The sequence below is a fragment of the Paenibacillus contaminans genome (genome assembly GCF_003285015.1).
Lineage (GTDB): Bacteria > Bacillota > Bacilli > Paenibacillales > NBRC-103111 > Paenibacillus_V > Paenibacillus_V contaminans.
Genome location: NZ_QMFB01000017.1, coordinates 115,344 through 212,868, shown reverse-complemented (window position 1 = coordinate 212,868; position 97,525 = coordinate 115,344). Strand labels below are relative to the sequence as shown.

Sequence of the window (97,525 nt, the reverse complement as noted above, 5' to 3'; positions counted from 1 at the left end):
GTCCGCATTGCTCGACTTCGCTCTCGTCACTGTGATCGTGTACGTCTTAGTCGTGGTGCCGTCTTGCGCCGTTACTACAACCGTGATGGTATTCGCACCCACGTTCAGCGTTACGTTCTTTGCATTGCCTGAAGTGATGGTGTCATTGTTCACTTTCACTGTAGCCGTCGAATCCGCTACCGTCGGCGTTACATCGATGCTTGTAATCGCGTTGCCGACGCTCGCCGTGTAGCTTTCCGTTCCGGCTGCGAAGACCGGATCCAGCGTTCCATCGCTTAACGTCAGCGCGCTCAAATCCGCATTGCTCGACTTCGCTCGCGTCACCGTAATCGTGTACGTTTTCGTCGTGCCGTCCTGCGCTGTTACAACAACCGTGACGGTGTTCGTACCCGCGTTCAGCGTTACATTCTTCGGACTGCCTGAATTGATAGTGTCATTGTTCACTGTCACTGTAGCCGTCGAGTCCGCAACCGTCGGCGTCACGTCGATGCTCGTAACTGCGTTGCCGACGCTCGCCGTGTAGCTTTCCGTTCCGGATGCGAAGACCGGATCCAGCGTTCCTGCACTTAGCGTCAGTGCGTTCAGATCCGCATTGCTCGACTTCGCTCGCGTCACCGTGATCGTGTACGTCTTCGTTGTCGTGCCGTCCTGCGCTGTCACAATAACCGTGACGGTGTTCGTACCCACGCCCAGCGTTACGTTCTTCGCGCTGCCCGAATTGATGGTGTCATTGTTCACTTTCACTGTAGCCGTCGAGTCCGCCACGGTTGGCGTCACGTCGATGCTCGTAACCGCGTTCCCGACGCTCGCCGTGTAGCTTTCCGTTCCGGATGCGAAGACCGGATCTAACGTTCCCGCGCTGAGTGTCAGCGCACTAAGATCCGCATTGCTCGACTTCGCTCGCGTCACCGTGATCGTGTACGTCTTCGTTGTAGTGCCGTCCTGCGCCGTCACAACAACCGTGATGGTATTCGTACCCACATTCAACGTTACATTCTTCGGACTGCCCGAATTGATAGTGTCATTGTTCACCGTCACTGTAGCCGTCGAGTCCGCCACGGTCGGCGTCACGTCGATGCTCGTAACCGCATTGCCGACGCTTGCCGTGTAGCTTTCCGTTCCGGCTGCGAAGACCGGATCCAGCGTTCCCGCGCTTAGCGCCAGCGCGCCCAAGTCCGCATTGCTCGACTTCGCCCGCGTCACCGTGATCGTGTACGTCTTCTTCGTCGTACCATCTTCCGCCGTTACAACAACGGAGATTGCATTGTCCCCCACATTCAAGTTAACCGGATCACTTGCTGGATTTCCGTTTACCGTAACCGTTGCCTGCGGATATTCCACCGTAGGCGTAACCGTAAGCGAATCGATTTCATGATCCACGTTTGCCGTATAACTTAACGTATTCGCCGAAAATGCTTCATTCAACGTTACGCCGCCGCTTACCGTCAAATCGCTCAAATTCGCATTCGTAGACTTAGGCGCACGGTTTACCGTTATCGTATACGTCGTAGTCGTTATGCCGTCCTCGGCTGTAACCAAAACCGGAATAGCATTATCGCCAACCGTAAGATCTATCAAACCGCTTGGTTGGCCGCTCGTTACCGCAGCGCCCTTCACTTTCACCGTAGCATGCGACTCATGAACGGCAGGCGTAATCGCCAGTTTATCCACGACATAGCCGACATTCACCGTATAGGCAAGCGTACCTGACGCGAAGAGAGGCTCCAAAGTACCTTTTGAAGTCAAAAGATTGCTTAAGCTCGAATCGCGGCTCAGAATTGTAGTCTCATGAATACCCGTATCATTGTCTATGTCGAGTTCATTGCCTCCGGAAACCTTCGCCGAACTTGTCACCGTGCGCGGCGCATCTTGCGCCACATTCACCGTTAAGTCGATAACCGGATAGCCGCTCTCGCCGGTCAGCGCATCCGAACGCGTACAGGTCAATGTCCCGGTCGAGCATGTCCATCCGTTCCCGGCCATGCTTGTAGCCGTAAGCCCCGTCGGCAGCGTAACCGTAACGCTGACATTTCCGCCGGATTTGACTTTGCCGGTATTCTTCACCGTAACCAAATAGTGAGCGCCCGTTTTGCCTTGTGAAAAAATGCCGCCCGGCGCGGCTGCCGGAGCGATCGTTACTTCCATGTCCGTTCCTTCCGGATTGACGTCCACGTCATTCGGAGTATTTCCGTAAATGGAAGAGCTCGTCATATCGGGCGCCTTATAAGCATTGATGTACATTCCGCCGCCTCGCTGTGCGGTGTTGGCATTGATCGTTACGTTATTCAGCCCGACCGAGCCGGTAAAAAAATCAAGCACCAGGCCGCCGCCGTCCCCGCCGGCAGTATTGTTCGCAAACTGCGTGCCCGTTATAACCGCAGGAGACCCCAGATACAATCCTCCGGCGCGCCCTTCCGTATCGGGTCCGGCCGTTTTACTGATTGCGGTGTTGCCTGTAAACGAGCTATCCGTAATCGAAACATTTCTTAAAGATGCCGTCTCCGATACGATCGCCATTCCTCCTCCAAGCCCATAGGAGGTGTTGCTTTGCACAGCGACGTCCGTTAGCTCCAAACCCATATCGCCTTCAAAATAAACGCCGCCGCCCCTCGACCTGTAGCCGGTTAAGCTTGCTTCTCCCGCTTTATTGCCGCTTACGGTTACATCCGTCATCCGAACCTTGCCGGCTGCGGCTCCGGATAGATAGATGCCGCCCCCATAACCGTTGCCGGAAGCCAAGTTGCCGGAAATAACGGAATGACTGATCGTTGTCGTGCTTACGCCGACGTCTCCGCCGATCCCGCCGCCACCGTAGCCGCTAACAGCGGGCGCTTTGCCGTTCCGGATTGTCAGTCCTTCAATCGTGACGTTATATCCGGCAGCATTCAAATCCGGATTTATTTCCAGTACCCGGTGAGTGGCCGAAACGGCGTTTGTCGACGCCTGAATAATCGTGCTCCCGGGATTGCTCGAATTACCCGTCAGCTTGACGTGATCGCGAATTTCCAATTGCTGACCCGTCGTTAACGTATACGTTCCCGCCGGAATGACAATCTCGTCCTCCCCCGCAAGTATATTCGTCTCCATTAAAGCCGCCCGAAGCGAGCATTGCCCTGAGATGTCGCGGCACTCGCCATTGCCGGGGGCAATATCGGTCGTATCCGAATACGTCGTTACCGTGAACGATGCCGCGTGAGCCGCCCCAGCGAAGCCAAACCAAACCGCAATGGCAAAAAACAGCCACAACAAAGTAAATAATAATTTCCTGCCTACCAAAATCTGTTTGGGTCCAGCATGCCGATCTTCCACTTCCCAAACTCCTCTCCGAATCCCTTGCTTCCGCCAAATCTTTTGCCGATAAATTCAAAAAAAACCGCTAACTGCGCTGGACATTATCCACGCGGCGGAAATATACCTTGCAAAGCGATAATAAAATTAACCGTCAAATACGGCTGCATATTATTATGAGGGACACTTCCGCCGACTTCGGCAACCGCTTGCGCTCCCATGGCCGTCAAGTTTGCAGGACTCGTATAGGCGGACGGGCTGCGCCTGCCTGCCGTAGCATCTTTCCAAATTTGGCCCGCGGGATTCTCTTGCGCTCCGGGGGAAATTCCATATTCCAGCGTATGAGAATGCGAAGGCATCTCTGACATCAGCAGCGTAACCGTCTCCGAGCCTCCGTTCTGGCCAATGTCATAAAGCGATAACCCCTGACCCTGCCCGGCATGAAGCGGTACGCGCCCTTCCAGATCCGGCAGCGCGAAGGTGCTTTTCCCGTCCCCTCCGTAATACGTCCCCAGAAGGGAAAACAAAGCCGTGTTTTGCGAAATAGGCAGCAATTGCCCGTCACAAAACGCCCAACCCTTTGGAGCGAAGTTTCCCGTAAACATGCGGATTTCCCCGACAAATGCGTCCATAATGAATCTCCTTTAATTTTGACTAGGAAAAATGCCGACCGTTGCGATAATGGCATTCAAGCATAAAAAAGGCTGCATATTGAGATGGGCTTGGCTTCCGCCTACGCTTGTCATGGCCGGCAAAGTCGCATTGTCAGGCACATAAGCGTAAGAGCTCGTTGAGGTAACGCCAAAAATATTATTTTTCGCCACTTTGAGATCGGCGGGGTTTCTGCTGGCTGAAAGAGCGTGGGAGTGCTGCGGCATTTCGGCAATCGATAACGTGTGCGCCTGTTCCCCGCCTCGCTCTCCAAGCGTATGTCCGCTTCCTACATGAATGGGCGCTCTCCCACGCAAATCCGGCAAAGCGAAATTTACGCGCCCGTCTCCGCCGTAAGTCGTCCCCAGGATAGAGAATAATCCTTGGTTTACGTTGATCGGCAGGAGCTGACCGTTGCACAATGCCCATCCTCCCGGAGCAAAGTTGAACGCCACCCAGCGCATTTCCCCCATATAAGGTTCCTGTCCGCCTCCACTGCCTTGAGAAGGAAAAACCCCGTACAAACTAATAATGAAATGTATCGCCAAATAAGGCTGCAGGTTAGTGTGCGGCTGGCTTCCTCCCGTCGGATTTATCGTAGCCGCATTCCCCATCGGATTTGCTTTCGATACCGAATCGTCCGTAAATTGATTCAGAGTCGATCTTGCCGGTACGGTACCCTCCGGACTGTTCGTGCTGCCGAATTTGGACGACACGCTCACTGCGTGCGCATGGTTCGGTATTTGATTAACTGTAAGCGTAATTTCTTCCGCCCCGCCGGTCTCCGCCAAATTAAAACCGTTGCCCGTATGAAGCGGAATTCTGCTCTGCAAATTCGGCAAAGCGAACGTTTCTTGCCCGTCCCCTCCGTAAGTGGTGCCGATCAAATTAAACAACGTATCGTTCTCACTGATCGGGAGCAGCTGCCCGTCGCAAAACGCCCAACCCGCCGGAGCAAAATTGCCGGCAAACATACGGATCTCGCCAATAAACGGCATCTGTCATTTACCTCCCTTTTCCATAACGTTTCCTATTATCTATAGTAGTCTTTCTGATACGCTCTTCTAAGTGCTTATAGTATTAATTCTAGCAAATATGCTAGTAAAAATCATTCATAGATTCTGAATTTATGGTATCTTTATTTTAACTGATACTTACACGTTCGGAGGAAATCGGGATGGAATCGAAAAGAACGATATCGCGTCGCCATTTTTTAAAATATTTGGGGGCCGGGGCCGCTTCTTTGGCAGCCGCATATACGGGGTTGACTGCTTTTAGCCGCAAAGCCGACGCTTCCCCGCAAAACGTAAACGCCTACGAGCAGCTGCCGGAAACGTTTAATCCCACCCTGCATACGGCAGCCGATGCGGACGAGCTGCTGCTCGCCGGAGGCTTTTCTTATCACGTCCTGGCTGCATACGGCGACACGATCAACAAATCCGGCGATACGTTCGGTTTTAACAGCAGTTATACGTCCTTCTTTCCACTGCCGGGCTCCGGCTCGGAAGCGCTGCTGTGGGTCAATCACGAATCGGTGCAGTATTCTTGGATGTCGGACCGCTCGCAGCCGATCGTTTGGGAACTGCAAAAACAAATGCTTTACGAGCAAGGCGGTTCCTTCCTTCATTTGAGAAAAGACGCACTCGGCTCTTGGAAGCTTGTCCCGGATTCTGCGCTTGCCCTCCGTATTACCGGTTTAACGCCGATCGAGCTGACAGGTCCGGTCAGAGGAACGAAGGCCGTTAACGGCGCTACGCTCATCCAAGGCACTTTCGCGAACCGGGGCGGTGCGCAAACGTTATGGAACACCCAGCTCACCTGCGAAAACCGTTTCGAATCGACATGCCGCGATACGGGGTTGCCGCTTTCCCATTACGGTTGGGTCATCGAAATCGATCCCTTCGATGCGTCGAAAAAGCCGGTCAAGCACACCGCTTTGGGGCGGTTCCATCATGGCAGCGCAGCGATGAGCTTAAACGCGGACAATCAGGTCGTTGTATATATGGGCGAAGATTCACCGGACGGGTTTATCTATAAATACATAAGCTCAGGAAAATGGGCTGCAGGGGACGTAAACGCGCAGATTCTGGCAGACGGCTCCTTGTACGCCGCCGACTTGACCCAAGGCAGCTGGATCGAGCTTTCCGTCGAAAACGTGCGCAATCAGCTGAACCGGCTTACCTATCAAGTGCCTGAAGCGCTGTATAAATCCAGGGAGCAGCTGCTCGAGCAGTTTCAGTCCCAGAGCGACGTCCTTGCGTTTGCAAACGAAGCGGCCCTTATCGTCGGAGCGACCCCTTGCGACCGGCCTGTCGAGCTTACGATCCATCCGTCGAATAAGGCCTTATTTATTGCCTGCACCCGGAACGATAAACGAGGTAATCTTCACGGCCATATCCTGCGGCTGAAGGAGGGCAGCGGCTCCTCCTTCGAGTTCGAAACGTTCCTTGCCGGCGGACGGCAGAGCGGCTTCAGTTCTCCGGGCAGCTTGGCCTTCGACAAGAACGGCAATCTTTGGGTAGGCTCCGATATCCCGGCCGATAAGCTGAACAGCGGAGCCTGGGCGGAGTTTAAAAACAACGGCATGTATTTGGTCCATCCTTCGGGAGAGGCCCGGAGAACGAAGCAATATGCCTCCGCACCGGCAGAAGCCGCTATTGGCGGACTTGCCTTCTCCGGCAATCAGGATACCGTTTTTATGGCCGTTAACCATCCCGGAGCTTCAGGCGCCGGAACCGACAAGCCGACAAGCAAATGGCAGCGCCGGCAAGGGGAAATGCAGCCTCGTTCCGCAGTTGTAGCTATTACTGGGACCCTATAAACTAGTTCTCTGTTTACCTTTTCAGTCCCGTTTTCGTGTCTAATACGACTATTGTCTGTCCCATATCCCTCCTTCGATCAATGGAAGCGGCCTGGCAAACCTGCCCTGTTCTTAACCTCTAGTTCGAAGGAGATATTTCTTACGTTCTTCCCTCCCCCCACTGGGGGTTTTCGTATATTCAGCTAAGCCTACCGAGCATCTTGGCAAGCTATTATTTGCAGCAGCAAGGCGCCCGTAGGAAAGCAGCATTTCATTCTGGAGGCGCAATGAGGCAAAGGTTATTATTAGTGAGTCAAACCTCGTTATTTCTAACCGAAAATCCATGTTCTGGCGAGATAATGAGGCAAACGCAACTATTAGTAAGGCAAACGAAATTGATAGTGGTGTTTGCCTCACTAGCGGGCGAGAACGAGCATTTTACGTTGGAATAGTGAGGGCAGCCTCATAAACAATAAGGTTTTCCCTACTAATCGCACGGTTCGAGTATAAAGCCTTTCTTTCCGCTCGCTAGTCCTTCCATGAAAAGAACCGCCGGAAAATAGTTCCGGCGGTTCTTTTTGCTCATTCACTCGTCCATGCTTGACCTGAATAGTGGAGTTGCGCTCCTTTGAGCTCCAAACGAAAACGGAAAAAAAGATTTACAGGGAGTCTCCCAAAATAAAGCAACGTATGCGCGATTCCGGGAAAAGGCAGCGTCATTCTCGATATGGGGCATCTTGAGGTGAAGGCGACTATATTTCATTTGTATTGGATTTCGCCTTCCAACGAATATTCGATGATTCACCAGCTTGTCGAACGCTTCAACAAAGAGCGCCGGCACACTCTACTTCAGCGAGATCCCAAAATGCTCGCGCAGCGCATCAAGGTATTCTTCCTCCGACTGAGGGGTAAAAGCGCGCACGCCGTCAGCCGTAAAGATGCGGAACTCTTCGCCGGCGATCGTATTGCGGCCCTCGCGGGTGCGGATCGCCACCATTTTCATCTTCTTGAAAATAGAATCCGGCGCATGCTCGCACCAGAAGGAGGCCATGAGATAATCCTTCGGCAGCTGCGGCTCTTCGGTGAACGAATAGATGCGGCTCCACTCGCCGCGCTTCAGCTCGCAAAGCATCCAGCCGAAGTAATCGTCGCGTTCCAGGCGATAGCACTCGTCGCCCTGCTGGTTTTCGGCAAGCTCAACCAACTGCAGCGGCCTGCGCGGCACGATACCGCCGACGCCGACGTCGCACAAGTACGAGGCGCCTTCGGCTTCGACCTTCAGCACTTGATGGCGGCGCTTTGGGGGCGCGTTCGGCTCGTCGCGCCAGAAGCGGGCGAACAGGTCCGTCACCGGGTAACCGAGCTCGCGCAAAAGCAAGCCGAACAGCGCGTTCAGCTCGAAGCAGTAGCCGCCGCGCCCGCGCACGACGATTTTATCGTACAGCGCCGGAATTTCAAGCGACAGCGGGACGCCGTTCAGAATGTCCAGATTTTCGTAAGGCACCGCATGAAGATGGCATTCCTGCAGCTCGGCAAGAGCCGCTGCGCTTCCATCTAACGGACCGTCATAACCGATGCGCTCCAAATAGGCGCGCACTTCGGCTTTTTGCTCTTTATGGCGTTCGTTCATCGTATCGTCTCCTTTAGCTGCAAGCTCTTGCCTCGTCCCCCAAGGCCTGCACTCTTTAAGGAAGAGTTCGCTGCCGGATCGAAAATTCCTTCTCCCTCGAACGCTGAAGATAGCTGCCAAGCGAATGTAGACGACAAAAAGCCGGGGATCTCCCCGGGCTTTCCGTCCCCCCCTTTTCCGGGAGTGCTTTATTTATTCAACAGCTTATCCGCCTTTTCGCCCGCTCCCGCGATAGCCTTCTCCGCCGTTACGGAAGAATCGACGACGGCGCGCGATATTTCATCCTTGAGGTTTTTGGCGATTTCGGGATATGCCTTCAGCATCGGACGCGGTCTCGCATACTCCAGCTGATCCACCGCCACCTTAAACAAAGGCTTTTCCGCATACAGCTTCTTCATATCTTCGCTGTTTACGGCCGAAATCCGGCTCGGCAAATAACCGGTAAAGGTGCTTGCATAGATCGTTTGCTCCGTGGATGTCATCCATTTGATGAATTTCCACGCGGCTTCCTGCTTCTCTTTCGGCAATTTGGCCGACATGACCAGATTGGCCCCGCCGGTCGGCACGCCGTAGCTTTTATTCGCCGGCATAAACGTCGTCCCCAGCTCGAAGCCCGATTCTTTGGCCACCAGCATCTGCTTGGTCAAGTCCGCCGTAGAAGAAAACAGCATGCCCGAGCGCTGATTTTGAAAATCGATTTTGGCCTGATTGCCGGCATCGTCCGTAGTCGGAATTTTCATGACGCCTTCCTCTTTAAGCTTCAGCCAAAACTTCAACGCTTCTATGCCGGGTTCCGCGCTGAATTCGGCTTTTTTGCCGTCGTCGCTGATCATTTTCCCGCCGCTTTGCGCAATGAACGCCTCATAGAACCAGATATCTACCGGCAGCGTGATGCCGACGCGTTTATCCTTAACGGTCAGCTTGCGGGCGTATTCCTCGAACTCCGTCCAGTTTTTAGGACCGGCCGGGTCGAGACCCGCTTCCTTCAGCATCGTCTTGTTCAAATAAAGCAGCGGCGTGCTGCGCAAATAGGGAAGCCCGTACAGCTTGTCGTCGACATAAGAGTTGCCCATCAATCCGGGAATAAAATCGTTCATATCGACGTTATCTCTCTTGACGAACGGAGTCAGATCCTCAGTCATGCCGGCTTTGGCGAATACGCCTACGGATGCGATTTCGTTCTGCCACACTTCCGGTGCGTTACCTGCGGCGAATGCGGCTTGGGCTTTGGAATGCTGCTCGTCGTAAGTGCCTTGAAAATGAGCTTTCACGACGACCTCGTCCTGCGACTCGTTAAACTTTTTGACGAGATTTTCGTTGTTTTCGCCGATTTTATCTCCCCAGGAATACCAATAGTTGATTTCGACCTTTTTCTTTTCGCCGCCTGCGGCGGTTTTCGGATCGGCGGACGGCGAAGGGGAAGAAGAAGGCGAAGAAGAAGCGACATCGGCTTGCTTGGGACCTGCACCGCAAGCGGTAAGCGAGACAGCGACGGATGCGGCCAGAACGGATAACACGGATTTTTTCATGATGAAACCCTCCAATTGGATTGTTATTTCACTCCGGAATAAACGAATGCTTTAATGATCTGGCGCTGCGCAATAAAAAACACGATCAAAATCGGAATGACCAGAATCAGATTGCCGGCCATCAAAATATGCCACGCGCTCCCTCCGTCCACCTCACGGATTTTGGCGATCCCGATCGGCAGTGTCCGCGCGGCGTCGGTGGTCGTCATGACAAGCGGCCAGAAATAATCGTTCCAGTGAGCGATAAAGCTGAACAAAGCAAAGGTTACCAGTGTAGGCCGGGCCATCGGCACCATGATTTTGCGGATGATCGTCCATTCGCCGGCATCGTCCAGTCTCGCCGCTTCAAGCAATTCCTCCTGAACCTGCTTGAACGTTTGTCTCAATAAGAAAATACCGAACGCGCTTGACGAGAAAGGAAGAATCAAAGCCCAAAGCGTGTTGAGCAGCCCCCACTTGCTCAGCAGCAAGTAAACCGGGAGGAAAATCAGCTGGCCGGGAATCATCAAGGTGACCATCGTCACGCCGAACAAAAAGCGGTCCCCCTTGAAACGGTATCTGGCGAACGCATAAGCCGCGAAAATAATCGTCGAAAACTGCATGACGAGAATGCCGACGGAAACGAGGACGCTGTTGATGAAATATTTCAGGAAAGGGCCGGAATTCCAGGCTTTCGCGAAATTTTCCCACTGAATGGCGTCAGGAATCCACTTCGGCGGAAAAAGAACCGTCTCGGTATACGATTTAAGCGAGGTGGAAATCATCCACACGAAAGGAATCGCGAACACGGCGACCAAGACGATCAGCCCCAATATGTTCAAGGCTTTTATAACGGGTTTAGCGATTGGCATGCTGCGCGCTCCTAACCGTTTCGCTTTGCGAAACTGACTTCGTAAATCCCGCCGCGTTGCGCTCCGGCGCGCGGTAAGGCATTAACTTAACGGCGGCCGGCTAAGTCAGCAGCGGCGTTTTCCTAGCGGTAATGAATTTTCCTGCTCAGCAATTTGAAATAGATCAGCGTAAGCAATCCGACAACCGCCAGAAGCACGACACCCGCGGCTGAGGCATAACCGATTTTGAAAAATTTGAAGCCGTATTGGTAAATGTAAAATACGAGCGTATTCGTCGAGTTGACCGGCCCGCCTTGCGTCATGATGGCGATGGTCTCGAACACTTGGAACGATCCGATCATGTTGATAATGACAAGGAAAAACAAGGTCGGAGACAGCATAGGCAGCGTGATTTTATACAGTGTTCTCCATCTGCCGGATTCGTCCAGTTCCGCAGCCTCGTACACATCCTTCGGAATGCTTTGCAGTCCGGCGATGAATACAAGCGCATTAAACCCGATTCCTTTCCATACGGCCACGAGCACAAGCGACATCAGCGAGCTTTTCGGATTGCTCAGCCATTCCAGCTTCGGCATGCCAAGCAGCTCCAGAATCCAATTCAACAAACCGAATTGCGGATCCATCAGCCACATCCATACGAGCGATACCGAAACCAAAGAAATGATATGCGGACTGAAGATCGCGCCCTGAACAAATCCGTAAAACAATCCTTTGCGATTCAGCCACAAGGCAAGCAGAAGGGAAACGGCGATCGTCAGCGATACCGTCAGCAGCGTGTAGTTAAGCGAATTGCCGAGCACCTGCAAAAACTCCCGGTTGCCGAACAGCTCCGCAAAGTTGCCGAAGCCGACAAACTCCTTAACCGGACTAATAAAGTCCCATTCATGCAGGCTCAAATAAATCATGTAAAAGATCGGATAGATAAAGAAGATCGAAAAGATAACCGTCGCGGGCGCAACCATAACATACGGGCGAAGCCGGTACCACAGAGGCATCAGGATAAACCTCCCGCAACCAAGCCGAGCACTCTTTCGCCTTCCGCTTCCCGCCTTCTGGCCCCGCTGCGGTCAAAGTAATACAAGTCGGAATACGGCACCGATATATGGACGTCCGCCGTATGCTCGAGAGGTTTGAGAAAGCTTTTGACATAAAGCGGGCCTGCTTTGGACTCCAGCCGATAAATGATTTCCGCGCCCAGCGTTTCCCTAGTAACGATTCTAGCGGGAATATGGAGACAGTCCGGCTTCGCCTCTTGGGCGATAACCGCCTTTTCCGGTCTGAAGCCGGCATAAAACCGTTCGTCGCTTACTCTGCTGCCCGGCATTCCTTCCAAATCGGCGTATTTGACAATATTCATAGCGGGCGTACCGATAAATTGGGCGGTAAACACATTGGCCGGATCGTTGTAAATGTTCATCGGACTGTCCGCCTGCAACACCCGGCCTTTATCCATAATGATGATCTGATCGCCCATGGACATCGCCTCTACTTGATCGTGAGTGACGAAAATAAAGGTCGCTCCCAGACGTTTATGCAGCTGAATCAGCTCGGTTCTCATCTGATTTCTCAGCTTCGCGTCGAGATTGGATAACGGCTCATCCATCAGAAATACAGCCGGACTTTTGACCATCGCTCTGGCGAGCGCCACGCGCTGCCTTTGTCCGCCGGATAACGCCTGCGGCTTCTTATTCAGATAGTCCGAGAGTCCGACGATTTCCGTGATTTCGGCGATCAGGCGCTCACGTTCCGGCTTCGGTACTTTGCGGTTTTTCAGTCCGAATTCGATGTTTTCCTTGACCGTCATCATCGGATACAGCGCATAGTTTTGGAACACCATGGCCACGCCGCGTTTACCGGGCACCACATTGTTCACGCAGCGGTCGCCGATCCAAATTTCTCCGCCCGTTTGTTGCTCCAGGCCGGCAATCATTCGTAAAGTCGTCGACTTGCCGCAGCCCGAAGGGCCGACCAGGACGGTAAACGAGCCGTCTTTGATCGTCAAATTCAAATCCTTTACGACGCTTTCCTGACCGTAGCTTTTCTCGATATGCTTCAAATTGATTTGCGCCAACGATCTCACCTCGGCTTTCGGTTTACTGAAGCTTATTTGACGGATTCCATCATATCGGCAAACAAATTTCGATCCGAGTCTTCTCCATGCGCCTCCGGTGTAGGTGCGAAACCCGGCATCTTCGTATGGAACAACGCGATATGCTCGGCAAGATCCGCTTCCTCGAGCAAAACGAGGCCGATTTTCACCTTGCCGTTCTCCAGCTCCACCGTACGATAAGCGGGAATATCCAAACATGCGGCTGTCTGCACGTAATGCCAATTTTCCTGGCGGACGATCGAATTCACATGATTATGGCCGCAGAAGAAAAAGCCGGGACCTTTCTTACGATGCAAAACTGCCTTCATATCGATGTCCGGATGAATCGAAAGCTTCTCCATCGTCGAACGCGCGGTGGTGCCGTAAACCGGATGATGAGCGAAAACGAACGCCGGTTTTTCGCCGGACTGGTCGAGCTGAATTTGCAGCCATTCCAGCTGTTCGGCATCCATCTCGCCGCCCCAGTCTTCCCGGTTCATTTCCTTGGTCGTATCGAGAAAAATCAGCGACGCCTCGTCCGTATGGATCGCCCGGTAGCGCTGCTGGCCGGTGATTGCCAAAATTTCGGCTTTTGGAATCGAATAGGCGTCATGATTGCCAAGCACGTGGATAAAGCTGCGCCCGCCGGCCCCGATCTTTTGGAAGACGCTGCCGAGTTCTTCGGGATATCCTTCGTGCGTAAGGTCTCCCAGGGAAATATGATAATCCGCATCCATATTCAAAAATGCATCGAGCATTACGGTATACGCGTTATCTCTCGCATCAAGCATCTCCTCGGTGCCGTTCTCCATCCGCGAATAATGAAAATCTCCCATTAGAACGAATCGCATAATCGCAAACCTCCCGTTTTTTGGTTTTCATTTTGGCATCGTCCGACTTTTCAAAAATGGTTCCGCAAACCGGTTCGCTTTTTATTTGCCGCTAACGGCGCGATCACGCTCCCATAATTCCCGATAAATTTCGCCCAGCGTGGCGATTACGAAATCGGGGGTGATAGTATCCCTGCCGATGTCATCGGCGGAAGCGATGCCGGTCAGTACCAATGCGGTTCTCATGCCGCTGTTTAAGCCGAGAAGGATGTCCGTTTCCAACCGGTCACCGACCATTAAGCACTTTTCGCTCGGAATCCCCAGACTTTGGAGCGCTTTTTGGGCATAATAGGAGGACGGCTTTCCGATCACCATATACGCTTCGGATTGGCCGGCCGTCTCAAGCGCTTTGACCAGCGACCACGTGTCGGGAATGACGCCGTCCGTTGCGGGACAAACCGGATCCGGATTCGCTGCGACCAGCTTCGCGCCCCGGCGAATCGCCTTCATGCCGAGATTGAGCTTGTCATAAGAAAAGTTCCGGTCCATCCCGACCAGCACATGCGTGGCCGCCAGCGGCTCCTCCGTAATCCGGACGCCGAACTGCCGCAATTCCTCCTCCATAGCCGGCTCGCCGAGCAAATAAACTGCGGCATCGGGAGCGTTCTCGCGAAAATACATGCCGGAAACGTAAATGGCCGTCATGATTTCCTCCAATTCGCACGGAAGCCCCAGCCGTTCCAGCCGTTTTTGGCAGTCAAGGCGCGTCTGTACCGACGTATTCGTCAGGAACATAATTTTTTTACGCCTGCTGCGCAGCTCCGCGATCGTCTCTTGAACGCCCGGCAGAAGCGTATCGCCCACAAATATGGTTCCGTCCAAATCAAAGCAGTAAGCGTCAAACGATGTTAAATCCGTCATGTGCGTTCTCCCTGGTCATTGATGGCTAAGCGGCTAAATACGGCAAAACGTTTCCATGCAGCACAAAAAAACCAGCAGCAGAAATCACTCCTTTTCCCTCAAAGAATGTTGATTACTGACCGCCGGGTTTTCTCATCGTCTCCACCCAAAGGATCTATATTTAATTAAGTGCGTTTACCAAAACCTCACATCGCCTATCGAAACGTAATCCGCGCCGCTTGCGAGCGCCTGTTTGATTTCCTCGTCATGCCTGATCAACCCGCCGACAATGAGAGGCTGTTTGATTTTCTCCTTCATCTCTTGAATGATCCTCGGCATCAGTCCGGGCATAAGCTCCACTTCGTCGGGATTGCATGTCTTGATCATGCGGATGGCCGTATCCACAGCGGCGGAATCGATCGCAAAAATGCGCTGAATGCTCGCCAGCCCCGCCTGTTTGGCGGCCGCGACGGCATTGCTTTTGGTCGTCACAATTCCGTCGACTTTAAAAACCTCAGCCAAATATTGAATGGCCGATGCATCTCTTCCGATTCCGCCCACCATTTCGATGTGAACGTACACTTTCTTCCCGGCATCATGCAGCTGCCCGATAATTTGCTTCAAATTGGTGATCGTCCCGGTCATCAAATTGACCCTCTGTACGCCGCTCGTAAGCGCCTTGGCGATCTGATCGTCATCCGTAATGGAGGCAATAACAGGATATCGGTTCAATGCGCAACCCCTCTTCCAGTTGAATTACCTCTTTTAGAGTAGGGGATATTTATTAACGCAGTATCAAACGCATGTGAAGGTTTTATAAAGTGCCATGAGCTTTAACTTATTCCCTTACCGGATTTCGAAAACTTGCGCGCCGCCATCGCCGGACAATTCCGGACGCCGCCATCCACAGACTCACCTCCTATCTGGAGGGACACGGATACCGATCGTCCCGCTGCTCCCTTAACACGCTTCCACGTTATACTTTCTGATAAACTCAAAAAGCCTCCAAAGAGCCGCATAAAGCTGGCTCGGAGGCTAGGCAAAATGTCAATTATTTGGCGTAGCTTATGACGCATAAAGCGTACGTCTCCAGCTTCGGCACCTCGAACTTGATGCAGTCGCCGTCGACCGTAAAAGTCAAAGGCTGCTGGGGCGAAGCAAGCTTTACTCCGGAAGGAACGCGGCCGTTCATTCTCACTTTGACGGGGGTCCGGTATACGGGAATGTTCGGCAGCTCCTTCTGAAAGTTCAAAAGATGGAGCAAATACCGCTCCTCATCCGCATCGTGGAACAGCGTCAGCTCGACGGACTTGGGCGCTTCGGCTTCGAAGGAGAACGGCCGGGCTGCCAGAGAACGAATAAGCCCGGCGAAGACGGCTCGGTGCTCGCCTGAATCGACGGCTTCCAGATTGCCTGCGGCGTATAGGCATTTCCCGGCGCCGTACTCATTTTCGACGATGGAAGGATGCCCGGTCTCCTTTCCTGGCGGGTTGCTGATCGCGGAGGCGCACTTGGACGCATCGTCAGGACGCGTGTACGGCAAAACGAGCTGCGCAATAACGGAGCTGCCGGGCCGCGCTTCCGTTTTCAGCTGCGTACCAAGCAGCGTCAGCGGCGTCAGCGCGGAATACCGCAGAAATCGTGCATCCCCTTCGCTAACAGGAGCCGCGTAAGTGACGGTTTCCCCGGTTTCGCTAAACGCATCCGCTCCGAAAACGTCCGCCAGCATAAAATTTGTGCGGCGATTGCCTTCTTTATCGATGAGCGAGCTGCCTTTGCTGGCGTACAGGCTGCCGCCTGCGCGAACAAACTGCCGGATCGCCTCCGCTTCCTCTTCATCCATCATTGCCAGGTTTGGGAGCACGAGCACCTGATACCGCGACAGCTCGCCGAGATTTTTACGCGTTATTACCCCGTACGGAATATGATGCTCGATTAGTCCTTTGGCGGCGTTCATAGCGTTTTTCATAAACGATTTCTCGATTTGCGTTTCCATAACGGACTTGCCGTTGTCCGCGAGCTCGATTTCCGACTCGAAGTTCATATAGATGGCTACGTCCTGGCATGACTCGGCATCCGGACGGAAATACGGGGCGTAAGGCTCAAGCTCGCGGTAGACGCCGCCGATCGCCTCGTACACGCTCGGGTCCATCGTACCCGCCGGATCGATCGCATCGATAACGAGAAATGCGCTATGGTTGGAAAGCGCCGCGTAGGCGTGCGCCCGCAGCAGCTCCGGCGATTTCATCGTCGTATGATGCGTCAGGTCCGGACTGCGCGACGTCATGAACTCGAACGGCTTGTTTTCGGTCAAGTGATACAAAGCCTTGCAGGTGAACGACTGAAAAAGCGCATCGCCGTAAAAATCGCCGCTCGTATAATCCGTTTGCCGGAAAAAGGCGTTCGTCAGCCCGTTCTGCCACCCGACCGTCCAGGAGGCGCATTGATGGCCGACCGACATGTCCGGGCGAATGGTTTTGACCGCGGCCGTAATGGCTTCGGCGAATTCCGCGATCCACCGCTCCCGGGCGCGCTGCAGCCGGATCCAATCCGGATCATGCCAATCGACCCGCCGCGGCAGCTCTTGACCCGACTCCTCGAGATACCGCTTGCGGCAATAGCCGCAGTAGCAAACAGAGTAAGGCCAATGGATCATGTCGATCCATACGCCCTGCGCGTCGTACCTGGAGACCAAATCCTCCACCTGCCGGATGAGAAAATCGCGGTACGGCGAGTTCAGACAGCACACGCCGTACCGCCCGGGCTGCCATAAATAATCGGCGGTGCCTTCCCCTTTGGCGGAGACGAACCGCCACTCCGGATGCGTATCGTACGCCCATTTGGACCAAAAATTATAGTAGAGAATGACGTTGATATCTTTTTCCCGGCAGCGCTCGGTCATTTCACCGATGAAATCCCGTCCCTGCAGTCCGTCATGCATATGGCCGTAAGGCGTAGGCCAATAGCAAATGCCGAGGCACGATCCGGTATATACCATGGCCGTGTCGACCCTCGCCTGCTCGAGCAGCTCCACATACCGCTCGGCATCAAGCTTGGCGAGGAAATCCGGATGCCAGTCGGGAATATGCATATCGAGCAGATGACGTCGAAAGCTTGTTTTGTACCAAGGCTTCGCAGGTTTAATAGGCTTAATTGGCTTTAAGTCCTGATCTTCCCTCATTGACGCCTTTCCTCCTTCTTACGGACGCGTGTCGTCAGCTTAACCGCTCCCCCCGCATCTTCCTCACCTATCGCGACTCCTTGCCGATCTCTTGGGGCGTTTTCGCGACATGCCGCTTCCCCGCGATATGTTACCCTTACTGCTCCTATGCCGCCATGATGAACCGGCACATCCCATTCTTCTCCCCGCCTTCGAACGAGCCGCTCCTGCTATTCGATTTTGCCCAATTGGAGCAGTCGCATCACCCTTATCTGCCTCTCCAGTCCGAAAAAAACCACTTACAGAGCGGTTTTTAACATCCCCCCGTGAAAAACCTCTCTCCAAGCGGGTAAAATCGGACTCCAACGCAACACCGCGCTTTCTCCATATCTCCAAGCGGGTAAAATCGGACTCCAGCTCAACACAGCATTGTCTCCAGCTCTCCAAGCGGGCAAAATCGGACTCCAGCTCAACCTCCCGGCTTTCTCGGCAACCCTCACGATCAAAATCGCCGAAAACCCATCTTCTGGAGGAAAAATGAGGCAAAGGTTACTATCAGTGAGGCAAACTTCACTATTTCACACCGAAAACTCGGTTTTTGATGAGATAATGAGGCAAACGAAACGAATAGTGAGGCAAAGGAAATTGATAGTGGTGTTTGCCTCATTAAAGGGCGAGAACGAGCATTTTACCGGTGGAATAGTGAGGACAGCCTCATAAACAATAACGTTTTCTCCACTAAGCGCACGGTTCGTGCATAACCATTACGATATCCGCGTCTGCTTTCGTAACCAGGTTATCAATCCCTAGTTTAAACTTGATGGGGTAATAGTAGACTTTCAACGCTTAAACTAGGGATTACGTTTCGTAGCATGGCACCAGTTTACCAGCTAATGTCAGTTATCCGAATCCCTAGTTCTAAACTTGATGGCGTACTCGGTTGAATGACTCCCTATCCTCAGCTCAGACGCCCGAAGACGGAGGCAGCGCGGTCAGCAGCCGCTCGAGGTCCTCGCTGTCATTGAACAGGTGAATCGATACTCGTAAACGGCCGTCTCCGCCCCATACATAAATGCTTTGCTTGCGAAGCTCGTTCGCCAGCTCGTCTCCGCGCTCCGATACGATGCAGATGTTGCCCGCCCGGCGCTCCGGCTCGTCGGGTGTCATCGTTTCGTAGCCAAGGTGCCGCAGCCCTTCGATAAGCTTGCCGCCCAGCTCGAGAACATGCTCTGCAATCCTGTCCGTTCCTATGCCCAAGATCACCTTGGTAGAAGCCTCAAGCGCATAAAGCGTCGGGTAGCTCGGATAACCCGTTTCGAAGCGTCTTGCGTCCGGCAGGAAGTCGAACGACTCGAAACGGTTCTGGCCGAACATATCCTGCACTCCCCGCCAGCCTAGCGACCTCGGCATAAAATCCGCCATCCGCCGCGGATTGACGGCCAGTATCCCGGCACCGTGCGTAGCCAGCAGCCATTTGTAGGAGCTGCAAACGACGATGTCGGCCTCATTCATATCGACGGGTACGACGCCGAGCGATTGCGTCGCATCGAGCAGCAGAAGAGTACCGGTCTGCTTGAGCCTGTCATACAAGCTCCGGTAATCAAGACGGGCGCCGGAAAAATAACTGACATGGCTCGTCATCACGAGCCGGGTACGGCCGTCCACCTCCGCCAGCACATCTTCTGGCGTTACCTCCCACCGGTTATGGCGCACGATACGCACCGACACACCCCTGTCCTTGAGCAGCAGCCAAGGAAGCACGCCTGCAGGAAACTCCAGCGTATGAATCACGACATTGTCGCCAGGCCGGAAGTCGACCGCTCCGGCAATCATCGAGATCATTTCCGAGCTGTTGGATAAAAATGCGATATTTTCAGGGCTTCCGCCGAGCAAAGCGGCGACGTTCTTCTTGCAATCCGCCTCAATCAAGGCATTATGCTCCCTGCCTCCCGGTCCCAGCGCGCGAAACTCCAGATACCTCTGCACGGCGTCCGCGCTCTCCTTCAACACCGGCGTTTCCGCTCCGCTGTAAAACCAGGCGCAGTCGTTCAATCCGATGAAAGCTTGCTTTCCGATGAGCGATCGCATGGCTATTCACTCCTTCGTCCCGGAATTCGTTTACGGAGAATGATGCGTCAGCCCATCTGCCAGAAAGCATCCCCGTGCGGTCCATACAACATGCCGCCATTCCCTTCCGCGCCATCCCTCATTCCCAGCTCCTGTTTGCCCCTCAGCACCATCGGCCGTCCTCCGTCCCATTCCCCCGACTCCTCCCGCCGAGCCTTGCACCCGCTACTCTCGCCGTGCCGTCCGCCTTCCCTCATTCCGGCTCCTTCCGCCATGCCGCGACATCGGCCGTCCACCATCCCTCATTCCCAGCTCGTGTTCGCCCCTCAGCGCCATCGGCCGTCCGCCATCCCTCATTCCCAGCTCCTGTTCGCCCCTCAGCGCCATCGGCCGTCCGTCATCCCTCACCCCGGGCTCCTCCTGCCACACCCTGCACCCGCTACTCCTTCACGCTGCCGAGCACAATGCCTTTCATGAAATATTTTTGCAGGAACGGATAAACGACAAGCACGGGCAGCGCGCCCAAAATAATTTCCGCCGCTTTGATCGTCCGGTCCGAAATCACCTTCAGGCTCTTCAGCTCCTCTTCGCCGAGCGCCGTAAAATCCTTCTGGATCACGACCGTCTGCAAATAGCTTTGCAGCGGATAATGCGCGGGCGAGTTCATCAGGATGAGGCCGTCGAACCAAGCGTTCCAATGGCCGACGACGGTAAACAGCATGATCGTGGCAAGCGCCGGCACGGACAGCGGAACGATGATTCTGACGAGCGTCGAGAGATGGCCGGCCCCGTCGATAAACGCCGCTTCCTCCAGCTCCTTCGGGATGCCGCGAAAAAAATTTAAGAGCAGAATGACGCTGAACACCGGCACTGCGCCGGGAAGGACAAGCGCCCATATCGTATCCAGCAGGCCTGTCGCGCGAATGATCATGTACCAGGGGATAAGCCCCCCGCCGAACAAAATTGTCAGAACGAAAAACCAGGCGTACCACGTCCTTGGACGGAACCTGCTAGTCTCCTTCGCCAAAGGATAGGCGGTCAGAATCGTAAGCAGCATGTTGACGAAGGTGCCTAGCAGCACCCTTTTGACGGAAATAAGGAATGCGTCGGTAAATTTGCCTGTGCTCAGCACGAACTCGTACGATTTGGTATTAAAATCGACCGGCCACAGCTTCACCACTCCCGCCGTCGCCGCCGAGTTGGAGCTGAACGAAATCGCCAGAACGTGTATGAGCGGCAGCACGCAGGCGACGGAAAGCAATATCAACAGCGTATAGTTAAATACGTTAAACCATTTTCGCGAAAAGGAAGCGGCATGAATCACCGTTCTCCCCCCTCTCCCTAGTTATCCTCAAAAGATCCGGTAATTCGCCAAACGGTACGCCAAAAAGTATGCCGTAGAAATAAAGAACAGCGAAACGACCGATTTCAGCAGCCCGATTGCCGTCGCCGGGCCGTATTGGGCGGCAATCAGCCCCATCCGGTATACGTACGTGTCGATAATGTCGCCGCTTTCGTAAACCTGCGGGCTGTATAAATTAAACACCTGCTCGAAGCCGGCGTTGAGAATGCTCCCCAGACTGAGCGTAGCCATCAGCACGATGATCGGTCGCATGCCGGGAAGCGTAATGTGCCATGTTTGCCGCAGCCGTCCCGCCCCATCCACGACCGCCGCCTCGTACAACGTAGGATTGATGCCCGTCAGCGCAGCCAAATAAACGATCGTGCTGAAGCCGAATTCCTTCCATTCGTTCGATCCGACCAACACGTATGGAAACCAGTTGTTATCCCCTAAGAAATAAATCGGCTTTATGCCGAACCACCCCAGGAAAGCGTTGAAAATACCCTGCGAAGGCGACAAAATATCGATCAGCACGCCGCCGAGAATAACCCAGGATAAAAAATGCGGCAAATAAATTAGCGTCTGCACGCCTCTTCTAATGAAGGTTTTGCTTACTTCGTTCAGCAGCAAGGCGATCAGCACCGGCACCGTAAGGCCTGCGACGATTTTCATCGATGCGATAAACACCGTATTCCAAAGCACCTCAAGCGTATCGGGCAAGCCGAAGACGTATTTGAAGTTTTTCAGTCCGACCCATTGCGAATCGAAAAAGCCTTTGACCGGCACATATTTCTGAAACGCGATTACGATCCCGAACATCGGACCGTAGCTGTAGATCAACACGATGATGACCGCCGGCAGCAGCATCAAATGCAGCGGGAGATTCGCCACCGCTCTCCTTCTCACAAGGAACACCCCTTCCGTAAAACGGTTGATCCGGAGGATTCAGCCGCCACTTTGGAAGAAGGGGAAAAGCAGCGCTTCTCCCCTCCATCCAAAGTCGTCATTTGTTTTTGGCGTACCAGTCGTTTACTTCCTTCGTGATTTCATCGCCGCCGTTTTTCTTCCAGTCCTCGACGAACTTGTCGAATTGGTCGATCGACGCCGTGCCGAGTATAATTTTGGTGAACAGCTCGTTTTTCATCTTGTCGAGCGCCGGTCCCTTCTCGACCTGCGCGGGCAGCGGAGACGTAATAAACTCGTTGGCAATGTACTGGTTGTTTTGCCGGTACTGATCGGTCACGCCCATCGAGCCGTCCTTGCCGAAGATCGAGTTCCAGCCCCATGAGCTGTTATCCCCGCCCAGAAATTTCTGGATGTTGTTATAAACGCCCTTGTCGTCGCCGGTCAAGTTGGACGTATCTTTCGTTTCCAGTGCCTTGGTCACCTTGATCTTCTGATCGGCGTTTTTGAACGCCTTGTAGACGGCGATTGCGTTCATCTGCCAAATTTCCACGTTGCCGTCGTTCACGTATTTTTTGTAAATATCGTCTTCTTTGTTGTCGTAGAACGTTTTGATCCAGAAGTCGATCATTTTGAACAGCGCTTCCGGCTGCTTGACGCCTTTCTTCACGACCCAATAACCGACGACGCCCAGATCGGTTTGGTTTTTCGGCTGCTGGCCGTCCGCAGAGACGACCGGGAACGCCTTCCATTCCATCGCCGGATCATTATCCTTGCCCGATTGCAGCGGATACAGGCCGCTGTAAGGCGAGTTGTACATGAGTCCGATTTTGCCGTTTACGATCGACTCCGCGACCTTCGCGAACGCCTTCGTCCCGAATTCGGGATCGATTTGACCCTGCTTCGTCATATCCTGCAGCTTCTGCAGCGCCGTCTTCATGGCGGGCTGGATCGTGCTGTACACAAGCTTGCCGGAGGCGTCCTTCAGCCAAATATCCCGGTAAGCGCCATAGCCGTTGAAGAAGCCGGTCAGCGTGACAAAATCTTTGTCGAGCGCTAACCCGAACGTATCGTTCTTGCCGTTGCCGTCAGGATCCTGGGCTGTGAACGCGGCGCTTATTTTCAGCACGTCGTCCATCGTTTTCGGCTCGGGCAGGTTCAGCTTTTTCAGCCAATCCATGCGCACCCAGATCATTTGCGAGCCTTCCCTAGGCACTCCCGTCCACGGAATCGCCATCAGCTTGCCGTCGACGGTAGCGGATTTGAGCGGTTGGTCGCCGCCCTCCGTGAGCACCTTCTTCACGCTGTCCGGTGCCTTGGCATAGGCTTCCGTCATATCCGCCAGCAGGCCGGCCTCCACCAGCTGCTTGAACTGAACGCCGTTAGCCAGGAAGAAATCCGGAATGTCGCCCGAAGCGATCATTAGGTTCGTTTTCTGCTCCCACTGCGTCGGATCGACGGTCCACAAATATTTCAGCTTGATGCCGAACTCGCTTTCATATGCGCGCGTCCACGGGTTATTGTCGGCCGAATCGCCTGCCGCATATTTGACTGTCGGCAGCACTTTGCCCACTGTCGTGAGCGTAATCGGCGGGTTATATTTGTTCGTATTGGCGGGCGCGGCCGATGCGGAAGCGGCGGGACTTGCGCTTGCCTTCGGCTCCTGCGAAGCCGATGCGGAAGGGCTTGCGCTCGTTTTCGGCTCCTCGGCGGTTTTGCTGCAGGCGGACAGCACCGGAAGCAGCACAAGCACGAAGGCGATCATGATCATCCATCCACGTTTCATGATAAACAACTCCTCCTCAATTCCGAATGAAGATGCAGAGTCGAATCGGTAAAACCTGACCTTCCGATCGTTATTCCCCCTTTGCCTCTTTCCTTGGATATAGTCAAACCCCGCCGCTGCAAAATGCCGCTTCCCGCGCCCCCCTTACGGCGCCGTGCAACGAAAATCCGCACCGTCCGCTGCGCACTCCGCTTTCCGGGATCAGCCTATCGCCGCCCGCTTGACTTCCTCCTCCATAATTGCGATTTTGGCGTCGATCATGCGTAAACTCGAAGGGTATTTGCCGTCGACTCTAAGGGCCAGATCGAGCCAAGGCGATTCGACGAACAGCCGCCTCGCGTTTTTGGCGTTATCCAGCTCGGACTCGGCGATTTCGAGCATCCGCGCCGTATTGCCGTTTTCCTTAGCGGACAAAAACGTAAAGGTGTTCACCGTCGACTGAAACGTCCGATAAATAAGCTCGCAAAGCTGCTGCTCCTCGGCCAGCGCGGTACGGAGTGTCTCGTCGGACGGTTCCGGCAGAGCCGCCAAAATATCCATCGCTTCCTTCGCCGCAGCAAGCGCCCGCTCGAACTCGCTCATGAACACCGTGAAATACGCCTCTTCGTCGTCCGCTTTCAAAATGCCGCGTATCCGGCTGTACGGGATTTGTTCCATCACTAGCGAGTGCTTAATCTCGCTGACCGTACGGGAGAAGGTCTCCTCGTTCTCCTGGAGGAAATACAGGAGCGCCTGAAATTCGTCCCGCTTCTCCGGCTCATCGCCGAAAAACAGCGGATGCGCCGGGCCGATAAACTCCGGTCCCGTAAAATACGTTGGAATATAGGGAAAACGGGAGGCGGCTTCGCTGAATCGTTCCCACACGCGGATCATCGCCGGGCCAAGCTCGCCGAAATCGCGCGACGCCATAGCGGCTATCGCTTCTTCCGCCGGCTTCTCCGGATGCCACGAAGCCCACCAGCCGAGCTCCTCCGCCCGCGAGCCGAACATGCCGTAAAACATCCACGACTGCAGCACGCCCGACGGCTTCATCGATGCGACATTGCGCCATTTGTCCGCCAGCCTCTGCAGGCTCGGAAAGTAAGGATACTGAATGCATTCCAGGCCCAGCGCGGTTTCCGTTTTGACAAACAGCTTCATGCCCCGGCGGTTTAAGATATCGGACTGCTTCAGCAAATTGTCGGCAGGCCCCGTGTAATCGATGCTGTAATCCCAAATCAGCTTGCGGTAGCCTTCCTTCTGCGCCCATTGATCCTTGTCGATCGTGTTCAGCAGCGATACCTGCTCATCCATCCGCTCCAGCAGTCCGAGCTGCGCGGGATCTTCCGACCAGATAAAGGCGCTGTACGGCCATGCCATGACCGGAACGTCAGGCCGCTCCCGGTGAACCGCCTCCGCAGTCGCCTTCAGCAGGCCGTTGACCGTGTCCTCCGCCGTAAATGCCGCGCATCGCGGACAATTCGTTTTCTGCCCGGCCGGAAGGCCGCTTTTGTCCGGCCGCATGTAGCAGTGATAATACGATTCGCCGCCGATAATGAGCCCGAGACCGCCGAGCTGCGGCACTTCCTTGAATAAATTCGCCAGAACTTCGCCGTGAAACGCCAGCGTTTCGTCATGCGACGAGCACAGATTATGGATCGGTTTGGCGTCTTTTTTCAGACCGGGATGAATTTTCGCCCCTCTAGCCTCCGGCACCCTTCGGAAGAGCGGATGGTCATTAGCCAGCTTCGGACTGACGGGTACGTAAAACAGCTGAACGCCGTATTTTATCGCCCGCTCTGCCGCATCCCTCAATACCGCGATATTATGATCGTAATCCGGGCAGTTCAGCTCCGGATACGTTTCGCTTTTTACGTAAAGCAGCCAATCTCCGTAAATGGTCATCCCGTTCACGCCGTAATGGGCCAGCAAACGAAACGCGTCGTCGGATAAATATTCCTGCGAGAGGTCGGGCACCAGGTAATTCGAGCCGAACGGCGCTTGGCTGATTTGCATCCGCCAGGACGGCTGTCTGACAAGATCGCCTACGGGCAGCACAGGCTCCCCTCTTACGGCAAGCTCCCGCTCGGTGTATACGACGCCCGCCCAAATGCCGCGCATATCGGCCGCCGACAGCTGAACGCCGCTTGCGCCGACCGACCGGTGGAAGCTTCCTGCCGGCAGTGAGCCATCGATCCGCAGCGTTATCCGTCCGGACGCCGAGTCGCTCGCACGGTCCCCGCTTATCCGTCTGGACGCCGGTTCGCTCTCCCGGTCCCAGCTTAACTCCCCGGACGCCGGATTGCTTATGCGATCGCCGCTTTGCAGACCGGGTACTGGGTCGCTTGTGCCGATTCCGCTTAGCCGCAAAAATTCGAGCAGATCGTCGGCGGCTTCCCGCAATCCAGGGAAAACGCTTTCAACACTGACGCTCCAGCTGCCCGAAAGCTTCAGCTCTTCATCGCTTGCTTCGGCCTCGCCGTTCAGCTTGCGGATGAACCGGTGAGGATTTCTCCTGCTTTTGTGCAGCTCGTTGTTGTTCGTTTGCAGCAGCCGCTCCCGAATCAAGAGCGAATTGTGCATCATTACGGCTCACTCTCCTTTAAACAAGGTAGTCAAGAATAAACGGCTTCGCCGTCCTTTAAGGACAGGCGCGTATACCGTGAATCGAACAATCCGCGGAGATATACTTTCTGAGATTTTCAAAAAGCCCCTTTTGGATAACGATTGAAAAGCGGCGTTTTTAAACATGTACGTATACGAGATTGTTTCATGAAGCCATCTTATGTACCGATTGTTTTACGATGGTGCAGGATACGCTAGGCGGTGTCTTCTAGCCATGCATTCAACTCTACCATTTACAGCCAAGTGCCTTCCTTGAACTCTGAGCTGTCCACCGCCTTCAGTTCGGCAAATTCCAGATAGGAACGGTGAATATGTCTGCGCATCACCCGCTCCGCTTCGTCCGCATCGCGGCCCACAAGCGCCTCGATCAGCTCGCCATGCTGCTCTACCTCCTTCGCTTTGGTCGATTTTTTGCCCAAAATCCGATTGACGAGCACAATCTGGAACGAAATCGATTTGTACATGGACGTCAATCGCTCATGCTGGGACAGCTTGATAATCGTCTGATGAATATATTGCGATTCCTGAAGCAGAGATGTGATCGAATCGTCATCCAGCTTCGCCTTCATTTCTTGGTGGAACGCCTGCAGATGTCCGATATCTTCTTCCGTGGCGTTGAATGTCGCCAGCCGGATCGCAAACCCTTCCAATACGGCGCGCAGCGAATAAATTTCGAATACGTCCTGCATGCGGAAGTCGCGCACCATCGGCCCTTTGTTCGTGACGATCGTAATGATGCCCTCGCCTGAAAGCTGACGGATCGCTTCGCGTACGGGCGTCTGGCTAATCCCCAGCTCCTTGGCCAGCTTCGTCTCCACGATCCGGTTGCCCGGGTTGAGCTCGCCGTTCAAAATCTGCTGCTTGATCAGCTCGACGATCTCTTCGCTAATATTTTTGTTGCCGATAATCGATTGTTTCGTCACCGTGTCCTTCTTCATGCAAAGACCTCATTCCATGAATAATGTTAGATGATTGGCGTGTCGCTTACCCATGCTTCATCCTATGCACTCTATATAATCGATATTCCATTATCCATTATATGCCAATGGCAGCACATCTCCGTACCGTCACTTACTTGATTCTTGCAATACTAATCGTGGATAAACGCAGCTATTGAAAAGCTTCGCCGAAACCGCAAACAGAAGAAGGACATCACCTTGGATCCAGAAATTGTTGGTTACCACACCACAATATCCGAATTAAGGAGATGCCCTTGACACTGAAAAATAAATCTCGTTACTGCGCTTGTCGTCTGTGACGGCCAATCCTATGCCTTGAATTTCAAGAGGGCAGCATCAAGAGGCTTTTTTGAGCGGCCTCTCCCTGCCTGCTTATTCTACGTCCCTACTCCCAGCCTATCTTCGATCCGATACTCAAAGCCATGTATCCCCTTGTAATATTCCGGATACATTTCATTTCCGCAAGCCCCGCATATAAAGTGCAGCGGCACTTCAGGATCGCCGGCATCCATGTCGTCGAAATCTCTCACTACGCTCAGTGGGATTCTCTCATTCTTCCTGCAGCCGATACAAACAAAGTTCACCATTTCCTGGTCCGGCCGCTGCTTGCACTCGCTTTGATTTTTGATCGGTTTTCTTATCCTCCATATCGGTGAGATTGCACATCCTCCTCTCCTGCGATTGCACCTTTGCTCCCCTTATAATCGACTGACGCTAAACGTACCTTCCCTTTCTCTCACCTCCCTTTCACCTTATACCGCCAATGAAGAGGCAGGATGGTGAACATCGCACAATATGGGATTGCCGAAGAAAAAAAAGAAAACCATACACGAGGGGAAGTCGCATATGGTTGGTTAGTTCCTGTCCTTTAATTATCCGCCAAGGACAACCCGGACGGTACGCCGTACACGTTCACATCGTCGATGTAGATCGTTTCCCCGGGAGCGAACTCCCTTTGCTCCACCGACAGCTGGACGATCTTTAAGCGCGCCTTGATGTTATCGGGTATCGCTTCCGCAAGCTGAAACGGCAGCCATTCCCCCTTCAAGTCCGCTACGTTTACGAAGGGCGACGCCAGATAGCCGATTTCCGTCCAGCTCTCGTCGAACAATCTCATCGTAAATCGCACCTTGCCGTTGGTATTGCCCGGTTCTGCATAATAATAACCGCCGGCAAAGATGGAATCGATCGGACCGGTTAAGTATACTTCATGGAGAATCGAGCCGAGCGAAATGCCCTTGGCGGCTATGCTGACCGCGCCTGTTCTCGACTTCGTATCCGTCCGGTAAGCAGCCTCATCCGGCGTACGATTATCGTTGTTGTACCAATAGCCCCAATGCTCGGTGCCGATCGGGCTCGCCGCCAAAGCATCCTCGAAGGACGTGTTTCTGCCCAACGGCGTTGCGGATGACGGCAAAACCGTAAACGGCGCCGCATTTGCCGCTGCGGAATTGCGATATTTGACCGTGTAAACGACCGATTGCGCCGTTTCCGTCGCCGGTATTACAGGTAATGTCAGCGTCGCGGTCAAATTAGCCGCATTCCAGCTTACGGATGACGGAACGACGGACAGGGCCTCGCCGTTTCCAATCTTCTGCGTTATCGTAAAGTCGCTCACGCCAGGCGTCTGATTCGGCTCATCGCTTAACAGCGCGACGATCGAGCCGTTTTCCGCCGATGCTTTCACAGCCGAGATTTGCCCGCTCGTCACCCCTTTCAGAACGACATCGTCGACATAGACGGTTTCTCCTGCGGCGAAGCCCCTATGCTCGATAAGCAGTTGAATGATTTTCAACCGGTCCTTGGCGCTTTCCGGAACCGCTTCGACGAGCCGGATAGGCGACCATTGTCCCTCCGTTCCGGACACGATTTTATCGTTGGAAGCGATCGAACCGATAAAGTTCCAACTCTCATCAAACAAGTTCATCGTAATGCGGAGCCTTCCGCTGCTGTTCGAACCCGGCGGCGTATAGTAATAGGCAGTGGCGGCAAGGAAGTCCATCGGCTCCTGCACGCGGATCTCCTGCGTAATCGAACCAAGCGTAATGCCCTTCGCCGCAATGCTGTAGCTACCTGTTCTTGCAACCGAATCCGTACGGGCGGCTACTTCGTCCGGAGGACGATTTTCGTTGCCGTACCAGAAGCCGTAGCTTTTCGATTGAATCGGACTGGAGCCGTCAAACTCCTCGAACGATACGTTGGTGTTCAGCGGCTTCATTTTGCCCGGGTACTGGAGTAAAAATTCGGCATACAACCCGACAGGCGAATTTCCTTCCGAGTCCGCGATTTGGCGCAAATGCCCGCGAATCGGACTGTTTGCCGGCTCGCCGGCGATCCACTGCAGCAGGAATGCCGTGTTGCCTTGCCCCGACCACGTCATACCCTGATCGACCGCTCCCCTTATCGGATGCACAAGTATCGGATCCGTTTCGAATTCGTCGATGAGCTGCTGCCGTTTCTCCGCCAAAGCGGCCGGATTTTTGGCTTCCCTGCGGATCAACTCGTCCATCAGCTGCAGCGCTTCCGCCGTATCCGCAGGCACTTCCATCTCCCGGGCGATCGGATAGCTCAATGCGGACGCTTCATAATATTCGAAGCTTCGCAGCAGCAGCTGCGCGCGTGCGAGCTGCTCCGGCGTTCCGGCCTTTTGCACGACGGATTCCAGAAGCTGACGGCTCGTTTCGATATCGTCCACCGTTACGTCGGTCAAATAGGCGGCACTGTTAAACGGCATAAAGTTATATCTCGGGTTGGAGTTATACCATGTGGAGTACCAATCCGTCTGAAAGCTTCGCGTCATCCAAAACTGCTCCCAATGGTCGTAATACTGCTTCAAATCGGCGGCGGCTTCCTCACCGACTGCACGTTCGTACCATTCTTGCGCAAGCGCCTCCTCATCCTGGTCCGGATTCCATAGCAGCTTCATCGTCAGCCACGGCTTCGGTCCTTCCCCGAAATTCGGGTACAGCTCGGCAAAATAACCGATGACCCCCTTCTCCTTCGCATACCGCAAATAGTCCGCCATTTGATGATTGAAAATGCGCGGTACCACATACGGGGAACCCCAAATGTAGTCGTACCAAGCGACCTGTTCCGCGGATTGCATCCACTTATCCATCAACTGCTTGCCTTCCTGCTCCCGCCGCGGATCCGCCCACGAGAAACGCTCGTCGGTAATGTTCGGAATAACGCGAGGATTCAGCTTGAAGGAAGGCGGATCGAAAACCTCGGCATACGCGAGCAAGCCGAAATATTTATCCGGGTACACCTGAAGCACGCCTTCCGCCACTTTGTTCACCCAGTCGTAATAAATGTCCGACATATCGGGCACGCCGAGCGAATTGATCTTGTCGGTCGTTTCGCAGAAACCGCCGCCATTGGCATCTCCGTCGATAACGCCGAGCGAATACGATATTTTATCGGGGTTCTCGTCAAAGTACGCGATAATGTTCGCTACCGCCTCTTCGACGATTCCGGGAGCGGTGAAGCAAGGCTGCCAGCCCATATTCAGAGCCGGAATGCGCGGCTGTCCGTCTTTATGCGGGAAAAACTCGGGATGCGTCGTTAAATATTCGGATGGCGGAAACAGTCTATACAAGTTATGGTGAAAATTAATCGCCGAATTGTTGCGGTTTTTCTTCGCCCAATCGAGCTGGATGCTGCTGATCGTTTCGTCCGCAGTTCGCGTATGGTAACCCATAAACCCGACGACGTCGCGGGAAATCATCGCCGGCTGCTCCCTTACCACGGTTGAAGGTATCGACAGCGAGGAAAGTGCCGGCACGTCTTCACCCGCTTCGCCGGGCATCAGCCACCGCACGCCGACGTAACGCTCCAGAAAATCATACACGCCGAACTCTGTGCCAAGGGGACTGGGCCCGGCAATCGTAATGCTGCCGCCGTACGGGCTGATGACGAACCCGTCCTTGGACAGGCCTGTCAGCCGGTCGGCGAACGCCGGGTCGCTGTCCGTTCCCGCTGCGCCGACATAAAGCTTCACAGCTGCGGCAGCCGAACCGCTTACAGCAAGCTCATCTTCCGTCATGATCGGCAAAATGGCCCCTGTCGACTTACGAACATAGTCGACCAGCGTTTCTGCGATGCCGCGAAGCTCGCCGTTATCGCCGGAGGGGACCAGCACGACCGCATCCGCCTGGCCATTTTCGACGATCGTCAGCGGACCGGCGGACGGCGTCGGGCTCGGCGACGACGTGCCGCCGTTCGTCGGACTCGGTGTCGGCGTCCCTCCGCTCGTCGGGCTCGGCGACGATGAACCGCCCGGCGAGCCCGCTTCGGACTTGCTTTTCGGCTGCTTCTCGAACGTCGAGTCCTTCGCTTTCCCGCTTAACGCCGCCGACTCGATCGTTCCTTGGCCGAGCACTTTTATGACGGCGTCGGCAATCAGCGAGAGGATGGCCGATGTATCGCCGATATTCAGTTCGACGCCTGTCGCCCCGGCGGACACATTCATCTGCTTTACCGTTCCTTTTGCCAATTCGGCCTTTATGCCGCCGGCTAAAACATCCACCGTACCGATCGTTCCTTGCAGAACGATTCGGGCTCCGGAAGGGAGCGCTTCGTTCAGCTCCACCTTTTCGAATCCGCCGCCTTCCTCCCCGGCATGCTCCAGGATGACGGAAGATTTGACGATAACCGAGGCTACAACAGTCGAGCCTTCGGCTGCAATCCGAACGGTACCGGAAGCTTTATCGACAACTAAGCTGAAAATAACGCTGTTGTCGAAGTGAACGCTGTTCTCCCCTCCGCCTCGTACGGTGGTCGTACCTGCGACTTTCACATTTTTCAGCCGAACGTCGCCTTCTCCGATCGCTTCATCCAATAGCATCGCTCCGCTAACGCTCATATTGCGAAGCGTAACGCCCGGCGCGCGAACGGCTACGTTGCCGGAAACCGCCAGAGTCCCCGTTTCCGGTCCGTATGTACCTGCCCGATCGTAAACGAGAGGAGCGCCCGACTTCAGCGCACGGTCGATCGTCACGATCGCTTCCGCGCGCGAAATGAAAGCATCCGCCCGGAAGCTGCCATCGCCGTAGCCCTCCATCCATCGACTGCCGACGACATCCGCAACCGCCGTTCGGCTCCATTCCGCAATAAGGCCGGCATCGGTAAACGGTTCCGCGTTTTCGCCAGCTTCCGCCTGATTCGGCTTAAACAGACGGGCTATGATAACCGCCGCCTCCTGACGGCTGATCTGCCGATCCGCACCAATCGTGCCATTGCCATAGCCTTCCATATATCCCGCGCGTAAAGCTTTGGACGCTTCCGCGTAGGTCCAATCCCCCTGCTTCACATCGGTGAATTCGAGCGGCATCGTTTCCCCGTACCCGAACAACCGGTTGACGAGTGCCATAAATTCGCCTCGCGAGATCGATTCGTCAGGCTTCACCTTACCGTCCGGATACCCTGTCAGCAGTCCGCCACCCCACCACTCGGCCAACTGTTTTTCCGCCCAATGACCGGTGACATCGCCCGGAAGTACCTTTTCCCCAGGCAGGTCGGCACTCGGCGCTCCCGCCTGCAGAACGGCCTCATTCCCGGCTTCCCCCTGTTCGCCGTGCGATAAAACAGGGAATGTAAATAGAAGAGATCCTGTTAACGCCAATGAAATAAACTTCCGCAACCATCGTTTCTTGTTCATGGCTTTGCTCCTCCTAAAGCATGACGTATGCATTACTTCGCATAATGTAAGCGCTTTCTTTAATGCAAACAGCGATTCATTCGTTCGTCTCCTCCTTCAGCCGCTCGCCCGTTAATACCGGCAATCCTTTCGCATCGAGCGCCTTCGCGCCGCTCGCAGCTCCCGGCGCGCGGCGTTTCGCTGCATGACGCCGGTCAGTCGGCCAGTCGTCGCTTAGACTTCATGAATTCACTGCTACAAGTTCAGGTTACATCCGATAGCGGGAATTGGAAATATGGTGAAATGAAACCGAATAGGAAAAAAAGAAACCGGGCGAGCCCCTAAGCCAAAGGAGGGCTGCCATGATGCAGCAATTTGAACTGCTCGGGCGTGATCCCTTCCAATTTTCGAAATGTTGCGACAAAGTGGCTGGCATCGTAAAACCCGACGTTTTCGGCCACTTGCTTCACCGCTATGTGCGGATCGGAAGCGAGCATGTTTTTGGCTTTCGAAATACGGAGCTGAATCAGATAGGCGTACGGACTCGTACCATGCAGGGTTCGAAACAACGTGTTCATATATTGCGGACTGACGGCAATACGGCTCGCCATTTGTTCCAAGCCGATAGAGGAGTCCTGGTAATGATCGTTCAGCCATTCGAGCAGCGGCTGCATTTTCGTATTATGAGTAAACTGCGAAGATTTGCTTTCATTTTGCGAGAACGCTTTCAGATAGGTGAGAAACCGATACAGCTGGGTCGATCCGTCCAGTCCCGGCGTTGTCTCGTTAGCGAACATTCGTGTCATCCGTATCATCCATTTATCCAAAGGGGCGCCCGGCTGCCACGTATAAGCGGACGGAGAAGCCAAGCCGAAGGAGGCGAGAAGCGCCTGCGCCTGCGATCCGCCGAACGTTACCCATGCGGTACGCCATTTAGGCGTAACCGCCTCATATTGACGCGGTACGTTAGGCGGTAAAAGAACGCCGGTATGCGGAGGCATGCGGAAGCTTTGGCCGGCCGCTTGAAATCTGCCTTCCCCCTCCGTCGTTTGCAGCCAATGGTAGAACGGGTAGCCGTTGGGCCAATTGACGTTTTCCTGCTCGTGGAATCCGATACTGTCTATGTATAGCGGAAGCATTTTTTCGTGCTTCAGTACAATGAAATAACGGAGCATGTCCATATGCAACCCATTCCTTTGCCCGGCGGTAATTTCCTTTCATTATACACCAACATCTTTATCCCATTGCAGATTTGCGCCTCTACCGCAATAAATGCTAAACGTCTTTGACGATTTCAAAAAAAAGATGCCGCCGGAAGCTTAGCTAACGGTGACATCCTTTTTATTCACTCCCTTATATGTGTCCCTAGTGCACCGGTACCTTGCGCATCTGCGGAACGAACTGGTCGAGGTTAACCGGAGTCATAAGCGATTGCACGCGATCCTTGTCGTTAAACGACGGATCGAGCCATTTTTCCACATCGCTCTCCCGAAGCACGACCGGCATCCGGTTGCCCGACGAATCCCTGCGATCCGGATAGGTCAGCATGGTGCAAGCGCGGAATTCTTCGCCCGACGGGCTTACCCATACTTCATACAGGCCGGCCAAGCCGAAAGCCTTGCCTTCTTCCTTCGTAAAGCAGGGCTCCTCTCTGACTTTGGCCTTACTCTCGGCTTCCTTCGATTTACCGAAAAATCCGCTGCAAGGAATGACGCACCGCTGCTTACGGATCATCCGGTCGTAGACCGGCTTCTCGCCGATCGAATCGCCGTCCGCGCAAATCGCGTCGGACGCCCAGAAGGGCATCAATCCCCAGCGAAACTCGTCCAGCAGCCGTTCGCGATCCTTGGAAACAATCGCAAAAACCGTATTAACCGGCGTCATGTCCTCCCGCTTCCGGTAGGAAAGCACCTTGTCAATCCGAAATTGCTCGACCAGCTCGTCCACTTCGGTATCAAGAGTAAATCGCTCGCACATGAATTAGGACCATCCTTTGCATACTTTTTTGCTTACAGTATTTGCAAAGGGATAAATTTCATGCATGGCCGAAAACGCATAATAAAAGGCCGCCCACTCTCATCTGAGGGACAGCCGCTGAACGAAGCTGATATAGGTTGTTCAAATCATATGGAGCCGAAACGCCGACTTTTTTTGAACACCGCTAATTGGGAAAATCCGTTTTCACTCCGAACCGTTACGGCTGTTCTGGAGACACCGAGCTTGCCGCTCCGTGCAGATGACCAAATCTATCGTAGGCCGCAAAAACTCTTGCACCCTGCTACTTGTTCACAATCGCGTAGAAAACAATGCCGATCGCAAGCGCAACAACACAAACCGTGGCGCATGCCGACACCACTTTGAAAAACGTGCTGTACTTATCCGGACCGCCCGGAGCATGGCCGTTCCCTTCTCCCGGAGGCGACTTGTACGTATTCATGTTCTCAACCTCCTTCAGTGACGCATATTCATGCCGCTATTTGCCCTTTTCGCCCGTTCGGTAAACGATCAGGATCGTGCTTCTTTGATGCTCGGTCTTCATCGGAGTTCCTTTCACGACGGAGCCGTAACAAACGTTGATCACCTGATCCTCGCCAAGCCCCGCCAAAAACTCGTTCGCCTTATTCTCCGCAAAGGAAGTGTCCGTATCGACAAACTCTTTCACCTGGATCATATAATCTCTCCTCTAGAAATGGTTTAGTCTTGCAGCTAACCGACTCTTACTCGATACTACGAAACAACCCTCCCTCAGGTAACAGCCCTAAATGTAACATTAAATGTCAAAAGTTATTAAAAATAGAGCAAGGCACCCCGCTTTTATTTAAGCGGAATGCCTATTTACAGTTACCATATCATTGAAAGCGGAAAGTGTCAAATCGCTTCGTTTTTCCCTACCCAAAAACGCCCGATTCGAGGAATAACAGCTGCTGTCGGGCTCTATAAGCGCTCCAGAAAAAAATTGGATATCCTCTTATAAAATCGGCGATAGGCCCACCAAAACGGTCATGATACGATACACATCGAACCGGTTCTCTTAACCGTCAATCAAACATGCAGGGGAGGCTTAGCAATGTCAAGTTAAATGAGCTCCGAATTGAAACCGGTTACAGCGTCCGCCAATGATCTGCAAACATCCTTTGCCTTGCAGCCAGGATACGTAAAAAGACGTCACCACACCATTTTCTGGAGGAGATCAAAAATGAGCCAGAATTTCCGCGAAAACGAATCGTTTAGTAACGAGAAACCGGACGTGTCCATCAGCAGGAGAAAATTGCTCTCTACCCTTGGGGTTGCCGGAGCCGCACTTGCTGCAGGCGGGATTTTGGGAGGAGGCTCCATGCGTACCGCCTTTGGAGAAGGAGCAACCGTCACGGAAGCGGTTTACGGGAACGGGAACGACGCATGCACCACAGCCCCTTGTGTCATAGCGGTCACCCTGTCTGAAATGAGAACGTCGCTGACACCTGATCCGGCATGTACGTATTACGTCAAAGACTCCGGCCAGGAAGGCTTTTTCCTCTATGACCCGGCCGACACCGCAACACAGGACGACAACGGGCTGACGATCGTATCGTCGGCGGGAGCGAGGTACAAACGGACTGCCGTGGCGGATCTTAACTTGAAATGGTTCGGCGCCAAAGGGGACAATGCCGCGGACGATACGCAGGCAGTGCAAGCTGCTGTAGCAGCTGCGCAGCAACTGGGCATGGCCGTATACGCGCCCGCCGGTACATACTTGATCTCCGCGCCGATTGTCCTGGACTCCGCCGCGAAGCCGATCCGCATTTCGGGAGACGGCGTTTATACGACGTTTTTCAAACCTCATCCGGATTTTACAGAGGCGAACCCGCTCGAGGCGATTTTCAAATTCAACGATACACTCGTCGCTAACCGGTACGAATTTGCGGAATTCGGCATCGTCAGCGGACAACTGCTCGACCCGAAGCGGATGCGTTACGGCATCTACTCCACGAAGCTTTCGCATACGGCTTTCCGCAGGCTCTGCATTCAGGGCACGCAAACGGCGGCGCTCGGGATCGGCTACGGGTGGTGCAACGATATCGATTCCTGCGAATTTTCGTTCAACAGCGGCGACGGCCTATTGTTCACGGCTGGTCAACTGAATGCACTCAACGTGGTGAACACGAAAATTTTCGCAAATGCCGGCATCGGGATCAATATGGCCTACGAGGGGCTTGAGGTGCGAATCCAGGGCTGTACAATCGAGAAAAACGCCGCTTGCGGCATTTATGTCAAGAAAGGTAGCTTTAACCTGAGCATCTATAGCTGCTATTTCGAAGGCAACGCCGAAACGGGCTTGACGTTTACGAATCCGGCGATGATCGTGAAAGCCTCGATTATCCTTAACGGAAACGTATCCGCGACAGAACCCCAAGCCATTCAAAACCGCTACCCGTCGCAAAATGTTACCATCACGGATAATTTCGTCTCGGTGGGGAGCGAAGATTATTTTGTTGCGGGCTACGCAGTAGAAATCGGCCTGGAAATCCGGAAAAATACATTCCTTCACTCCGGTACAGTTCGAGAATACACCTTGCTGCGGACAGGGACGAATAAAACCGGCCTCGGCGCGATGGCCAAAGGCATTATCATCCGCGACAACGACGTGCCATCCAACTACAAGCCGTATTTGAACTTAAAGACGTTAGCGATCGACAATGTCCCGCTATCGGACAATACCGGCTTCCATACTTCCAAGATCCGCCATATTCCGCGCGTCAATTACAGCCCGGCTTTGAGCTCCTTCGTGAAAATACGCGATTTCGGCAGACCCGGCGTATTCGGAAGCGCAGCCCAGCAGTACCGTCAAAAAGAGGTTTATTCCTTCACGGGTGAGGCCGTGCCCGATCAATGGGGCTTTTCCATCGATCTCGCTCAATATCCGGAGCTTGCCGGCGTTTATATGTACTTCGGGCTATACGTCAAACAGTCCGCGGCAAATATGAATACGCAGCTTTTCATAACCGGCACCGGAGCGAATACGCAAGGCTACGGATCCAATACGGCTTGGAGAATCACTTCCAGCATCGTGAAAATGCCCGATACCGGAATCGTAAACTTCTGCGTGGGCATGATCGCGGACAGCGCGGCCAAAACGCTCTATATCGCCCATCCGGTCCTAAGCGAGATAGGCGTGCCTTACGATTATTACTTCTAAATTACTTCTAAAGAAATGCGGACAACCCGATCCCGCACAGGTAAGGTGGGATCGGGTTGTTGTTGCGACCTATCGTCGTCGCTTGCATAAGATGCAAGTTCGATTTGCCCAATTAAAATCGAGTCCGGATTCCTCGCCTCGCTTGCAGTCCGAAAAAAACCGCTTGCAGCGGGTATTCGACAAGACGTGCCTATAAATCCATTCTCCAAGCAGGCGAATTCGGACTACAGCGTAAAAAAGGACCTGCATACCTTGTTCTAAGCGGGCAAACTCGGATTACAGCAAAGTTTTCTTTCGGAATAGTAGCCTTTCAACGCTTAAACTAGGGATTAACGTTTCGTAGCATGGCACCATTTTACCAGGTAATGTCCGTTTGTCCGAATCCCTAGTTTTAGACTTGATGGCGTATTAGTACGCCATCAAGTCTAAAACTAGGGATTGATAACCTGGTTACGAAAGCAAACTCGGATATCGTAATGGTTATGCACGAACCGTGCGATTAGTGGGGAAAACCTTATTGTTCATGAGGCTGTCCTCACTATTCTACCGGTAAAACGCTCCTTTTCGCCAAATAGTGAGGCAAACGTAACTATCAATTTCGTTTGCCTCACTATTCGTTGCGTTTGCCTCATTATACCACCAGAACACGAGTTTTCGGTTAGAAATAGTGAGGTTTGCCTCACTGATAGTAAACCTTGCCTCATTATGATGATCACGATCTGTTGCACGATCAGATGCCTTACATCCCTAAAATCTTTAGGATAAGAGTTGAAATGTTACTAGAAGTTACCGTTTTCGTTTTCGGTCTCGAAATGAGCTCGATTTCAGCTTTTACCGTTCATTCTCCGCATTGACGTACGCGATGACGTATTCCGAATTCGGCGTGTCCAGCGGCAGCTCATAGCGATTCTGCCCGAGCTCCCGGAAAGCGGCGGACGGACAGGACGGCTCGGTCGAGCTCGTCAAGCGAAGCAGGCCGGGGCTTGCGCCGGTTCGAACGGTAATTTTCCTTTCATCCATATAGACATGAATATCGTCCTTGTTGGCCGGCACCGTCCCTTCAAACCAGGTCAGTCCGCCCAGCTTCGGCTCGATGACGAAACGCGCATAACCGGCTTCCAGCGGTTTGATGCCCATGTAATATTTGCCGAGCAAAAAGACCGGTCCGGCTCCCCAGGCGTGGCACAAGCTTTTGGCGAACGGACGGCCGGACATCGCATACTGCGCGTTCCCTTTTACCTCGGGATCGTAAACCTCCCAGAAGCTAGTCGCCCCCAAATCGAGCATGCCGCCCCAGTAGCTTTCCATTTCGGACAAAACATGCGCTTGCTCCCCGATTTCGCATAATGCGGCAAGCTCGTAAAACCGCATGTACGGCGTCGTTATTTTTTGCACGCGGTCATTCATCAGAACCTTCCGTGCTACCGATTGCCGCTGCGCATCGTCCAAAAAGCCAAGCAGCAGCGCGAACATACTGGCATACTTGGTCATATGCAGCTGAACTTGGCCGTTCACCCGGTTGTGCACAAACCCTCCCTGCTCATCATCCCAAAACGTGTCGAACATCAGCCCCCTCAGTGCAGCAGCCTCACGCTCCAATTGCTCGGCACGCTCAGCGTCCTCGAACATGCGGGCAAAGCCTGCTGCAACGATCAGGCTTCTGCAGAACAGCACCTGCTGGAAGCTGAGCTCTCCTTCCTTGCTTATATCCGCCCAGTCGACGAACACCCAATCTCCCGGCTTGCCCTCCACCATGCCGTTCCCGTTCGCCCGCGCGCGGCAAAAATCGAGCAGACCCAGCATTTTCGGATAGATGAAACGGATGAACTCCAGATCTCCGGTATACTCATAATGGTCGTACAAACCGATAATCCAGTAGAACGAATAGTCGAGAATCGTGTTCAGATGCGTATCGATCGGATCCTTGCCGCGCAGCGCGATCATTGTCCTGCGATTGACATCCTCATCGAAAAAGAGGTAGTAATTGATCAAATAGCTTTGATACGCGTCGCCCGACCATACCCAGCGGTCGCGTTTGATGCCGTCCAGGAAAAACTCTCGCGTAGTCAAATGCATCGTGTAAGCGGCAACCTCATAAATCCGGTTGATCCGTTCGTTTGAGCAGCGGAATCGGCCGCGGTATTCGACGGGCAAGTATTCGTACAGCATCGAGACGCCGCCGACCGCCACGCCCTGTTCCGGTACGATATTCACATAGCGGAACGCCTTCGATTTGTCGTGGGTATAATCCGGCGAGGCTCCGGCCGCTATCGCTATGCGATCGAACGTTTCGCAATGCGACTCGGATAACGCTTCTTCCAGCGATTCCCCATAATAAAGCGTGACCTGCCCTTCTCCCTCCAGTCCATGAAGCTGCATGTAGCCGAACGTTTCCTTCCCGAAATCGGCAAGCAGCGAGCCGTCGTTTTTTTGCGTAATTTCGGCCGCTTCTTCCCGCATTGTGGAAAGCCGGTATAACGACGGCCCCTCCTCCGCCGAATGAAACTTCCACGAACCGGGCTTTACCCAGCTCCAGTTTCCGCTCGCCACATTCCAACTCCGGTCGGTTGCGATCGTGCTTCCCTGCACGAACAAGGCCGGGAGGCCGGACTCGTTGACGACCGATACGATGAACGTATGCGTTCCTTCGGGCAGCAGCAGCTTGCCGGTGTCGGACGGAACCATTCTGCCGTCGATCATGACATTGTATCTGCCTTGCGCGGCGATCGTCACCTCTTCTGCCTCAGCTATGGTATAGATGTGTTGAAATTTAAGAGAGACATAGGGCGAATCCAAACGATAAAACGGAGGATAGACGTTTCCTCTCTCTTCCCTGCGAAGGCAAACCTCGCGGTGCAGCCAAACCTCGAAATCGCCGGGATACCAAATCCAGGTCGCTTGTTTACGTTCGTTATTTGTCATGATGAAAGTCTCCTTACTGGAATTCGATGATCGCAACGCGCTAAAAAAAAACAAGGGGCGTTTGTGAATACACGCCCCCAGGTGCTATGCCCGTATACGTAGAATTTAGTATTAGAACATTGATATACGCCGGTATTCGATCCACTTACTTAAAGCGAGACTCTATCATTGATATATATTGACATCGTCAAGATAGATCGGGACCGTCCCCTCGAGCCCGGTAATAATAACGACAAATTGAACGCGCCCCACTTCCAGATTGTTGATCGCTTGCGGAATCCAGAACGCGTAATCGATCGACGCCCAATCCCCGTTCGACGCGGAAAGCGGCTTAACATTCGAACGAACGACACCGGCGCTCTTTCCGTCGGCTGTGTTCATATTAAAGCCCAACTGGATTGTCCCCGCAGTCGTCTTCCCTTGAGGAATCTTAAAAAATACTTTGGCAGCGGCGGGACCGGTATTAAACGTAAAATATTGATTCAATATTTTTTGCGTTGCCGTTCCGGATACGACGATGCCAGCGCTTCCCGAATGGCTGTAGACCGCGTCGGTAACCCGATTCATCGTGCCTGCTCCATTGGCTAGGAATAACGACCATGGAGCTGTTCCGGCTTCGAACGACGGATTATCGTTGACCGGCTGCGTGCCACTCAACGTATTCGCCAGCAGCTTGGCATACTCGCGTCCCTCCGAATATTCCGGGCTGGCGGCCAGCGCCTCAACATAAAGCCGCTTAGGACCGCCGTTCGGTTCCTGTTGATTAATGGAATCATAGAGGCTCCAAAACGTATCTTTGGTAACGAGATTCGGATCTAGACTTCCTCTTTTTTGGAATACTTCCACATCGTCCACATATAAGCCGGAGCCTTCCGCGAACCCATTAATCAGCACGACCACTTGGATTTTCTTCACTTCCTTGCCGCCGATGGCAGCCGGTACTTCTTCCAAGATGCCTATGGAGGTCCATTCGCCTGCCGTATCGGCAATTGCCTTTTCTTCGGATCGAAGGACGGTCAAATTATTCCCCTGCGCATCCTTCACGTTATATAGCAATTGGATCGTTCCATTATGGTGTGTCCCTGCAGGCGTGTAAAAATAGGCTCGCGCCGCTATAAGTCCCGGATTAATGGAGAAGAGCTGGGCAGGACCTCCGCGGGCAAGCTTATCTACAACCAGACTCGCATTCCCCGTACGGGACATTCCCTCCGTCCTTTTGATCGTACCCGTCGAGCTGACCCACAGCTCCCACGGACTTGCCGTTGTAGTCCCATTTTCAAACGAAGCGTTTGCCGTTACGGACCCCCAGCCGAAAAGCACTTCCTCAAGCAGTTCTGCGAAGCTTCGTATCTTGGAAGGCTGCTCGCTGCTTGCCAGCTCCCTGACTTTTTGTGTGACGGGACCTCCTGCCGCTTCATTCTCCCGAATATATTCGATCAGATTCCAAAAATCGTATTTGTTCCAACCCGACCAATCTATTCTTAAGGAAGCAGGATTAACGAGCAGCGGATCGTTCTTAAATTCCTCGAGCAGCCGCAGACGATCCTGCGCATACGCAAGCTTTCCTGCGATCGTTTCCGCGATGTGGTCCAGCAGCTGCAGCGCTTCGGCTTCGCTGGCCGGCGGATCGTTTTTCTTAGGATAGCTGAGCGCAGAAGCTTCATAATATTCGAATGCACGCAGAAGCACATTCGCACGCGCCTTCTGCTTAGGCGTTCCGGCTTTGGCTACCGCAGCTTCAAGCAGCGCTCTGCTCTGTGTTACCATGTCATCGGTCACCAGGTTCAGATAAGAAAGATCGTTAAAAGCCAAGTAAGTCATGTTCTTGCCGATCTGGAACCAGTCGGAGGCTTGGATCTGCTCCGTCCAGTAATGCTCCCACAATGCGTAGTATGCCGCCAGATCGGCAGCCGCCGCCGGTCCTACCGCGCGTTCATACCATTCCTCCAGCAAGGCGTCGACGTCCTGATTCGGATCCCACTGCAGCTTAGCCGACAGCCAGGCTTTCGGACCGTCTCCCGCATTGCCGTATAATTCTGCATAGTGGGCAATTACATGATTGTCCTTGGCATAACGATAGTTTTCCGCCATGACATGTGGGTAGATGCGCGGAATCGTATAGAGAGTACCGTACAAGTAGTCGTACCAGCCGACGTTCTCGGCCACTTGCTCCCACTGTTCGATCATCCCGTGTTCGACATCCTTAACTTCCGGGTCCGTCCAAGACAACCGGTCTTTCGTCACGAATGGCACCACTCTGGGGTTCAGCGGGAATGCAGGAGGATCGTTCACTTCTTCATAAGCAAGCAAGCCGAACCATTTGTCCGGGTAAACCTCTAAAACTTGCTCCACGACATCATTGACCCACTTGTAATAGATTTCGGACATATGAATGCGGCCGACCGAGTTAATCCGATCCGGGTACAGAGGGTGATTCGAATCCGTTTCGCAGTAGTTGCCTGAATCGTTGACGCCGAGCGAAAACGACGAGGCATCCGGATTCGCCGCAAAATATTGGAGAATCCCGTAAACCGCAGCCTCGACACTACCGTCAGCGCTGAAGCAAGGCTGCCAGCTTGCCGCCGCTCCCGGATTCGGCGGAATGCTTTTCGGATAAAAATCGGGGCGCGTCGAGCCATACCATTCTACTGGAAATAAGGAGTACAAGTTATGATGAAACCCGACCGGCATATTGTATTTTCCCTGCAGGCGATTACGTTGCGCCCATTCGTTCTGCGATTGCAAAGGATGTGCTTCATCGGGAGAAGTTACCATCGGACTAACGACCCTTTGTATGAAGGCCGGATTTTCCAAAATATCCGATCTTTCGATCGTCAAATCCGTTGTCTGCGGCACATCTTCGCCGTCCGGACCCGGCATGAGCCAACGAACACCTACATACCGTTCCAAAAAGTCGAACACGCCGTTTTTCGTTCCCCATACGGAAGAACCGGCTATGACGATCTCATTCTCATGAAAGTGAATGACGTACCCGTCCCCATCCGCATCCACAGCCTGAAGCAGTTCGTCAAGATGAGGGTCCTGCTGCGAGCCGTTCGCGCCGATATGAATCCGTACTTGGTCCTGAAGCTGTCCATTATCGCCGGACAGTTGATCTTCCGTTATAACGGGCAATTGCGCTCCGGTGGATTTCAGTACGTACTCCGCTAGCGTATCGGCAGCTGCTTGCGTTTGCTCATCCGCATCCGGCGCGACGACGATCATAGCGTTCGCTTGACCCTTGTGCACGATGTCCAGCGGGGGCCATGCGGAAATCGCAAACGCTGGAGCCGAAACGAAAGCGGCACCTTTAAAGGAAACGCTGTAAACGACCTCAAGCCCCAAGCTTCCGGAAGCAAGTGACGGTACGGCAAACGTCGCGATCTTGGCGGAAGGCCCCCACGTATACGAAGTTGGAATAATAACTTCGGCCGCCCCACCGTTCACCTGCCGTTGAATCGTGAAATCGCTTGCTTTCGGCTTTCCGCCGGGCGGTTGTTTGTTGAACTTGGCGTTAACCGTACCGGTGTCCGCACTTACCGAGACAATATTCCCTTGGTTGTTTCCTTGGTCACCTCCTACTCCTCTTGCAGCCGCACCGTCATCGGCCATCTGCGCAGCACCAAACGAAATTCCTGGAAATGCAAACAGCAGACATACAACAAGTAAAACGGATACAAAAGATTTCGTTTTCCTCATACTCGCCACATCTCCTCCTAAATTTTAAACCTTCCAGGTACTTGTCATCGTTTTCTGATGAGCTTACATCACGCAGCCTACAACGAAACGATCCTGCCTTCCTCCCGCGACCGGTCCGCCCCGAAGCCGATCCGATGGCCGTAGACGGATTTCTCCAAGGAAGTGGAGGATAACGACGGCGTACCGCCGCGAAGCGCGTTCACAAAATCGGCCACCAGCCTGAGATCGCCTCCGCCATGCATATCCATGGACACGTTCAGCTCCACTTTGCGCTCCGAATACTCGCTGCCTTGACGCGGATCGGGGTGCCTGACGACGAAATAGCCGTCCTCCAACACGCCTTGAATCTCGCCTTTCTCGCCGACGATATGCATCGAGCGGCACGGCCTGGACGTCGCCCCGTTCAAATTATGGGAGGCCGTGCTGCCGTCCTCGAATTCCACGATGACGGCCTGATGATCCACGACATCGTTATCGCAATGCCACACGCAGCGCCCGTACGGATTATCCGTCCGCAGCGACTCCAAAATCTGCTCCTGCGTTTGCTTCACCCCGAGATGCTCGTTGTAGGAAACGTACGGCACCCACAACCCTTGCTCGACATAGTGCTTACGCGCGGAATACATGCAGGATTCCTCGATTTGACAATCGGCGAGGCAGCGGGTGCCCGCCCCTTCCGGCGCCCTCTCGGGACGGAACTGCAGCAAGCCGCCGAAGCTGCTGACGCTCACCGGTTTTGCGCCGCCTTTCATCCAGGCGATCAAATCGAGATCGTGGCAGCATTTGGCCATCAGCATGGAGGAGCCGCCCGTATCTTTGCGGTTCCATTTTCCGCGCACATATCCCATCGCCATGTGGTGGTAGCTGACATTTTCCGAGGTCTGGATGTTGACGATGCCCCCGATTTCGCCGTCCTCGATGATTTGCCGGATTGCGGCATAGAAGGGCGCGTATCTCAATACATGGCACACCATCACCAGACGCTCGCAGCGTTCGGCCGTTTGCAGAAGCTCCAGCGTTTCTTCCTCGGAAATGCCGATCGGTTTTTCCAGCAAAATATGATAGCCCGCTTTCAGCAAAGGCAAAGAGGTTTGGACATGGACCGAATCCATCGTCCCGTTGATCGCGGCATCCGCCAGCCGGGGTCTTGCGATCAGCTGCTCCACCGTTTCGAAGCACATGTCGTCCGCCAGCTTATATTGGTCCGCCACGAGCTGCCTGCGAACGGGATCGGGATCGACTACCGCGACGATGCTCAGCTCCTCCGGATGTTCCTCCGCATAGGAGGCGTATACGAGACTGCGATGCCCGGCGCCTACGATCACCGCGGTTACGGGACGATTGGCCGAAATGAAACCTTCTGATCTATTCATGGAGTCAAACTTCCTTTCATGCGATCGGAAACGAATTCCGACAAATTATTATTGATACACATTAGCGTCATCGATATAAACACGGGCTTCATTCTCCAAATTGCTCACGTTGATCGTGAATTGAATCCTCCCGACGACAAGCCCGTTAAATTCGGAAGGAATATAGGCGGCAAGATTGATCGACGACCATCCGTTTGGCGAGCCGGTAATCGGCCTGATCTCGGAGCGCATGACCGTTATACCCTTCCCGTCGGCCGTGTTCAAATTAAAGCCGATCTGGATCGTGCCGGCAGTCGTCGCGCCTTCGGGAAGCTTATAATACACTTTAGCGGCAGCCGGCCCGACTTTCGGGATGAAATATTGATAAGGTACCGCAGAAGGTTTCGCGCCGGTAATCGCAATACTGGAGCTGCCCTGATGCGAGGTATCCGAAACCCGTGTAACCGTGCCCTGGCTCTGCACATAGAAAGCCCACGGAGGTGCCGAAGTTGTCGTTCCTTGCTCGAAGGAAGCATTGGCCGTTACAGGAGCGGCGCCTTGCAGAACGTTCAGCAGAAGCTGAGCGAACTCCCGTTCCTGCCCGGAAGCCGAGCTGCCGATGAGCGCTTCTACCCGATTCGTCAAGATACCGCCGCTCGGCTCATGCTCTTGAATATAATCGGCGAATTTCCAGAACGTTTGCGCGTTCAGCCATTCCTTGCTTCCCTGGTAGATGACGAAATCGTCCAAATAAAGCTTTGTTTCCGGCTCCACCTGATTCAGAAGAACGATCATTTGCACGCTTTTAACACCTTCCGGAATGTCCGTCAAGAAGTCGACGGATGACCATGTTCCCGCCGTCGCGCCTACCTTCTTGGTTCCCGAAACGAGCGTGCCGATCTGCTTATTGCTAGCGTCCCGAAGATTGAAGGTGATTTGGATCGTTGCGTTCGTCTGCGTCCCTTCAGGCGTAAAATAGTGGACACGCGAAGCCATCATCCCCGGATTCACATTGACGACTTGATGCGGTCCTCCCCGGCGCAGCGTGCTGATCATCATACTGGAGGTTCCGGAATGGCTGTAATCCGTCGAACGTTTATAAACCGTATTGCTTTCATACCAAGGGGACCACGACTGCGGAACATCCCCGCCAAGCTCAAACGACGAATTATTATTCAGCGCAAAAAGGTCCAAGTTTACATTTTGCAGCAGGTCGGCATACTCGCGCAGCTTTTCGTTCTCCGCATGCTGAGCGATACCGTAAACTTGTTGGCTCACCGTTCCGCCGTTCGGCTCGAACGCCTTCATGTAGTCCGCGATCGCCCAGAATGCCTCGGAATCCAAGCCGTTCCAATGCAGGAGCGGATAGTAGATTCCCGTCGGCGAAGGCTTGATGAAATGCATCAGCACAGGGTCCTGCGCAAATTCGTCCAGCAGCTCGTAGCGTTCCGCAGCTTTTTCCATTTTCCGCTCCAGGGCGGCGGGATTGAGCAGGGCAAGCGCTTCTTGCTCGTTCAAGGACGTAAACTTCGGCGTATAGCTCAGCGCCGATGCCTCGTAGTATTCGAACGCGCGCAGCAGCATGGCCGCCCTCGCTTTTTGCTGCGCCGTACCCGCCTTGTCGACGACCGACTCCAGCAAGCTCCGGCTTTCCGCGATTTCCTGCTCCGTAACCAATGCTAAATAGCTGGGATCGCCGAATTCCAGATAGGTCGTCCGTTTTCGGGATTCAAACCATAACGAGCCTTGTATGCGCTCCGTCCAGAACTGTTCCCAATGATCGTAATAGGCGCGGAGATCCGCTGCAGCCTCTTCGCCGACCGCCCGGGCGTACCATTCGTCCAAGAGCGCCTCGACATCCTGATCGGGATCCCATTGCAGCTTGGCGGCGATCCATGGCTTCGGTCCTTCGCCCCAGTTCGGATACAGCTCCGAGTAATGCGCCAGCACGCCGTGTTCAGCGGCATAGGCATAATTGTCAGCCATTCGTTCCGTATACATGCGAGGCAATAAGTAAGGATTTCCGTACATGTAATCGTACCAAGCAATGTTATCGGCGACCTGATTCCACTCTTCCAGCTTTTGCTTCGATTGGCTTTCGATTTCGGCGTCTATCCACGCCATACGATCTTGTGTAATGAAAGGCACCACGCGGGAATTCAGCTTGAAGGAAGGCGGGTCCATAACGCTGTCGTAAGCGAGCAGCCCGAACCATTTGTCGGGGTAAACCGCCAAAACCCCTTCCACCACCTGATTAACCCAGTTATAGTAGATGTCCGACATGTCCAGAACGCCTACGGAATTCAGTTCCCCTGTGTACAGCGGATGATCCGGTTCCGTCTCGCAATAACCCTTGCCGTCGTTTACCCCAAGCGAGAAGGAGTCGGCATCCGGATTATTATCAAAAAACGCTATGATCTTGCTTATCGCCACGTCCACCGTTCCCGGCTCCGAAAAGCACGGCTGCCACGAGTTCGTCAAGGTTGCCGACGGAATGTATTGTACGCCGTTGCGCACCGGGTAAAATTCCGGATGACTCTGACCGAACTCGCCGGGCGGAAAGAGCGAATACACGTTGTGGTGGAACGAGATCCGGCTGTGCATGCGGTTTTTGCGCGCCCACTCCGCTTGAACCGGATAGTTCTGTCCGTTAAGCGGACTGAAGACGCGGGAAATAAAGGCCGGCTCCTCTTTCACCATTTCGCGGGAGACGGACAGCGTCGCATGCTGCGGAACGTCTTCACCGTCCGGCCCCGGCATGAGCCATCCAACGCCCACATATTTTTCCAAAAACGCGTATACGCCATATTCGATTCCCCAGGACGTCGGGCCGCCGATCGTAATCCGCCCGTCTTCGGGAAGGATGACATAACCGTCCCCGTCCATGCCTTGCATCAGCGCTCCAAGTCGCGGTTCCGCCTGGGCATCGCCGACATAAATGCGAATCGGGCCGTCCGGCTCCCCGTTATGACTTCCCGCCTGTCCCTCCGTCATCACCGGCAAAAGCGCGCCTGTCGACTTCTGCACGTATTCCGCCAATGTAGCCGCGGCTGCTTGCGTACGTCCGTCCGCACCGGCTGCAACGATGATCATCGCGTTCGCTTGCCCGTTGCGCACCACGTCCAGCGGCGGTAAGGCGGTAATTGCAAACGTTGCAGCCGGCACGAAAGCGGCGCCTTTGAAGGAAACGCTGTAAACGACCTCACGCCCCGCGATTCCGGGAGCAAGCGGCGGTACGGCAAACGTCGCGATCTTGGTTGAGGTCCCCCAGGCATACGAACTCGGAACAACAACTTCGGCCGCCCCGCCGTTCACCTGCCGTTGAATCGTAAAATCGCTTGCATCCGGCTTTCCGCCGGGCGGTTGCTTGTTGAACTTGGCGGTAATCGTACCATTGTCCGCATGTACCAAGACAATGACCCCTTGACTGTTCCCTCTCTCGTTCCCTTGCCCTCCTCTTGCAGCCGCACCGTCATCTGCCGTCTGCGCGGCGCCAAATGATATTCCCGGAAATGCAAACAGCAGGCACATAACAAGTAAAACGGATACGTAATATTGCGTTTTCCTCATGCTCGCCACATCTCCTTCTGTACGAATGCTGCCTTTGCGGCAGCATAAGCTAACCTTTGACCGCCCCGAGCGTAGCCCCTTCCATAATCCATCTCTGGAAGAAGACGAACATGAACACGGACGGAATCATCGCGATCAGCACGCCGGCGAACAAGGTCACCCAATCCGACGTATACTGCATCATTTGATTGGCTTGATACATATTGACGCCGATCGTATATTTTTTCTGGTCGCTCAAATAGATGAACGGCCCCAGAAAGTTGTTGTACAAGCTAAGAAACTTGAAAATCGCCACCGTTACGATCCCCGGCGCCGAAAGCGGCACGATAATCCGCAGGAACACCTGAAACAAGGAGGCTCCGTCCATAAATGCGCTCTCCTCCAGCTCCTTCGGCAGCGCCTGCATGAAACCGCCCAGCAGCAGCAGGAAAAACACGCTTTCCCCGAAGCTGTCCAGAATGACCAGCCCTGTGATGCTGTTCGTCAGGTTAAGATCCCGCATAAGCACATATTGCGGTATCAGCGCATTGATGCCCGGCAGAAACAAAGAAAGCATGATCGTGCCCCAAATCAGCTTCCTGCCTTTAAATTCGAGCCGCGTTAGCGCGTAAGCGTTCACGGTAGTCAGGAATGTGCCGATGATCAGGCTCGCGCCGACATAGTACAAGGTGTTCAGCAGGGCGGAGCCGATATTGTACTTCACCCAAGCCGTCTTGTAATTGAGCCATTTCAGCGTCTCCGGCAACGTCCACACGCTCTGGAAAAACTCCCGGTTCGTCTTCAGCGACTGGTAGAAAATCCATACGAGCGGGAACAGGACCGTCAAAGCGCAGACCACGAGCACCGTCCACCAAAATACGTCGATAACCGAACGCCTTTCTGTCACAATCGTTCATCCTTTCAGCAATCAATACTCCACGGACCGGTTCGTCATATATTTGTCCGTTATGAATTTCGCGATAACCAGCACGACGAACAGGAACATGCCCACTGCGGAAGCGTAGCCGTAGTTATGATACTCGGCGCCGAACGCCAGGTTGAACATGTACAGCCCGATTACATCCGTCGAACCCGCGGGCCCTCCGTTGGTCAAAATCAGCACATGCTCGAAGCCCTTCAAGGAGCCTAGCACAAGAAATAGTGCGCCTACCCGAATAATCGGCATTATGAGTGGAATCGTTATCTTAAACAACCGGGTCATGGGGGTTGCTCCGTCCAAAATGGCGGACTCGTAAAGCGACTTCGGAATCGTAACCATCGCGTTCATGAAAATAACGACATAAAAACCGACACCCGCCCAAACATAAGGAGGAATAATCGCCCACAACGCGGTCCTGATGTCGCCCAGCCAATAAAATTCCCCGATGTTGACGCCGACAAGGCGAAGCAGCGAGTTGAGCAGGCCGAAGCTGCCGTCATACACGAAAGCCCACAAAAGCGCGACTACAACGCTCGAAAGCACGTTCGGGAAGAAGAAAAGCACTTTAAAAATCGGCGTTCCTTTATAGCTTTTATTCGTTAACAGATAGGCAAGCAGCAAGGAAATCATAATCACGAGCGCAGGAACGAAAATCATGTAGATCAAGTTATGGTACAGCGCCCGCCATACGTATTTGTCCTGGAACAGGGTCACGTAGTTTTGCAATCCGACGAATTGCGGTTCGGAAATGCCATTCCAGTTTAGCAGGGAATAATAAACGGACATTAAATTCGGGTACAGTGTGAACAAAAGATAGCCGCCGAATGCCGGCGTAATCGCAAGAAACAGGAAAATCCGCTTCTGGCTCCGCGACTTTTGCATCCACCCTTTTTTGGGCGCCGGCAAGGCTGGGTTTGTCAATCGGTTCGTCTCGCTCAAAGTATTGCGGCTCCTTTCTTGTGCAAAGAATGGGAGGAAGCCGCCTTCCTCCCCCGTCAAGCTATTTTTTCTGGGCCGCAATCGCTTTGTCGATCAACTGCTGCGCCTCTTGCAGCTTCGGAAGCGGATCCTGCTTGCCGGTAGCGATCTGGCTTATGGCTTCGTTGATCAGCTTAATTGATTGCGCATAAGCTGGATCGCTCAGCGTTAGGTTGCGGAAGCCGCTTTCCGTTTGGACATTATTGTTCTTGATGTATTCGGCTACCGCTTTCGAAACCTCCTGGATTTTGTCCGCCCGAGCCGGATCGTCCGCAAAGTCTTTGCGCACCGACAGCTGCCCGCCTTTATCCGCGATAACCGTCTGCACGTCCAGGTTCCACATCCAAACAAGGAATTCTTTCGCCCACTTCTTGTTCAGATCGGGCTTCGCCGCCCAGATGAACATGCCGTTGCTGAAGGAACCGCGAATATATTTCACGCTGTCCGGCTTGTCGCCCATCGGCACCGCCATAAAGCCCCACTTGAAATCCGCGGGCGTCGAATCCTTCATCTCGTTCTGAACCCAAGCGCCGGTGGAAGCCATGGCCGCTTTGCCTTGCAGCACCTGCATTTGGGACTGCGTATGATTTAACGCGGCCATGCCTTCAGGGAAAAAGCCTTTCTTACCGAGGTCATAGACGCGGTTCCACCGCTCTACGCTTTCCTTGCCGGTATATTCATTGCGGAAGTTGCGGAAATCGTCTTCGAACGCTTTCAGATTGCCGTTTATTTCCGCCAGCTCGAACAGCTTCCACGGGCCGAACGAATAATTGAGATAATCCGGGTACATGCCTGGCGTCGTAATCGGCGTGATGCCCGCCGCCTTGATCGTTTCGCACAGCTTGACGAACTCGTCCCATGTTTTCGGGTTTTGATTCCAGCCGTTCTTCTCAAACAAATTTTTGTTAAAGAAGAGGCCGGTCGTCGTTCCCGCTGTCGGAAGCGCATACGTCTTGCCGAGAATTCTCGACGCTCCTTCAAACTGACCCGCTATCGCAAGGTCTTTGACCGTCTTGCCGTTTCCGTCATAAACCTTATGGTCCCAGAGATCCTCCTGCGACTCCACTTTGCCGCTCTCGACCAGCGGAATTTGCGCGGCGTTCCCTCCGGGCAGCACAGTCGAAAAAATGTCGAACATATCGCTGTCATTGTTAGCGGATATTTTGGTGCCGATAACATCCGCGATTTTCGGTGAATAGGTGACTTCGAAGCTGACGTTCGGAAACTTCTTCTTAAAGCTGTCCATCGCGTAATCGAACCATTCCCGGCCCATGCCCGCCTCGTGAAAGCCGATCTTAAGCGTCACTTTCTTGTCCTTCGAAAGCCCGTTCTCCGGATAAACGTTCGCTTCCTTCGTCTGAGTGGCCGCCGGACTTCCCGCGGGACTTGCGGAAGATGCGGGGCTTTTATCCGCTTCCTTCGCGCAGCCAAGCGCCGTTAAAGAAAGCATCAAGCAAGCGGATACTGCTGCAACCGATTTCATTCTGAGCTTCAAGGTGAACCCTCCCGTTAATTTGTCTCTCGGCATTTCATTTGCCGCTCGGTAGTAAAGTAACACGGACATCAGCCGTCCGAATATCGCCGATTTTATCACGGCATAAACAATTCTTTATCCGCATGCATGCAAAAAGCCCGAAATGCCCGTCCACGCTTGCTGTCACGGAACGGCCGGTTCAAGCTCCCTGTCGTCCGTAGACGATTTTTTACGCAGTATACAAATTTCGATTGGCTGCCGCAAACCGCGCTGCGCGCGGTTTGACAGCCGATGTGTGTCCGAGCACCGGCACGAAACTCCCAATCGACGTTCGCGACGTTTCGATGCGGTCGGTTGAGCATCGTTGCGTTATGTCGATGACGTCGAATGATCGAGTTGCTCGACATTGCATTGCGCCGCATGGCGGCGAGCGGTCGATCACGCCCAATTCTGCCGGTTACGCCATATCCTTGCGGTAGTTCCCCGGCGTGTTGCCCATCAGCTTTTTGAATACGCGGATAAACGTCAGCGTATGCGTGTAGCCGACGGCTGCAGCGATGTCGTTGACCGTTTCCTCCGTCTCTCTCAGCAGCTCGACCGCCTTTTCCACTCGGACCTGTGCTACATAATCGTTGAACTTCTCGCCGAATTGCTCCTTAAACAAACGGCTTAAATAGCTGGCGTTAACGCCGAATTCATCGCTCAGATGGGCCAGCGACAAATCCGGATTGGCATAATTTTCGCCGATGTATTTTTTAACGTGATGAATCAACTGGTTATGGTGCCGGTTTTCCCGGACATCCCGCATTTGCCCGGAGGCCTCCTCCAAAATCCCGCGAAACTCTGCGAAGATTTCGTCGACGTTCTCTTTCTGCTCTGCAATCTCATGCAGCCGGTCGTGAAAGCCTTTGTTCCAAATGTCCTGCAGCTCGGCGGGCAGCTCCATCACTTCCTTATGCAGATGGTGGATCAAATAACTGAGCAGGCTGACGAGATCGTCGCGCGAGAACAACTGGCTTCGCACCATGCCGTGCAGGTCATGAAACAGCTTCTCCCACTCCTTGTCGCCGGAGCGGAACGATTGGCAAAGCGCACGTATAAGATGAAGCTGCTTGAACATCTCCCCTTGCGGCATCGTGGTCAAATCCGACGATCCGATCAGCCGGTTCGTCCCGAGCGACGACTTGTAGTTGAGCGCATCAGCCGCCCGCCTGTACGACTCCGGGACATGCTCGATATCTTTTTGCAGGGTACCGATCCCGATCGTAATCGTAAAGGTCAGGTTCTCTTCAACCCATGCCCTTAATTTCTCGCTGACGGGTGCAGGCTCCCAGCCAGTGGCGGCAGCGCAGTCTTCCAACATATAAACTACCGCGAGACGATACGGATTGACCCACTCCGACCATGCTTGCACGGGCTCGCTGTCCGCTAACTCCTGATTCCCTTTGCTGAGCACATGCTTGAGCAAAAACTGATCCCGCCTGCTGAATTGAGCGGCAAACTCGGCGTAACGGTCCATCTCGATCAGTACGACAAAATAGCCGCCGAACGAACCGTCCAGCCCGAGCTTGTTCATTTCGCCCTTCCATTTATCCCCTTGGGCGGAAGCCCCCCCTTCGAGCATCGCAAGGAACACATGCCGTTTTCGGTAAGCGAGATTTTCCTTGTTCTCTTCCTGAAGCAGGCTCGATTGATCCAGCAAATCCTCGATTGCCGTTTCGATATATTTGAACTCATCCGCCTTGTCTTCCCGCTTTAAGCTTTGCTGCTTCTGTTTGGCGTAATCCTCAATCCGGTCGGTTATGCTGCGGATCGGCTTATAGTTGCGGCGCGTCACGTAAACAAGCCATACAATGCCGAGAATAATGACAAGGAAGCCTAGCGAGATCCATAGATAGAACATGGAGGATACCCAATCCACGATATTCTCTCTGTACATACCGCTGCGAACGGTCCATCCCGTATAAGACGACTGTACGGAGGAAAGCGGTTTGCCACCGCTTTGAAGCTTGTCTGTCGGCTCCGTTGCATCTTCCCGCGCATCCTTCGAGGCAAGCAGCTCCCCGTTCGCTTCCACCAGCTCTACGAAATTCAAATTCGAATCGGACATTTTTCGGATAAGCTCGCTTATTTTGTCCGTTCTGACATTAACGACCATCATACTCTTGTCCGAAAGGTTCGCGAACTTCACCAGACTGATCACGCTGACCGGCTGTCCGTTCGGCTGCTCCCGGTACAATCTCGTTCCCAGCCAGCGGTGAGGAGTCAAGCTTGTGAGCTGCCTGCCGACAAACTCCTTGTCGCCGAAATCATCGATTCCGGTAAAGGTCGACGGCGTAAGCACCATCCGACCGGTAACTCGATACAAATAAACCGAATCGATAAACCGGTTCTCCTCCATCATTCCCCTTAGAACCGCAACCGTCTGGTAATCGTCATACCGATTGTCCTCCGGACGGTCGTCATGAAAAAACGACTTCAGCTTGTCGTTCCCCAATATTTCCCTGATCATCATTTCATCGATGCTCATCAGCGCATCGTCGATTTTTTGCACGATGCTTTGCGAAAGCAGCTCGTTGGCGCGGACGGCCGATCTTTTGGCCATCTCGCTTAACGTTAAATAAGTCATGAGCAGCAAGCTTAGGCTGACCACAAACAAGACGGGCAAATATGACAAGAGCAGCCGGTTGAACCAATTTTTCCGCATGTGCCAGCCTCCAGAGTTATGTCTATCTTGAATGGTACTTGCCGCATCCGTTCTTGTAAACCGCTTGGCATATGCAAAAGCTGCCGCTTCATCTTCGATAAATACATAAAGGGAGCCCGAGGGGCCCCCATTCATTGTGTATTCCAGTCTGCCTCTTATACTCATATATACGGCACGTGAGGCCACCTGTAAATCATCGATTTTATTACCGGATAAACAATTTTTTATCGGCTGCGCAGCGGGTAGCCCTGAATTTGTAAATCGCGTTAACTCTTTTTGTCCAAGAACCTGACTTCTCTCAGTTGGCCAACCTTTTCCTCTGACAGCCCGGTTGCGGCCACAATCACTTGAGTGTCCATTTCCATCCCGATCATTCTTCGCGCTATGTCTTCCTTCTCCATGAGCCTTCCTATTTCGAAATTTTGTTTGAAAGTTTCGATTCCTTGTTTATATCCATCTTCAAACGCTTTTTTCCAGATTGCCTTCAGGTTTTCTTCCAGACTCATGATGGCTGCTCCCTTCTTCCTTCAATCGGAAGGAACTGCTAAGGATAAACGGCCCGCCGCCCGTTAAGGGGCAGATGCGTTTAGCGGGAAATCGAACAATCCCCCGAGAGTTACTTTCTGAGATTTTTAATGAACCTGCTTCCGCAGCCGCTCAATTAACACCTCTTCGCCGGCTAACAGCTTCCTGAATCTGCGTTTTGCCGTCCAAGGACGGCTTCCGTTATACAGCACGATCGGGACAATGGCCGGCAAGGAAAATGTTTTTCTACCGTCTGCTTTTTCCCTGTTCCGCGTAAGCGCCACATTTCAACCTGATACAGCAAGAGCCTGTAGGGCATTTCCATATCGACCTTGGATTGAAACTCCATCAGTAAAAAAAAATGATATCCCGCCCGTTCAGGCGCACCTTATACACCAGATCTGCTTCTTTGCGTTTAAAATCCGGCAGTACGAACGTTTGGTTAATGGTTTCGATATTTGCTTCATCTACCTGCTTGACCCATCCTCGGTGGACGAACGAGCGAAGAAGCTCGATAAACAGTTTTTTGCTCGATAATAAAAATCGGTAAGTGCTGTCATGCGGCTGGTGTACATCCGGTTGAGTCTCGCTGGAATCCATCGGCTTCCCCCCATTAAGCTAACATGGCGTTTCTTTCCGATATCTCCGCTTTAGGGTCTATAAATTTTGCCCTCTCGAGATATGATTACCTTCATTATATCGCGGTTTCTTTGGCGAAGGAATGCTTCGAATACCGAAGCTCACAAATGCCGCTGAGTTAAGCATACTGTTACGAAATATTGTAGCACACCGCGCCACCAAGTCCTCAACCGAGGATAAACGGCTTCGCCGTCCTTTAAAGGACGAGCACGTTTACCGGGAATTGGAACAATCAGCCGAGGATATATTTTCTGACAATTCGAAAAAAAAGAGCCTGCCGCACGGCTTCAGCCGGGGCAAACTCTCTATTCATCGCTGCAGTTAAACCTTCAACCGGTAAATCGCCTTGTTCTCAAGTCCCCGGATCATCGGCGTCCACTCTTCCGTCGCCGCCGTGGTGTCGAGGGCATCCTCGACCATTTGCAGCTTCGCGTCGATCGCGTCGATATGATGCAGCGCCACCGCTTCAGCCGTCTGCGGCTGGACGGGACTGCCCCATTCGCCGAGGTTATGATGGGACAGCACCATATGCTGCAGCCCGAGCACCTTCGGGGAATCGAGATCGATTCCGCTGCGGATCGCCGCTTCCATGATCCAATTCGAAGCCATCGCGATATGCCCGACCAGCTTGCCTTGCACGCTGTAATCGGCAACGATGCCGAGCTGCGAGATCATTTCCTCCGGCTTCGCGATATCATGCAGAATAATACCCGCCTTCACCATGTCCGCATTGAGAAAAGGCCGCTGCTTGCACACGAACTCCCCAAGCTCCAGCATCCGCACAATATGGTAGGCCAGCCCCGCAAAATACGCATGATGATGCGTCTTCGCTGCCGGAACATGCATCAGCTTGTCGTCGACCTTCTTCACGCAGTACTCGACGATCGTCTTGATCTCCGGATCCGAAATGCTCTCCATCGCCTGCTTGATCGTATAAACGAGATCGACCGGCTGAAGCGGAGCCGACCGGACAAAGTCGGTGATGGTGACCCCGTCGGCAGCCGTCGCTTTGCGCAGCCGCGTGATTTTGACCTGCAGCTTTTCCCTGTATAATTGAACGACCCCTTGAACTTTCACTAGGTCGAGCGGAAAAAACGTCTCTTTATCGGTCGCCGATACGTCCCAGTATTTGGCTGAAATTTGCCCGCTGGCATCTCCCAGTACAATATCGAAATAATCTTTAGGCGGCGTATTGTTGGTCAGCTTAACCGCCAACTCCTTAAGGATATAAAATCCCACAAAATCATCGTCTTGCTGCAATTGTTTAATTAGCGTCATACCAGATCCTCCAAAAGTAGTTAGGAACATTATACTACGAAAAGCCGGATAGGGGGGCGGATTACGCAATTCCGTCAAGCAATCCCATTTATCTGCTTTATCGTCTTCCCTTTTGGACAAGGATGAACGGCTATGGCGTCTTTGGACGCATTACGCTTCCTGCAAGTTCCGTCTTCACAACATACTTATCCCGATTACGAAGAAACGCCTCTTCGCAGCCCCCGACGCCTGCAGCTTAATCCTCAATCGCTATCGACCCGATCAAGCCCTTCAGCTTATCGGCGGAGCGCTGCAGAAGCTCCTTCTCTTCCGCGGACAGGTCCAGCTTCAGCACCTCTCTCACGCCCTGACGGTCAACGATGCAAGGCACGCCGAGGAAAACGTCGGAGATGCCGTGATAATCGTCAAGCAGCGTGGATACGTTCAGTACCGCGCCTTCGTCGCGCAAAATCGCCGTGCAAATCCGGTCGAGCGCAAGCGCGATCGCATAATAGGTGGCGCCCTTGGCGCTTATGATTTGATAGGCGGCATCGCGCGTATTCGCAAAAATGTCCGCCTTGGCTTCTTCGGCGATATCCAGCTCCGTTCCGGCTACGTTGGCCAGGCTCCACACCGGCAGCTCGGAGTCTCCGTGTTCTCCGACGATGTGGGCATGCACGCTGCGAGGATCGATGTTTAAATGTTTGCCGATCAAATAACGGAATCTCGCGCTGTCCAGCAGCGTTCCGGAGCCGATGACGCGCTGGACCGGCCAATCCGACTTTTTCCATGTAAAATAGCTCATGATATCTACGGGATTGGAGGCGATGAGCAGGATGCCGTGCTCGTTATGCTTCAACACCTCGCTGACGATATCGTCCAGTATGGAAACGTTCCGCTTCAGCAGATCGATTCGGGATTCCCCTTCCTTCTGAGCGGCCCCCGCTGCGATAACGATAATATCGGCTTCCTTACAGTCCTCGTACGTGCCCGCCCAAAGCTTGCCGCCCCCGATAAAAGGCATCCCGTGATTCATATCCAGCGCGTCTCCGACGGCTTTTTGATGGTTGGCGTCGATCAGTACAAGCTCGTCAGCACGGTTCCTAAGCAGCAACGTATACGCGGTAGTTGATCCGACCGCTCCGGCTCCGATAACGACGATTCTCGTTTTTTTCATGTCCTCGTCCCCCTTGTCATATCTCTTTCATAAAAGGCTTATTCACATAATAATACATAAAGCCCATCAAAACACTTCCGCCAATCAGATTGCCCAGCGTAACCGGAACAAGATTATGCATGACGCCGTCGAAAGAAATCGTCCCGGGATGGTGCAGCACCAGCGCGATCGCGAATGTGCACATGTTTGCAATACTATGCTCGTAACCGGAGATGAAGAAGCAGAAGACGAACAGCATCATGGCGAACATTTTGGCCCCGTCTTCCTTGAAGGACATCGGCACGAAAAACGCGAGGCAAACGAGCCAGTTACAAAGAATTCCCCTGAAAAATAATTCCGATGCCGGCGTATGCATTTTCTTCTCCACGACGCTGAGCAGAAAACCGTTTACGGACGAATCGTCGAACAGTCCCGTCGTATAGATAAGCAGAGCGAATACCGCAGCCCCCAGTATGTTTCCCGCATAGCTCATTCCCCAAAGCTTTGCCGTGTCGATCCAGCTCATCTTCTTGCGCAGCGAGGCAAAGCTGTAATAAAACGTATTCCCCGTAAAAAGGTCGCCGCCTCCGTAGGAGATCAGAATGATCGCCGCTCCGAACGTGATTGCCGCCATCGGATACGTCAGGGGCGACTGCTCCAAATAAAAATAATTGCCCGTCTTAAACGCGACGATCACGCCGAAACCGATAAACATGCTGGCGAGCATCGACCGGGATAAATACCTCAAGCGGCTTTGCTTGAAAATGGCGTGCTTTTTCAGGGCAAGCTGTTCGACCTTCAACAGAGGCTGATCTTCCATGGCCGCTCCCCCCAGTTGTCATGATCATTTTTCTTCCCCCTACACTAGCATAAGACCCCTCAAGCGAGTGTGAGATTTGTCACATGCGAGCGGTGAAAGAAAAACCCGTCGGGAACACCCGACAGGCTCGTTAATCAACTTTTATTTGAATAGCAATCTCTTCATCATCACAGCCGCTTCCGCTCTGGTCGCCTGATCCTGTGGTGCGAATGTATTGGCGGTTCTGCCGTTGACGATTCCTGCTCGAACGGCAGCTATAATATCCTTAACCGCCCAATCGCTGATCGAGCTTGCATCTGCAAAAGAGAGCGAATCCTCTGAGCCCGTTTCCTTTATACTTCCTTCCGAAGCATACTTACCCGCCCGCATAATCATGACAGTCATTTGTTCCCGCGTAATCTCTTTATCCGGTGCGAAGCTGCTTTCCGTCACCCCCTTGACCAGTCCCGCAGCGTAAGCGCTGCTTATGACATCCCGATACCAAGATCCCAACGGCACATCGGTAAACGGAGTTTGCACGGAGGTTTCATTCAGATTCAATGCCCGTACTACCATAGCAGCGAATTGCGCTCTCGTTACCATAGCATCCGGCACGAAAAAATCTTCATCCATCCCGTCGATTATCCCCTCGAATACAAGCATTTCAATATCTTCTCTAGCCCAGTGTCCGGCCAAATCCGCAAAGCCTTTACCCGCAGACGCGCTTACTCCTACTGTAATCGTCTTACTCTGCAATTGATCGGTGACCACTTTCATCGCTTCCCACTTCATCGAAGCTTTCCCGTGTTTCTTGAGCTTGAATGTCAACGTACCGATCGTGATATCTCCACTTTCTCCAGGCACTTCGCCTATTTTCGTATGAGCGATGACGATTTCGTTCTTCTTCACGATCGGGGGTACGAAGAAACCGTCCAGACCGGGTTCGGCGCCTATCAGTTCAAGCCTCTCGGCATCATAGGACAGCTTGGCCTCGTAGCCGTATATATTATGAATATTTGCCGCGCTTAGGGTCATGACGACTTTTCCATCAGCCGGTTTGCTTGCATCCAACCGGAAAGCCGGAGCATCACCTGCGTTAGCCGTTGCAGTATACCGCCCCGATAAACAAAGTATTACGAGCAGAAATAAAATGATCGATCTACGCACGATCCTCCCGCTCCCCCTTCTTCGATACTTACCCGCCTGTATTTACAGGAGGAGAAGCGGCCTCCTCCTGTTCGGCTGCCTTTATGTTACCTTTTGAATTTCCTGGCTACTATCGCCAAATCCTCAATGTCGATTTTGCCGTCGCCGTTCAAATCCGCATGCTTCACTTGCTCCCAGTCCGGACTACTCGTATCTTTGCCGTAATTCGCGGCCACAATCGCCAAATCGCCGACAGTTACTTTATTATCCTGGTTGATATCACCCGGAAGATTCGCGTTAACCTGAATGGTTAGCGAGGACAACTCGGCAGCATATTCAATCCCATGACCGTTAGCCAATGTAGCGTCTGTGATATTGATCCGGCTTGCCGTCGTCTGCGACACCCGCTTCCCTTTAAAGATGAGTTCGACAATGTCTCCTTGCCCCGTAATCTCGTTGCCCGGTCCCACGCTGGCCAAAATCAATTGAACGGTTCCGTTCGGATTTACCGAGGTTTCAAGCAAACTGACTCCGGCCTTGACCGATGCCGCCGAAACAAATTCCATCGATCCCGGATCGTAGGTCACGGTAACATCCTGAGCATACACCTGCGCGGCGACGCTGCTTAATCCGTATCTGACCTTAACCGTTTCTCCGTACTGGATCGAGCTTGCGGTTGCCGTCAAGGAAGTTACATGTTCACTGCCGATCGGCGGTAAAGTAGTCGCAGTTGCAATCAAGCCTGGCATACTTTCGTTCCCCGCTGCGTCATAAGCCGTTAGTTTGAACGAATATGCCGTAGCAGATGACAACCCATTCACGATTTGCTCGTACACCGCACCGTTGACGGTTTTAACCTTGTTTTCACCGACGTAGATATGATAACCTTCTACGCCTTCGTTATCTTCTGCACTCGGCCACTGAAGCTTTACGCTTGTTTGTGTCACGTCCGATATGCTAAGCCCGCTGCCATTGGGCCATACCGGTGCGGCTGTATCGGGTGTCGGGCCGTTAGGAACGTAAGTACCTTGCCTGTAAACGCCCAGGTCCCAAACCGTTCCTCTGGATAGTCCATCATAATCGGCCGAAATATCAATCGTTTGCCCGGCCTTCAGGACAAATCCCGGGATTGCCTTGCCTGCGCCAATGGCAGGACTGCCTTCTTTCAGATGCCAATCGCCTTCGCTCAAGCTCGCTATATATGGATCGGCATATACGCCATGAAGCTCACCGCTACCATTCATCCCGGCGTTTCCATCATATAAATTGTAATCATGCGCCAAATTGATCGGCATCTTCGATCCGGCCAGCTTTACCGCTTCTTTGGACGAATTCAAGATTATGTTATTCATGAAAACAGGGTTCACGTTATCCGGGTTCCAATCCCAATCAACATTCGGAATCGTGTTTACCGGCGCTTCAAGATAAACGCCATAATTGGCTCCCGATATGATGTTGTTATAGGCTGCACTGTCTTTGCTGCCCATAAAAATAATGCCTTTATCTATCGTCGAAGCGCCATTGACTTCTTCGGCAATGATAATATTGTTATAAGCCGCCAAGTTCCACGCTTCATATCCATTGACACTGGAATCAAGCGTCGATACGGAATCGGTCTGTCCGCCCAAATAAATGGCTCCGAGAAACATATTCACCGTGCGATTGCGAATCGTGTTGTTGTATATTTGGATATCGCTGGATCCGCCTTTAGCGAGCAAGCCTACGCGTCCTATCTCGGAAATGTCATTGTTGCGGATTGTGCTGGAATGGACATTGACGAAATCGACTGCTTCATGCGTCATATCAGAGATGATATTGCCTTCGACCAGAAGATCATGGACAAGGTAACCTTTAACGCCTTCTTCGAATGCCTTGCTGAATTTGTTGCCGATAATTTGAACGTGATCCGCGCCTTCTCTCACGCTTACTAATATGTCGCCTGTATTGATTCCGCGTGTATTTTGAGTAATGTCAAAGTCTTGCAGCGTAATGTAGGGCGTCCCTCTGATCATGAGCTTCGTTGTCGGCAAATTGTTAAACTGAATGGTCGCCTGATGTTTATTGCGCGCTTTAAACACAATCCGCTCATTCTCGGTTCCGCCTCTGGCAAATACAACCGGTCTCGTTTCTTGATAAACGCCGTCTTCAAAAATAACGGTGTCTCCCCGTTGGACCGTCTCGGCCGCCTTAGCCATCGTCTTCCACGGCCGGGACTCGGAACCCGGATTCAGGTCGGATCCTGAAGGAGAAACATAATAGGTGCTTCCCGGCTCGTTCCCCTCGCCGGGATTGCTTGGTCCTCCGCCCGCAGGATTCGTAATTTCCGTTACCTTGACGTCATCGATATAGGTATTCGATTGGTATATCGCTGCAGCAATCGCACCGTGTGTAAGCTCATAATCCGTTCCGCTAAGCACAAGCTGGCCATCGACATAAAATTTAATATCAGTACCGTCGACCAGCAATTGCATATCCATCCACTGTCCGATAGAAGGAAACCATCCGATCTTCTCCTGGAGGGGAAGGACCAAGCCGTTTACCTTTTTCTTTAGTCCGATATAACCCTGATTAGGGCTGCCTTGGATTTCCACCAGATAATAATTGTTAGCATCCAAATATCTGGCATATAGAGTTAACCAGGCCGTTGAACGATAGAAATGATCAAACTTTACTTTCGCATCATACCGGTAACTCTCCCAATCCATCGAACCCGCATAAGATCTTGCTACTCCACTGGCAGAAGAGGCATCGGGTTGCGTAAGGACGTGATTTCCGGAACCCTCCTCGATGACAGATAAATTCCCCATGACGGGACTCCAGGTACTTGCCTCATTTTCAAAGTCGTCAAAAAATAGAACTTCAGGTGCGGCATCGGCATAAATGCCCAGATGCGCCGGATTGGATCTCAATTTCCCATCATAGTCCAGCGATACGTCGATCGTCTCACCGTAAAACCCAGTGATATTCAGCACGGTTCCCCGACCGAGAGCAGGGCTGTCCGCTTGCAAGCGCCAATCGTTCAAGTGATCGATAAATTTCGGATCGCCATTGCTTCCATTCGGCTCGATCGGGACATTCGCACAGTTGTTATATAGATTGTAGTCACTCACATTTCCGACAGGTGCGTTGGTCAAAGACTGCGCATTCCCTGTACACCCGGTGAAAATGTTATTGAACAGCTTCGTTGACGTAGGCTTTGGCACCCACCCGCCGCTGCCGCCATTCAAGAATCGAACGCCATTCTTCGCATCGACGACTACGTTATGGTAGAAACCGCTGTCCGTGCTTCCGGAGAATACAAGCGCATACTCTATTAATCCAGGCGTTTCGGCAACCACAATATTATTCCATGCCGAGGCATAATAGGCTTCAAATCCATTCGGATCATAGGCCACCGAAGAGGGATAGTTGCCTCCCAGTACGATTCCATGAGTCATCGGGGCATTAACGGCATGGATGTAGTTATTGTAAATTTGAGCGCTTCGGGTACCCGCCGCTACCAGTATCGCATTATTGGTTTCACTGATTTCATTATTGGCGATGACCGGCCGATCCATGTTTGCCAAGACAACGGCAGTAGCGGTCGTGTTATAAATCGTATTATCGATAACCTTGAGATTATCGCCTTTCAATCCTTGTACTGCTTTCCCACTCGCATTGTGGATGGAATTTCCACTGATGATGCAGTTGCCGCAATCTTTGATGTCGATGAAGATATCCGCACTCGTTGTTCCTTTGACAGGCTGGGTAATTTCAAAATCCTGTATCGCAATGTACTGTTTATTGGTCAACACGATTTTACTTTGTGCAAGCAAACCGGTAAACGACAGTTTGGCCATATGTTTGTTCTTGGCTTTGATCGTAATTGGCTCTCCTGCTGCTCCATTGTTGGCGAATGTAATCGTAGTGTTGCTGATATATTCCCCGTCATCGAATATTGCCGTATCGCCGGCCTGCAGCATGGCAGCCGTTTTCTTAAGCGTTTTCCATGGGGCGCTTTCGGTCCCTGCATTCGCGTCATTCCCGCTCGGCGAGACGTAGTACGTGTTTCCATTCGCTTTAACCTTTTGAACATTGCCGACGCCAACATTTGCAATGATGCCCAGAATCAGTGCAACTAAGGTTAGAATGCCAATTCTCTTCCCAAGAAGCTTGTTCAAAATAATAACCTCCCATAAAATGATAGTTCGCATCAACTTCGTACCTCTACCCCGAAATGTATACGTTTACATTTCATCCCAAAAGTTTCGATTAACAGCTCCAAAGACCGGCTAACACGGAACCATAATCGCCCGCTGGCGCAGCGGTTCCTGTTGTCCCACCAGGTAGAACCGCTGACCAAGGACGGAGTGATGAGGTACGTCCAACACCCTTTGCGCCTAGGGCGTCTCTATTCTTTGACAGCCCCGATCATGACGCCTTTCACAAAAAATCGCTGCAGAAACGGGTAAATAAAAATGATTGGCAAAATCGCTACAATAATCGCAGCATACTTGATTTGCGCGCCTACCAGCGCTCTCTCGAAGTGGTCATTCATCCCCTCCATCAGCGACGCCTCCTGCTTAACCAAAATTTTGTACAAATATAGCTGGAGCGGCTGCAATTTGGCATCCGAAAGATAAATTAAAGCTGCAAAATAGCTGTTCCAGTAGCCTACCGCATAAAACAGCACAAGGACGGCAAGGATTGGCTTGGATAGCGGGAGCATGATCGAGACCAAAATTCTCATCTCGTTCGCTCCGTCAATTTTCGCCGACTCCTGCAGGCTTTCCGGAATGCCCTCGAAAAAAGTACGCGCCATAATGATATAGAAAGCGCCCACGGCCCCCGGCAAAACTATGGCCCAACGCGTATCGTATAACCCCAGCCCGTTCACGATCAGGAAGATTGGAATCAGACCCCCGCTGAAAAACATCGTGAAGGCGATAAAGAACATAATCGGCGTTCTCGCGAAAAAGCCTTTCCGTGATAGGACGTAGCCGGCTGCCGCTGTCAGCACGACACTAATCGTCGTCCCGACAACCGTATACCAGACCGTATTGTAGTAGGACTTCCATATGTCCGGATTTTCAAATACGATTTTGTACGCTTCTGTGGAGAAGCCTTTGGGAAACAGGAAAACCTCCTGCCGCATCGCATAAACCGGATCGCTGATCGACATGCTGACGACGTAAAGGAACGGATACAAGGTGACGGCAACAACCAGAAGATTGAAGATAACGATTGCCGCATCCGATAACTTCTCGCCGAATGACCGCTGTAACTTCATAAGCTATTTCTCCTTACCATAAAGCGATGCCCGATGTTTTTCTGCTGATGCGGTTCACCGTAACGAGCAACGCGAAATTGACTGCCGAGTTGAACAATCCTACAGCGGAGGCGAAGCCGTATTCCGCTCCTTCAAGTCCTCTTCGGTAGACGAAGGTCGAAATGACGTCCGAAACGACATAAGTGGAAGGATTGTAGAGCAAGATGATTTTTTCGAAACCGACGTTCATGATATGCCCCATATTCATGATGAGCAGGATAATGATCGTCGAGCGTATGCCCGGCAACGTAATATACCAAATTTGCTGCCATCGCTTGGCGCCGTCCATTTTGGCCGCCTCATAGAGCGACGGATCGATCGAAGTGATTGCAGCCAGGTAAATGATCGAATTCCAGCCGAAGCTCTGCCACACGTCGGAGCCGATATAGATCGTCCTGAACCAGTCCGGTATACTCAAAAAATTGATCGGAGCGAAGCCGAGCTTCGCCAGAAGGATGTTGACGACACCTTCGACAGGCGACAGGAAGCTGATAATCATCCCGCCGATGACGACAACCGAAATGAAATGAGGGAGATAGCTCGTCGTCTGCACAACCCTCTTGAAGATTCCGTTCTTCAATTCATTCAGCAGCAGGGCGAACAGAATCGGGATGGGAAATCCCCACAGCAGCCCGTAAACGCTAAGCAGCACCGTGTTTTTGATCACGCGGGCGGCGTAAATCGAATTGAAAAACTGCTCGAACCATTGGAGTCCGACCCACGGGCTTCCCAATATCCCTTTGACCGGCGAATAATCCTTGAAGGCGATGATGACTCCGTACATGGGCAAATAGTGAAAAATGATATAGTAAACCAGAACCGGCGAGATCAGCAGCAGCAGAAACATATCACGCTTCATGTGCATGCTCAGCCGTCGAAGCCGTCCCTTCTTGCCGTCCGCCTCAATCAGCGCCGCATATTGTGCTTTGGCTGTCACAACGCTCACTCCCGTTGGAATGGGGAGCCTGTGCCCGAATCGGAACAGACCCATAAACTCCCCGTCTTGTTAGTCATTGTTTTTTGTACCTGTCGTATTGCTGCTGTCTGATCTTCACGATCTCGTCGACGCCCAGGTCTTTCAGTTCCTTGGTAAATGTATCCCAGTTCTTCTCAATATCGTCGCTGCCGACAATAAACTTGGCGAGTCCTTCGTCCAGCTTCGACTGGTAATCCGCGTTAAGCGGCTTGAATTTCGAAGCTTCCTCCGGCGTCATCGAAATATACTCGAATGGAATCGGGTCGATGATCGTCGGCAAAATTTGCTCGGCCGCCTTCTGCAGCTTCGGCTCGAGGGCAATCGTTTGCGGCGGCTGTTTGGACAACGGCCCCTTGTCGTGGCGTATCCACGGCAGCCGCGGCGCAGCTCCCAGCGTGCGCAATGCATTCATCGAGTTTAAGCCGTCCGGATTTTTGAGAATGTAGTCGGTAAACTTGGGCTCCCCGTTCTCCATGACATAACTCTTGCCTTCGATGCCGAACGTCGTAAAGCGGTTGCCTTCCTCGCTCGCATACACGTAATCCAGCCACTTGATCGCCGTTTCCTTATTTTTGGACTGTGCGCTCATGCCGAAGTATCCGCTGATCGGTCCGTATTTCTCCGTATGGCCTTTGTAGCCGTTAGGACCTTGCGGCGGCTTGACCGCAATCCAGTTGACGCCACTTACGCCTGCCGCCTGGACGTTCTTGTCGTATTGCACGATCCGGTTGACGAACGCGCGGGTTGAGCCGACGACATTCTTGGTGATCTTGGTCGTAAGCTGATCGTCGGACGAAGTCAGGAAGTCGGGGTCCAGCAAGCCTTCTTTGTACAGCTTGTTCAGCCATGCGACCATTTCTTTGGCTCTTGGGTCCAGCCACTCGCTCTGAATTTTTCCTTTGTCGTCCGGCCAGAATCCGCTGCTGAACACAAGATGCAGTCCCCATGCGTCACCAAAAAATTGGGCTACGGCTTTAAGCGGAAGCACCAGCGGAATCTCGTCCTTCTTGCCGTTTCCGTTCGGATCTCCGTCCTTGATCGCTTTCAGCACGGAATACCACTCGTCGATCGTTTTCGGCTCCTGCAAATTCAGCTTGTCGAGCCAGTCTTTCCTGATCATAAAACCGCCGGGATCGGACAAGTTCGTTCCGGTTACAACGCTGGAGACATAGTAGACGTGGCCGTCCGGCGCTTTCAGCAAATTGTAGATGTCCGGGTTCTCTGCGAAAAACTTCCGCATATTCGGCGCATGCTCTTCAATCAGCTTCTCAAGCGGCTCGAGTACGCCGTCCGTCCCGAATTTGACCGGATCGCCCGGAACGACGAGCAAATCCGGCACGTTAGACATCGAAGCGAGCCGCACATTCATCGTTTGGACGTATTGCGCAACGGGCACGACATCCCACTTGATTTTGACGCCCGTTTTTTCTTCAATCGCTTTCCAGATGGGCAGGTTCTGGGTGTAGCTTGCCGGCGTGTAGCCGTTATCTTCCGAGCCGATCGTCAGCGTCACCGAGCCGTCCGTAACGAGCGGAAGCGTGTAATCTTTCGTCTGGCTTCCTGTTGACGGGCTGGACGACGTCTTGCCTGACTCCGGAGCCGCGCTCGATTGCTGTCCCTGATTGCTTTGGCTTTGGCAGCCCGCGATCAAAAGCGCCATCGCTGCCGCTGCGCATATCCCCCTGCTAAAACGCTTTCTATACATATGAACCCTCCTACTATGCCTTAGTCGCTTCCAAACGATTGGCTTTACTTTGTCTCTGCTGTAGCCCTGCGTTTGGAATTGATCCTACCTCCACTATGCCGCCGCAGGGTGTGCCCAATCAACGCTCAAGATCGGGATGAGGCATCCCTTTTTTTACATTGGAGAACGTTCATTTTTTTCAAGCAGACGCACTCCTTGTACACCCCTTATTAATGATGCATATCCGAGCCGCCGACCGCGATATACAATTTTTTCGAGGCAGATCACCTTTTTACATGTCGCCTCTCGCGCGCTGCAGCTACTTCCTCCGGCATAGGTTTTGTGTTATGATCACGCCTGAAGCTCTTGAATGCCTGCAAAATATAAGAGAGCCACGAAGAGCCGTGCCGGTTTCCTTCTTCAGTCCGACCAGGCTGTACCTCCGAATGAAAGGAGATATCTTTTTGCTAAAGCTTCCCTCGCTGCCTGGAATCAAAAGCTCCGTCTTTACCAAATTCCTTATGTCCTACGTCATTGTGTTTACGGTTCCTTTCATGATTCTAGGCGTCATCATTTACGCTTTGACATTCGACATCGTCAAGACGCAGACGGAGAAAACTTACTTAAACGCCGTACATGACGCAGCCAAAAATGTCGACGCCAAAATGGAATCCCTGCATGTTCTGTCCGCGCACATTTCCGAGCTGCAGTGGGTTCAGAAAATCATGTATATGCGAGGGAATACGGTTGACTATAACGCTATCAATCCTTTCGCATTCAATTATTATATGAACGATTTAATCACGCTCAAGGGCATCAACGGATTCGTAACCGATATGGCCATCTTTTTCCGCGAGAAGGATCTGGTCCTCTCAAGCCAAGGCAAGCATTCCCTATCTTCGTTCTTTGACGACGCATTCTATTATGACGGGTTAACGGCAGATTACTGGAGCGTTCTTCTTGCCGAGCGTAATTTCGCCGCCATGAAATATCCGGCCCAGGTTCTTACGTACAAGCAGCCGCGGAAACTGCTCGCATATATGCAATCTCTTCCCATGGTAGATAAAGATTTCAAGGCTACATTCCTTGCTTTTATCGATGAAAATACGCTGAAGGACAGCTTGAATATCAGTACGATTTCGGACAGCGGCAGCTTGTACGTCATCGACCGGGACGGCCGATACGTTACGGGAATCAATGCGGATGACGAGATGAAGAAGCTGTTGACCGTGCAAAATGCAAAGCAACCCTCTCTCCTGGAGGGGAGTATCGCGAATCTGAAGTCGCCGAACGGGGACGATCATATTGCGATCCGGTCGGACTCGACGGTTAACGATTGGTCTTTTATCGCTACGATCCCGCTAAGCACGGCTATGGCCAAAGTCAACCGCATCAAAACGCTTACCTTATGGATCACGGTGCTGTCGGTGGTGACCGGGCTGATCGTGTCCTATATTTTGGCGCTTAGAAATTATACGCCGCTTGCCAACATCGTAAAAGATATAAGTCCGAGAATGCTGAACATGCCCGGCGCAAGCAAGCGTCCGAACGAATTCAACTTTTTGCAAAAAGCGCTTCATTCCATGCTGGATTACGAAGACAGGACCAAGGAAGACATCGAAATCTATAAGCCTCTCGTGCGCAATTCACTTTTTATTCAGCTGTTAGAGGGCAAACCTGCTCCATCCAGCTCCAAGCTGCTTGAGATTATGGAGATTACCTATAATAACAGCTTTTTTACATGCGCATCCGTTGTCCTTGACTCCGATCGTGCGATTCCCGAGGACGTGCAGAACGATGTCATCGCGCAGCTGTCCAAGCGGAAGAACGCCGTCTATTTTGTCGATATCGGCGGGAAGCATAAAGTCATCGTGATCAACTCCGCTTATAAAGAACAGATTGAACCAAGCATCGAAGAAATTGTATGCGCATTCAAAAATGCCGGTATTACCTACAAGGCAATAGGGGTCGGCAAAACCTGCAAAGGCTTGGACGAGCTGTGCAGCTCGTATCGCGAAGCGAACGCGGCGCTGGACTACAGATTCATAAGAGGGAACAGCTCCGTGATTTTCTATGAGGAGATCGAGGACGCTTTTACGCTGCCGGCTTATTATTATCGTACGGAGAAGGAAGACCATTTGGTCAACTTTATCCGGTTCGGCAATTACGATGAGGCGATCAAGTTGTTCCACGAAATCGTGGACAACCATATTACGAATGCCGCACTTCCTCCCGCGGTTGCCCGGAATTTATTCTACAACATGGCGGCTTGCGCGCTTAAAGCTCTCGAGGACTTGAACATCGATATTCAGCAAGCGTTTCATATGGACGAATTTCTTCATATGGAAACGTATAGCGAGATGACGGGCTACATTGAAGAGCTGTTCCGACATGTATGCGAGATCATCATCCGCAAGAAGGAGAGTAAAAACACGGTCCTGCGAGACGAGGTGCTGTCCTATATTCATGAGCATCTGACCGACCGCAACTTGACGCTGACCAGTCTGGCCGATCAGTTCGGCAGCTCCCTCTCCTACCTGAGCAGATTTATTAAAAATCAGACCGGCACCAATTTCGTGGACTATTTGAATAAACGGAGAATCGAGCTGTCCAAAACGCTGTTGGCGCGGGAGCTCACGATTCGCGAGGTGGCGCTGCAAGTAGGCTTCGATAACGACCTTACGTTCCGGCGCTTGTTCAAAAAATACGAGGGCATCAACCCGGGGGAATTCAAGAGCATAGCTGGCGGGGAAAAAAAGTAGCGGAAAAACCGAGGAATACTTTCACATTCCGTATGTTCCTTCTTCGGTTTCCCTTCTTTGTTAGTGGGCAAAAATGTGCAGGCGCTTAGGTGAAACCCACTTCTTGCCTTAACGCCTGTGATGTGCCCGGATTCTAGCAACTTGCAGGAGTTCAAATATAGAACCGAGGCATCTGGTAAGGATATGTTCCAAGGCTCCTTTTATCAGAAAAACCCTACTACCCAGCACAATGCTTGGGAAAGTAGGGTTCAATTTCAGTGACTAGTTAAATAAATTATCGCATAGCTCAAACATTCCCGCCGATATTACCATAAGGCTGCCATGTTCCTGGAGTACCCGCCTGCGTACAAATATAGCCAAGCGGCGAGCCTGCTTGGGGAGGGAGCATAACCTCATCTCCCACCTCGTAATTGGTGTAATAAACACCCGCTCTTGGTGCCTCCAAAGCCTTATCCCATTTCATTTTGCCGTCAATGATCCGATGCAGTTCCTTATAATCGCCGGATTTACCTTCTTTGCCGGGAACGAAACGTATTTCATGTAAAGTAACCGTTGAAATATCTATGGAATTCGTAGAGTATTGACTTCCGTTCCTAATTCTTATTTTGACTTTCTTCGTATTGGCCGGCGGCGTGAGAACAATGCCTTCTGTATTAAAAACAGTCGTTGTATCGCGTGGACCCCGATTGAGCGCGCACTCTATCGAAGATATTTCTCCATCCGCAGCATTCAAGTAAAAGACTTCAATATGCCTTCCGGTCCAGCCTTGGTTTGCTCCCCCATGAACCGCTCGTGAAGTGCAAAAAAGCACGAGTTTTTTGGCCTCACCGATATCAAAGGCCTTTTCATTTTTTACCAATACGACTCCGTTGGTATGAGTTGGATTTAGACGCAGCATCCTTCCATATGTTGTGTCGTTGATTCTCGTATACGAATGATCTAAAGGAACTGTCGAATATTCCAAATTCCAATAGGCATTAACATTACTATAACTCAAACTGAATAGATGCGGGTCAGGGATCAAATTCTTGCCAATGGACACGCAATCGCGAAAATCGACACATCCCATGTTAACTACGGACACCGGTTGTTCCTCTATGTTATTAATCACGCAGTTGCTGAACTCAACCGTCGCCCCATCGTAAATAAGCGTATCAATAATACAATTTTCAACTTTTACCGCATTACAGCTGATTCCCAGCATATCGTCTTCAAGCAAGTCGATGATATGATACTTACCCCCGGAAATTAAGACGTTCCTGACGGGCGTAGCATCATTGGGCTCCATATCCAGATGCAAGGCACTCCCGCTTGCGTTAATGATCCTCAGATTTTCATTGTCTTGAGTAATTGCGATATCGGATTGCGTGTTGTTCTCGAAAGAACAATTCTCGATCAGGATATTTCTGCATCCCACCAAGTGAATTCCCCAGGCATTGGCAAATGCCGGCGGTCTATTGTGTCTGAAACCCTCGAAATGGCAGTTTTTGAGAGTTACGTCCGTTCGGTTTCTGATATCCGTACGATTCCATTCCAAATCGTCATGTAAACTATAAAACTTGATATTTTCAATGTACGTATGACTCCCAATATCCAGGTATGGGAATTGTGTTCCAAACAAATCTATTTTCACATTACGGCCTATACCTATCAGAGTCTTGTTATCCGGGATAAACCATTGTCTTGACCGGTAGGAGACTTTCGGTTCGGGAAATACAATCGTATTGTGCGCAGTAACTGCATTTTGAATAGCGTCGGTATCGTCCGTTGCCCCGTCCCCCTTTGCACCAAACCAGCTAACATGAACGCCCCCGTCAAAAATTCTCTTGAAACGAGCGCCTGAGACGGAAACGAGAATCGTTCCTAAGTTATCGGCTGAGCTGGTATCCAACCTATCCACCTGGAACATCCCTTCTTGACCCGAGTCCGTCACATAGTACAAGGTATTCGGATCTGGGTGATTCAGCGCACGCAATTCTGCAATGGTGGTCGATACGACCAAATTCATCTGCATCAAATCTTTTACTTTTGTCCGACTATCTGCAGAATCGGCGAAAGCCCTCGATATCGTACCGTTTACGACACCCATCGAGGCCAATGCTGCCCCCGCCATCCCCAATGACGCCAGCATCTTCCTTCTGCTGAGTATGCTGCTTCCCTGTCCTTGATGTTGCGGATCTGCCTTTTCTTTCTCTTCCGACATGCTTCATTCCTCCATTTTGAGTTCAATTGAAATTCCAATGTTCGCTAATTGATAAATTCAACAGCTTGCAGCAGCCGTTTCACTACAACAGCCGCTTCTGCGCGGGTTGCTGCTTGCCCAGGAACAAAATGGTTGTCCGTTACCCCCGTCATGATACCGGCTTGAACGACTTGTGCAGCTGGCACCTTCGCCCAGGCGTTAATTTCGGCTTTATCCTCGAAAGCGGCCAGCAGCGAATGTTGCTTGCCGACAACATCAGCTGACCCCCCTGCAAAAGACAGCGCTCCTGCAACGATGACTGCCATTTGCTCTCTTGTTATCTTTTCATTAGGCCGGAAAGAACCGTCATCAAACCCGCTAATCAGTTGCGCCTGTAACGCAGCGCCAACCGCACCTGCGAACCAGTCGGATGGAGCGATATCGTTGAGCGGCTTCGAATCGGCCTTGTTTTCCTTAAGGCCAAGTGCACGAATAATAAGGCTCACGAACTCGGCACGCGTGACATCATGTTCAGGCGCAAAGCTTGTTTCGGTTTTGCCGTTCACAATGAGCTTTGATGCAAGCAGCTCCACATCCGATTTTGCCCAATGCTCATGCACATCGGCAAATGACTTCCGGGATTGGACCACAGCATACAGGCCGTTTCCCGGGTGTAGGATGGTAACGAAAGTTTCGCCGCCTGCAGTTGTGATGAAGAAGGAAGGTACAAATGCCATGCTGCCCGAATGGTAATCAACCATAACCGCCGTCGCTTGCGCCGGATCTATCGTTTCGGCAATCCGAATGCTTCTTGTTACATAAGTATGACCAAAGCCGGAAATCGTTTGATTGCGTTCCTTCGCCTCTACAGTCAGGGTGAAATCGATCCTATCACCGATTAACCGCACACCGGCCTTTTTCGCTTGTTCTGTTATTTGCCCCGCAGTATCGCCTGTTACGGTTTCCATGGTCACATATACGGCAGCATGTTCCAGCTCGTCGCCAAGTTGTTCCAGGATGGCGGTAAGAGTAGGCAAATTTATCGGCAGGTTATAACTGGCGTTGCCTGTCTTGATGGACAGAACGGCATTCGGGGTTGTACCCGCCGCTGCCTTGAGCGCTTGGGCCGGAATTCCTACCCTCCGAATCGCATCCGTACCCGTCACGGCAAACGAAATGGTTTGTGCACTCGTCGCTTTCCCTGCCAGCTTTCCGAATGCTTTCGTTAGCGCGTCGGCATGCAGCATCACAGTGACCATCGGTTTCCCGGTCTCCGACTTCCCGGTCGTTACCGTTGCCGCCCCGCTGCCCAAGGTCACGCCGTTCGAGCCTTCCGCTACATCGTCCGAATCCGGCTTAGACACGATTGGCGTGCTGCTTGCATCAGGATTATACGGCGAGCCAATCCCTTCGCGGTTTACAGTCAAGGTGTACGTTCGTTTGGACACACCGTCTTCAGCGGTCGTAGCAATCGACACTAGGCTCGATCCTGTCTGCAGGCTAATCAGAAACGGTATACCGCTGCCGTGTTGTTGACCGTTGATCCGCATCGTGGCAGCCGTGTCATAGGTGACTGCAGTGACACTGACGCTCGAGACCGCATTGCCGACATCCATCGTATAGGCGGATGTACCCGGAGCAAATGCCGGCTGGAAGGTCCCCGTACTCACCATCAATTGACTCAATTCGGCGTTGGAAGATCGCACAGGCTGCTCGGGATTATCGGCATCGGCGCGATAAATCGTGATCGTATACGTCTTGCTCGCTGTTCCCCCCGCTTCCTGCACGACAATCGGCAGCACATTCGCCCCGATCTGAAGATCCACTGGAAGTGACATACTGCTTCCGTATACCTGTCCAGTTACGGATAGGCTCGCAGCCGGATCGTAGGTTGACGCTGTGACCGTCATTTGTGAAATCGCATGCTCTACATGAACGGTGTAACTGGTCATATTCGGAGCAAACGCCGGACTAAGACTTCCCGCACTCAGGGCTAAGGTGCCCAAATCCGCATTCGTTGCCTGATGCTCTCCCTCTACCTCGATAATCGTCATATCATCACTATTGAAATTGGCCACATAAATCTTATTCGTCCCCGAATTGAACGCCAAGGCAATCGGATTCGTTCCAACCGCAATCGTTGAGGTCATATGATCGACTCCGTCAATCACCGTCACATCATGACTGTCATAATTAGCCACGTAGATTTTGTTCGCAGCCGAATGAACAGCAAGTGCATTAGGAGCCATACCTGTGGATACGGTCGAGGTGCTAAGATTCAAACCGTCAATCACCGTCACATTGTTGCTGCTGTCGTTCGCAACGTAGATTTTTCCTGTTGCCTCATTAACCGCTACTGCATTCGGGGTTATACCTGTCGGTATCGTAGAGGTGTCTCCCGTTGTTCCGTCAATTGCAGTGACGTTGTTGCCGTAAAAGTTTGCCACGTAAATCGTGCCTGTTAACGGGTTTACGGCCAGCGCATTTGGCCCCGCTCCTGCGGGAACCGTAACGGTCATGTGGCTTGCTCCATCAATCACCGTTACATTATCGCTATCTACGTTGGCAATATAAATTTTGTTCGTCAATGAGTTTACGGCCACAGCAAACGGACTTTCGCCGGCAGCGATCGTTATAGTTTCGTTCGTATCCCCATCAATCACCGTTACATTATTACTGCCGATGTTCGCTATGTAGATTTTGTTCGTCACCGGATTGACCGCTATCGCAAATGGCTTTGTTCCTGCCGGCACCGTGGCGGTACTGTTGGTCGCTCCGTCGATGATCGTGACATTGTCGCTATCCACATTGGCCACGTAGATTTTATTAGTAAGCGGATTGACTGCCACAGCATATGGAGTTGATCCCACAGCCACCGTAGCCAGAGTAACGACACCGTTCTCGTTGTCTTCCATAAAGGTTACATTGTCACTGTCTACATTGGCTACGTAGTACCTATCGGTCAGCGGATTCAGGGCCATACTATGAGGACCTTTTCCCACAGATGCTGTCTTGCTTATGAAGGAGGGGGCAGCCTCAATTCGGGATGAATTTGACGTTCCAAAGGAAAAGAATGCGCTTACACAAACGATGATCACAAAAACTTTAAGGAACAATGTTGTTTGAACTTTCATACATCACCACTTCCTTCTACAAATTCGGATACCATGTACCCTTCCATTTCTTCCGTAGACCATGCCGAGCAAAGTAGACAGTCCATTTACTTTGCTTGATCACCTCCCCTCATACAAAATATGATTAGATTTGTTGATCTGTAAACCGCAGTACCAAAGGATGCAAGGTCGAACATGAACGTGAAATTTCAGCCTTGAACTTGTTCGATTCTAATGTCCATTTGATATCTAAGGATATCCACTCCCCGTCATCATCCAAGCAATAAGCATATTTTTTCTTCCATAAAGCATCGATCATGAGGGTCAACTGCGGCATAGGATCCAAACTCATGTTAAAGACAGCAACCATTTTATCGCCTGATTCTTGATGCTCCTGAGCACTGACAAAAACATTCGGGTCCTTATCTGCATAAACAGGCAATTTCTTGTCCGCCAGCCATTCGATGATGCCCCTGAACTGCTCTTTCCGCTTGTAATTATAAATAGATGCGGAGCTGTTAAGATGCAGGTTATAGGCATTAATCGCCACGCGGCCCCCCAGCCGGTTCGTAAAGAGAACGGTCGATGGCGCAACCGCTTGGTCAAACTCATCTACAAACTCAGACAATACCTGAGCTGATTCGTTCAGATCCCCGATCCTAAATACAAGGGAGTCTTGATGAACAGTAACGGCCAAGTTCGTATAATACATCCTTTCCCCTTCCGTATGCTCCCTCCATGGTGTAAGCTCTGTCAGCCGCTCATAGCCAATACTGTCGCTAAACGTGCCTTCCGGATTCGTCACCTCAGCCCCGATTAAATCGCCATACCCGTTCTTGCAAAGATAGAAAGCCGCCAAACCGTCAAGGAAAACCCCGCCTTTGAATAGCTCCATCAGCTCATCCTTGGATAGATCCAGAATGTCCTCCCCGCAGACCATGACAGGCCCTGCCTCCGATTTTATCGAATAAGGGATCCCGAACCTTCCCAGAACAGAAGCCCAGGCGGGCGCTACAACATTAGGAGCCCGGTTGCCGACGATCGGACGATAAGCATGCGCAAACGGGCGGTATAAAATCCGTGGACCTGCCATATGGAAATCGGCAACCGAACGCCTCAGCCCGGAGAAGAACGCTCTGCTTTGGCCTACCATCGTGAAGTATCCTTCTTCCTCCAGAGGTCCGTCCGTATATTGCGTCACATACGTTTGCGATCCGTCAAAGCCGTAAAACATAGCCAATGTGATTAATGATCGCAGCTTTGCCGCCGAGAAAAAGAAGCGGGAATGCGGATAGGGATCCGATTCATGGATCAGCTCCAGATCGTTACTTAACGTCTGCTTGGAATGCAGGAAATGAAAGCTCAGGCCGGGGAAATTATTCGCCGCATCGCTATTGTAATCACTGCCAAATAAACGAACGAGCGGTCTCGTGCTCCCAGCAAAAGCCCTGGCAACTGCTTCCGTTATATCTCCATCGAAGTCGCAGGTGCCGGGCTGACATAGCGCCATCCTTGTTTGCGGTGCAACCTCATCGACAGCTGCCCGCACTTCATCGGCAAGCTCCACTAACGAGTCTTTCATCAGCCTCGCCCACGTTTTGCGATAATCCGCGGACAGCTCGTCGCCACGACGAAAAATAGCTTCTAATTCTTCTCTGGATAAGGGCTTGCCAAGACCTATTTGTTCCGAAAAACGCTTCAGGTGTAAAGGACAGAAGCAGCCAAACTTCACCACATCATGGTTGCTGATTTCATAATCGTCTTCAAAAAACACAAAAGGAGGGCGGCCCCTTTTCACTACCGTTTGGACATAGCCGCTTAAAAGCTCTATATATTTCTTATCCAATGGACAATTCGCTGTTCTTGAAGCAGCACCGTCAATACCGATTATTTTTTGGAAGGGATGCTTCTGTTCATTCAAAGGCTGGGGTCCTACGGATAAGCTGGGCGAACACCACCATCCCACTTCGATGCCATCCTCGGCCAGATGCTCCCGCACTTCCAGCATCAGATCGCCGAATTTCTCAAAAGCGCGGATGGCTGTCGGCAGCTTCGACTCCCCGTTCCACTGAGGAAAAACGAGGATGAATTTTTTAATACCCGCTTCCCGCTTTAATCTTCGCATGGCAGCAAGCATTTCTTTCTTCTTATTTACAACAAATAAAAAAGGTACGATAGGATCAAATTGAAACTCAGCACTCGACATAGTATACGTCCTTTCACTGAACAGCTTTCTTAGTAGGTGAACTGTCTTTCATCGCCGCTTATTCCTTCACGCTTCCCAGTACAATCCCTTTTACGAAAAAACGCTGCAAAAACGGATACACAATCAGAATCGGAAATGCTGCAACGAAAATTTGTGCGGCCCGGCTCGTGCGGTCGGATAGCAGCGCCTGTATTTCCGCCTCTTGCGAGCTAAGAAACTGGGGATCCAACTGAATGACTATCGTCTGCAGAAAGCTTTGCAGCGGATAATGCTCCGGCTTATTCATCAGAATAAGTCCGTCAAACCAGCTGTTCCAATGACCGACCATGGAGAAAAGCAGCACGGTCGCCAGCGAAGGAAGCGATAAGGGAACCATGATCCGCATCATGATCGTGAAGTGACCCGCTCCGTCTATCTTCGCCGACTCCTCCAGCTCCTTCGGCAGTCCACGGAAGAAATTGAGCATCAGAATCACATTGAACACAGGTACCGCCGAAGGGATAACGAGTGCCCAAATCGTATCCAGCAAGCCAACCTCCTTGATTACCATATACCAAGGAATCAACCCTCCGCTGAAGAGGATCGTAAAAACGAAAAACCAGGCGTAAAAAGTTCTCCAGCGAAACTGATGCGCTTCCTTAGAAAGCGGATAAGCAAGCAGCACAGTCAGCGCCATGTTAAGAAGGGTGCCCAGTACAATCCGTTTGCCGGAAACCGCAAATGCTGTCAAGTACTCTTTCTTGCCGAATACATTCTCATAAGCGACAGCCGTGAAATCGACCGGCCACAATTTCACCTCTCCGGCAGCGACTGCCGAGGCAGAGCTAAAGGAGACCGCTAAAATATGAATGAGCGGAAACATGCAGAGAAAAGCCAAACCGGCTAAAAAAATCGTGTTCAGCACGGTAAACATCCGGTATCCTGCAGTCATGCGATGAAGCATGCCTATCCCCCCTTTGCTCTAAAAAATTCTGTAATTGGCTAATCGGTAGGCGAGATAATAGGAAACCGATATAAAAACCAGAGATACAACCGATTTAAACAGCCCCACAGCTGAAGCAATGCCATACTGTGCCTGCTGAAGTCCCAAGCGATATACGAACGTGTCGATGATGTCGCCTGTTTCGTAAACCTGCGGGTTATACAAATTGAAAATCTGGTCAAATCCCGCATTCAGCACATTGCCGAGACTAAGCGTAGTAAGCAGCACGATGATCGGAATCATCCCCGGAAGCGTTACATGCCAGGTTTGACGCCAGCGGTTCGCCCCATCCATTTCGGCTGCTTCGTACAAAACAGGATTGATTGCAGTTAGTGCAGCCAAATAGACAATGGTGCTAAAGCCGAACTCCTTCCACTCATTAGAGACGATAAGCGTGAAGCGAAACCATTGATTCTCCCCCAAGAAAAAAATGGGGTCCAACCCGAAAAAGACAAGAATTTGGTTTACAATCCCTGATGAAGGCGACAAAATATCAACCAGAATGCCTCCGAGAATGATCCATGACAAAAAATGCGGCAAGTAGATAAGCGTTTGCACGGCTCGCTTGAAAAATACCTTGCGGACTTCATTCAACAGCAGGGAAATGAAGATGGGAACCGCCACACCTGCAACCATCTTTAATAATGCGATGATGATCGTATTAAAAATGATTTGTGAAATATCCGGCATCAGCCAAACATATTTAAAATTATCCAAACCGACCCACGGGGAGCCGAAAATCCCTTTCGAAGGGAGAAATTTCTTGAAAGCAATTATAATGCCGACCATCGGACCATAATTGAACACAAGCACCAACAAAAAACCAGGCACAATCATAAGATGAAGCGGCCAATTCTGCTTCCAATCCCTTAGCACCGCCGGTCACCTCTTCCATTCTTCTAGTGAGTGAAGGAGAGAGAGGCAGTCCGTTCCTCTCTCCCAAGAGCACATCATCCGTTTATTTCAAAGATTTATACCATTCGTTGACTTCTTGGGTAATTTTATCGCCGCCAAGCTTCTTCCATTCCGCAACAAAAGAGTCAAAAGCATCGATCGATTCCTTGCCAAGAATGATTTTCGTAACCATTTCGCTTTCTTTCGTATCCAGCACAGCCTTACGCTCTGACATAGAAGGGGTAGAAGCGCCGTAAAATTCATTGAAATAGAACTTGTCATTTTTGTAAGCCTCATTCATTTGCGCCATCGTGCCGCCTTCCTTGGCAATCATCCACTGGAACCACATCTTGTCATCCCCGGCTAAATAATCCTGAACATTGTTATACCTGGCATTCCGGTCGATATCTTTGCCGAGACTTGCGGGGTTCTTATCCTTAATCGCCTTAGGCAGCAATTCGCCCGATATTACATTTCCATCCATTAAAAAAGCAAGAATCGGATTGATCTGGTAGAAAAATTGTCCTTTAGCTTTACGATCCTTACCAAAAAGCAATATGGCATTGGACTCATCCGGCTTCACCTGATTTTCGATCCACTTATTTAGAATACGAATCGCCGCTTCCGGATTTTTGGCTTTTTTATTCACAACATAATAAGTGGGAACACTTGCGGAGGTTTGCATCAAAGCAGGCTTTGCATCCACGGAAGGGATCGGATAAGCTGCCCACTCTTGTGTCATTTTGCCATCCTTTAATACCGCTTGTTGAATACTTAAACTGTGGGCAAAGTTGCCGTAAACCATACCAAGCTGACCGGTAGCAAAAAATTCTTCCATTTTCGTTGCATCCTTAACGCCAAACTCAGGATCAATTTGTCCGGCTTTAAACATATCCTGAAGCTGCTTTAAAGCCACTTTCATTTCCGGTTGAATACTGCCATACACCAAATTTCCCGAGGCATCCTTGACCCATGATTGCGGGTAAGCATGGTAACCATTATAAAATCCTGTAATTTCCCCCAGTTGTTTGCTTAGTCCAAGCCCATAAGCCTTGCCTTTACCTGCAGTGTCGCGTTTAGAGAAGGCTTCCGATATGACCAGTAAATCCTGCATCGTTTTGGGCTCCGGCAAATTCAGCTCAGTCAGCCAATCCTTCCGCACCCACACGTATTGCGCCGAATTGTAGGGACTGTTGATTTGCGGAATAGCCATTAGCTTTCCATCGTAGGTGGCGGTTTTCATTTGTCTGCCGCCATCCTTGGTGAACTCCTTCTTCGTATCTTCAGAAGCGTTATCCTTCCATAGCTGTGTCAAGTCCGCAATCATGTCGGAATCGATCAACTGCTGCAAATCTCCGGCTTGAACCATGTAGAAATCCGGTAAATTGTTGGAGGCAATGCTGATCTTTATTTTCTGGTTGTACTCCTTGAAGGAGACGGCCCAATCATTTTTGATTTTAATGCCCAACTGCTCTTCGTAATAATCATAAATCGCATTTTTATCGATGTTCTCGCCCTCATCAAAATATTGATCAGGCGGCATAGAACGAACGGTAGAAACGGTAATCGGAGGGTCGTATTTTCCAGTCGGACCCGGCTTATTACCTTGAGGATCCGACGGCGCAGACGTTCCGGCAGGACTTGCTGTTTCCTTACCCTGATCCTTATCTTTTGGTGAGCTGCTGCAAGCTGTTACCAGAACAAACATGAGTGCCAGACATACAAGCAGCAATCTTTGTCCAACTCGCGCCTTCATTTTTGCCTTCATTCCTTTTCCCCCTTGTATGGATAGATAGCTATCGGATCCGATGTGCTTTCAGTATATAAATTTAATAAAAAGGTAACCAGATTCATCTCATAACATTAGGTTACATCTCATAACCTATTTTCTAGAGGTCGCGGTAATCCTGTGGCGTCAAAGATATCTGAGTTTTGAAAATACCGATCAAGGGTCACAATCACGCCCGTTTCTCGCATGGCATTGTGCTCAAAAAAAATATGCATGCCAAATTGGCCGCACATAAATTTCTTGAGGAGCTTATCCCCAAGCGAAACATTTCATAGCTCGCATTTTTATCGATGCTCTCCCCCTCATCGTAATATTGATCGGGCGTCGTAACATCTCATAACCAATTTCCTATAGGTCGCGGTACTCCTGCGGCGTCATAGACATTTGCGTTTTGAAAAAGCGGATGAAGGATAATCTCGAGTCGTAACCGATCATCCCGGCAATCTCATAAATTTTGTATGGAGAAGCTTTGAGCAGCTCCTTCGCTTTCTCCAGCCGGCAGCGATTAATCATGTCGGTTAAGGACACCCCCGTTACCTGCTTGTATAAGCGGGATAGGTAGACTGGATGAAGATGGGCTTGTTCGGCCAGATGCGTCAGGGATAAATCGTCCGCTAAATGCTTGCGGATATAGTCGTTCATCCATGATACGACATCGTGTTCGCTCTGTACGGGCATCTCTGCGCGATAGGCAAAAATAAGACGAGCCAGCATGGCGAAGTATTGCTCCATCTCTCCCCAGGTTACCGATGTTTCGACATGAGTCAGCCGATTCTTATCGATTTGAGCAAGCACAGCGCTTGCGGCCGGATGAAGGTTGAAATAGGATAAAAATACCGAAACCAGCGAATGATACATCTCCAGTCTCATAAAGCCCGAATAGGTCTCCCCGCCGGTATCCATAATCTCCATATAGAGCTGGTTAAACTCCGCTTCGGTTCCATTCTCCAAATAATGTCTGAGCAAGTCGATTTTCTTCCTCTTACTTCCCAGAAGCCGCGATTTTTCGGAATCTCCCGTCCCCCCGGCGTTCCCGAACATGTCATCCGTAAGCCGCAGCTCGGTTCCGGCTCCCGGTTCGCCCAAGAGAATCGTTCGCATGGCATCGAACTTGTCCGCCAGCTGATTCCACGGCAAAGGCACCTCGCTCATAACGAAGGATATAGGAAGCTTAAGGATGTCCCGGCAGGCCCGTTGGATCGACTCCAGCATGGCAAAGCAAAATGTAAAGGCATATGGCCAAGCTTCCCCATTCGTGTGTGCTTCCCCGGTTACCTGCTGCTCTTCTTGCGGCTGCAGCAGCCAAAACGGATTCAACTCCTCATATACGCTCGATACGAGCTTCGTGCCCGGACGCAAATATTCATCGGCGATATTCTGCACCGCATACAGCATCAGCTTGCGATCCGAAGCATCCGCTTTATCCGCCCAGCTGTCGATCCTGCCCACCAGCAGCATGATCGGGATATCGCCGGAAAGGGGAATGTCCATGTGCTGCAGCTGCTCGCTTAGCTTCTCCGGCGAAGGACTGCTTTCCCTGTTGATCAATCCGTACAGATACTGCTGCTGCAGCAGGGGAATAGCTTGCTTCTTGGCCATCTGAGCCTGATGCAGCCGCTTCTTCTCTTCGTAATCGCTCTCCAGCTTAGCGATCGCTTTGGTAACGGCCGCCTGGATCGCGCCGCTGGTTTCGGTTTTCAGCAAATAGTCGAAGCCGCCTCCCGAAATCGCATTTTTGGCATATTGGAAATCATCGTAGCTTGTTAGAAATATGACTTTACACGCCGGCCAATATTTGCGCACTTCGTGCAGCAGCTCGATCCCTTCCATACCCGGCATTTTAATATCGGACAGCACGATATCGATCTTCTCCCGTTTCAGCACTTCCAAAGCTTCATAAGCCGAATAAGCGGGAAAAAGAGTCAGCCTCTCGTCCCTGCTGAATAAATCCATTAACCCCTCAACGATAATAGGCAGATCGTCTACGATAATCATCCGGTACATGGAACCATCCCTCTCTTTGCCTTTTCCGTCATCTGCTCTTCTTCAAGCTTTAAGCGAATCGTCACGCACAGCCCTCCGAGCTGCGATCTGGAAACGGCAAGTCCGTAGTCCGCTCCATACGTCAGCTGGATTCTGCGATGCACGTTTACAAGCCCCGTCGTTTCCATCATATCGGTGCCCCGAGCCGATACAAGCCGCCGCTGTATCTCCGCAATCCGATCGTCGCTCAAGTCTTCCCCGTTATCCTCTACGAGGATATCCAAATATCCGTTTTCGGTTCGGGTATGGACCCATAATTCTCCCCTTGTGACAAGGTTGCCGATCGCGTACTTAAAGGCATTCTCAATAATCGGCTGGACGATCAGTCTGGGCACGGCCAGATCGCATAACGATTCGTCAGGCGCTTCATACTCCACATCGATTTTATGGCCATAGCAGAGCGCTTGGATGTCGACATACGTTTTGGCGTGATGCATTTCGGTATCCAACGTGATTTGGTCTTCGGCATTTCTCGTGATAAAGCGGAAGTAATCGCCCAAATAAATGGCAAGCCGCGATGCCTTCTCCGAATCGGAGCCTCGAATCAACCAGCTGAGAATAAAGAAGCAGTTGTACAAAAAATGCGGATTGATCTGCGATTGCAGCCGTTTCAGCTCCGACCTTTGATTGCGCAGCTCCTTCTCGTACACTTCATGAATAAGCACATTCAGCCTGGAGACCATGTGATTGAAACGCTCGTACAAGTAACGGAATTCATCGCTTCTCCGGTCTGTCTCCAAGGGCTGAAGCCTCCCCTCCTCGACTTTGCGGAAGGCGATAACCAGCTTGCGCAGCGGATAATGAATAATTCGGTATAACGAATAGGCAAAAATGAAAATGAACACGATAGAAACGGCAAGCAGACTCCATGTCCAATTCCGGTATCCGTGGAGTGCTCCGAAAACCTTCTCTTCCGATACGTATACAAGCAGCGTCGCTTCGATATTGGGAATTTTTTTGTAAGAGACGATATATTTCGCCCCTTCCAGTTCGATGGACTCGACTCCGGATACGACCTTCTGATCTTTCTTCGTCCTCAAGAACGTTCTCATTTTTTGTAGGATCGCTTCATTCTCCCCCTTGGAGACGATCCATTCCTCATTCGGGTTCATAATTGCCGCAGCTCCGTGATCCGGACTTACAACGTTGCGCAAGCTGTTTGCAATCGCACTCTTGGACAGCTGAACCGCGATAATAAATACAGGCGTTCGATCGAAAGCGGTATTCATAGGGTAGCGCAAACTCATAAATAATTTACCCCCCACGTCCACGATACGCATAGCATCAAGGTTGTTCGCAAGCGCAGCGTATTCATCCTGAGGAATAGCGGAATCGAAATCAATCGTATAGAAGGTTCTTTCCAGCAAAGGAAGGAACACTTTGACCTCTTCGATAATGGTGCTCGAGGATTTAACCATGGAAAGCCGTTTTTGCAGAGCAATCGCTTTCTCCGTACGATCGTAGTAATCGATGTCGCTTCCTGATAGGGCAAGCTCCATCAGATCTATATCCACAACAAAATCGAATAAAAGCTGCGAAATTCGCTTGAGCTCCTGCTCCAGCGACTGCGTGTAAAATTCATCGCGGCTTTTGATCGATTTCGTGATCTCCTCGTCTATAACCTCCGCACCCTTCTGATTTAGAAATAGCGTCATCGTATAAAATGGAATCAATACGGCCAGGAAACTCAAAACAAGCTTCACAAAAATAGATACGCCCTTCCTCCTTAGTATCATTTGCCGCCCCCCTTTATTTCCTATCAGCTTATTTGGAATTCATTATAGCAAGGAATAGCTCGAACCGTGATAGATTCTGTCAAGGGATACAGCGCCTGTTATGTACACAAAAATAAAAGACCGCGACACATAGTGTCCGGTCCTTTGCGCTCGATTGTAAATACTGATTACATATGCTGCTTGATCGTCGCTTCGAGCTCCGCCAGCGGACGGGCTCCGACAAGCGTCGTAACGTCGACGCCGTCCTTGAACAGCTTCAGCGTCGGAATGCTCATGATGCCGTATTGGCCGGCCGTTTCCGGATTATCGTCCACGTTTACTTTCGCAATCGTGACGGCATCGCCCATTTTGCCGCTCAGCTCTTCCAGGATGGGAGCGATCATTTTGCATGGTCCGCACCAGGGAGCCCAGAAATCGACAAGCACCAAACCGTCTTTTACCGTATCTTGAAATTGCGCGTCCGTCGTATTGATAATAGCCATTAGAATCTCTCCTTTAATGTAGTGTTTATTTTATTCCGCTATTCTATACAGCCGGGACTGGTAAGGGGTAAAACGGTAACGTTTCTCCTCATCCTGTTCCGCTGCCGCTTGTGGAGCAGCCAGCCTGGCAGACAGTTCATCGAACCATTCCTTATCATGCGTCGCCAGCGACAGTTCTATAAGATCCTTCAGCTCCTCGGGGGCGGATGGCGTATAGTCGGGCAGCTTTCTCACTTTGGCGAGAGCCGCTTCCACCGATGTCCCTACCGCATCTTCCCGGTCGCATTGCGTGACCCGAACCTTCAAGCCGCCGCTCCGGTTCATCGATTCGACATACCCGATAAACTTCTCATCCAGCTGGGATGTTCCGCTTACCCAATCTCCCTCATAAATCAACGCAGTCGTACTCATTTCCGTTCACCCTCCCTTTCAGTTTGCTGTACGCATAACTGTTTACATTTTCGTGATAGTTTAAGCACACAAAGATCATGGCTTCGCAGCTTTCTGGCGGCGGGTTTTCCGGACAACAGCGGATGATAACCTTTTTGAATCGTCAAGGGTAGCGTATTCGCCTCCTCTCGGGCGGCGCGTACTGAAGTCGAACAACTCAGCTCGAGACTTTTCAAATGCTACCTCTGCTGCTGTGAGCTCCGTACCCGTTCCAGCACATTGCTTATCGTCGTGCGCTGCAGATAGACCAGCATATGTTGCTCCGCTTCGCAAAAAATATGATCCATCACCTCCGCCATGTTGCAGGCGACCACGCACTTGTCGTCTCCTTTGCCCGAACACCAGCCCGGCTTCATGGATCCGATGGAAGTGGCGCTGTAAATCTGGGCCAGCGTAACCTGATCGGGGTTGCAATTCAGAATGTAGCCCCCGCCGATGCCTTCCTTCGTTACGATAAAGCCTTGTTTTCGCAAGCAGCTCATCACCTTGCGCAAACGTGACGGATGGGTGTTCACATTGTGGGCAATCACATCGCTCGTAGCCATACGATCCGGTCTATAGGCCAGAAAAACAAGACTGTGCACCGCAATCGTAAATTCGCTGTTCACCCTTTATGCTCCCCCTTCCCGTCTGCTTACTGTTATTATAATTGTTACAGTTAGAAGTGTCAACCGCCATGATGCCTAAAAACTCGACCGGGAAATAAGCCGATCGAGCTTTCGGTCAACCGTCCGCCGTCATGCAGCGAACACACCACACGCAGAATGCTGCGCGCGGTGCGATTGTTTCGTCATCGTTAAATTATTTAACTTCGGATTCCCTTCTGGCTTGGTCCAGCATGGACTTCCAATCCGCAAACTTCGTCTCCCTTTGCACATGGCGATCGAAGAGCTCGTCAGGGATATTCGAAATATCGTCAAGCGACGTTACTTGAAAATTACCCTTCTCCAGAAACGCCTCAAAGCTTTTCGAGCCTGAATATTTGCTCATGAACGAATCATGAAACAAGTTGCTTAAAGAATGCGGGTCCTCCTGAACCGTTTTCTGGCCTTGCAAATCTTTAAGCAGGTCGTCAAGGGACATCGGCTTTTGATGCTTTCTCAGAATACCACTCCTAAATAGGTTTTATACTTCATAATAACACACTACATACCGGTTTCTTGCACAAAAATAACCGGAATCGTTATTTCATACGATTAAACGAGGATGGTTTAGCATATTCTGCGCTTTTTACCTTGTCGACAAAGACGCCCATTTATTTTCAAGCCATTGGTCAAAGTCGGCGCCCTTCTCCCCTTCGTACGTGTCGTAAACGTCAAGCCTCATTTTTTGCAGCTTCTCTTTGAACGCCTCATAGGTATGGTCCTTGGGCAGGCTTTTCTTGATGCGTATCAATATTTTCGTGACGTCTTTGATCAAGAAGTCGTTATTTTCCCTGACAGGCAGCTGCGCCTCTTCGCCAAGCTCCTTCAGCTTCCGGAAAGCAGCTTCCCTTACCTGCGACACCGCATCAGCATTCATTCTATGCGTCAGCACGTCGATAACCTTTTGATTTTTCCACTGCCCCAGCTCTTCGACAGCCGCAAGCCGTTCTCTCCAATTCGATGCCCGATTGGCCGACGATTTCAATTGCTCATAGTTTGGCGGCAATTCGTTTTTCAGTTCTTGAATCTCCATAAAACCATTCATCTCCTTATTAATTACTGCGCTTAATTACCGGGCTTGTCGCTTTTACGGCTATCTGTGCCCGCTGCGCCGTCATCTTTCTTGAGTCCCTTGCTCTTATACGGCTTCGGTTTGCTCCTCGCTCGGTTGGCTGCGGCTTGCCATCGGTTCCAGCCCTTCTTGTCCGTGCCTCTGCCTGTTCCGCCCTTGCCTTTGCTTTTGCTCACAATGATTCACTCCATTGATATTTCGTATATAAAACTACCCGCTGACGGCAGTCGTTCCCACTCGCTTGATTAATTGAACCCGGCATGTTGAACTATACAACAACCTGTACCATAAGTACACAAAAAGCTCAAGCAGAAGCGGTTGTCATTGGCTAGATCACAGCGATCGTATAGCTGAAGCGCGAGCATCGCGTTTTAACTGCTAATAACGAAAAGTGGCGAGTGTTCGAGAAAAAAGCCGTCCCTTCAGGCTCTCAAGCCTTTCGGGACAGCCCATTACAGTGTCAACACGATATGATGTGCCTCACGATCGTCTTTAAGGTCGACATAAGGTCCGTCCGCGTCCGAAAATATTTTCGGATCGGCTTCCTGCCCGTTGATCGTGAACGAGGTTAGGCCGCCGGATTTATGCGACGGATTTTGCACGACGATCCGGTACTCCGTGCCCGCATACCGGTAGGTGACGGAAAACCCCGGCCAGTCTGTCGGGATGCAAGGGCGAATAAACAGCCGATCGCCACGGCGGCAAATACCGAGAATCGATTCGATGCCCGCTTGGTACATCCAGCCGGACGCGCCTGTATACCAAGTCCATCCGGCATGCCCTTTATGCGGTTCCTCCGTATAAATATCGGCCGCCATCACATACGGCTCGCCGTAATATTTCCGGACCTCCGCCGGCGTCCTCGCATGCATGATCGGGTTGAGCATATGGAACAGCTCGAACGCCTTGTCCCCGTTGCCAAGCCCGCACCAAGCGACGATGCTCCAGATGACGCCGTGCGTGTACTGGCCTCCGTTCTCCCGGATGCCGGGCGGATACCCTTGAATGTACCCGGGGCTCGGGTCCGTCCGGTCGAACGCCGGCGTTAAAATATGCGCGACCGACAAGCTGCGGTCCACAAGCTCGCGATCGAACGATTGCATGGCTTGTTGCGCTCTGTCCGGCGGCGCCATGCCGGAGATGACCGACCATGACTGGGCGATCGAGTCGATCCGGCATTCCGCATTGTGGACGGAGCCGAGCCATTGCCCGCCGTCGGTGAAAGCCCGCCGGTACCATTGCCCGTCCCAGCCGCTTTCGTTGAGCGAAGCCGTCAGCTTGCTGCGGGCGCTCCGGTAACGCTCGGCCAAATCCCCGCTTCCGCGGCGCTCGCATAAATCGGCGAACCCTCTAAGAATATCGCCAAGGAACCAGCCGAGCCAGACGCTTTCCCCCCGGCCCTCGGCGCCGACATGGCTCATCCCGTCGTTCCAGTCGCCGATGCCGATCAGCGGCAGCCCATGCTCTCCGAACCGCAGACCGCGGTCCAGCGCACGCAGACAATGCTCGAAAATCGTACCGCTCTGCTCGGACAAGACGGTCGGCTCGTAACGTTCATGCTCCTCATCGCCTAACGTATCGCTGCGAAGGAAAGGAACCGTTTCGTCCAGCACGCTTTCGTCCCCGGTATGCTCCAGGTAGCGGACTACCGCATAAGGGAGCCACAGCAAATCGTCCGAAAAACGGGTGCGGATACCGCGATGCGTCTCCTCATGCCACCAATGCTGCACATCCCCTTCTTCGTATTGATGGGAGGCGTGAAGCAAAATTTGCGCCCGCGTCAGCTCCGGAAGACTGTGAAGCAAGGCAAGCGAGTCCTGCAGCTGATCGCGGAAGCCGTACGCGCCGCCTGCCTGGTAGAACGCGGTACGCGCCCACATCCGGCAGGCAAGCGTTTGATACAGCAGCCAGTTGTTCAGCATGACATCCATCTCCGGGGATGGCGTCGAGACCGTGATCGTGCCGAGCACGCCGTCCCAAAATTGCGTCACGGCTTCCAAGGCCTGCTCGCAAGCATACCCTTCGCGGTATTTATCGGCAAGCTTTGCAGCCGCTTCGCGCGAATCGTCGCAGCCGAGCAAAATGTAAACGGTCCGCTCCGCGTTCGGCTCGATCGCAATCTTGGCTTGCACCGCTCCGCAGCTGTCGTATGTTGCACCGACAGCACCGGACAGCCGCTTGCGCTGCATGGCGGCGGGGGCTTCGGTGGTCCCGTTTCTCCCGAGAAACTCGAGGCGATCGCCCGTCCAAGTCCGTTCGCCATTCGCTTCCGATCGGTCCGCCGCAGCCCCTTTCGGATTGACGGTCAAGAAAGCAGTCGCCGCTCGGAACGTGTCCTGATAAACGTTGCGCGCCAGAAGAATCCCGTTCCGTTCATCCCAATCCGTGACAAGGAACGAAGCGTTTCCTTCGCGGTGTACGCCCAGCACCCATTCCGCATAATACGTGACGGAAAGCTTGCGCTGCTCGGACGTCGTATTTTTCAACCGGAGCCGAATGATTTTGACGGGATCGTCCAGCGGAACGAAAACGGTCATTTGATGCCGGACACCATTACTTTCATGCTCGTAATGCGTATATCCCCGGCCGTACGATACGTTATAGACGGAGGTCATTTGCCCCCGCTCCGGCACCGTCTGCCAATATTCGCCGCTCTCTTCGTCCCGCAAGTAGCAGACTTCCCCCGGCGGATCGAGCGAAGGATCGTTCGACCACGGCGTCAGCTTGCATTCCCGGCTGTTTTGCCGCCACGTATAACCCGTATAAAGCTCGGATGTCAGGCAGCCGAAGCTGCGGTTGGCCATCACGTTAATCCATGGCGCCGGCAAGTAGCTGCCGTTTTTCAGTACGATACGGTACTCCCTGCCGTCCGGCGAGAAACCTCCCCATCCGTTGTCAAAAAGATATTCCCCGCCTTCAACCGCCTTGACCGAAGCGAAGCGTTCCGGTAGTGCCATGGCCGTAAACGATTCGCCATATGCGGCAAGACCGCGGTCCGCCGCTTTAAGCTGCGCCTTCAAGCTGGGGCCGTCAGCACGAAGAATGACACGGGAAACCGCAAGCAGCAGAAACATGTCCGCCTCCGGCATCGAAGCGGCAGGCAGAACGTGCACCCCGCCTTGTCCCGGCTCCCCCCGTCCGGCAATATGCTCCATCGTTCGGCGGAGCGCTTCCTGCAAATCCTGCTGATACCCGCCTGCCGACTCGTTCAAGAGGACAAGATCGGTAAACAGCCCGTTATGGCGCAAATATTCATAACCTTCCAGAAGCTTAACGACAAAAGGAAGCGTCCCCGTATCCGAAATCCGGACCAGTATAATAGGCCGATCGCCGGAAATGCCGTACGCCCATAAATCCTGCTGGCTTTTGACGTTTGCGGCAATGCCGTTTTTTCGCTCCTCCCTCAGAGGCGCTCCATACAGCGCGCGTCCCGCCAGCGTTTGGAAAACAGCCAGATCGGCGGGGGTCATATGCATATGCCGCAGCTCGATTTGGCTCCGCGTCCAAGCCAGCTGAAACGCCCGTTCGGCTTGCTCGGTTTGCGTCAGCTGCCGGACGATATCGAGCGATTGCTCCTTCGTCTTCGCCACGCCGGTAACGGCGACGAGCGTAACGCTCGCTCCGGGCTCGACACTCAACCGCTGCCGCATAACGAAAGCGGGATCGGCCACCGAGCCGACCGTACCGGCTAACCGCGACTCGAGCCCTCGCGGTCTCGCCATCGTATGCCCTCTGCCGATAAAACGGGCGCGGTCCGTTTCAAATTCCGCCGGGCCCAGCGCCCGGCCGTCTGCTGCGGATAACGCATGGAACGCCCAAATCGCTTTTTCGCCCTGATTACGCGGACGTTTGCGGGCAAGCAAGCATCGCTCGTCCGTCTCGTACGCCGTCTCGATGAAGAGCTTGGTGAACGCCGGATGGGCCCTATCCGCATCATGAGGCGCCATGGAGAGCTCCATGAACGTCGTGACCTCGAGGATCCGCGCCTCGCTGCCGCCGTTGGACATGGTCAGCCGGCGCACCTCGGCGTTCGACTCCGGCGACACCGTAATGTCAAGCGTCGTACCGATGTCCCCGTCATCCCGCCGGAACGTGGTGCGCGCTTGCGAGAACTGCACGCGCTGGCTTTCGGACGGCACCCGGCAGGGCAGGTAAGCCGGCGACCATACGCGATCCGCCGCTACATCGCGGATATACATATAGCTCCCCCAAGGATCCGCAACCGGATCCGCCCTCCAGCGCGTGACGGACAAGCCTTCGCAGCGGATGAATCCGCTGCCGCTGTTGGTCGTCACCGTCGTAAACGCCCCGTTCGAGTGCACGTTCACCTCGGGCAAAGGCGTATCCGCCGAAGCATACTCCCGCAGCGGGGCATGCCGGGACGGCGCCGTACGCGGCATGCGCACCTTGCCCGATAACTCCCGCTTCAGAATGGAGTCCCGTGGCGGAATGCGCTCGATCAGCAGCTGCTCCGCCGCCTGCACGCGCTTATCGCGATGAAAGTGATCGTACATCTTCACCGGCAGCAGCATGTTGGCGATCGTCAGCAAGCTCATCCCCTGATGATGAGCCATAAAGCTGCGGATGACCTTGCAGGTTTCGCCTTCCGGCATTCTGGCCTCGGTAAAATCGATCGCCTCATAAAATCAGAACCGGTCGCGCGCGCCGAGCTCCTCCATCCGTTTTAAATCGTGCAGCCCCTCTTTTACGGCGAACGGGAGGGCCATGATCGTCGCATAAGGCGTAAGCACAAGATCCTGCTCAAGCCCGCGCTTGAAGCCGAGGCCCGGCACGCCGAACGCTTGATACTGATAATTCATGCGGTAATCGAACGCGTAATAGCCGGACTCCGAAATGCCGAACGGCACGCCGCGCTCGCGGGCATATTCGATCTGCCTTCGGACGACGCCCCGGTACGTGCTTTCCCATATCGTGTTCCGATAAGTGCGCATAATCAGCCAAGGCATCATATATTCGAACATCGTTCCCGACCACGAGACAAGCGTCATGTGAACGCCCTGCTTTTTGACGGTTCTGCCGAGCGCCAGCCAATGGGACACAGATATTTGCCCCAGCGCGATGGCGACGAAGCTTGTCTGTCTCGCCTCCGACGCGAGCAAATCGTACAAAATACTGTCGCGCACGCCGCTTGCCGCATTGTAACCGAGCGCGAACAGCTTCGCTTTATGATCGTAAAGCGGCCGGAAATCGGTCGATACGATCAAACGCTCAAGCCGGGCGAGCAGCTCGTAGCCGCGCATTAGCGGAGAATCGAACCCTGCGGGCTTTCGTTTACCCGTAACCTTCCCGGCTTCGGGCAGCTCGCCGGGTTTCGTTTTCTCAAGCTCCACGGCAAACTCTACATCGAGCCGCCCGTTTATGCCCGCCGCCGCAAGAGCCGCCTTCCCGTTCAGCGCGAAATCGGTCTCGAGCCAGCGCGCCAGCCCCTGCTTGACCGTCATCAGGCTTGCCACGAAATTGCCCGAGTCGACCGTAGAAACGTATGCCGGCGGCAGCGTTTGAAGCGTAGTGGTGTCATACCAGTTGTACAGATGACCGTTCCATTTATCCAACCGCTCGACGGTGGCGACGGTGCGCTCCAGGCGCTCCACCAGCCCCGGCGTATCGATAAAGCCGAAGTCGCGGGCAGCCAAAGCAGCCGTCAGCAAAAAACCGATATTCGTCGGCGACGTACGGTGGGCGACCCCGTTCGGAGGCTCGAATTGAACGTTGTCCGGCGGCAAATAGTTGTCTTCCGGTCCTGCATACTCTTCATAAAACGACCAAATTTGCCGCGCCAAAACATGCAGCTGCTCCTCCTCCGACGCAGTGAGCGTCTGCTCGTGCCGAGTCACCGGCTTGTCCAACCAGCGGACCGCAAGCGGGGCCAGCGCCCAAAACAAGCCAAGCGCAAATCCCCACCATCTTGCCGAAGGCTGAGGCTGCAGCGCCGCGGCTAGCACAAAGAGCACGATCAGTGCGTATCCGGCGCCTGTGCCGAGGATGGCCGGCTGCCGATCCCCGTTCGTTTGCCGCTCGACATGCGAGGAGCTAGTCCATTCGAGAAGGCGCCGCTTGCTGACATACAGCCGATGCAGCGTTCTCGCGACCGCATCGAGCAGGACAGCGCTCTGAAAAGGCAGCGTCCAAACAGCGAGCAGCGCTTGCCCGATTGCAGACAGCAAGCTGCGGGGATGCCGGCTGATATGCCGCAGTACGAAAAGCTGGCGGATTACAGGCAGCAGCAGCGTGACGAGCACGACGGCAAACCAGCGTCCCGGGGAGCCGGGCAGAACAGACGCCGCAAGCAGCAGCACCGCGAAGCAGGCCGGCGGAAGCAGGCTGCGCCGCAAATTGTCGATGATCTGCCAGCGGGTGAGCATCGACAAATCGACAGGCCTCAGCGCGCCCCGGCGGTCGCACACTTTGGAGAAAAGCCAGCAAAGCAGCTGCCAATCTCCACGCACCCACCTATGCATGCGTTTCTGATAGGCCATAAAGGTGGACGGATGATCGTCGATAAGCTCGACGTCCGACAGCAAAGCGACACGCATAAAGCCGCCCTCCAGCAGATCGTGGCTAAGCACCGTGTTATCCGGAATGCGCTCGCACAACAGCTCGGCGAACACGTCGACGTCGAAAATGCCTTTTCCCGTAAAAATCCCCTGCGACAACGCATCCTGATACGGATCGGAAGCCGCGAACGCATACGGATCGGAGCCCGGATTCGACCAAAAATAGGCCAGGCGCGATTTCATCGCCGACTCGTGGCTGATTCCGATCCGCGGCTGGAGCACGCCGTACCCTTCTACGACCCGGGTTCGCGCGTCGTTCAGACGGGGCCGGTTATAAGGCAGATGCAGCGTCGCGATCATCCGGCCGGCGCTCCCCATCGGCATGCGGGTATCCGCATCCAGCGTAATGATGTAGCGTATGTTCGGCAGCACGCGCGTATCGCCCAGCTTGAAATCGTAGCTCGTCCCTTCGCCGCCTCTCAGCAGCTCGACGAATTCGACAAGCTTGCCGCGTTTGCGCTCCCAGCCCATGAATACGCCCTCGCTGCCGTTCCACTGCCTGCGGCGCTGATAGAAATGAAAAGTCGTGCCGCTGCCCCCGTACATCCGGTTAAGCGACTCGATTTTTTGTTTGGCATGCGCCAGGAGCGTTTCGTCCTCCGGAAGGCTCTCATCCGCAGCATCGGTATAATCGCCCAGCAGGGCGTAATGAATATTCGGATCGCGATTGGCCAGGTAGTGGAGTTCCAATCGGTCCGCAAGTTCTTCCACTTCTTCGGCCGAGGACCAGATCGCAGGAATGACGACCATCGTCGCCGCTTCCGGCGGGACCCCGTCCGAGAAATCGTAGCGCAGCAGCAGCCGCGGGCGGCAAAGACGCTCGATGCCGAAATGATGCCAAGTCACGACCCATTCGCTTACCGGAAAAGCGAGCGCAAGCACGATCGCAGCCCACCCGAGCGGCGATACGCCGCGTCCTGCGCCGATCCACAGAGCGGCTGCGGTTAACACAAGTGCAAACAAGAGGGCCAGCGAAACAAAATAGGTGCCGGAAGCCCGCCGCGAAAAACCGCTCTCCGGCAAATTCCGCGGCCGGCTGCATTGCCGTAGCGACTGCACCAACATGCGAACGCCTGCCGGCTCAAACACATAATACGCGGCAAAAGCCGACCGGGGCGGTTCCCCCTTAAAAGCTTCTCCCCCGGAAGCGGAAGACAGCCTTTCCTGTTCGGCCTTCGCCAAATCGACCGCTTGTCCGGCGACCAAGTTTTCGGATACGCGCATCCGGCGGGCCAATTCCTCAATCCGATGAAGAATCTCATTGCGGCTGCGGACATCCAG

General features: G+C 52.6%; 61 protein-coding genes and 1 pseudogene (1 of these 62 running past the window's edge). 3 read left to right on the top strand and 59 right to left on the bottom strand.

Features of this window, described 5'->3' with window-relative positions; genetic code table 11:
* The 3 genes from DQG23_RS26230 to DQG23_RS43615 all read right to left on the bottom strand — a co-directional run.
* The coding region (locus DQG23_RS26230) for a cadherin-like beta sandwich domain-containing protein (RefSeq protein ID WP_146762385.1) at positions 1-3,309 on the bottom strand (3,309 nt) is incomplete at its 3' end.
* 83 nt (positions 3,310-3,392) lie between these two features.
* A complete protein-coding gene (locus DQG23_RS26225; protein WP_202865958.1) occupies positions 3,393-3,920 on the bottom strand; it encodes a phage tail protein in 528 nt (175 codons plus the stop codon).
* 12 nt (positions 3,921-3,932) lie between these two features.
* Positions 3,933-4,937, bottom strand: coding sequence for a phage tail protein (locus tag DQG23_RS43615; RefSeq protein WP_337589415.1), 1,005 nt, complete (start codon positions 4,935-4,937; stop codon positions 3,933-3,935).
* Between the two features lie 179 nt (positions 4,938-5,116).
* Between DQG23_RS43615 and DQG23_RS26210 the strand changes: the two genes are divergently transcribed.
* Positions 5,117-6,760, top strand: coding sequence for a PhoX family protein (locus DQG23_RS26210; RefSeq protein ID WP_113033996.1), 1,644 nt, complete (start codon positions 5,117-5,119; stop codon positions 6,758-6,760).
* Between the two features lie 823 nt (positions 6,761-7,583).
* Here the strand turns inward: DQG23_RS26210 and DQG23_RS26205 are convergent.
* The 21 genes from DQG23_RS26205 to DQG23_RS26105 form a co-directional block, all read right to left on the bottom strand.
* A complete protein-coding gene (locus DQG23_RS26205; protein ID WP_113033995.1) occupies positions 7,584-8,369 on the bottom strand; it encodes an arylamine N-acetyltransferase family protein in 786 nt (261 codons plus the stop codon).
* A 188-nt stretch (positions 8,370-8,557) separates the two neighbouring features.
* Positions 8,558-9,898 (bottom strand): ABC transporter substrate-binding protein, encoded by a 1,341-nt coding sequence (locus tag DQG23_RS26200; protein ID WP_113033994.1) that lies wholly within the window; start codon positions 9,896-9,898, stop codon positions 8,558-8,560.
* 23 nt (positions 9,899-9,921) lie between these two features.
* Positions 9,922-10,749 (bottom strand): carbohydrate ABC transporter permease, encoded by an 828-nt coding sequence (locus DQG23_RS26195; RefSeq protein ID WP_113033993.1) that lies wholly within the window; start codon positions 10,747-10,749, stop codon positions 9,922-9,924.
* Positions 10,750-10,871: 122 nt separating this feature from the next.
* Positions 10,872-11,744 carry a carbohydrate ABC transporter permease gene (locus DQG23_RS26190; protein WP_113033992.1) on the bottom strand — a complete coding sequence of 291 codons (873 nt, stop codon included), beginning with the start codon at positions 11,742-11,744 and terminating at the stop codon, positions 10,872-10,874.
* Complete coding sequence (locus DQG23_RS26185) at positions 11,744-12,820, bottom strand: ABC transporter ATP-binding protein (protein WP_113033991.1); 1,077 nt, start codon at positions 12,818-12,820, stop codon at positions 11,744-11,746. Before DQG23_RS26185 ends, DQG23_RS26190 begins: the two co-directional genes overlap by 1 nt.
* Before the next feature lie 32 nt (positions 12,821-12,852).
* Positions 12,853-13,689: a metallophosphoesterase family protein gene (locus DQG23_RS26180; RefSeq protein WP_113033990.1), complete on the bottom strand. Its 837-nt coding sequence runs from the start codon at positions 13,687-13,689 to the stop codon at positions 12,853-12,855.
* An 81-nt stretch (positions 13,690-13,770) separates the two neighbouring features.
* The gene (locus DQG23_RS26175; RefSeq protein WP_113033989.1) at positions 13,771-14,589 is read right to left on the bottom strand and encodes an HAD-IIA family hydrolase; all 819 of its coding nucleotides are present in this window, start codon (positions 14,587-14,589) and stop codon (positions 13,771-13,773) included.
* A gap of 174 nt (positions 14,590-14,763) precedes the next feature.
* Complete coding sequence (locus tag DQG23_RS26170; protein ID WP_113033988.1) at positions 14,764-15,300, bottom strand: glycerol-3-phosphate responsive antiterminator; 537 nt, start codon at positions 15,298-15,300, stop codon at positions 14,764-14,766.
* Positions 15,301-15,619: 319 nt separating this feature from the next.
* Positions 15,620-17,749 (bottom strand): beta-galactosidase trimerization domain-containing protein, encoded by a 2,130-nt coding sequence (locus DQG23_RS26165; RefSeq protein WP_113033987.1) that lies wholly within the window; start codon positions 17,747-17,749, stop codon positions 15,620-15,622.
* Positions 17,750-18,691: 942 nt separating this feature from the next.
* Positions 18,692-19,816 (bottom strand): aminotransferase class V-fold PLP-dependent enzyme, encoded by a 1,125-nt coding sequence (locus DQG23_RS26160; RefSeq protein WP_113033986.1) that lies wholly within the window; start codon positions 19,814-19,816, stop codon positions 18,692-18,694.
* A 47-nt stretch (positions 19,817-19,863) separates the two neighbouring features.
* Positions 19,864-20,052: a hypothetical protein gene (locus DQG23_RS41895; RefSeq protein WP_146762384.1), complete on the bottom strand. Its 189-nt coding sequence runs from the start codon at positions 20,050-20,052 to the stop codon at positions 19,864-19,866.
* 182 nt (positions 20,053-20,234) lie between these two features.
* Positions 20,235-21,119 carry a carbohydrate ABC transporter permease gene (locus DQG23_RS26150; RefSeq protein ID WP_113033984.1) on the bottom strand — a complete coding sequence of 295 codons (885 nt, stop codon included), beginning with the start codon at positions 21,117-21,119 and terminating at the stop codon, positions 20,235-20,237.
* A 27-nt stretch (positions 21,120-21,146) separates the two neighbouring features.
* Positions 21,147-22,004 carry an ABC transporter permease gene (locus DQG23_RS26145; RefSeq protein WP_113034004.1) on the bottom strand — a complete coding sequence of 286 codons (858 nt, stop codon included), beginning with the start codon at positions 22,002-22,004 and terminating at the stop codon, positions 21,147-21,149.
* Between the two features lie 136 nt (positions 22,005-22,140).
* On the bottom strand, positions 22,141-23,826 hold the full coding sequence (locus DQG23_RS26140) for an extracellular solute-binding protein (RefSeq protein WP_113033983.1): 1,686 nt from the start codon (positions 23,824-23,826) through the stop codon (positions 22,141-22,143).
* Positions 23,827-24,027: 201 nt separating this feature from the next.
* Positions 24,028-26,391: a hypothetical protein gene (locus DQG23_RS26135; protein WP_113033982.1), complete on the bottom strand. Its 2,364-nt coding sequence runs from the start codon at positions 26,389-26,391 to the stop codon at positions 24,028-24,030.
* 272 nt (positions 26,392-26,663) lie between these two features.
* On the bottom strand, positions 26,664-27,368 hold the full coding sequence (locus tag DQG23_RS26125; protein WP_113033980.1) for a GntR family transcriptional regulator: 705 nt from the start codon (positions 27,366-27,368) through the stop codon (positions 26,664-26,666).
* 889 nt (positions 27,369-28,257) lie between these two features.
* Positions 28,258-33,048 (bottom strand): DUF4838 domain-containing protein, encoded by a 4,791-nt coding sequence (locus tag DQG23_RS26120; protein ID WP_158560696.1) that lies wholly within the window; start codon positions 33,046-33,048, stop codon positions 28,258-28,260.
* Positions 33,049-33,368: 320 nt separating this feature from the next.
* On the bottom strand, positions 33,369-34,208 hold the full coding sequence (locus tag DQG23_RS26115; RefSeq protein WP_113033978.1) for an AraC family transcriptional regulator: 840 nt from the start codon (positions 34,206-34,208) through the stop codon (positions 33,369-33,371).
* 184 nt (positions 34,209-34,392) lie between these two features.
* Positions 34,393-35,004, bottom strand: coding sequence for an SOS response-associated peptidase (locus tag DQG23_RS26110; RefSeq protein ID WP_113033977.1), 612 nt, complete (start codon positions 35,002-35,004; stop codon positions 34,393-34,395).
* 301 nt (positions 35,005-35,305) lie between these two features.
* Positions 35,306-35,464 carry a hypothetical protein gene (locus tag DQG23_RS42275; protein ID WP_158560695.1) on the bottom strand — a complete coding sequence of 53 codons (159 nt, stop codon included), beginning with the start codon at positions 35,462-35,464 and terminating at the stop codon, positions 35,306-35,308.
* Between the two features lie 36 nt (positions 35,465-35,500).
* Positions 35,501-35,698 (bottom strand): hypothetical protein, encoded by a 198-nt coding sequence (locus tag DQG23_RS26105; RefSeq protein ID WP_113033976.1) that lies wholly within the window; start codon positions 35,696-35,698, stop codon positions 35,501-35,503.
* Between the two features lie 525 nt (positions 35,699-36,223).
* On the opposite strand from DQG23_RS26105, the gene DQG23_RS26100 reads away from it, so the two are divergent.
* Positions 36,224-38,203 (top strand): right-handed parallel beta-helix repeat-containing protein, encoded by a 1,980-nt coding sequence (locus DQG23_RS26100; protein ID WP_158560694.1) that lies wholly within the window; start codon positions 36,224-36,226, stop codon positions 38,201-38,203.
* Positions 38,204-39,034: 831 nt separating this feature from the next.
* On the opposite strand, the gene DQG23_RS26095 is transcribed toward DQG23_RS26100, so the two are convergent.
* The 19 genes and pseudogenes from DQG23_RS26095 to DQG23_RS26000 form a co-directional block, all read right to left on the bottom strand.
* On the bottom strand, positions 39,035-41,125 hold the full coding sequence (locus tag DQG23_RS26095) for an alpha-L-rhamnosidase-related protein (RefSeq protein WP_113033974.1): 2,091 nt from the start codon (positions 41,123-41,125) through the stop codon (positions 39,035-39,037).
* A gap of 1,899 nt (positions 41,126-43,024) precedes the next feature.
* Positions 43,025-44,005, bottom strand: a pseudogene (locus tag DQG23_RS43825) (DUF4838 domain-containing protein); the annotation flags it as partial.
* Positions 44,006-44,901: 896 nt separating this feature from the next.
* Positions 44,902-46,197, bottom strand: a complete 1,296-nt coding sequence (locus DQG23_RS26085) for a Gfo/Idh/MocA family protein (protein ID WP_113033972.1) — start codon at positions 46,195-46,197, stop codon at positions 44,902-44,904.
* 48 nt (positions 46,198-46,245) lie between these two features.
* The gene (locus DQG23_RS26080) at positions 46,246-49,746 is read right to left on the bottom strand and encodes a DUF4838 domain-containing protein (RefSeq protein ID WP_113033971.1); all 3,501 of its coding nucleotides are present in this window, start codon (positions 49,744-49,746) and stop codon (positions 46,246-46,248) included.
* A gap of 49 nt (positions 49,747-49,795) precedes the next feature.
* Positions 49,796-50,632, bottom strand: a complete 837-nt coding sequence (locus DQG23_RS26075) for a carbohydrate ABC transporter permease (RefSeq protein WP_113033970.1) — start codon at positions 50,630-50,632, stop codon at positions 49,796-49,798.
* A 21-nt stretch (positions 50,633-50,653) separates the two neighbouring features.
* Entirely contained in the window at positions 50,654-51,604 is a 951-nt protein-coding gene (locus DQG23_RS26070) for a carbohydrate ABC transporter permease (protein ID WP_113033969.1), read from the bottom strand.
* A 61-nt stretch (positions 51,605-51,665) separates the two neighbouring features.
* Complete coding sequence (locus DQG23_RS26065) at positions 51,666-53,138, bottom strand: ABC transporter substrate-binding protein (protein WP_238178030.1); 1,473 nt, start codon at positions 53,136-53,138, stop codon at positions 51,666-51,668.
* 436 nt (positions 53,139-53,574) lie between these two features.
* Positions 53,575-55,824 carry a helix-turn-helix domain-containing protein gene (locus DQG23_RS26055; protein ID WP_158560693.1) on the bottom strand — a complete coding sequence of 750 codons (2,250 nt, stop codon included), beginning with the start codon at positions 55,822-55,824 and terminating at the stop codon, positions 53,575-53,577.
* 266 nt (positions 55,825-56,090) lie between these two features.
* The gene (locus tag DQG23_RS26050) at positions 56,091-56,330 is read right to left on the bottom strand and encodes an RpnC/YadD family protein (protein WP_113033966.1); all 240 of its coding nucleotides are present in this window, start codon (positions 56,328-56,330) and stop codon (positions 56,091-56,093) included.
* 126 nt (positions 56,331-56,456) lie between these two features.
* On the bottom strand, positions 56,457-56,561 hold the full coding sequence (locus DQG23_RS43820) for a hypothetical protein (RefSeq protein ID WP_420330255.1): 105 nt from the start codon (positions 56,559-56,561) through the stop codon (positions 56,457-56,459).
* A gap of 136 nt (positions 56,562-56,697) precedes the next feature.
* Positions 56,698-56,949, bottom strand: coding sequence for an Rpn family recombination-promoting nuclease/putative transposase (locus DQG23_RS43475; protein WP_113033964.1), 252 nt, complete (start codon positions 56,947-56,949; stop codon positions 56,698-56,700).
* Positions 56,950-57,309: 360 nt separating this feature from the next.
* A complete protein-coding gene (locus DQG23_RS26035) occupies positions 57,310-58,266 on the bottom strand; it encodes a 3'-5' exoribonuclease YhaM family protein (RefSeq protein WP_113033963.1) in 957 nt (318 codons plus the stop codon).
* Between the two features lie 235 nt (positions 58,267-58,501).
* Positions 58,502-59,422, bottom strand: coding sequence for an L-lactate dehydrogenase (locus DQG23_RS26030; protein ID WP_113033962.1), 921 nt, complete (start codon positions 59,420-59,422; stop codon positions 58,502-58,504).
* 16 nt (positions 59,423-59,438) lie between these two features.
* Positions 59,439-60,221: a formate/nitrite transporter family protein gene (locus DQG23_RS26025; protein ID WP_113033961.1), complete on the bottom strand. Its 783-nt coding sequence runs from the start codon at positions 60,219-60,221 to the stop codon at positions 59,439-59,441.
* A gap of 141 nt (positions 60,222-60,362) precedes the next feature.
* Positions 60,363-61,367, bottom strand: a complete 1,005-nt coding sequence (locus DQG23_RS26020) for an S-layer homology domain-containing protein (protein WP_113033960.1) — start codon at positions 61,365-61,367, stop codon at positions 60,363-60,365.
* Between the two features lie 86 nt (positions 61,368-61,453).
* On the bottom strand, positions 61,454-65,506 hold the full coding sequence (locus DQG23_RS26015; RefSeq protein WP_158560691.1) for a right-handed parallel beta-helix repeat-containing protein: 4,053 nt from the start codon (positions 65,504-65,506) through the stop codon (positions 61,454-61,456).
* Between the two features lie 230 nt (positions 65,507-65,736).
* Entirely contained in the window at positions 65,737-66,615 is an 879-nt protein-coding gene (locus DQG23_RS26010) for a carbohydrate ABC transporter permease (protein ID WP_113033958.1), read from the bottom strand.
* Between the two features lie 13 nt (positions 66,616-66,628).
* Positions 66,629-67,519, bottom strand: a complete 891-nt coding sequence (locus DQG23_RS26005; protein ID WP_113034002.1) for an ABC transporter permease — start codon at positions 67,517-67,519, stop codon at positions 66,629-66,631.
* A gap of 145 nt (positions 67,520-67,664) precedes the next feature.
* Positions 67,665-69,335, bottom strand: coding sequence for an extracellular solute-binding protein (locus DQG23_RS26000; RefSeq protein ID WP_113033957.1), 1,671 nt, complete (start codon positions 69,333-69,335; stop codon positions 67,665-67,667).
* A 443-nt stretch (positions 69,336-69,778) separates the two neighbouring features.
* Here DQG23_RS26000 and DQG23_RS25995 point away from each other — a divergent pair, with 443 nt between their 5' ends.
* A complete protein-coding gene (locus DQG23_RS25995) occupies positions 69,779-72,076 on the top strand; it encodes a helix-turn-helix domain-containing protein (RefSeq protein ID WP_158560690.1) in 2,298 nt (765 codons plus the stop codon).
* Between the two features lie 286 nt (positions 72,077-72,362).
* Here DQG23_RS25995 and DQG23_RS25990 read toward each other — a convergent pair whose 3' ends face one another.
* The 16 genes from DQG23_RS25990 to DQG23_RS43605 form a co-directional block, all read right to left on the bottom strand.
* On the bottom strand, positions 72,363-74,279 hold the full coding sequence (locus DQG23_RS25990; RefSeq protein WP_113033955.1) for a glycosyl hydrolase family 28-related protein: 1,917 nt from the start codon (positions 74,277-74,279) through the stop codon (positions 72,363-72,365).
* A 44-nt stretch (positions 74,280-74,323) separates the two neighbouring features.
* Complete coding sequence (locus DQG23_RS25985; RefSeq protein WP_158560689.1) at positions 74,324-77,239, bottom strand: S-layer homology domain-containing protein; 2,916 nt, start codon at positions 77,237-77,239, stop codon at positions 74,324-74,326.
* Positions 77,240-77,516: 277 nt separating this feature from the next.
* Positions 77,517-79,379, bottom strand: a complete 1,863-nt coding sequence (locus DQG23_RS25980) for a hypothetical protein (RefSeq protein WP_146762381.1) — start codon at positions 79,377-79,379, stop codon at positions 77,517-77,519.
* A 256-nt stretch (positions 79,380-79,635) separates the two neighbouring features.
* A complete protein-coding gene (locus tag DQG23_RS25975; protein WP_113033952.1) occupies positions 79,636-80,520 on the bottom strand; it encodes a carbohydrate ABC transporter permease in 885 nt (294 codons plus the stop codon).
* Positions 80,521-80,538: 18 nt separating this feature from the next.
* Positions 80,539-81,396, bottom strand: coding sequence for an ABC transporter permease (locus tag DQG23_RS25970; RefSeq protein WP_113034001.1), 858 nt, complete (start codon positions 81,394-81,396; stop codon positions 80,539-80,541).
* Positions 81,397-81,517: 121 nt separating this feature from the next.
* A complete protein-coding gene (locus DQG23_RS25965; RefSeq protein ID WP_113033951.1) occupies positions 81,518-83,221 on the bottom strand; it encodes a type 2 periplasmic-binding domain-containing protein in 1,704 nt (567 codons plus the stop codon).
* Positions 83,222-83,590: 369 nt separating this feature from the next.
* Positions 83,591-85,246: a response regulator transcription factor gene (locus DQG23_RS25960; RefSeq protein WP_113033950.1), complete on the bottom strand. Its 1,656-nt coding sequence runs from the start codon at positions 85,244-85,246 to the stop codon at positions 83,591-83,593.
* Positions 85,234-87,021 carry a sensor histidine kinase gene (locus DQG23_RS25955; protein WP_113033949.1) on the bottom strand — a complete coding sequence of 596 codons (1,788 nt, stop codon included), beginning with the start codon at positions 87,019-87,021 and terminating at the stop codon, positions 85,234-85,236. Before DQG23_RS25955 ends, DQG23_RS25960 begins: the two co-directional genes overlap by 13 nt.
* Before the next feature lie 167 nt (positions 87,022-87,188).
* Positions 87,189-87,503 carry a thioredoxin gene (trxA, locus tag DQG23_RS25950; protein ID WP_113033948.1) on the bottom strand — a complete coding sequence of 105 codons (315 nt, stop codon included), beginning with the start codon at positions 87,501-87,503 and terminating at the stop codon, positions 87,189-87,191.
* A gap of 30 nt (positions 87,504-87,533) precedes the next feature.
* Positions 87,534-87,914, bottom strand: a complete 381-nt coding sequence (locus tag DQG23_RS25945; protein WP_113033947.1) for a hypothetical protein — start codon at positions 87,912-87,914, stop codon at positions 87,534-87,536.
* Positions 87,915-88,132: 218 nt separating this feature from the next.
* Complete coding sequence (locus DQG23_RS25940) at positions 88,133-88,561, bottom strand: RrF2 family transcriptional regulator (protein WP_113033946.1); 429 nt, start codon at positions 88,559-88,561, stop codon at positions 88,133-88,135.
* A gap of 193 nt (positions 88,562-88,754) precedes the next feature.
* Positions 88,755-89,036 (bottom strand): hypothetical protein, encoded by a 282-nt coding sequence (locus DQG23_RS25935; RefSeq protein ID WP_113033945.1) that lies wholly within the window; start codon positions 89,034-89,036, stop codon positions 88,755-88,757.
* 147 nt (positions 89,037-89,183) lie between these two features.
* A complete protein-coding gene (locus tag DQG23_RS25930; protein WP_113033944.1) occupies positions 89,184-89,630 on the bottom strand; it encodes a HEAT repeat domain-containing protein in 447 nt (148 codons plus the stop codon).
* Between the two features lie 32 nt (positions 89,631-89,662).
* Positions 89,663-89,845, bottom strand: a complete 183-nt coding sequence (locus tag DQG23_RS25925) for a DUF3934 family protein (protein WP_113033943.1) — start codon at positions 89,843-89,845, stop codon at positions 89,663-89,665.
* A gap of 276 nt (positions 89,846-90,121) precedes the next feature.
* Entirely contained in the window at positions 90,122-94,282 is a 4,161-nt protein-coding gene (locus tag DQG23_RS43610) for a GH36-type glycosyl hydrolase domain-containing protein (RefSeq protein ID WP_337589413.1), read from the bottom strand.
* Positions 94,283-94,315: 33 nt separating this feature from the next.
* Positions 94,316-97,525, bottom strand: partial view of a glucoamylase family protein gene (locus DQG23_RS43605; RefSeq protein ID WP_337589412.1) — the 3' portion only. Its footprint extends 885 nt past the window's final position; only the last 3,210 of its 4,095 coding nucleotides appear in the window; the start codon falls outside the window, past its right edge; it ends in the stop codon at positions 94,316-94,318.

What these genes read in the sequence shown, in the direction of transcription:
- DQG23_RS26120 (WP_158560696.1), bottom strand. Translation starts at nt 33,048, where the DNA reads ATGAACAAGAAACGATGGTTGCGGAAGTTTATTTCATTGGCGTTAACA.
- DQG23_RS42275 (WP_158560695.1), bottom strand. Translation starts at nt 35,464, where the DNA reads ATGAATACGTACAAGTCGCCTCCGGGAGAAGGGAACGGCCATGCTCCG.
- DQG23_RS26125 (WP_113033980.1), bottom strand. Translation starts at nt 27,368, where the DNA reads ATGAAGAAGGACACGGTGACGAAACAATCGATTATCGGCAACAAAAAT.
- DQG23_RS26115 (WP_113033978.1), bottom strand. Translation starts at nt 34,208, where the DNA reads ATGGACATGCTCCGTTATTTCATTGTACTGAAGCACGAAAAAATGCTT.
- DQG23_RS26105 (WP_113033976.1), bottom strand. Translation starts at nt 35,698, where the DNA reads ATGATCCAGGTGAAAGAGTTTGTCGATACGGACACTTCCTTTGCGGAG.
- DQG23_RS25945 (WP_113033947.1), bottom strand. Translation starts at nt 87,914, where the DNA reads ATGAGTACGACTGCGTTGATTTATGAGGGAGATTGGGTAAGCGGAACA.
- DQG23_RS26205 (WP_113033995.1), bottom strand. Translation starts at nt 8,369, where the DNA reads ATGAACGAACGCCATAAAGAGCAAAAAGCCGAAGTGCGCGCCTATTTG.
- DQG23_RS26110 (WP_113033977.1), bottom strand. Translation starts at nt 35,004, where the DNA reads ATGTGCGAGCGATTTACTCTTGATACCGAAGTGGACGAGCTGGTCGAG.
- DQG23_RS26225 (WP_202865958.1), bottom strand. Translation starts at nt 3,920, where the DNA reads ATGGACGCATTTGTCGGGGAAATCCGCATGTTTACGGGAAACTTCGCT.
- DQG23_RS26050 (WP_113033966.1), bottom strand. Translation starts at nt 56,330, where the DNA reads ATGAGTCTGGAAGAAAACCTGAAGGCAATCTGGAAAAAAGCGTTTGAA.
- DQG23_RS26190 (WP_113033992.1), bottom strand. Translation starts at nt 11,744, where the DNA reads ATGCCTCTGTGGTACCGGCTTCGCCCGTATGTTATGGTTGCGCCCGCG.
- DQG23_RS26005 (WP_113034002.1), bottom strand. Translation starts at nt 67,519, where the DNA reads ATGCACATGAAGCGTGATATGTTTCTGCTGCTGCTGATCTCGCCGGTT.
- DQG23_RS25955 (WP_113033949.1), bottom strand. Translation starts at nt 87,021, where the DNA reads ATGATACTAAGGAGGAAGGGCGTATCTATTTTTGTGAAGCTTGTTTTG.
- DQG23_RS26180 (WP_113033990.1), bottom strand. Translation starts at nt 13,689, where the DNA reads ATGCGATTCGTTCTAATGGGAGATTTTCATTATTCGCGGATGGAGAAC.
- DQG23_RS26080 (WP_113033971.1), bottom strand. Translation starts at nt 49,746, where the DNA reads ATGAGGAAAACGCAATATTACGTATCCGTTTTACTTGTTATGTGCCTG.
- DQG23_RS26025 (WP_113033961.1), bottom strand. Translation starts at nt 60,221, where the DNA reads ATGGAAGATCAGCCTCTGTTGAAGGTCGAACAGCTTGCCCTGAAAAAG.
- DQG23_RS26145 (WP_113034004.1), bottom strand. Translation starts at nt 22,004, where the DNA reads ATGCTGCTGCCGGCGGTCATCATCGTGTTGATCTACAGCTACGGTCCG.
- DQG23_RS26210 (WP_113033996.1), top strand. Translation starts at nt 5,117, where the DNA reads ATGGAATCGAAAAGAACGATATCGCGTCGCCATTTTTTAAAATATTTG.
- DQG23_RS25985 (WP_158560689.1), bottom strand. Translation starts at nt 77,239, where the DNA reads ATGGCCCTGAATCCGCTGACCGATAGGTACTACGTAGCCAATGTAGAC.
- DQG23_RS26035 (WP_113033963.1), bottom strand. Translation starts at nt 58,266, where the DNA reads ATGACGCTAATTAAACAATTGCAGCAAGACGATGATTTTGTGGGATTT.
- DQG23_RS43615 (WP_337589415.1), bottom strand. Translation starts at nt 4,937, where the DNA reads ATGCCGTTTATTGGCGAGATCCGTATGTTTGCCGGCAATTTTGCTCCG.
- DQG23_RS25930 (WP_113033944.1), bottom strand. Translation starts at nt 89,630, where the DNA reads ATGGAGATTCAAGAACTGAAAAACGAATTGCCGCCAAACTATGAGCAA.
- DQG23_RS26165 (WP_113033987.1), bottom strand. Translation starts at nt 17,749, where the DNA reads ATGAGGGAAGATCAGGACTTAAAGCCAATTAAGCCTATTAAACCTGCG.
- DQG23_RS41895 (WP_146762384.1), bottom strand. Translation starts at nt 20,052, where the DNA reads ATGAGGGAAGGCGGACGGCACGGCGAGAGTAGCGGGTGCAAGGCTCGG.
- DQG23_RS25935 (WP_113033945.1), bottom strand. Translation starts at nt 89,036, where the DNA reads ATGTCCCTTGACGACCTGCTTAAAGATTTGCAAGGCCAGAAAACGGTT.
- DQG23_RS26140 (WP_113033983.1), bottom strand. Translation starts at nt 23,826, where the DNA reads ATGAAACGTGGATGGATGATCATGATCGCCTTCGTGCTTGTGCTGCTT.
- DQG23_RS26160 (WP_113033986.1), bottom strand. Translation starts at nt 19,816, where the DNA reads ATGCGATCGCTCATCGGAAAGCAAGCTTTCATCGGATTGAACGACTGC.
- DQG23_RS43475 (WP_113033964.1), bottom strand. Translation starts at nt 56,949, where the DNA reads ATGGATTCCAGCGAGACTCAACCGGATGTACACCAGCCGCATGACAGC.
- DQG23_RS26085 (WP_113033972.1), bottom strand. Translation starts at nt 46,197, where the DNA reads ATGAATAGATCAGAAGGTTTCATTTCGGCCAATCGTCCCGTAACCGCG.
- DQG23_RS25980 (WP_146762381.1), bottom strand. Translation starts at nt 79,379, where the DNA reads ATGCTGGAAGTGCGGGAGCATCTGGCCGAGGATGGCATCGAAGTGGGA.
- DQG23_RS25970 (WP_113034001.1), bottom strand. Translation starts at nt 81,396, where the DNA reads ATGATTGTGCCTGGTTTTTTGTTGGTGCTTGTGTTCAATTATGGTCCG.
- DQG23_RS26000 (WP_113033957.1), bottom strand. Translation starts at nt 69,335, where the DNA reads ATGTATAGAAAGCGTTTTAGCAGGGGGATATGCGCAGCGGCAGCGATG.
- DQG23_RS26100 (WP_158560694.1), top strand. Translation starts at nt 36,224, where the DNA reads ATGAGCCAGAATTTCCGCGAAAACGAATCGTTTAGTAACGAGAAACCG.
- DQG23_RS26195 (WP_113033993.1), bottom strand. Translation starts at nt 10,749, where the DNA reads ATGCCAATCGCTAAACCCGTTATAAAAGCCTTGAACATATTGGGGCTG.
- DQG23_RS25975 (WP_113033952.1), bottom strand. Translation starts at nt 80,520, where the DNA reads ATGCTTCATCGCATGACTGCAGGATACCGGATGTTTACCGTGCTGAAC.
- trxA (WP_113033948.1), bottom strand. Translation starts at nt 87,503, where the DNA reads ATGGCTATTATCAATACGACGGACGCGCAATTTCAAGATACGGTAAAA.
- DQG23_RS26135 (WP_113033982.1), bottom strand. Translation starts at nt 26,391, where the DNA reads ATGATGCACAATTCGCTCTTGATTCGGGAGCGGCTGCTGCAAACGAAC.
- DQG23_RS26055 (WP_158560693.1), bottom strand. Translation starts at nt 55,824, where the DNA reads ATGCGGAAAAATTGGTTCAACCGGCTGCTCTTGTCATATTTGCCCGTC.
- DQG23_RS25960 (WP_113033950.1), bottom strand. Translation starts at nt 85,246, where the DNA reads ATGTACCGGATGATTATCGTAGACGATCTGCCTATTATCGTTGAGGGG.
- DQG23_RS26095 (WP_113033974.1), bottom strand. Translation starts at nt 41,125, where the DNA reads ATGACAAATAACGAACGTAAACAAGCGACCTGGATTTGGTATCCCGGC.
- DQG23_RS26200 (WP_113033994.1), bottom strand. Translation starts at nt 9,898, where the DNA reads ATGAAAAAATCCGTGTTATCCGTTCTGGCCGCATCCGTCGCTGTCTCG.
- DQG23_RS25990 (WP_113033955.1), bottom strand. Translation starts at nt 74,279, where the DNA reads ATGTCGGAAGAGAAAGAAAAGGCAGATCCGCAACATCAAGGACAGGGA.
- DQG23_RS43610 (WP_337589413.1), bottom strand. Translation starts at nt 94,282, where the DNA reads ATGCCGGAAGGCGAAACCTGCAAGGTCATCCGCAGCTTTATGGCTCAT.
- DQG23_RS26175 (WP_113033989.1), bottom strand. Translation starts at nt 14,589, where the DNA reads ATGACGGATTTAACATCGTTTGACGCTTACTGCTTTGATTTGGACGGA.
- DQG23_RS25965 (WP_113033951.1), bottom strand. Translation starts at nt 83,221, where the DNA reads ATGAAGGCAAAAATGAAGGCGCGAGTTGGACAAAGATTGCTGCTTGTA.
- DQG23_RS26010 (WP_113033958.1), bottom strand. Translation starts at nt 66,615, where the DNA reads ATGAAGTTACAGCGGTCATTCGGCGAGAAGTTATCGGATGCGGCAATC.
- DQG23_RS26030 (WP_113033962.1), bottom strand. Translation starts at nt 59,422, where the DNA reads ATGAAAAAAACGAGAATCGTCGTTATCGGAGCCGGAGCGGTCGGATCA.